We start from the raw sequence: 84937 nt of genomic DNA on the forward strand, positions 1-84937 counted from the left end.
GGAGCACTTCAGAAACCACTTTAACCTGGCCTGAAAGCACCTGACCCATCGAGTTGTGAGCTGTCACTATAATCTTCCTCGTTCTTGTTGCATGCCTACAACAATATTTTCGTTTTTTTTCGTTTTTCTTTCTCGCAATCCCTTCTTATGAGGGTTTGTTATTGCGAGGGGATCGGTGTATCGAGCATAAGTCCGATAACACCGGGGTCAGCCCACGCCAGGGGGCGGACATTTGCTGCTCTGCCTGCGGCATCTTCCAGTGGTCGCTTTAGCGAATCCGAGCTTTGTCTAAATGCGTATTCACCAAAAGTTGGGTCAGTCTGAATTGACCTGCTTGTCGTTTCACCGGTTTCAAGATCGGTTTCTACGTATGACGTCGTGTCTTTAACGCCCGCATAGTCTATCCCCATCGCGGCGATACCGTAAAGCAATGGGACACCATATCGTTGCAATATGCGACGATTGATACCCGTTTGTAGCGAAGTTTCAAGGCTCTGCGGGTCTACTGCAAGCAGCGAAACGCTGTCGATCAGTTGATTGTCGGGCGTTACCACACGATTGAAGGTGATCAGGAGTCGCTCACCCTCAAAACGTGCTTGCCCAATCACCCGGCCTCCCTCAAGCGGTCCTTCGAGTATCGTAGCCACTACTCTGGCATTCGGCTGATCGGACGTGATCCGGTTTTGCAGGTAAGCGGTAATCACCTCGCCTGGCATACCGAATTCGCCTAGCTCATAGCGCCCTGCCCCGTCTGACTCGGAATTGCCGTCACCGCCATTACCTCTGGCTCCGTACAGACGCTCTTCCAATCCTGGGGTAAAAGGCATGGATTGCCCACCGCGGGCTGAACCGCCATTGGTACTGTCTGCGGAGGCATACATGACATTGGCATTCCAGCCCGTTGTCGTCTGTCGCGCCATCTCTTCCTGAATGGCGATCGACATACCGGCCGGTTGCACAGGCCCTGCCGTTTCACGCACCAATGGCTCGCGCCCACCCACCCTGCTAGGAACCGGCTCCGGGGGGCGGGTCGGCTCAGGGGCGATAGTTCCGAAGGTGTTGTTCTTAGCCGCAGGCTCGCTGCCTTCATCCTCATCGAGGACAGATTCGTTAAAGCTTATCACGGTGCGGCCGCCCTGGATTTTTTCTTGCTTGAGCTCCTCTTCCTCAATGTCGCGCTGCACCCCGGCCTGCTCTTGTCGCATTCCGCCGCCAATTCCACCTTCGCTGACTTCCGCCTCTATTCGAGCCTCCCCACGAATGGATTGGCCACCCAATGTAGGCGCGCGCTCACTGCCATCACCAAACAGGATGCGCCATACCACAAACAGCCCCCCCAGTAGCAGCCCGACCCCTATGAGAACGCCTTTCAAAGATCGTTTTTTTCGCTGCTTGCCCGTGACCATGTTGGCTTGGGGTGCCTGGGGCATATCATCCGGATCAGCGCTGATGATCGTGTTGTCTTCTGACATTATGGAAATCTCCTACTCTGCAACGCTGATGCTTGTATATTGCCCATTGGCACTGAACCCCATGCTCTTGGGAGGGGCGCCATTGAGTCGAATGACCGTGAATCCACGCATGCGATCATGACTTTGATCGGCAATTGAAATGTTCCACGGTGCTATGTGATCAGCCATGCGCAGGTAATAGGTTTTAGAGTGTCGATCGGTGGCATCCCGCCAGAGGGACATCTGGTCGGAGAGAGGGCCATCCAGCTCGAGTCCTTCCAACTCAGGGCTGGGAATGCCTTGCAAAAGCGACAGCATCGCGCCCTCCAGGGCCTCTCCGTAGGCATACTTACCCGCCGCCCGTTCGATATCCGGCATGTTCACGATCCAGTCCAGGCGGAGTTCATTCAAATAGGCCAGTTCCCGCTCTGTCTGTGTCGAGGGGTGCGAGCGAATTGTGAGGATGATTGGGTACGTTTCGCCCTCAACACGGATCGTGATATTTGTTGAGCGCATTGAGCGGCGAGGAGAAACAATTAATCCCGTTACGGGTCCCGAGCCACTGGCCGCTACACCGCCGTCGCCGCCGGCGCCTGTGTCTTCAGTGATCATCTGGCTCGGCGGCAAATCACCCACAAGGTTTGGTTGGTTTCCCTGAGAACCGCCTCCGGTTTGATGCAGCGGGATAAGCTCCGCCGACTCACTGTCGGATATCCGCCAGGAAAGAATTTTTAGAGGATTGCCGGCCCGATCTGAAAACACCAGGGTCGTGTCGAAACGCTCCATAATGTCTATCTGAGGAGACTCGCTGCGCTTTACCGTCACCACCTTGTTGGCGATGGTGGGTGGATTGGGATTTTCGCGAGCGGCCTCCTCAAGAGAAAGCTGTTGTCGTAACGCACGAATTTCCTCAGGAGCCAGGCGGTCTCCCATCTGGCTCCTCACGGAGTCCATGGTTTCCTGATCCACTTGGAGCATTTGAACCAGGCGTGCATCCAATTCGGCATTAGTGGGTTTGCCTTCATTGGCTTGGGCGGTATGAAAGCTCCCCAGGCACGCCAAGCAGACCACCGCCCTGGCAAGAGAGTTTCGAGCATAACGTCTTGGCAGCATCAGCGGATGTCTCCTTCCAAAATCTGGATGCGGTTTATTAATATCCGTCGGGGATGTTCTGTGGGTTCGACACGGATCAATTGGGCGCGCATCTGCCCTGTCAGTCGTCGGGTTGCCGGCCGCATTGAACCACCTGATCCGGACGTCTCGGCCCCTTCAAGCATCAGGACGATTTTGGCGGCATACTCCCAAGTACGGACGCCCTTCTCAACACCGCTTGCCACCAGCACGGGCGCATCGGGCACGGTGCCCACAACCACTTCCCGGCGCTGGCGCATTTGATTTACGAGCCCCATACGATCGATTTCGGCAACAAGGTCGCGAAATGCCTGGTCGGTCATGATGTCCGGTGCGTTTCGCTGAAGATGCATTTCCACATTGCGGTAATGAAAGGAAAACAACTCACTGATCGATTGCGACAAGAAGTTTCTGACCACTGCCTGAGAATGTACTGGATTGCTCAGCGGCTGGGCCTCAAAAACGCTCCCGTCTTCGCTTGTATAGAAATACTTGTACTGGATTTCCCGGGTCATCCCGACATACGCCGCCGCCGCAGTGAACAGGTTGGTTCCCAGTAGCGCAAGGAAGGCGCGCCGGTGCAGCTGATTGCTACTCTCAAGAAGGTAGGCACGTTGCGAGAGTGCTTCTGAAAGCAGCACCTCAGGGTGCTCTACTTCCGCACGCGTTTTCGCCTCACCATCGGCTTGGGTTGAGGCGCTTGATTCCGCGGCATTCACCCCCTGCCCTGTTGTGGCTTGGGATACCGACGAATCGCTTAGCTGGCTCTCTGGGTCGGGAGCCGGATTTTTGCTGCCCTTGGACTTGCGCTTGAACAGGGTTAGCGCCATTGCTAGTGCCTCATTTCGGATGCTTTGTATAGCATACCTGATTTTGATAACCGTAGGCGCAGCTTTAGCCCCAGGCTGGGATCTCCCCAATAGGCATTTCACGGTAATTTCGTTTTTTTTCGCCCGCTTTCTCCCTGTGACCCCTTTATATATACCAAGGACAGAAAATTCAGATCGACCGAGGAAATCACATGAGCAAGCCACTCCAAGCCACACCCAACAGGTTCGTGGGCATGACCAGCGAAGAAGCTTTTCAGCGGGCGTTGCCGGTCTATCGAATCGCCATGCATTTCGCAGCACAAAACCTCGGGGACCTGGACGGTGGTGCCAGCAGGCGCAAAAAGGCAATGGACTGGTTCGTCGGGAACGACGATGGCTTTGCGCAAATTGAGTCCGTTGCCAGGTTTATTTCCAGCTTTCATAATTCAGCACTCGGTCTTCCCAAGATGGCCCGGGAGATTGCCGGCCATACAACGCTTAGCGCCGAGGGAGGGATCAGAAAAGGCGTTGCCGACATGACCTCTACCGAAGGGGTGAAAGCTATGCTGCTATCGTCTGCAGGCATTCATATCAGCGATGATGGAACCTATATCCTGTCGAATTCCGGCGAGGCGCGCATGTGTCGCTCCGCATCTGTGGATGGTTTACTGGAGGCCAGTCAGCGAGTAGGGACTGTCGTCAGTCAGTATCTTGATAAGTCTATGGAAAAGACCGTTTCGGCAAGCCCTCGTAGACTGACAAATACACCTTCTTTGTGAGGGTGATACCCTAGACATAACTTCATCTCCATTCTTGAGAAGAGACCGATGCCTTCATCTCATTCATCGCTACCGACTGGCATAACCCGTATCGCACTGCTGCAGGTGCATGCCGCCCTTCGTGATGCGGATGATCAAAACCCCACGCAACGGCTCGCAGCTCGAGACTGGCTGGAGACGCGGGACGAGGGGTTCGTATCATTGGACAGTTGCTGTGATTACTTGGCAAAGGGTACTGGCGACTTGCACCCCGGGCTTCGGCAGGTCATGGAGCAGCGCGCAGCTGCTGCCTTGGGCTCCGCACAAGCATCCTCGCTGGATACGTCGTCCGGCTGGCGAGATGCGGTTCAGGCGGCGCTTTCATCCGATGCATCGACGCGACAGAATTTCTGCACGTTCCTTTATCATGCTCAGGACCCACAGTTGATGCCGGATATGGCGCCGCCAGAAGCCAATGCGGCGAACCCAAGTGCGCCTTCTTCGAGTCGCAACAACCCGACACTGTAAAATGACACTGAGCAACCCCGCTTTTCTCTATAGGAGATCGACACCATGAGCCAACCCTCTCCATGCCAGGGCCTCTCCCTTCAGGACATTCTCAGTGTATATGCACTGGCCCCCGAGCAGCGTGCAGTGCTTGAAGTGGCAGGACTGACGGATTCTGCTGAGGCAGCGGATCAGCTGAGGCCTGCGCTTGATAATGCACTGCGGGCCTTGCGCGACGAAGCAAATGCCGAAGCGGCGTTTAACGAGAAGTATCGCGTCCAGCCATAACTGCCACCTGTGCTGCACGGCTGTTCTTCTTGCGTCGCCTTCGGGCGACGTTTTGCTTTCCCCTTTTTCCCGCGAAGTTCGCTAGACTGGTAGCAAATCACCAACTTGCGATGTTAACCCGATGCTCTCGACGCTCTGGCTTTCTGCTGCGATCATTTCCCCGCTGTACCTTCGTATGCTCCAGTGGCGCTCTCGGCGCGTCGGTATTGCTCACAAGCCTGCTTTTCGTTTCTGCATGGCTGGTGCCGTGATGATGAGTGCCTGTTTCTTTCTTGGCCTTCTAATGGGCATTCTCGGCATGAAGCTAACCTATGTCGCCACGCAGCTGGCCGGCCGGTTGGTCATGTGGGGCTTTGACTTACAGCGACTGGGCACTGCCGGTGCGCCGTTCATGGTAATTGTCACTTTCTTGTCCACCTTTCTGCGTGGCTCTTCCGAAAAACCTTCGTCCTGACCTCTCTGGAGCATCCCGTCTTGCAAGCGATCCATCCTCTTCTGGCCCTCGGCCTCGCCTCCGCGCTTGGCCTATGCATCGGCAGTTTCCTTAATGTCGTGATCTCGCGGCTCCCGGTCATGATGATGCGTCAGTGGCATATCGATGCCCTGGAAACATTGGACCAGGAGGTGGAAGAGTTAAAGCCGTTCAATCTGGCGGTTCCTCGCTCGCTCTGCCCTGGTTGCGAGTCCCCTATTGCCTGGCACGATAATGTTCCGCTTCTTGGGTACCTTAAACGCAAGGGACGTTGCGCCAACTGCAGTGCCAGTATCAGCGTCCAGTACCCCTTGGTGGAAATCGCCGGTGCCCTCCTGGCGGCAGGCGTCATCCTCATTCATGGCGCAAGCCTCGAGAGCCTGTTTTTGCTGGGTGCATTGCTTGCGCTTCTTACCCTGGCGGTGATTGATTTTCATACCCAGTTACTCCCCGACATCATTACATTGCCGCTACTGTGGGCTGGGCTTGCCTTCCATGCGCTATTTCAACCCGACATGCTGCAGCAAGCGGTGATCGGCGCCATGGGTGGTTATCTTGTTCTGTGGTCAGTGTTCTGGATTTTTAAGCTTGCCACCGGCAAGACCGGGATGGGGTATGGCGATTTCAAGTTGATGGCCGCTCTTGGTGCCTGGCTTGGATGGGCTTTCATTCCTTATGTACTGGTGATAGCCGCCTTTATTGGTGCCTCTGTAGGGATCGTTGCTCAGCTGGCCATCCCCAGGCTTCGCGGTGAGCCGATACCCTTCGGCCCCTTCCTGGCGATCGGCGGTGGCTTGTGCCTGTTTTTCGGTGAAGCCTTGATTGGTGCTTTTCAAGGCATGCTCACGCTCTAGCAAAAAACCTCGGTTCCCGCCTGATTCGAAGTGCCGATTATTTCGGCAAAATTTACGACCTGTGTACGCTCGAAGTAAGAATTCTCTGAAACGAGCCACGCACATGACTGAAACACGTACCTTACGCTTCGATATTCGTAATCGCGCTGAAGCCGAGCTTGCTCTGATCCAGGCGGGTGCGCTGGTGCTGGACGCCAGTGGCGAAACCTATGGCTGGACAGAGATTGTCGTAACACGAGCGCTCTACCCTGCCTCGCGCCAGCAAGAAGCCTATGTGGCCAGCATTACCAAGTTCATGAGCCATCATGTCTATTGGCACGGACTTACTCTTAGCCACCGTCAATGGGAGGACCTGCTGGTCGCCGCTTGGCGCAAGGAATTTCCTGTGCCGGGCCTTACCGGCGGGCTTGCCTTTGTGGGTGGCCAGGCCAGAGATCTCGGCGTGCAGTCCTGCAGCCAGTTGATCGACCTTGCCGAAGCTATTCTGTCCCACCTGAACCTATCTCTCGATTCGCCGCCATCACAGCCGATCAACGTCATTCAGACCGGTGATGAGCTTTGCGATCTTCAAGCGCTCTCGCTTGTACGCGATCACGCCAAGCCGGTCCATGTCGGCACTGCATTGGCCGCCAAAAGATCCGTTAAACCCAAGCGGCCTTCTCGCCAGCGTGGCTGGGATAACATTCGTACTCGGCCAGCCTTGCCTGTCCCGGTCGTCGCATCGTCTAGCGAAAACGAAAGCCTCTAACTCTGACTAAATCTACTTGGGAGTATTTGCCATGACCGATAACCTCATTCTTCACGATTTCGATCAGCTAGACAGCACTTTCGAAATCTCGAGCGCCGATGAGAGCGAGCGCGATATCGATGTTCTTTTCCACGAAGACGACTTCAGTGACGGACGTCACGTTACAGGAGAGATTTTTTCCCAGCGGGACGACTATCGCACCCTGATGCAGGCCAACTTGCCAGGCAGTGCCATCTACGAGTACGGCAGCACCTTTTCTCGGCGCCTGGCTTACAACACGCCGTTTCCCGATCAGTCTTCTGTGTATTCTCGACCACGTTTTCGCTACGTGGCTCGGGGCCGTCAGCCGGAAGCACGTTTTTTAGTGTCGCTCACTGAAAATGGGGTGCGTGAGGAGTTTCTTCGTGATCACTTGGCCCACCATGCCCTTGAGGTACCTTATTTGGTTGCGGCTTACCATGGGCTTCTGGGCATGGCGATTGCCGGTGCCGCCATTGAGGCCAGCGCCAAGCGGGATATCTATGAGCGGGCCAGCGCCCGCGTTGCCTTTCCGCCGGCTGGGGAAGCCCCGAGAGCCATGGGTGACCACCAGGATGTCTGGCTGCCTTCCAGCAGCCGCTGGCAGGCCTCACTCTGTGCACCCGTTCGCTTCAACGCCGGCGCACCGGTAACCCATGATGATTTCATTCCGGATCTCACGGACATGGTGCAATGGCGCGCACTGAAGGATCGCTGCCGGTTCCGGGACTACCAGTCGACCCTTCCCTTGGGTGTGTCCAGTTCCATGCTGGGAGAAAGCGGCGCCTTACTGTTAAAGCCCCTCAACGAAAAGGCCTTCTCCGCCTCGCGCCGCCATCCGGTGGTAGTCACCATGCCGAATGGCGCAATTATCATGATGTGCCTGAACACCATGGATGGCTTCGGCGAAGACCGCCTGGACCGAGAGAAAAGCCCCCTGCTCGACTGGGCCATTAACAAGCTGCATCGCTCCGGCGGGATCAACACTGTTTACCGCCACGGGCTCCAGCGGACCGTGTTTTCCCTGCTCGCCGAAGAGGTGTACAACGCAAGCGTGGAGAATCGCCGTCCCGATGTGCCCTGGGTGGGATGTGGCGCCAAGGCATTGAAACTGCCGGTGGTCCTTGACCATGAGGTGATTGCCCCTGAGGTTCGGGCCGATGACGCCTTCCGTCACCTGATGCTGCATAACCTGTAGCACTCCCATCGCCTTACCCGACCGGCCCTGAAGGCCGGTTTTTGTTGGCATGATATTGACGCCGATACCAGAAAACCATGCACGCAAAAGCCCCGGCATTAAGCCAGGGCTGGGACAACCAGGTGTGGTTTAGTCGGTCTCACATCTGTCGTGGCGCAGAGAGTTACGCCAGAGCACGACCGATAATTAAGCTGAGCTCTTGGCCGATGTCGTCATCGCATAAATAACCTACCAGATCCCGGGCGTCGTTGGCGGCCTCCACGAGGATGGCATGATCACGCTCGATCGATGCCGGGTCGGTGTAACGGCCGATGTCCAGTTCCACCAGTCGAGAGATGCGTGCAAATGCCAAATACTCCAGGTCGGCGGTGCCAATTTCGGCATCGGTGCTGATCGCCTTGAGGACCAGTTCGATCAGGGCACGGCGGATCTTCAGTCGCGCCGTCTCGGAGGGGCTGCCCTCCAGGACGTTGCGATATTCCCGCGCCAGCATCTCGGTCTCATACAGGTTTTCCTCACGGATCACTGGCTTCAGCGCCTGGAGTTGAGCGGTGGCTGCGGCAATCTTTTTCTCAAGGTGGCGCTTAAAGGCCAAACCTTCCGTGACCGAGGAGCGACCGGCCTGGCGGACACGGCTCTCGATGTAATGCTGCATTTCGCCTACATCCGGATCCAGATCACCACGGCTACGACTGGCAAAGGGGTAGTCAAGCCCCGCTTTTTTCCACTGCTGCCGGGCGCCTTCATTGTCCTGGATGATTGCCGGCTCCCAACCCCCATCGCCTGGACGTGTGCGAACCAGTAGGGTGCGCTTCGCCGAAGGATTGTATTTGCCTGCCGATTTCAGGCGGACATTGGGGTGTCCCTGGTCGAGCAAGGCCTCCAGGTGCGGGCTGATCTCTCCCCAGTTGTCATCCTGGGAGCGCAGTTCGCCGCGCAGCTGGTGCAGTGCCTCAAGCAGGGTGAGCTCGGCGCCGGCGGGCTGGGTCGAGCTTTCTTCCGGCGCCGACACATTCGAATCCGTCAGCAATTGGCTCGCGAACTTGGCCAGGGCCTGGTCGCTCGTGTGGGCGGTGATCTCGATGGGTGTCGCAGCCTCTCCGTGGCCAGACAAAGACGCAATGATCGCCTGGTGACGGGCTACCTGGACGTGCTCCTGGTTCATGAACTCGCAGCGGCTGTCGATAAAGGCGCCAGCATCCATAGGGTGGTTATCCATTTCGCAAGCCTCTTCTGGCGAGGTCATTTCATGGGGATGAGTATCAGCAGGGCTCATAACACTGGCAGCAGCCTGGGGAATGGCATGGGGACTGGCCACCGTCTGGGCGATCGGCTGGTGCTGGGACTGGGCGCTTTCCCGGTCGGTGAAGCGCGCTGACTGCGACTGACTCATGTCCGGGGTGTGGTTAGCTGTTGTCATGATGGTAATCCTTGGCGGTTGCAGTGTGGGTCATCGGCGGTTGCCGGGTGCCCGTTGAGTTAAAGCCTAAGCCATATATGTGTATGCGTCAACATATATACTACATCTTGATTGCTGCTGAGTCGCTCCCCTTCGCTGGATCAGTCCTTCCCGATGCGTGGCGTACCCTGGCCAGAGATTGCTTGCAGCTGCTCGAGGGTCTCGCGAATACGCATGTCCTGTTTGAGCAGGAGTTGCCGGCTGGCCTCACTGTGCCGAGCCTCGACCAGCAGCGCTGATTTATGCTCCGACAGGGGGGTGATCTCAAGCTCCAGGTCAAAAAACTGCAGGGACATCTCCATGTAGGGCGTTTCATTGTCGAGGGTCAGTAGCCCAGTGCTCTGGGTGGCATGATCATGGAAGAGTCGCCACAACTGATCGCAAAAGCGCCCCGCCCGGCGATTAACGGATCCACCGCCTGTGCCCATGTTCAGCATGCGCATGAGGGTATCCCCCGTCACGCTGTAGCTCTCATTGAGACTGGAGTGTGCTTTGAGGTGGTTATAGACCCGGTGCGTAAAGCCCGAACGCTCATAGAGCAGGGACGGGTGAACCATCCAGCCGTTTCCATGCATCAGATCCGACCAGATCATCGGCGACAGACTGAAGGTGACGTAGCGTATATCGCGCTGGGGCTTCCAGGCGCTGGCGGCGGTCGACGCGCTTTCGTTGTCAGCCCCCAGGGTCACGTTGTCGACCAGGCGAAATTCAGTACGGTTACCCCGAATGCCCAGGTGGGCCTGGATGCGCTGGGCCATCCGCCCTTCCGGGTTAACGGTCAGGGCGAAGCTGGTATTGATGATGCGCACCATGCCTCGCTGGAAGCCTTTGTAGGCATAGGTTTCATTCTTGCCTTTGCTCAGCTGCTTAGCCAGAACGCGCAAATCCACCTTCATCAGGTTTTCAGGCCGCTTGCCCTGCTTCACGTCGCGAATGATCTGCTGCATGGCCGCGGTGAGAAGCGCCAGCAACAGCTGGGAGTCATCCGCAGTGATCAGGCCAAAGCTTGGCTCCGATGTGGCATCCCAGAGTGTGGTGGCCGCTTCAGCCTCGACAACCTCATTATTGAGGCTCACCGGTGTCGAGATCGACGTCCGCGGATCGCTCGCCTTGTAGCGGGAGCACTTCTCGATCAATTGGGAGACCAGCAGGTACGTCCAGGGCTCCTGGGTGTTGAGGTCATACTTGGAGGACAAAAGGTTGCTGGCCACCAGGACTTCATAAAGCTCGCTGGCTCGCGTCAGGGCCTTCTTGGTGGGTGGCGTGCGCGCCTTGCCGGGGGTTACCCCTGGGATTCGCTCGGCGGAGGGGGCCTGCTCCCGCCAGAGTTCGGCCACCGTCTCGGGACTTCGAAGACTATATAGCCAGCCGCCCCCTCTAGCGCCGTTTCGCACCTTGACCCGGGTGGCGACACCCGCGTCAAACAGGCTCTTGCACAGGTTGGTGATCTTCTGGGCTTGCCAGGCTTTGGTGATCGAGGCGTCACTTGCTGCCGACATGGCGTCTTGGATCTGTTCGCCATCGATCACCTCCCCAGACGGGGTGCCTGCGCTGAGGGAGTCCAGTGCCTCAAGGAAGGCGCGCTCGCTTGCCACCATGCTCGCGCCTTTATCGAGCAGGCGAAAGCCGAGGGACTTCCATTTATGGATGTCGGCGCTTGAGGTTGGCTCAAAATATGGAGATCGGCGGCCTATCAGGCGCGAATCCGTACCGCTTATATATGAGAGTTCGCTCATGTTGTGCCACTTTTTTTCAGATGGAACGATACGAAAAATAATTACGGCTTTTTCCGCCCTGCCTACCACCATATATCAACCGCTTGAATTATCGTATCGGTTTCTACGTGTTTTCTCTAGTTTTTCTCTTATTTAATTAACCACTTTCTTGTTGCATACTGCATTTTAGCTCTGCTAGAGTACGTTTGGAATTAACATGTAGTGGTGTAAATACTTTTTTTTCGTCAGGGGATGACCGCGTGATTCCATTGCTTATCACAACCCAGAGCCAGAAACACGAAACCCCCAACCGCGGGGCGGTTGAGGGCTTCATGTTTTGGGTGCTGCAATGTTTGCTCGTGTCCGACTCAACAAAGAACGCAGTAGCCGCTGCGCATTGCCTGACTCGCTTTGTAACACGAGGGATGATTAGGGTAGCCGCCCTGCTCAACCATGTTTCCAACTCTGCTTACAGACTCCATGCCTGACCATTCCATTCCACGCCATGTTATGTCGTTCCACGTCATTTCATGTCTGGCCAAGTATTGCTAACGATTTGAATGGTATCGCATGGCGTCTGGGGCATCAAGTTTAAGACTAATAAGATGAGTGAAGGTGAAGGATTACACCAAGCCCCGTTATTCGATGACTCTGCGGATGACACGGAAAATCGCTGTCGTATCCCTGCATTGATAGGGCTTTCGAAGCGCAAGATGCCTGCCCATGCGGGAGTTTTCCCTCAGGCACTCTGTGCCTGGGTTTCCGCGATGCCTGCCAGTAACAAGCGCTTTGCTGAAGCGGCCCCTTGTTTGTATGTGCATGCCGTTGAGGGAAAGCCGGATCACCTGATCGTTCCTAGCAAGCACAATGTGGCGCAAGTGGAATCCTGTCAGCGGCGCTTTCGGTTAGCGAAAAAGCAGGCCGTTGCGACCGGAGGCGGTGTCGGTGCCAATCAGGTGATCCTCCAGCCACGCCATCTCAATACTCTCGCCTACCTGTTATCGGGTTTGAAGTTTCCCTTGCCTGGGACTGATGTTCAAATCAGCTCAGTGCTCGGCGGGCGTATCACGATGCAGTGCGAGCCTCGGCCCTTGATCCGGCGTCTTGGGTATGCGCCTGGGGGGTCTGCCTATGACAGTCTTGAAGAAGATATCACGACGCTTGCTCGCCTGCTGGTCGTCCAGGAGAGGCTTGAAGGTGGTGAGTGGGTGGCCATCTGCGCCGAACCGCTGATCGACTATTTCGATAGCGGTCAGGTCAGCGTCCACGGTGGGGTACTTCAGCAATCCCGATCGCTTGAGAGCACGAAAAAGCGCCCCTCGCGACTCGCCCAATGGCGAATATCGATTGGTCAGCCGCTGACGGCCATGTTGCGGTGCGCCGCCTCCGACCTGACGGTGATTACCCATGGGCTTTGGCGCGCTGCGGGCCGCCACGTGGGGGCGCAGTGGCTGACATTGTTCTACGCTGGCCATGGCTATGATCGCAATAACATTCATGACTACCGCATCGACACATTGTCGCAACTCATGCGGACATGCCCCGATGAATTTATCAATTCACTGCCCGAACGTGATGACCAGCGTGCCGGCAAGGCAGTTCTCGACCCCTGGCAGCCCCGAGTCAAAGAGATTGGTGTCGCGCAGCGTAATGACCAGCATGCGGTAGAGCGCGAGAAACAGGGAAGCGTTCACAAGGGACGCCAGAGCGCCTACCGGCGAGTGGCCGCAAGCTTTGCCAAGCTCGAGTCACATGACATCGGTGGGTTTGCCAAGGCGGATCTGGTGCAGCCCTTTAGCGATACCCGCAGAATTTATCGCGGGTTCGACCGGTACAACGTGCAGCGCTGGGCGGGACATATCGAACTGGTACGGCACATGATCCCCTCTTCCTTCGACCGCACCCTCCTAGCTGCGCTGAATCGCATCCAGTCAGCGCCTGCCGCCACGAAACCCAGCCCCAAGAAAAAAGCAGCCGTGGACAATCTGCGCCGCGATGTAACGCTCACCCTGTCCCAGATAAGCCAGGCACGGGCCGGCAGCTGGTGGAGTCAGCACCTGCATAATCGTCTCGAGCGTGCGTCGGCCCGCCGCGTCCCTGCCTTCCAGCGGCTCTCCCCTGTCGACAAGGTGCCTCCCCTGCTCTTGGTGATCTGACACCTCGGGCCTCTTTCTTTCCACCCTGCGCCAAGCGCGGGGCATTTGGCATGCCCGGAATTCGGGATTTCCTCGCCACCACCGACCAACAATAGACCTTCGTTGTAAGCCATTTGCCATTGCCCGTTACCCTACCCCCACGGCACTCCGGTCGGGCATTGCTTGCGTGGTTTGGAGGCTGATTTTTTATCCCCAGGATGTGATTTCTTTTTCGCAAAATGAGACTAATACAGGCAATGCTGTGAAGGCGTCATTCAAAAAGGTGAATACGTAAGCTAATCATGGGCCGAGGTTGCGCATTATGTGGCTGCATGGCCCCAGCGTGATGAGCCGCAAGCTCAATCGACCTACAGGCCGCGCCAGCCGGGGCTTCGGGGAATGGCTAAAAGAAGTGAAAGGGGGTTAAAACAGGCTAATGGACACTAAAAACCCCACACCGGCTTCGCCGATGCAGGGTCTTTTGTTGTTTATTCGGTTCGGGTTGCTCAGGTCGGTGACGTCAGCGAGATGCTTTGCGCCTGGCTGGTGTGGGGGTGTTCGACAGTGATCCGGTCACTGTTCCAGCAATAGGTGACCAAGGCATGCAGGGTCTTGTCGGGGCGATACATGTAGCAGGCCAGTTCGCCCATGCTGTAGCTGAAGGACAGGCCGTGCTCCGAGGCGTAGTCATCGAGAAAATCGAGGAACAGCAGCTCACGTTGACCGGCGAGACGAGGTGGGCGAACCCGGTCAGGATGTTGCAATGGAATCATGGCTATTGCGCGGGATACCCGGTACGTCTAGTCGGGAGGGTTGGATAACGTCGTGCGCGCACGACCCGAAGTCCCTTGGCCGCGCCTCCTTTGTAGTTGTAGTTAAGGCTCTAAGGCTGGGTACCAAGTGGTGGGCGTCGCCATCACCGTTTACCCAGGTTTTTCTCTTGTCGGCACTTGTTAGGTGCCCCTTGCATAAAGTTCAGGTGCTGTGGTGTAGAAATAACTATTTGCAAGATCATACCGCAAAAATGCCCACCTCCGGGAGGTGGGCAAAGGTATCACCAGTCGGATCACGCCACCTTGATCTCTCCCGCGTCGCTGATGCTAACCGAGAAGTGGGAGCCCCCGAGGGCTTTGGTAAGGTGTGAAATGCTCGCCTTCAAGTGATTCTCGATGATCGTGGCCGGCGAGTCGCCTCTATGCAGCATTTGCACCTGCTCGACCAAGCTCACATCAACATGAAGCTGGGTTTCGTCCCTCTCGGTACCATTATCGCTCTCGCCGTAGCTATCCATGGACAAGAACATGGTGGAAATATCCATGCGGGTAGCGTTGCGCGTAATCAGCAACCGCCGCGTGGCCATGTCGTAGACGGCGGCCTGGGTCACCTGCACGGAGGGCAGTCGTGCGTCATTCGGGGTCAGCTCGATCGCATCGCAGACCACAATCGAGCGCTCCATGTTGAACCAGTCAAAGCGAAGTGCGCCGTTTTCTTCAATTGGCGATATCGGGGAGATAGAAGAAACGGGCCGCGCCTGAACCCGGAATTTGTCGGCATTGCTGCTGGGGCGCTCCCGAGCTTCGACATCGATGGTATTGGCCTTTGCCCAGTGCCCCTGATCAAGCCGAGAAAAGCCATCGATCACCTTGGTATTGGTGGCCGCAAGGTAGGTGCTTACGGCACTGATCGGGTCTGGGTCATCAAACCGGATATTGGCCAGAAATATTTCATCGGTGGGCGCGAGGTTACCCTCAATGGAGATATATTCTGATGCTTCTCCAAAGGCGGCCAAATGGTTAATGGTTTCCACCCAATCGGCGAGAAGCGGCATGTCGTTAAGCAGGTGCGCCATGCGCCAGCGCAGGCAGAGGTCTGCGTAAGACGCCAGGAAGCGTCCCGCGCTCAGGTTAGCTTTGGCCTGGACAAGGCGATCCGCAAAGAAGGCCGCCAATTGACACCTGATATCGGCATAAACGGCTTCCGCGTCTATCAGGCTATCGCGGTCTGGCACTCGCGCCCGTACCTTGGTGTTGTCCAGATGCAGCACGGATGAACATTCTGGTGCCGGCACGGCCCTCTCCGCCCTTGCGTTTCGAACCATGAAGTCACCGGCGAATAGGGGCTGGTTTAGGAAGTCGCGCTTGAGGCGGGTGAGCACGAAGCCTTGCAGTACCACCACGATGTTGGATGACCAGGGTTGGGCCAGTTCGCTTTCGGTGGTGGCCAGCAATTTGCCTTGAAGCACCCCGCTCTCAAGTATCGCACCGCCTGCCACCTGACGCAGGGGTGCGGGGAGCGGATCACCATTGAAGAGTATGTCGATGGGGAATGCCTGCGCCAGCCCCATAAACAGCTCAGCTGCGTTATCCGGGTGCAGCGGTTGGTGCTCTTCACGAAGGGCATCGGTAAGCGCCAGCGTGATGCGTGAGCCGCTTTGCACGTCTCCGCTTTTCAGCATCAGCGGTTTGAAATCCAGGATATCGGCGGTGTGGGCGTCGATGCACCAGCCGTTGGACTCGACGGTAATCCGGTCGGCGGCGAACAGGGCTGCGGCAAAACCAATGCCGAAGGGGTTTTCGGTGGCCATCATGTCCATGTCCTGCCACTCGGATTTACCGATGCAGAACAGCACTTGGGGGTCGGTGATACCGTGGCCATCGTCGATAAGGGTCAGGATTCCGTCAACATAGTTGACTTCAACCTTGCTGGCACCTGCGCGGCGGGCATTCTGGAGCAGCTCCTTGAGGAAGGTGGTGTTACTGGTGAACTGATCCGCCAAAGTGCGGATGGTGCCATTGCGAGATACGTCGAGCGTGATGGGCTGTGTCATTGTGGTCATGGCGGTTGCCTCATGTCTGGATTTGGGTCGGCGGTTGCCGATGTCGCTCCGTTGAGAGCCGACAAGCACAGTATTATTCATATATGGGGTTAGGTCAACTCATATATAGTTAATCATTGGTATTCTTTTCTGCCCTTTCCACAACGGATCGGGCAGAGAGGATCATCAGGCTGCTGCCTGAAGGGTGTCGGTTAACGGGATGAGGCGCAGGCAGACCATCGTGCCCTTGGGCAGCTGCGACAATAGAGCTGGGAGTGGGCTGTGCTTGCCGTTAAGGGCTTTCGAAAGCGCGCTGGCCTTGGGTCTGACGCTTTTCTCCAAGGGCGTGATAATGGCTTGTACGCACCGCTCAACCGTCTCGGCAGAGATGGGCTCACCGCTCGAGGGAATCACGACAGCGCCCCGCAAGGGAATGTCGATGCCCCAGGCAATGCGGGTTTCCAGCACAAGGCCAGGAATGCCCTCCAGCGTGTGGCGCTTGCCGTCCTCGGCCTGAAGTGCCAAGGCGTTGGCTATGATCGCTCGGCTGGTTTCCTGTGGAAGTGGGCGTGAACGGCTGTAGCGGTGTTGCTCACCGTAGGCTTCGACCTCGCGCACCACGAGCATGGCGAACTTGTGAGAAAGCCCCGGACAATGGTGCAAAACGGCCCCCAGCTTGATGTCGCGGTTAACCGATGGGGTAGTTGCGTTGAGCATGATGGTCTCCTTCTCCTTGTTGGGTTACTGGGCCGCCATGACGGCCAGCCAGTTCTTGGCGGTTTCCTGATCGGCCACCCAAAGTGGCATGACATGCGCCATGTCGTCGGTTGCGACACAGGCGGTCTCGAAGTCGTTGGCACCGGTAATGGGGTGCAGGTTGCCGTCCGTGTCCAACAGGAAATAGGGGTTATCTGACCCCTGGGTTAGCGCTTTCGCCCATTGGCTGATGACGTCAGCGTCGAACACGGCCAGCCAGCCGTCCTCGTTGATTCCCCTTCGGTGTAGCGACAGCGATGCATCAGAGGTATTGCTTGCCCGTCCGAGGCGGTGAATTTGCCCTTGGGTGTCCATCCAGAGGTAGGGACGGCTCGGCATGGCGATGCTGGCATGTTGTTGGGTGTTGGCAGTCGGCATTTTATGTTCCTTGTGATGGTTATGGCGGGCGCTGCCCGCCGCTTTTGTTCCGTCAGCAATTGAGGCTCGTGAGGCGTGGGTGGCAAGCGGTGCTTGTCGTCACCTTTTCACCAGTCATACGTGGGCAAGCCGTCCATAAAATCACCGTCAGCATCGAACATGACCCACACGATGCCGCCTCGACGGGCGCGGGACAGGATGCTGTAGGCCACCGGAAAGTGGCGGAGCTTGTCACTGTGCTCTGTGACGAGGGTGTTGATCATGAAGCTCTTGTCCCGGATGAGGCCACCGAGCTTGTCATCCAGAATCCGGTTGGGCAGGCTGTCGTGAAGATTGCTCGAGCCTTCATTTTCGGGGAGATGGCCGGTGCTCAATACCAGCATGGGCTCGATAAGCGGCTGGGTAGCTGAATCAGTAATATCAAAAGGGGTGATCTGGGGGGTGGCGCTTGGCATGACTGGATTCCTCTTGGCGGTTGCCGGATAGGCCGTTGGGCGTCTGCCCTAAGCAAAAGAATACCTTATATACTGGTTGTGTGCAATCAATATACAAAAGGATGAAGAAATGCCCTGCCCACATTGGCAGGGCACAAAGACATCATTTGGGCGTTTCTACATCGAGGGGCCGTTACTGAAGGGCGACTGGCCGCCGAGTTTTGGATTATTGGCTTTCTCCATCGCTTCACGCTGGCGGGTTTCGCGCTCGTATTCCTCCCTAATGATCCGCTCTGTCTCCAGGGTTTCTTCTTCATCCAGGTCATAGAGTTCCGCCGCCAGACGCAGGAGATCAAGGCGTGGGTTACCCGAATCCTCCAGGGTGGCGCTGGATACTTTGGAGAGCAGCGGTTTATCCCCAGCATCCTCGGCCTGGCGCTCGCCTTCACGCAGATACCCCTTGATGTCGGAAAGACCGCGCCCTACCCCGCTCAGGGAGGTGCCCAGGTCGCGCATCACATCAGGGTCACCGCTTCTTATCGCGTGTTGAAACTCCGATTCGGTCATGGATAGCAACTGGTCGCGCAGGGCTTGCTTGTCAGCGCTTCCTTCGAGAGAGTGGCCTTTGTCCAGGCTAAGCTCTCGTGCCTGTTCGCGTGCCCTGATTATCTCCCGCGCCACCTCCTTGAGTTTGAGTGCATTAGTGCTTGCTTGGGTAGTGTTTGGGGGCTGCATGAGCGTCTCCTTGGGTTAGCCGCCAGGGCCTCTAAAAGCGTAAGCCTTGCCGAATGAATTGTTGTACTTGCTCGGTTCTGGCTTGGTTTCCGGTTCCGCAGCTGTGGGAGCCTCGCCCGATACTTCGGTACAATTCCAGTTCGACGTGGCAGCTACTTCGCCGTCCAAGCCTTGGGAGATGGATGCCGCCTGCTCCGGGCCAACCATGGTCGCCATGCGGGCAAGGGCGTCCCCGTAGCTTTGCTTGATGCGTTCGACAAGTGACAGAGATGAGGGAGTGCTTTCCGCGGCTGCCAGGGTTCCTGCCTCAGCCGTGGTGGCGGCCATCGTTTGGGCGCTTTCTCTCAGGTAGTCGTTGACGCGCTCATGAAGGTTGATCGTGTACGGGGCCGGCTCTGGTGACCCTGTTGGTGTCTGCGCGGCCTGGTGAGCCTCTGGAGTCGGCTGCTGCGCATGAGCGGCGGCAGGCTGGGCCTCGGGAATGGGCTGCTGCACCTGGGCGGTGGCAGGCTGGGCCTCGGGAATGGGCTGCTGAGCATGGGCAGCCACTTCGGGTGCCGGTTGAACGTACTGCGGCTCTCCATGCAGGATATCCAGCGGTAACTGGATGGTATCGCCGGGGTAGATCAAATCGGGGCTGGTGATGGTGTCCAGGTTGGCCGCGGCAATCTGATCGACCAGCCCGCCTGCGCCATAGACCCGCTCACTGTCCCAGGGAATACCTTCTTCGACAAGCGCCCGCTGAATGAGATCCGACAGAGTATCGCCAGGCTGAACGGTGTACTCGATGGGTGGAAGTGGCACTGGTTCGATCGCTGGTTCGACCGTGGGTGATGTCACCGTTTCGGAAGCTGTCGCTGCATCGAGCGTGGGCGGGCTGGGCGGTGTGGCCGTTTCGGTGACGGTCAGGGCTTCGCCAAATTCGGCCAGGTAGGCTTGCTCCAGGGAAGTGGCATCGATGCCCTGTTCCACCATGACCCGAAGCACGTCCTCTGGCGAGGTCGAGAGGTTGAGGATATCGATCATCTCAGCCTGGCCAAGGATCGCCCCTTGATGAAAGAGATTGATCTGGGTGGCAGGAATCCCGGCCTCATGCAGTGCGCCTGACAATTGATGGGCACTGATGGAGGTGATGCCATTGCTGGAACCGTCAGCGTTCTCCGGGTTTGCCACATCTTGGGTGGCAGTGTTACCCGTCTCGTTAGTATTGGAACCCTCCATCGAGGCACTTGGATCACTGATGCCTGCGACCTCACGGGCGGCGGCTATGGCCTCTTCACTCACTTGATCGCCAGCCCCTGCGACCTCTCGGGCAGCGGCTATGGCGTCGTCGCTCAGCCATTTGTCGGGTTGCTCCCCCAAGGCCGTCAGCCCCTCCGGGGAAATCAGGCTGCTTGCCGTGACGGTTCCGGTGACCAGCGCCCCCAGCGCCACCATGCCGGCCACCCTGCCGAAGGTCATAATCTTGCTCTTGGACGCCTTGTAGGCGAGTCGATTCATGTGATCGCTCGCCTTGTCGTAATTCTGCTGCGAAACAATGTCATGCCTGACCAGGGCGTCACCGGCGCTGCGCACCAGACGCTGCCCCGCGTTCTTCATGTGAGGTAGCATGCGCGTCATCACCTGACTGACCACCATGGCCGGAGCCGCGGCCCCACCGGTACCCACAAGCATCCCCGCCATCAAGCCGTAGCTGCCGTACTTGATCAGGTTCTGCTTGAATTCCGGTGATTTGGCGGCGGTCTTTATCTGGTCAAACAGAGAGGGTTCGTCGGGATAGGTGTTGCTGTACTGGGCGGCCAGGCGAATCACGTCATCGATTTTGCCGTCTGGGTGATCCTGGTAAAGATCGGGGGCATGCTCTTTGAAAAAGGCATGGGCCTCGGATATCTCCGGCATGTCCATAGCGGCTCGCTCTGCGGCAAGCTCCTGGGCAATGTCAGGGAACATCTCCTTTGGCGACATCAGGCTGGTGCGGGCAACGCTGCTTTGAACGGCCTCGGCGAGCGCCTGCCCTTCGAGACCATCATCGCGGTGCTTTTTCGCCATCGACTGAACGAAATGATCGATATGACTGCGCCGCTGGCGATCCTGGCGGTTGCGGTTGGCTTCGGCTTCATGCTCCAGCAGCCGTTCGATAATGAGCAGGTTTTCCTGCACCTGTGAAATGCTGAACAGGTTGGTTTCGTTATTTACGGGTGAGAAATTCTGGTTCGCGTCGGGCATGGCATCGAATCCTTGGGGCGATCATCCGGTTATGGCCATCGCTCAATTCAGTTGCGTTACAGGCGTTGCTCGGGCTGGCGCGTGTCGCTCTATCAAGCCTGTGTCTTCTTCCTCAATAGGGGTCAGGCGGAAAAAACGGGCGAAACTTTTTCACTGTCACCGGCGTCAGCCCAGAGTCGGCCCGCTAACTGCTTTCCTGCCGGGTGGGGCGGCACGTTCGCTTGCTGTCAGTTTCGCAAGCCTGGGGGTGACGAAGGCCGCAATGATGGCAAAGTGCGACAGCGCATAATCGGCGTCTTCTTCGTCGTAATTTGAGCAGAAGCCATCGGTGGTTGTTGGCACGGCTTTGCAGGGCTCACCACCGATCACGCTCCAGAACCGGCAGGCATCTTCCACCCGGTGCACGCCGTTGGCGTCGAGAAGCAGTCCTCTTTCAGGATGGTGAAGGCCGCTATGGACGGGAGCTCCACCGCCTGCGGTTCGGATCATCACGACATTCTCCACATCGAGGCGGTCGGCAAGCGCTGCCGTGAGCGAATGGCAGTCACCGTGAGCCAGGCCCATGATGCAGCTTTCAAGATCATTGCCCTCGGGGGAGTTGAGGGCGTCGGAAAAGCTGTCGCTATGCTCCAGCGGTTCAGCGAAGGGGGCAATCTCGCCGCGCAGGAAGGCTCTCGCAAAATCGAGACCGGCGCGATGCAGGGGGCAGTCAGCGGTGGCTGCGGGCGACAAGAGTGCGGGCGGGATGCGTTGATCCATGTCGGTACCTGTTGGGCATGTGGCGAGGCGTCATACACCCCTATAGGGGTCAGGGCATAGGGAGCGGGCGACAAAAAAACCGGCCTGAGCCGGTTGAAGATGACGCAAGCTTGCTGCTGCTTAACTCAGCCGCTTGAAGAAGCCGCCTGAGGGCGCATCCGAAGCGACGTTGCGGTCATTGCCTGCGGGAGACTCAGGAATGATATTGCCGCCCTGGGTAAGCATCTCGAGGGTCTGCTTGAAGCTGTAGTAACAGCCGGTGCTTTCCTTGCCGAGCCCTTCGAGGGTGCCGGCAATCTGGTGAAAGCGCCCTTCCTGGATGGTGGCGCGAATCCCGCCCTGCCCTTCGGGGATAATCACAAGCTCGGGGTGCAGCACCCGCCCCGGCCTGCCGCCGCCCACTGGCAGCAGCTGCTGGCTGATGATCCCCACCAGGCTTTCGGCCAGCTGGGAGCGAATCATGCTCTGCTGCTCCACCGGGTAGGTCTCGATGATGCGGGTGATGGATGAACGCGCATCGCGGGCGTGAAGGGTGCCCAATACGAAGTGACCGGTTTCCGCCGCCCTGAGCGCCAGGGAGATGGTTTCCAGGTCTCGAAGCTCACCAATCATGATCACGTCCGGGTCTTGGCGCAGCGCGCCCTTGAGACCGTCAGCGAAGCTCGAGGCATCAATGCCAATCTGGCGGTGGCGCACGATGCTTTCTCGGGAGGCATGCCAGTATTCGATGGGATCTTCGAGGGTCAGTATCAGGCGTTTTTCGCGGCGATTGATCAGATCCACCAGGGCCGCAAGCGTCGAACTCTTGCCCGAGCCTGTGGCCCCGGTAGTAAGAAAGAGGCCCGTCTTGCGCTTGGTCAGCGCTTCAAGCGGGGCTTTGAGTGAAAGTAATGAACTGGGAATCAGGTTTTCAAGCTGTGGAATTTTAGACGGGAGTGCCCGCAATGCCACCCCAAAGCCTTCCATGTCACTCTCATAGAGCGACATACGCCAGTTGCCCATTTCCCCGAGACGCAAGACTTCTTCGATGTCGGCCATCGACTTGCGGTAAGGGCTGCTGTTGTCGGCGACAAGGGCATCCAGACGATGAATCAGACGCTGGTTCAGGGGGTTGTCCCCGTCGAAGGTCTTGAGCATGTCGTTGATGGCCGCGAACAGCGAATGCCCCTTGTCGGCGACCGACATCAGGGGAACCATCGCGTCTTTGAGCTCATCCGGCACCTTGAGGGGCTGGATAAGACCGCCGATACGGGCCTGGGCACCGGTGAAGGTACCGAAATGAAAGTCGCTAGCGCCGGCCTCGACTGCGGAGGCCAGGACGTGGGCGAGAACATTGGGGGGTGACATTGCGGGCACTCCTATCTCTCCTTTTAGAGGTTCAATGTGGATCGATCAGGCTTACGCCTCGTAGTCGACCGTCCAGGTGCAGTCGCAGTCGGTTTGCTTGAATCCGCAGTTGTCGCCGTGGATGTCATGGTCACCGTCAAGCGAAAAGACGCTGGAATAATCGGTCACGGTGTAGTTGCCATGGCCGATGGCTTGGCTCAACAGTTCCTGCGAAGGCGCATTGGCGCAGGTAGTCTCGGCCTCTGCTACAGGGGTGCCATGCTTCACGCTGTTGCCATTCTCGCTCGGGAAGGTGTAAGAAAAGGTGATGGTGCCACCTTCCCCTGCGGTCGGCTCCTCAAGCTCAGGCGTTTCTTCCGGCAGTGCCTGGAGGGTGCTGATCGGTACCCACTGATCCTCAAAGCAGACGTGCAGTGCGAAGCCCTTGCCAGGGGCGTAGCCCATGTAGCCTTGCTCGGCATCGCCGTCACAGGAATCGACGGAGGTGTCCTTCAGGCGAACGTAATCGCTGCGCGTAAAGGTGACGTTGTTGGTGCTGGCCGTCTCGCCGGAACCGGTTTGAGCCGCGGAGTCCAGCTCACCGGTGGAGGTGCCGCCTTCGACCGCCATGACCTGGGTGGATGCCAGCAAAGCGCTGGTTCCCAGGGCAAGTGCCAGACCGATAAGGCCGGCCTTGAGGGGGTTTGCTTTCATGTGATGCTCCTTCTTCTTACTGTGGATGACTGCCATGGGGCAGTCGCTTGTCGGGCGTTACCGCCGCCCGAAAATCGTTGTGTCAGCCGTCGAGCGTGAGAACCACCTCTTGCTGCCAACCACGGCTATGCCGGGCATGCAGGGTTATTTTCCGCTCGGTGACGGCATGCACGACAGGGACGATAAGCTCGAAGTGGTGGTTGCCATCGTGGTCGGAAAAACGGGTCTTGAGCTGCTGGTGCAATGGCTCGCCCACCTGGTAGGCGATGCCGTTGATGATCGCGCCCTGCTGGTGCGGCAGAAGGGCCTGCACACGGAAGGCGCTGCGATGACGTTCCAGGAAATTGATCGGATCGACCTCGCGTGCCGACTCTTCTTCATCGTCGGTCTCGACAGTTCTTGTCTGAAGAAAGGCCGGCGCGGTCAGGGTGCTTGCGCTGGCCATGGCGCCGAAGGCTTCGTTGAGGTTCACCCCTTCCATTGAGACGAGGGCAATGCCCTTTCGCGCCTCCACCAGTACCGGGTAGAACCCTTGCGGGGATGCCTTGTGTTCAGCTGAACTGGTAAGTTTTGGCTGGAATACCTCGAGACTTGCCAGATGCAGGTCGAGCATTTCCACACCCCGATAAAGGCCGCCAAGCGCCATGCCGCCAATCAGAAGGGCTTTGAATTTCGGGCTCATGCATCACCTCGATCACGCAGTAGCATGCAGACATTGCTTAGTTCGGCTTCACCGAGCTCGCGGTCACCGTAAATAGTCAGGCCGTCAAAGGTGATGTCCTCGGCGCGGGCCATCTCGCCCAGGCCCTGCATCAGCTTGGTGTAGTCCTCGGCCTGCACCAGCAGTCGATCACCCTGGGAAGCCACGCAGACTTCGATCAGGCCGATGTGCTGTTTCTTCACCAGGAAAGGGCTATCGCTGGTCAGATGGAATTGGCCGAGATCGCTGGCCAGCCCAAACCGGCGTAAATTCAGTAAGCGATAAAGGCCCAGCACGTCCTTGGCTTCATTGATGTGGCGAAAGCCGTGATCCCAGTCCTTGGCCTGAGCGGAAAGCTCTTCGTAGGTATCCAGGTGATGAGCAACCTGAACATTGATCCGCTCCTGGCGATCAGCCTTGTCCTGCAAGGTCTGCTGGGCCTTGGTGGCGGAGTGCGCGAGCAGCCCGCTGGCCAGAAATGTCATCAGGGTGATCATCGGCAGTAGCGCGGTGCTTTTCTTGACGTTATTCATTGCCGACGACCTCCACCACAAAGGCGCGAGTGGCGCCGCGCTCACTGATGCCACGTTGGCGGGACAGGCGCATGGACATGCCGGAGTTACGGCTAAGCTCCCCCAGTACATCCCTGCCCTGTTCAAGCGCGGGTATTTGGGTGTTACTCGGCACCACAATGTCCAGTCGGCTCCTGATGCCGGTCTCGGCCTGAGCGATCTTGGGTAGCATCTCGATGCGCTGAATCTGGGCGGCGGGGATCTGATGGATGGCCCCTGCCAGGCGAAGGGCGTTGTCCACGTGGAGAACCTGGCTATCGTCACGCTCTTGACGCACGAACTCGCTTTGCGCCTGGAGCACATCAAGGCTGATGCGATTGCTGGTCTCGCGGGTCATGCGCAGCTGCAAGCGCTCTGCCACCTGATGGGCGTCACGGTATTCGAGGTAGGGCGTTCCCACGGTATAGGCGTAGTACCCGGCCCCGGCGACAACCACCAGCAAGGGGATCATCAGGTGACCCTGTAGCCCTTTGCCGGGGGCCAGGCGCGTGGGCATGATGAAGCGCAGCAGGGGGCTTTGGGGGCCGTGGTAGCGATCGATGCCCACGCCTTTCCATTCCGGCAAGGGGTGGCATTGCTCGATACTGCATTCTGGAAAGGTTTCGCGGATGCTCTGGATGGTATTGCGCACCAGGTCATCAAAGTCGATCGCGGGTGACGGCGGCAGGAAACGCTCGGCCACGTCCTTGAGCTTGCCGCTCTGGAACACCATCATCAGCAGGTTCGTACCGGTTTCGTCCTGCTCGCCACCGAGCATCACCACGACCTTGCGCGTCCGATGAGAGCGCCAGAGCCCCAGGCGAAGATAGCCTTCGGCCATGAGTTTCACGCGCCCTTTTGACTCGGTGACTTCATCATCGACGTAGATGTGCAGCTGGCTACGCGCCCGCCCCATGCGCAGCGGCGATTGAGCGGAAAGGCTTTTCACCCAGGTCATGTTTTTCGGACGTTCGTCATCAAGGCTCAGGTAGACGCTGCGCCCGACCAACGTGGCGGTATCACCCTTGGTGGAGGGGTCGGCGCCCGCGTCTTTTGGGTGACGCTTGAGAGAAGGCAGTCTGATGCGCACTAGATTCTCCCTGTGGATGCGATCATTTCTATTAACATTGCCGCCATGGGGGTCACGATCATGCCGGCGGCCATGGCAATGGCGATCAGCTGCGCGACAAAGATCACTTGCCCCAGCCGACGCGTGCCCTGCCAGATCAACTCCGGGGATACACGCTCCAAGGATTCATCCAGTCGCCCGGTCTGGGCGGCCGTGATAAAGGCGGTGGTGATAAAGAACGGCAACCACTGCTTGCGTGGATCGTCGTCGTCCAATTTGTCGGTGTTGACGGTGGTCTCGAGCGCGACGTTTTTCGCCAGATCGCTGCTGATTCGCTGGATGGCTTCCCGCATGGGCTCGGGCAAGGTGCGCTCGGTAATCATTAGGGATTCGCGGGTACCCAGGCCGGACTTCACGCACAGGGCGACGTAGCGCGCCCAGAGGCCAAAGCGCAGATCGGCTATGGCTTTATTGAGAAAGGGAATCTTGAGGATGACCGTCTGCGCCCAGGGTTTGAAACCGGGGCGAGTCATACCGAAAACGATGGCAGCTAGGGTGCCGACAATGCTGATGCCCAGCATGTAAAGATTCTCGACCACATAGTCCTTGGCGGTAAGCGAGAACAGCATGATGCCAGCGACCTTATCGCGCCCCAGGGCCTCGGCAATGTTGGGCATGACCTGCAAGAGGAAGAACAGCCCCACTATCATCCCGGAAAATGCCATCCCCAGGGGGTAATAGATCTTGGCAAGCTGGCCCATCACGTCGTCCTCGATGAGCTGGGCGTCGTAGATCCCGCGCAGCACTTCCTCCACCTGCCCCGCTTGCTCACCGGCTTTAAGCACCTCGACCAATGAGGGTGGCCAGGCTTCCTTCATCACCTCCGACAGAGCGCGGCCGTCATTGACGGAGAGAACGCCGTTGTGCCAGAGCAGCTTGTGCGCCGGCATGGTCAGTTTCATGCGCTCAAGGGATTCGCTCAACGGCATGCCGGCAGCGAGAAACCCTGCCAGCAGGCGTGAGGAAAGCTTGATTTCGTTGCGTTTCATCATGGGTCGTGTCCGCTATGTCAGCACTGATCCGAGTTCGACGCGCCCCTCATGGAGCAGCGTCATCACCGAATCGAGAAGGGTCAGGGAGCGGTGTCGGGCGACCTCGGCGTGTTTTGCCTGGCGCTGAACCACCATATCCATCGTGTCGTCACGTGCCTGGCGGGTCATGGGCAATGACTCGCAGATGGGCAGCTGGCCGTTGTAGCCGTTGCGGCACTCGTTGCAGCCGTCCTTGTTGGCACGCACCACGGTTTCCGGCAGCGTGGCCTTTTCCCCCATGCGCGCCAGGTAGCTGTCAAACAGCCATTGTTCTTCTTCGGTTGATGGGGTGCGCTCAGAGCAGTGAGGGCAGACGGTCTTGATCAGGCGCTGCGAGATCACCAGGCTTACCGCCTCGATCAACTGAAAGGCTTTGGTTTCGGGCACCAGGCGCCCGAGCAGATCAATGCCGGACACGGTGTCGTTGGCGTGCAGCGTCGAGACCACCACGTGCCCGGAGGACGCCGAGTCGACGCAGATTTCGGCGGTTTCCATGTCGCGGATCTCGCCTACCCAGATCATGTCCGGATCATGTCTTTTAAATGCGCGCAGCATCTGCTCGAGTCGCCCGGCCTGCCCTTCCTTGGCAGAAGGCTCGAACTGAATCACGCCGGCGATGTGGCGCTCGATGGGATCTTCGAGCGACAGGCGTTTGCGCTTTTCGCCGAAAATATTGACGTGTTCGTTGATGGCGCCAGCAATGGTGGTCGATTTACCCGAGTTGGTCGGCCCCACCACGATGATCAGCCCGCTGGTCAGGCGCATGGCGAGGCTGAGATCTTTAATCACCTGCTCGGGCAGGCCCAGGGCTTTGACCTCGATGGGCTTGCTGGTCTGGGGCAGCACGCGCAGGGAGATCGACATGCTGTTGTTGAGATCGCCGCGGTGGTTGGTGGGGATGAACGAGCAGCGCAGAAAGCAGGCCCCAACCGATGAGCGATAGGCGATACTGCCGTCTCGAGGCTCGGAGATGCGGGTAGCCTGGGTGGGGTTGGCGCCCGATTGGGTCATCAAAAACCGCTTGATGCTGCTCGCCATCTCCGGTGAGTAGCTGGAAAGCCCTTCGGGAGTCACCAGATCGCCGTAACGGCGCACGGCCACTTCATAGCCGCCGTTGCGTGCCGGCATCAGCGAAATGTCGTTGATTTCTTCGGCCAGGCAGTAGTCGAGCAGCCGTGCCAGGTCTTTCTCCACCGGGGAGATGTTGGTGGCGGTCTTGGACACCACCCACTCGTTGGCGTAGCGGCCGACGCCGGTGGTGTTTTCGTCGCTGGATTGAAGCTCGCGCAACGCCTTGGCGACCGACAGGGGGTGACTCAGGGCGACATGCAGCTCACCGCCATGCAGGTTGACGACTTCCTGATAAATCGCGCTATTAAGGACTTCGCCACGGCCCTGAGAGCGGAAACGCGAAAGCTGCGTATAGGTGGCGAACACCAGGGCCAGCGTACCTTCCGGCTCGGTCAGCACCAGCAGGGCGTCGTATCGGTCGAGTTCGGCTATGACTTCGGGCGAGATCTTGCTCAACACTTCCATTTCCGCCAAGGGGTAAAACGGCGCTTCGGTGCAGGCGGCCATGTAGCGGTCGGCATCCAGGGCGGTCTGGGGCTCGACGTTCTGGATGTATTCCAGGGTGCGGGTGTCTTTGGGTTGATCGCTGAGCAGCTCCGAGAGGCGCTCATCCGTGAAGTGTCCGCGAGATACCAGGAATTCCCCGCTGCGCATGCTGCGGGTGGCAATCACTTCCTCGGCGGCGGCAATGGCCAGCGGGGTCGCAGTCTTCCAGCCCCACTTGTTGAGTAGTTCTTTAACCTCGCGCGACAGACCGTCGATGGCCCCGGCAGCGACTTTATCGGTTGCCTGAACGTTTTGAGGAATGATGCGGCTTAACATGCCTGACATGGGCGAATCACTCCTTAGAAGTACGGCAATCGGTGGGTGATGGCCTTGCCAAAGGGGCTGCCTTTGGCGCGCAGGGTCAGGACGTGATCGAAGGCGGTGCCGGCGGGTGTGGGGGTAATCTCCCACTCCAGCATTTTTCCCCAGACGCTCACCACATCAGCGCATTCCACCGGGAGGCTGTCCCACTGCACCACGCTCTCGCAGATGGGATGATCCCCCGCCGCCAGCCCGCCCAGAGACGCAGCGATCGAGGTGGAGACCACGCTGTCGCCGGCATCAGGCGTTCCCAGAGGGGTGCCATCGGCGAGCACCAGGGCCGGGAAGCGTCCATGGGCGGCGTGGTAGAGCGCCAGCCGGTTGGCCAGCACTTGCAGGCGCTGGCGCTGAGCGACGATTTCGTCACCGGCAAACTGGTAAGGCGAGACGCGGCTGAAGGTGTACTTTTCGGTGGCGAAGATCGGCGGGCACCAGGCGCCGCCGTCAAGCCAGCCCAGGCCGTCGACGTCTTCGCAGGCGCTGAATTCAGGTGCCAGAAATTCCTCGATGGGCTGCGGCGGCGGCAAGTGAATCAGCATGCCCCGCTCCAGGTTCGGCTTTGTCGCGCTGAAGGCCGCCTTGACGAAATGCACCGAGGGCATCGGATGCTCGAGCGCAGCCGCCCAGGCCGGCACGCGGCTGGCAAGGGTGGCGGCATCCGGCATTGCCCGGTGGCGTTTCTGATAAATGGACACATCCTCAATGGCGAGTTCGAGCAGGTTGGTGTGCTGCTCGTAGCGGTACCCATCCTGTTGCTCGCGGTAGTGGTCCACGAGCAATAGGGTGTTCACCGAAATAAACATGCTGAAACCGACGAGGATCAGTGCAACGAGCATATCGGTCTCCTGTGTGTCCGCCGCCCCGAAGGGCGGCGGGGGTGCTACTTGAGGGGTTGGCTTACAGGCGGAACTTGGCGGTCCAATCGTCAGCGCCAACGGTTCCGCTCACGATCAACGGGGAGCTTGCGCTGTTGTAGACACCATTAGCGGCATAGCCCAGTACAGTGCCAAGGTCTTCGTCGGTGTAACGTGCCACCAGGCGGGAGGCGACGGTTTCCGGCAGGTCGGCGAAGGTCACGAACTCAACTTGGCTACCCGCAGCAAGGGGGGCTTCTGCTCCATCTTCAAACGCCACCGTATAAGCACCAAGCATGTTGGTGCTGTTCAGGCCGCTGTAGTTGGGACGATGGCCGGACGATTCGTAACAGGACGTGAAATCTGCATGCACGCCGACGCCACGGAAGATCAAGTCTTCGAGCTCACCTGGAGCACCAGCCGCCGACATCTGATTGACAGTGTTGGTCCGCAGGCCACAGCTCGCCGCGATCACGCCCACATCACCACGGACGTTGTTCATGATCCGTTCGATCTGGGTGGACTCGGTGCTGTCCTGAGGCGAGGTCATGCTGGGGGCGATGATCGCGAGAATCGCGCCGATCACGCCGATGACGATGATCAGCTCGATCAGGGTGAAGCCCTGCTGCTTACGGGCCTTGCGTGCCTTGTGCAGATCACGCTTTGCACGCTTGGAGAGCAGTGCCGGGGTTTGGAACATGGATTTCAGTTTCATGCTGGTTTCCTACCTTCTTTAGGGAAAGCCTGACGGCTCGCTACGTTTCGGACCCGAAGGCCCACTCTCAAAGGGTGATATGCACCCAGTTACCCGCGTCGTTCACCACATCCTTGCGAAAGCGAATGGCGCCATAAAACGGGGGCTTGTCTGGGTCCATCGTTACGCCTGGCGGGATGTAGTTGGGGCAAAACTCGATGGACTTGCCCCACGCCGTGCGTCCGTGCTCCTGGTACACCAGCCCGACGCGGGAAAGCACATCGGGCGATGTTGAGGATGAATCGATGTCAGTCAGCGAAATCCAGTTTTGGTAGCAGCGCGCATTGCCGGCGCCAGCCAGGTTGGAAACACTGCCGTCATCGGTTGCGCCGGTCAGCTGGCGGTAATCCTGATCACCGTCGCTTGCCGGATAGAAGTTGCTGTATTCGTTGTTCAGCAGCTCGCGGTCCATGTCGTTGGCACGTTCAGCGGACACGTAATCGCTGAGTGCCTGACGAATGCGTGTCACTCGCTGAGCGGTGGTGCCCAGAAGTGATTCTTGGAGGACGCGGTTACTGAACTGGTAGGCGGGAATCTCGGTACCCAAGGAGGGGTGAAATTGCGGGTCGCCGTTACTGTCGAGCGTCACCAGAGCGTCCGGCGCCAGCCCTTTATCCTGAGCATCGGCCAACATCAGCACGGTGGCATGCTGAATGGTCAGGGTGAGCATGGGACCGCCGCTTGCCCCGAACAGGGGTTCGTCGTCCGTCCGCTCAAACTTGCGGTAGCTGCGCTGGTTCTTGTTGGCGGTACCGTCATGGCGGGCCTTGTGCGGCGAGAGCCCTCGGGCGATATACAGGGCGTCAAGCACCCCGCCGGTGTCGTGGAGAATGTCGCTACTGTTCGGCACCGGATAGTCGTCGGGGATGTCGTCCGGCAGGCTGCCCACCACCTGCTGGCGAGTGGCGTACTGGGCCATGCTGCGCCCCACCAGCATGTTCTCGTAGGCATCCTGTTCCTGCTTGGCAATGCGCTGCATGGTGAGCATCCGCCCTGCCGCCGACGAAAAGATGGCCAGCACCACGCCGAGCGCGAACATCACGATGAGCAGCTCGATCAAGGTGAAACCGGATTGCCGGCGAAATGGGATGCGCATCATGCCCTCTCCTTAAAGTCGGCTCGGCAGGTCGTTGGGGGATTCATCGACGCTGACAGAGAGAATGACGTAGTAGGTCACGGCCTGATTCGACGCCGCTGACTGGCCGAAAATACCGCCCAGCGCTTTCTGTTGGCGCAGCTGCGTCACACCGCTTTCGTCCTGGGAGGCCGTGGTGAATTTCTGGCCGCCGACGATGATCGTCTCGCCGTCACGCAGCAGCAGTTCGCCGCTGAGCAAGATGTTTTCGATCAGTGGCACCCGCACCGGGATGGCCTGGATATTGGAGCCTGCCGCCAGGTAGGAGGTATCCTCCTGCCAGCCGGTCAGGTAGCGCTGGGTGATGCCGAGCTGGGTTCTCACCAAGCGACGGTCGATGTCATAGGACGGATTGACGTTGATGATCGATCCGATCCGGCGCTCGATTTCCTTGGATTCGATAGAAACGAGCACGGCGCCGCCTTCGGTCGCGGTGGTCTCTTGGCTGTAGCGGAAATAAACCACGGGCGAGGTGCGCTTGAAGGTGGTCGGCACCCCGGAGACGGTGGTGATGACCGGCTCGTTCTCGATCGACACGCTGCCCTGGGATTCCAGCCAGCCAAGGAACAGCTGCGCCCCGTCGATGCGACCACCAACGAAGCTGTTGGCGATGGCGCCAGCGGCGGTAATGTCGGTGCGGTTGCGCCCTGCGTCTTCCAGCGTCAGGCCGCCGAGGACATTGTTCTGTACCGCCAGGCCGGTCTTGGCCAATTCACCTGCGAACAGCGACAGGTCGAGCCCTTCGGTCTTGTCTTCGGTGGAACGGAATAGAACGATCTTGGCCTGGAGGGTAATGCGGGTATTGAGCATCTTGTTCAGACGCTCGAAATACTCGCCGAGCTCATCCTGAATCCAGCGAGGTGCCTGGACAGTGACAGTGCCTGTGTTGGGATTGACCGTATGTCGGCAGGCACTGGTTTCCTCAAGTGAGCCTTGCACGATGCGGGCAGCATCGTTTTGCAGGGTCTGTGCCAGCAACTGATCGGGGTCGTTACTGCTGTATCGATTTGCGGCTGACCCAACGGCCTCTCCCTCGCCGGGGGCAAGGATGGTGCAGCGGGCCAGAATTTCTTCTTCCAGGCTTTCCCAGAAATTATTGGTGGCCTGGATACCCATTTCGTCGGCTTCGGCTTCCTCCCCTGCGGCCGCTTCTTCATCGAGCTTGCCGAGCTTGCCGGAGTCGTAATTGGAGATGCGGTTGTTCAGGGTCAGGGTGTAAGAGCGACGCGGCAAATGGGTGATCCGCACCATGCGCGAACTGTCATCCACCTCATAGTCCACGCCCATGCTGCCCAGGATCATGCGCAGGGCATCCTGAGCGTTGCTGTCATGAATCGACAGGCCGGCGTAGTAGTGGCTATTGAGCGGAATGTCGCTGGTGATGTTGAGCCCCTGGCGCGAGAACATCTTCATGATCTGCATGAGGCTAATGGGGCCGTTTTCGGCCTCGCTCACGGTCATCGAAAACGGGATGCTCTTGAGCCACTGGCCGTTGTCACGCTCACGGGGACGGACATCCACGTAGACATCATGGACACGCTGCACGCTGGACAGGGAGCGATCGGGCGTCACCTGGCGCTCGAGAAACAAGGCTTCGGCTTCGGAGATCGAACTCTTGGCGCTATCGTGAAACGGCAGCACGATGCGTGGGTCGTCGCCGGAGGTGGCGCAACCGCTTAGCGCCAGCGCGATTGAAGCCGCTAGCAGTGTTTTGCCGAGATAGGCGCCAGGGCGTTTGGCAAGCACGGCGCGAAAGGCACTGGCGCGATCAAACGTCATTAAAGGCATGGCTCCCCCTGAGGCAGCACCTGGGCCACGCCATTGCCGGTATAAAGGCACAGGCGCACTGGGTAGGGTTCCATCAGTTGGGTGAGCGCTGAGACCGCGCTGGGGGCTTTTAGCCGGAAACTCTGGGGGATATTGAAATCGAGCTTGCCTTCGGGATCGGGTGTCCAGATGAGGGTGCTGTAACCGGCTTGGGCGGCCATGGTCTTCACGGACTCGGAGAGCCAGCCCTGGCGCACATCATAGTGGCGCGAGTCCTCGAAGCGGATGGTGTCGACCGCATCGATTGCGGGCACGGCGGCAGCGTGCGAGGCCGACGTAAACATCAGCGTGATAACGGCTAGTGACGAGCAAACCCGTTTATGCATGTCCCTTGGTTCCCTTGTGGCATTCGTGCCGGATTTGAGCAGCCTGATACTTGAACGTGGCGGCAAGTGCGCCAGCCTAGATCATGCGAATATTCCGGTGATGTGAGTAGTGTACCATTTTGGAAAGTTGCTTGGGGAAAGTTGCTTTACGGCCAAAAGCAACGAATTGGGCTAAACGGTGCTTATGGCGGGAATGTAGCGGAGTCGCATGCTGGATAAAGCCATACGCTGGGCCGTCTAGGTAAGGGTAAAGGGCGTCAATCTAGGTCTATCTGATGGTTATGTCAGGTTATCGGAAATAGTGAGGTGTTCGACCAGTAGGCCCGGCAGAAATTTGCTAAAGTGGGTTTGAAGAACCGCTTTCTGAGGATGATGCCCATGGGATTTTTCAGCTGGAAAACCGCCGACACACAGGAAAGTATTCCGGCGTGTAGCCACAACAGGCGAATGGTGTATCTGCTGCAGCCGGGAGGAGAGCCTCCTATCGGTGAGGGTGGCTACCAAGGCAATGGAAGTTTTGGCGGCGTCGATGCCCATGTCTGGCTGGCGGAGCGCAACCTGGCGGGCCATCCCGGGGTGAACATCGACGCCATGGACGAGGAGCAGAAGCGAGAAATGGGTATCGAACTTCTCCTGGGCGGCGTCATGCAAGATCAGGAGACGGGCGACTACTGGCACATCATGTCCGATCTGCGGCCACTGGTGCCGGGTCATTATTTCGCAGGGACGTTTGGCCAGACGATTCCTGAGTTGGGGCAGACCCCTGCCGAGCTTGAAGCCTCTGGGCGTTTTTGCGAGATTCCGCTAGGCGAGCTGATGGCGATTCCCTTTCCGCTGAAATTCAGCTTTGATCCCGAGGCGCAGTATGAAGCCCTTGAGGGCTCGAAAATCTGTCCGCGCCAAGGTGAGCCGCTGCCACCTGACGATGAGATCAGCGCCTGGGGCGATGGCTCTGCCCCTAGCTATCCGGTCACTGGGTCGCCTTCCAAGGGGCCGTCGATGTGATCGCTTGTGTGAGCGCGAAAGAGCATGCGGTTCACCGCTCTGGGTGAGCCGCAACAAGGTCTTTTTACGGAAAGGAATAAAGGAACAAAAGAAGGCGGTCTATTTGTCGCAATATTTCAGTGGCTTATACGCTCTGCTGTGACAAGGACTGCCTAGTGGCGACGACACGGACTACCGACTCAGCGTGACGCCAGCTACCTAGCCCTTCTCCCGCCAACGCCAGCTGCGACACGAACTACCGAGTATTTATCGCGCTGTGCGACACGAACTACCTAGTAGCCCCGTTCTGTGCGACACAAACTACCTAGCTTCCCAGCTGGTGCGACACGAACTACCTAGCTGCTGTGTCTGCCGAGCCTCGTTTTTCGCCGTATTTTGAGGGGTGCGACACGAACTACCTAGTTCGGGTGACACAAACTACCTAGCTGCCCTCCTAGTGCTCTCCTTCTGCGCGCCAGCCGCGAGCCAGGTCACTGTGCTAAGCAGTTTTTGTCGCATCGTGACGCCTTGGGAGAGCGAAATTCACCGGATGGGAGGGGTAACTAGGTAGTCGTTGTCGCAGCTTGGCCCTATTCCACCGGCCCTGCGACGGCAACTACCTAGCCGGGCGCCAGGTCTTGGCGTTGCGCCCTTCGCTTCCCTGCTAACTTTTCCACCACCCGTTGGCATAAGCCATACGGTAAAACAGCATCTTAGCGACCATTTTTCACCGGATGCTGACATAAAATGTCCGGGTAAACGTGGCATAAAGTTAAACGTGCGTTCGGACAGGTTGCTGACCAACGTTATTACGAAACATATCACCACGTAACTGGCTGATGTATGACCCCTTCCCTATGCGATATGACGTTAAAAAACGGTTATGCCACGCAACGTTGAGAATTATGCCAAGTTTTTTGAAAATTATGCCAAGTTGATGTGAAAACGCCCCTACTCGGTAGTTCTTGTCGCACCTTCGACGGTATTGGCCTTCAAGCTAGGTAGTTCGTGTCGCAGCAGGCGAGACTGTCCGTTTATTTTTCATTCGTGCGACGTGAGCTACCTAGTAGATAGCCGCTTGACTCGGTTAGGCTCTGATAGAGCCAAGGGGGGCGTGCGATGAGTGGAAAAGAGCCTAACTACAAAAAGCTGCAAGCGCGGCGGCAAATACTCATGTCGGAGATCGACGGTGCGCCGGTCACATCGGATGATCAGAGCGATCCTGTCATTCCGCCAGGCGGCGTTGCGCAACTCAACCTGGGGCTTCTTGCACCGCCTGACCCCCAGCCGGAGTTTTTTGAAAAGGACTCGAGTGCCCTGCAGGATTTTCAGGGCGTGGTGGCCAACAATTACCGTGAGCGCGACGGCCTGTCGAATTTGTTCTCCCTCTGGGACAACATTCCCCGCTTTTCGGGCTTGGCCCTGCAGGGGCGGTTCAAGAGCGAGCCGGGGGAAGAGCCTCTGGAGATTTTCAGCCACAAGTTCGAGTTTGGCGATCAGGTCTGCGAAATGGTGCTGACCCCGGCCCAGATCAACGAGACGATCAACGGCAAGCTGTGCAGCGTGTTTTACTATCCAGGGCTCACCGAAGAACTGCTGGAGCTGTCTCTGGTGAAGATGGCCATGGATCGCACTGAGCTGTTCAAAAGCGATGTCGGCCCCGATCGCGCCTACGGTGTTTCGTTCTCGCTGTCCTCGCTGCGCACCTTCATGTCCGCCAACAAGCGTGGCCGCACTTACCCCGAACTGATTCGCTCGCTCCAGATTCTGCACAAATGCAATTTGGAGGTGCGGATCAATAATGTGCTGCTGGCGTCCGGCCCTATCCTGCCCGATCTTTACTCCTACTCGCAGCGCGGCTTCAAACGCAATGACCCGAACGCGACTTGGGCGGCGCGCTTTCACCCGATGATTTCCATGTCGATCGAAGACCGCGCCTATCGCCAGTACAGCATTGAGCGATTGATGTGCACGCACTCCAAGTCGGCGCTGGTGCTGAGCAAAATACTGGTGACGCGGGCCAGGAACATATCGACCACCGTGCCCTTTCGTATCAGCTATCTGGAATTCGTGCGGCATTGCGGCGAGCTGCAGTATTCGCGGCGCAGCGATGGCATCCGCAAGTTCATTCAAGTGGCCGAATCGCTCAAGAAGTTCGGGACATTAAGCCGGGTCGAGTCGAAAAAAGTGATCGGTGAGCGCGGGAAGGTGATCGATGTCGAGTTGGCCTTGTACGGCAGCGCCTCCTTTATTCAGGAAGTGAAGGCCAGTCACCTGAAAGAGCGCGTCGTCTCGGAGCGTCAAGAGCCCCTGCCCCCTGCGGGTGGCAAGAAGCGGCCACGTTGATTAGACGGCAAAGCGCCCACCGCTAGGGGTGGGCGCGTTGATCCAGTGATCCCTATTGGATAGAGATTCGTCTCTCGGCATCGACCGTGACCGTGAAACTCTTGCCAGCCAGCGCTTGGGCCAGATGCCCCAGTGTCTCGCTGAGGTGCTGTTGAAGTACAGCCACCGGAGAGTCGCTGGTATGCAGGATTTTCAGCTGGTAAATCTTGGTTGCGTCCTTGTCGAGCAGGGTTTCATCACGGTCTTTTTCATCACTTTCCCCGTAGGTATCCAGCGCTAGGAGCATGTCGCTGATGTGACCTTGTTCGGCTCCGCGAGTCACCAGCAGCGTCTTGCTCTCGCAATCGTAGACCGCCGCTTTTTCGACCTCCACGGCTGCGAAGCGACTATCCGAGGGAGTCAGGCTGATGCCCTCGCAGATCACCACGCTACACGGCATCCAGTCGTAAAGCGCGACCGTGGCCTCGCCCAGCACCTCGATGGGGGTGGCTTTCACCACAAAGCCATAGCTTTCAGAGCTTGCGTTGGCGTAGACATCCAGCGTATTGGCCTTCACCCAGTGACCGGCATCAAGCTGGGTGTAATTCTGGATGACGCGGGTGCGGGTGGCGGCCAGATAGGTGCACACCGCGCTGAGCGGGTCGGGTTCCTCGTATTCCAGATTGGCCAGAAACACCTCGGCGTTGGGCTGAATGTGTTCATCGCCCCACTCGAATACGTCATTCTCGCCATAAGCCGCCAGTGCGTCGACGGTATGCACCCAGCCCTTGGGAAGCGGCAAGTCGTTGAGCAGGTGCATCATGCCCCAGTTCTGGCAGCGATGAAAAAAGCTGTCAATAAACATCTTGGCGGACAGGTTGGCCTTGGCCTCGACCAGACGGGCGCGACACAGTTCCAGCAATTCTTCCTTGATGCCTCTATAAACCGCATCACGATCGATCAGTTGGTCACGATCCGGCACACGGGCACGCACCTTGCTGCTATCAAGATGCAAAACCGACAGTCGCTCCGGGTTTATGGCCCGTTGTTCGGCCTTCATGGGGAGGTTTCGGTGGAAAGCAGCAGAAAAACCGGGGAAGTAAAAGTCGGAGCATAGGCTTTCCATGACAAAGCCTTGCAGGACTATGACCACTGCGGAATTCCAGCGCTGGAGTACGCCCTCCTCGGTGACGGGCACCAGACAGCCTTGGAGCGCTCCGGCTTCAAGTGCCTTGCCGCCTTGCTGCTGGCGTAGCGGCGCAGGCAACAGCTCGCCATTGAACAGGATGTCGATGGGGAATGCCTGCGCGAGCGCCGCGAAAAGCTCCTGTGCCTTCTCCTCGCAAAGCGGCTGCTTTTCCTCCTTGAGCGCATCCTTGATGATGAGTGAGATACGGGTGCCCTGCTGCCCTTCGACCGCCTCAAGGTCGAGGGGCTCGAAAGCGAGGATGTCGGCGGTGTCGGCGTCGAGACGCCAGCTGCCCGACTCGACGGTAATCCGGTCGGCGGCAAACAGCGAGGCCGCGAAACCGATCCCGAAGGGATTTTCCTGCGCCATCATGTCCATATCCTGCCACTCGGATTTGCCGATGCAGAACAGCACTTGAGGGTCGGTGATACCGTGGCCATCGTCAGTCAGGGTCAAGATTCCGTCTACATAGTTGACTTCAACCTTGCTGGCACCTGCGCGGCGGGCGTTCTGGAGCAATTCCTTGAGGAAGGTGGTGTTACTGGTGAACTGATCTGCCAGAGTACGGATAGTGCCGTTGCGAGAAACGTCAAGAGTGATGGGTTGTGTGATTGCGTTCATGGCGATTGCCTCATGTCTGGGTTGGGTCGGCGGTTGCCGATGTCGCTCTGTTGTGAGCTGACAAACACAGTATTGCCTATATATAAGATTGCGTCAACCCATATATGATGTTTTTTTCTCCTATGGCTCGGCCTATGCGTGGAGGGTGGCGAGTTTCGCTGGAAGTTGAGTGATTGGCTCAGCAGGGGCCGTTAAGTGAGTGTCGGCGCAGCGAGGCCGGAACGGGATTGCGTGCGGCTTCCAGCAGGGCATCGACATGCCCCAGCGCGGCTTGGCGGACGGCTTCGATACTCTGGCGGGCGTCCAGCACCTTGATGCGTCCGGGCTCCTGGTCGGCTCGTTCAAGATACCCGGCGCGAACACGCTCGAATAATGTCCCGGCTTCAAGCTCGATGCGATCCTTCTCTGCGCCCGTGGCATGGCCGCGATGCCCCATGCGTTCCAGAGAGGTCGATACCGGCAGATCGAGCAGCAAGGTCAGGTCGGGGCGCAGGTCGCCCAGGGCCATGTTCTCCAGGGCTTCGACATGCGCCAGCGGTAGCCCGCGACCTCTATATTGGTAGGCGTGGCCAGAATCATGGAATCTGTCGGCCAAAACACAATCGCCCCGCGCCAGCGCCGGAGCGATTACCTCGGCCACCAGCTGGGCGCGGGAAGCCGCCATCAGCAGCAGTTCGGTCATGGGGTCTAACGCCTGGTTGCGACTGTCCAGCAATACCTCGCGAAGCTGTTCTCCGATGGGAGTGCCACCGGGCTCGCGCACCTGGACGACGGTGTGCCCTGCCGCCTCCAGATGCGAATGGATGGCCGCGATCTGCGACCCCTTGCCACAAGCATCGACCCCCTCGACGGAAATGAGCTTGCCGGGTTTTATGGGCGTGGGCATGGGAGTGCGCCTTTTGCTGTTAAACATGAGGGGTAAACCCAGTATACCGGAGCCATCCCCCTCTCTGGGGTGACGCGAACGTGGCCCACCATGCCAAAGTGTCGCCGGGTTATTGCGGTGTTCAGCATGGGTAAGGCCTCCTATGGGACAAGTCTGCAAGACGATAGCGGTTCGTTGCTGGGGGTGAAGATGGAAACGCCCCCTACCGTCTTGATATAGGGGTCAATGCGCGGAGTCGGGTCATGTGAAAACGAAATACCGACCAAACGCTGGTGTGGGGCGTGAGCAGCTACGCTATGGGGGCTGTATGCCCACAGGAGAAGGAAGGCGGGGATAAACGGGGATTGGGTGGGACTTGGCCTTAAAGGACGTAGCGAGGGCCCTTGCAGCCGCCGCGCCAGCCCCGCCCGTTGCGGGCGGGATGCGTTGTATCAGGCCACGTTTGCGGCCTTGAAATCGTTGTCTTCGGCCTTGAGCATCGCCTGCGTGGGCTTTAGTCCGCGCTTGCGCAGTGCCGCTGCGTAATTTTTCAGTAGTTCATTGGCAATCCAGCCGACACCACCATTGCTTGCCAACATCACTTCATGAAAACGTTCATAGAACTCAGGTGGATGGCCGTGCCCCGTCAAATCAGAAGAAGTGTGGCAGAACTCGTGAATCAGGATGCCCGCGAGTCGCGTGGCACCCGAAACCCCTTGGCGCAGCAGCTTGGCCGTTTCACGCTCCACCGCCACATAGGTCGCCCCGTCCGTCCACGCTTCCGCCGTCTCGCTGACCCCAAGGATGATATTTCGCGGAGCGGGCCTTTCATTCAGGGCGGTACGAAAGCAGCTTGGGATATAGTTGGCCGCTTCATTCATCGCTTTTAGCGCACATTGCTCAATCTTGGTCAAATCCTTGCGCGAATCCAGTGGCTCGTGGGTATCACTGAACATATCTGCATAATCAGTAAAATCCCTCACGTTGCCACGAAAGCAAACGGTATCCCGCATGCCGTCACCTGCAAAGTATTGGCTGGTCGCCACCGCTTCCAATTTCGCTTGCACGTTCTCGACACTGTAGGCATTCAGCATGTCCATCATGGAGGGGTGCATGACAAAGACACACCCCTTCTCGTGTACACGAATCGCCAGACGTTTCTGGTCGTCGGTGCAGAAGGTGATTTCCTTGAAGTTTCTCAGTCGACCGATAGGGTGGCGCTTGCCGGTCACATCCTTGAGCAGGCGCAGCTTTTCGACATCCGCATCATTAAAATTGATTTCATTGGACAGCAGTTGGTGAAGAAGGAATTCCGCCTCGTTGTCGTTCAAGGCTTTGCTCTTGCGGGTACGCTCGCCTGCGCTGGCGCGAATCAGGCGTTTGGCTTCCTTCCAGAGACTGCACTTGGATTCGAGAATGTCATTGCGGGCGACATTCACCTCAAAGGCTTTTTTGGAAACCACAATACCGCCCGTGCCAAAAGTGTGGGCCGGAAAATGACGCACAAGGACACCGATGCTATAGACCGACAACTGCCCCTTGGCTTGCATCTTGATATACAGATCGTCGGTTTCAATGTCCCATTTTTGATCTTTGGGTAGTTTGGAAATGCTGCGTCCATTCAGGATGACTGGAATCTGGGCGTACTTGGCCAACTCTTCCAACTCGCGCTCGGTGCGGTCAACGTCGCTTGGCAACATGGGATCGTAGAAGCGCCCCGTGACGGTGAAGCCCTCTTGTTCGGGCAGGTCATCCCGCAGGTCGTACTCAAGGCCGTTCTTGCGAATATCAACGTCCATCTGGTGCGTCGAGGTACGCATAGTCGTCGGAGCGAAGGCCCACGCCTGAGCGCGGCCCAGCCCGTAACGCCCGTAGACGCGACCTTCATTGTCACCGTGGTCAAAGCCCAGCGTGCCAAGGCATTCGCGCACATCATCCAGTCGTTGCACCCCCTTTCCGTTGTCAGTAACGGTGAAGCCTTCGGTATCAAGGGTGATGGTTACTTTACTGGCATTGCCGTCGACACTATTCATCACCATCTCGAGCAAGGCTTTAGAGAAACTGCCGGCCTGACCTTCAATCATGTGAAAAATAAGCTGACTGCCGACCTGAATCTGGTGTTTTGCCATGATGTTTTTCCCTCTGCGGTTGCCTTGGTTCATGTCGGTGATCACCGACGCACACAGATAGATTAGTTTATATATGTATTTACGTCAACCCATATAAAGAGAAAAGCGAAACGCACCGCTAAGCGGATGTGGAGGGCGTTGCCGGGTAACGGCTATCGGGTGCTTGGTGACGGTGGCAAGCACCCGTGGATACGGGAGGTTCCTACCGGCGACTGATCATACGAAAGAATCGGAAAAGCACCCAAAAGAAGCCATAGACCAGTGCGCCTGCGTACAACACCGGCCCGAGGCCATCCTCCTTGTAAAAATCAATCCATGACGGGACATAGCGAATCAATGCCAAGACTATCCCGGTAAGGACAATCGTTACCCCTGGGTCCTGCACTAATGACCGCAACCAACGGAAAGGCAGCATGGCCACGATGAAGGCCATGCCCAGCACAAAGCAAATCGGGTAAAACAGCACCTTTCCTGCGGGTTTTCGAGAGCGAAGCCAAGCTGTATTTTTCGCACCGAGTCCAAACATGGATAGTCTCCTTTTGGGTATTCTAGGGGCCGAGCGCTTCAAAGCCCCTTAGTCGTATGTCCGTATGCGTCTCAGTCAACAGTACCAGCCTTTTTCTAAGCAACAAAGTTTGCTTTGGGGGTGGCATCGCCCGCGCACACCTTGCGTACTTGCTCGCGCCCCGCCGTATTCTTGGTAGGGCGGTGACGTTGCGTCTGGTTCACATCACGGACGGGCCTTTAGTGCGATGCGGGGTGGACGCCATCGGTGACGGCGTGGCCTGAGCGGTGGCTGGGCCTTGGCGCTGCTCGGCGGCGGCGGTCTCGGCGGCGATGCGCTCGGCTTCCTCGATCAACATGGCGCGAAAGCGACTGGTTCCTGGCGAGCCATCGCTGGCGGTCGCCGTGGCGTCGATATCTGCCGTTTTGGTCTGGGTCGAAGTTTTGCCCGGTATGGCACTGTCCGCTTCTGGAGCTTTTCCATGGGGCGGTTGCAGGTCTGGGTCGGGATGGTCCGGGGAGGCATCCTGCCGGGCCATGACCCGCTTGATGCCAGCCATTGCATTCGTCAGTCCAAGGGTGTCTGCCATACCCCCCAGCCAGTGCTTCTTGGTGTCCTCGACCTTGTTGTCCAGGGAGGCAACCGCTGGCCCCGTGGTGTCAGCCTGAGGTGATGCGCCCTTCTCAGCCTCCTGATGGACACCGAACTGCGTCTGAAACAAGTTCGGCTGGTAGGCGTACCCAGCGTCCATTCCCCCTTTCGCCTCGAACTGGCTTACCCCTGCTTTGGCGACTGCCTCAAAGAAGGTGGTCACGCCTTCGGGATTTTTCTTGTAGAGTTCTTCCAGTGCATCGGCAACCGGGCCTGCGCCCATGGTGTCGTGACCATCATAGGATTGGCCACCGGGCATCTGGCTGAGCACCTCCAAATACTCAGCCCGCTCCTGATCCGACATTTCAGTGAAAAAATCAGGCTTGGTGTCGTGGTCGTGGAGAATTTTACGCAGACCTGTGGCGTGATCGTTATCGACACTAAGCCGACCGATCAGCTGGTGCGCATCGTACTCATTGTCCCTGCCAAGTTGGTGAAGGATCATGTTGTAATGCGCGTTGGATACGTGTCTTTCGGCAACGTCTATGTCCGCGCCCACCACCTCCTTCATGATCGCGGCGTTGTCGACATCGACAACCGAGATCGCCAGGTTGTAGCCAAGATGCTGAATGTCTTGCAGGTCCATGGATTCCAGGTCTATCCGATCATTCGCCACCAGATGCTTGAGGGCCAGCAGGCTCGGCTGGGTCATATGAGACGTATCCAGACTACCATCGCCGGGACGCACGACGGTTCGATCACGATACTGGATGAACCCATCGATATATTCGAGTGACTGCGCCTTGTCGAGCCCCTCATTGGTCATCTTGTCTTTTAGCAGCGCCGATACACCGATGATATCTGACGCCTGCTCGGTGAGATGCGTTTGTGCCGCCGTAGCCTCATAGATTCCTTCTGACTTGTATTCGGCAGCCGCATGCCCCACCTCGTGCCAGATCGCAATAGTGCGGTAGTCATCCTCGGTGAACGGGGTGTTGGCAAACGCCTCAGTGCCAATGTCGAAGCCTTTATCCAGCGGCACGATATAGTTTGGATCAACGTCGCTGCCGAACGTGACGCGAAAGTAAGTGGGGGCGTTGTAGGTATCGGCCGAATCCAGAAAGGGTTTGACGCCGGCATACGCCTCGCTGTCGAGATAGTCCTGTCCGAAGTGTTTCGCAATGAACTGCTCGGTCGGGGTGTCGTAGAGAAACGTCAACACCTCCCCTTCCGAAAAGGGGTTCTTGTAGACGGCGTTTTCCTTGTTCTGGTTAAGCTCCCTGAAGTTATCCAGCGTCAGCGTCTCCAGGTCCAGCTTTGCCGCCTCGCCTTTCACCTCGGCCGCCGCCACCGGGCTATCCGGCGTCGCATGCGTGTTTTCCAGCGGCTTGGCAAACGCCGACGACACGGAATTGACGCCAATAATGGCGGCCATGGCCACAGTGAGAACCTTTTGCTTATCCAGTCCCTTGCCGTGCGAGGTAACGGACGCGAGGCCGCTACTCAAAAACAAATTGAGATCCATGCCGCCCCCCTTTAATCGACTTGTCGGAATTGCAGTTTCCCGGCTGGAAAATCCATCATGAATAAAGGGGTTTTGATCGGTTCGCTCAGCCCCTTGAACTCAATGACACGATTGCTTTCATCCTTAATGTAAAGATTCCCGTCATATTGCCCGACGAAGCTGAGATTCCCCTTGGGGAGGGTGGTATTGGACACAATGCCGTGCTGATTTTCGTGGTTCTCCATCACCACATAATCTTTAACAATCATATAAATCCCCTTCTCAGATAATGGTTTTTCTATTTTGTCATGGTGGCATGCCGTGGTGGACTTTTAACCAAATCGTATAGAAGCGCGCATGTCCCCTTCCTGAGTTATATAGGGTCCAGGGAGAAGCGAGCGGGCGAAAAAAGAGCTGGCGTAGTCGAAGTAGACATCCCAGTGATGCTCTAACTCCCTCGCCCGACAGGGCAGGCCTGTCACGCGGCACCTGTCCTGACGGTGTTGGCGGGCGATTGTGAGGCATACCGCCCGCGCCCTATCCGTTTGGCTTTCTGTTGGCACACCTTGCGTACCTGTTCGCGCCACGCCGGATTCGCGGTGGGGCGCCGATCGGCAACGTAGTTGTATATCTCACGCAGCGTGGCTTCCCCGCCCATACGCGCCAGCGCCTCGCCGACAAGCTCGCCCCAGGTGGCCGGGCCTTCTCGCATGGCGTCCTGGGTTTCCTTGGGAAGCTCCTGCAGGTAAGCCAGTTCGTCGTAAAGCGCGAACCCCACCATCAGGCGCTTCTTGTCCTTGGTGAACGTGGCGAACACCAGGGGGTACTGGAGGCCTTGAAAGAGGTTACGCGGCAGCATTTCCTGGGTGAGACTCCATTGTTCGCTGTAGCGAACCGTGCGCCGAGCATTCTGGAAGAAATAGGCGGGCAGCACGAACGCCACCCGACCGTCCTTGGTCAGCAGGTCATGCGAGCGATCAAGGAACTGCTCGATGGTGCTGGTGGAAAATGGCGGGTTGCCCACGATGGCGGTGGGCTGGTGTGGGAGATCAATCGTGCGAAAATCCCCGCAGATGACTTCCCGGCCTGTGATCTCCCGTGGCTGTTGCGCCAGCACGGGGTCGATCTCAATGCCTGTGACCGGCACATGGCCGGGAATGGCCTGGAGAAAGCGCCCGATTCCGCAGCTGGGTTCGACCACGAAATCGTCGCTGTCCAGGTGTCTCAAGTGGGCGCGCACCAGCGCCTCGGCTGCCCAGGCGGGGGTCATGTATTGGCCCAAACGCTTGGTCGTGTCTTGAGTTGGCATATTTGTTCTCCCCTTGGATGCCCGTCGTTAGCTGGTGCGGCGGATGACGGCCACCGCGCCAGCCAGCTTTACCCGGCGATCAGCGCCAGATACTCGGCTTCGGTGAGAACCCGCACGACTACCCTGCCCGCTTTCTCGTTGATCTTCTCGGCCTTGGCGAGCTTGCTGCCCGCCTTCTCACCGATGACCAGCATGGTGGTCTTGGCATTCACCGCACTCTGAATTTCGGCACCCAGGGCTGCCGCCTCAGATTCCATGACCTTACGGCTGCCGACTTGCATGGTGCCGGTGAACACGATCTTCTCAGCGGCCAGCGGGCCTGCCTCGGTGCTGGCGCTAACCGGGGCATCCGCTTCAAGGGTGAAACCCAGCGAGTGCATGTGCGCGATAGTCGGCCATATTTCATGCAGGGAGGCTGCAATGGCAGGCGAGGTCAAAGCGCCAAACCCCGCGATGGCGTTGATCTGCTCAGGGGTGACATGCTCAAGCTCAGCCAAGGGGATTTCTGCCAGCAGCTTGCGAGCATCCCCTTTGCCCAGGTGACGGATACCAAAAGCGGCCAGCCAGCGCCACTCCATGACAGGTTCGTTCAAGCTGCGCGCCAGCTGACCAACGAGGTTGGCTGACTGTCCCGGCCCGAAGCCCACGGCCTCGAAATCCTCGGTTTGCATGGCGTAGATTTCAGGCAATGTTTCAATGCCCGCGTCCACCAGTTTGGTGATGGCCTTGGGTCCGAAAAGATCAACATTCCCGAGAGTGTGGAACCAATGCCGCAGCCGCGCTTCTGTCTGGGATGAGCAGCCAGCCGTGTTGCTGCATACAAGGTGTTCACCTTCCTCGATGGCTTCGGTCTCGCAGACCGGACAGTGAGTGATGATAAGGGGATTGGGAGAAGGGGTTATCACGTTAAGCAGCTTGGGTATTACAGAGCCGGAACGTGTGACCAGGATTTCTGCGCCCTCCCCCAGGCCCAGCGCGATCAGATTTTTCGCGGTGTGCGCCGTGGCCTTGGAAACGTTTGCTCCACTCAGGTAGACCGGGGAGATTTCAAGGGTCGGAATGATACGTCCGGTTCTGCCGGTAGTCAGGCGGATGCCTTCCACTGTGGAAATGGCGGTTTCCCCCTGCTTTTTGATCGCCATGACGGCGCGTTCATGGTGTGAGGTTGCCCCCATCGCTTCGCGTAGGGCCGCGTGAGCGACTTCCACCACCATACCGTCAGTCTCGTACTGGTTATCGGCAATCACAGCGTCGTACAGCCCTTGCCAGTCGCTCAGCAGTTCGTCGGCGGTGACGGTGCGGTCGCCCAAGATAGCGAACGGCACGAAGCGGATGGCACCTTCCTTGAGAGCCAGATGATGATGGGGTTTTAGGGTATCCGCCCCCACAAACCCGGCAATGAAGTTGCGCGCATGATCGAGTTCGTGTTCGGTGTCACGGCCCAAATGGGCGTCGAAGAAGGTTTTGCAAGCGACAAGCTCACCGCGCCCCAAGCCACGCCCGCCGAGCATGGCGACACCCCGTTCAACAATGCGCGTAATGTCCTGACCCTGGAGGCCGTCGCCGCGAGTGACCACTTGCTTGCCCCCATCTTCCGCCGCGATGCCGTCGAGCTTTGGCGTCAGGCGAAAGCGCAGGCTTGTTGGGTCAATGCCTTGTTCTTGGGCGGCGCGTTGGACTTGCTGGATGAAGCGAGCGACTTCTTCGTGCGTGTAGCACTTCTGCGTCGATAGCATGGGGGTCGCGTGGCGCACCGTAGGCGCGTTGAGCGCCAGCGGCTCCGGCTCGACTTCATGCAGAAAGGGATGGTCGGCATTTTCCCGGCGCAATGCTGCGAGAAACACCTGATCGTAGATTACATCGGAGACGATGGGCGCACCTGAACGGTAAGCAGCGTTCAGTTCACGGCACACATCGGCCAGGGAGTCGGAGCGATCGAGCAGCGCCAGCGCCACCTCGTTATCGGCAATCAGGTCGGCATTGGGCAGAATGGAGAGCTTGGCAGTCATGCGAATATCCTCGAAATCTTGTTCAGGGCAGCCTCGCTGCCCTGGTTCATTATCAGGCAGCGCGGCGCTGGCGCGGGAAATTGGCGGCGATCATGCGTTCATTTACCGCTTGTTGCTCCGCTGCCGTGAAACCGATGAAGCGGTAGGCATGGGTGATGGTCTCAAGCGATGCAGAACAGCGGATGCTGCTAATGGTGTGCCACCCGGCGATGTGCTCAGGGTGGCTCGCCGTGTTGGAGTCGGGCAGTCCAAAATCTCCATGGAGATTTTCTTGGGCAAGGTGGCTCTCTCCGGTGGATGCGCCCATAGGGTCGTGACACGGCAGAATGGCCTCTTGCTCGCACAGCAAGGCAACGGCCCAGGCGATCTTGGCGTCACTGATGGCGCGACCGTCTGTCTTGGCAAGCTCGCGCAGATCGAGGCGGTGACAGACCCGTAGCCGTGGGGAGTGTTCGGTGATGGTGCTGGCGCGGGGGTTGTCGCCTCGCATGTGCAGCAGGTGGCGATGGGTGACACTCTCCGGTGCGGCCATTCCCTCAGTTTCATGGGTGCGCGGGATGCAGAACCCGGCATAACGCGCTCCGCAGCGGCGCTCAGCGTACCAGTCAATCGCCACGCCCACTGGCTGAAAAGCGTTCCTTGGGGCGACGGTGTGACACTGGGGGCAGCCAAGGCGGTTGCCTGGGTGTTGGTCAAAGGTCTGATCGTGCGGCTGGAGTGGGACAGGAAGCTGGCAGCTTGGGCACTGTCTGGGCAGGCTTAGTGATGTCGTCATGCGGGTCTCCTTTCGCGGTTGCGAGAGTGGCGCGGCGGTTGCTGCGCGACACATGAACAGCGTACCTTATATGTGGGTTGTATGCAACGTATATATAGAGGCATTGGCTATGCTCCTTCCCCATGCAGAATAGGTTGGTGAGGGCCGTATGGTTGGGACGGGGCAGGTAGCCAAGCCAGCCGAGACTGGCACTGTTGGGCGAGGGTTCAGGTGTGCGCGGCCAGAGGGCGATCACCCAAGAACAGGAAGTCGCGGCCATGCTCCAGCAGTTGGCCGTCACCGTTGAGGTGGCGGTAGTTCACCTTGAGGGCCAGCGGCTGATCGGGACACTCAGGGTTCGCGCAGCCCAGCCGGAAGCCGAACATTTGCCACTCGCAGGTGCGGCAAAGGGTCATGGCGTCCAAGCCCAGCATATCCTCCATGCGCCACTGGTGGCGCTGCTCAGCCGTGGGCGGCTGAGACTTGATGGTGATAGCGCGTAGCTTCGCCTTGAGGGCGTCGTGAAGGACGTTGTTCATGGTGGCTCCTAAGCCGCTTGGCTGTCCTGACCGCAGTCGGGGAAGTGACGCGGCAATTGACGCCCGCTGGCCATGTCGAGAATGACCCCATTTTTGGTGGTCTCTCCGTGGCGAATCAGCTCCCAGATCAGGTTCATGCCTGCGGTCGTGACCATGCGGTTGATTAGGCAATCCTGCTTACCGAGAGCGTCGGCGGCGGAACAGGACTTGCGGGGGTCATCGGCCATGTCGGCAAGCTCAGGATAAAGCTCGACCACCGTTGGGTAGCGGTTATCCCCCAGGCGTCCGAGGATGGCCTGTCCGTTACGCTGGTTGTTGCCCAGATCGAGCCAGATGGGTTTGCTGTAGTGTTTTTGATCGGCGTAGGTCGCGTGAACCTCACGGCGGGCCGAGGGGGTATCGACGGCGGTGATGATAAGGTCGTGGCAGCCAGTGGTAATCAAATTACTGTCGCGGGCATCCTCAAAGCGAAACGGCAAGCCCTTCCAGTCGAGGCCCATCATGAGGTTGTACCGATTGGCCAGACAAATGGCCTTGTACTGGCCGAGGTCTCCCGGCCAGAACCGCTGGCGCACCAGATTGGCCTCGCGGACTTCGCCGTCATCGAGGATGGTCACGCTAAGCCCTTGGGGGTGGCCCAGCGCCAGCATAGCCACATGAAACTGCGCCAAGGCGTCAACAGCCTCGCCTCCGTTCCCCCCAGCACCGATTACCAGGACGTTGATGGCGTTTAGCCAGGAGCGCGGGGCGGTCAGTGTGTTAGCAGTCATTCGGACTCTCCTTAACCTTGACGCTCAAGGGCGTTGAGGAATCTGCCGAGGGTGGCATCGGTGGCGACGAGTTTGGCCGTGGGGAACCGCTTGGTGCCGTCGAAACGACCCAAGAGGTCGAGGTAGTCATCGAGGCTACTGATGCCCTTGAGAGGCTCCCTTCCCAGATGATTGTTTCTGCTTTCCCAGAGAAAGGCTTCCCAGGCGGGGATATGGGCTTCTGCCGCGTCCCTGGGAACGGTGCAGTTCCCCATGCAAAATTTGAAATCGCCAATCAGGTTGGGCAGCGGGACACGGTAAAGCGGGGTGTCCGCGCTAGGCCGCTTAGCCCCCTTGAATGCCGCGAAGTACAACGTGCCCCGGCACATGGCAGCCACCACTCCCGGCACCTTGAGGGTGAAGGTAATGGGGCTGCCCTTTTTATCCATGAAGCTAAGCTCGCGTACCTGGGGCGGCATCCACCAGACCAGCGCATAAGGGGTTTTCGCCAGCAGGTGATCGGGGAGCAGGTTAAGCCCTTGTTGTTCACGCTCGTTGAGCAGAATGTCACAAAATTCCTGCTTTTGCTCATGGCCGAACACCTGCCCTGCCCCCAGCGTGTAGTTCATGCGGCCCTGGCCTTTGTGAGGGAGCGCAATGATGTCGTGGCTGGTGATTTCCACGGAATTTGTTTGGGTGTTCTGGTGAAGCAGTATGGCGCGGGAATCGATATTATGGTTAAGCATGTCCGGCTCCTTGTTGGCGGTTGCCATCGGGTTGGGCGGTTGCCCTGATTGGGTTCAGTGTACCCGTATATAACGCGATGTCAACCCATATAACAGTCCTGCTCGGTATCGGCTTCACGCGCTACGCCCAGGGCATTGAGGTGATGACAAAGCCCGTTGGCCGCTTGCATGGCATTGATCGACAGGCGCAGGTCGTCGCTGGTGTCGCGGCCAAGGCGTATCACGGCGCTATCCCCTCCGCTGCACATAATGCTGTCGTGCTCCATTTCCGCCAAGGCGATTTCGGCTTCAAAAAACAGGCCGGGGCAGGCATGAATCAAGTGGGAGATAGGGGTGATTTCATCCAGGCTGCCGTCGGAGAGGCCGATGAACTCGTTGATGGCCGGTGGGCAGCCTGCTTCGACACGCTGGTTGAGCCAGTTGCGCCATGCCTGTAGAGCCGCCGCTGTCTTTGGAGCATGTTCCGCCACGCTGGGTAGCTCGTTATCAAAGCGCCCGTTGAGGGCTTCTAGGAGCGCCGTTTCATCGATGTGGTTGCCGTCACTAAAATCCTGAATCGGGTTTCTCAGTTTGGCTTGGCCCAAGTGATACGCCGCCAACTTTCCCGTCCAGTCGGCTAGCACTTCCATGCTAGGCGTAGCATAGCCCTTCATTTCGCAGTAAGTCTCGAACGACTCGAAGGGGTTGTGAATGTCTGCATGCGAGAAAGCATCAGTCACGCCAACCCCCGCGTCCTCCAGTATTTCCACGGCCACCTTGAGCAGGTTTTCGGCAGTGATCGGCAGGTTGCGCTGGCTGGCCCCATGCTCCAGTACAACCATATCTTCTTCGTACTGAGAGCAGTGCATATCAAGACTGAATTCGTAGGGAGCGACAAATTCCATGACCAGTCCCTGAGTGGCGGCGCAGATCATGCAGATCAGGTCGCGCAACTGGACATCAGCCGGAGCATCCTCAAGGGGCATCTTTAGATCGGTGACGTTGAGGGTTTCATCGAGTCCCCAATACAGCGCTACCTCCCTCTCCGCGAGAGGTACGTCATTATCCGAGAGTGACGCGAAAGAAAAGGCTACATAGTCATTGGTGTTCTCGGTACAGATGCTGCTCTCCATGGCGCTATTGAACCAGTCGGTAAGCATCCCTCTTTCGTCATGGTGCTGGGTCAGGGAGGCTTCCAGGTCGCTATCGGTGTAGAGGCCCGCTTCAAGGCCCGCATAAAGCAGCAGAGCCAGATCGCTCTCAGAGAGACCGGCGTCCATCTTCGCCGTAATCTCCTTGTTCAGGTGATCGGGGAAAGCGTGGGCCGTTTGGAAACGAAATTGATGGCCCAGCAGGTTGGCTGTTTCGTGTGCCACCAGCCGTAGGGCATCGTCGGGAAGCCCCAGATCGAACCAGTCCAGTTGCTGATCGGTAATCCAGCCGCCCTGCTCGCAGGTGCTGATGAAGCGGGCAAGGCTGGCGCTGTCCTCGCGGGGGAATGCCTTGGCAAGAATTTCCCCCAGCAAGCGCAACTGACCGACCGAAAGCGCGTTGCCCAGAGTGGGCAACATCATGGGGGTCAGCGAAGGATGGGAAGCCCCAGCGAAACCTTGGTCGATTTGTTGGAAAGTTGCCATAGCTTTTCCTTTTGGCGGCTGCTCAAGGCGCGGGGCGGTTGCCCCGCTGATTCGGTCGGGTCGAGAAGCGGAGCGCCCTCGGCCCAGGCATCAAGTCGGGCGCGTAGTGCTTCGCGCCGGGAGGCGTTTTGGCTCATGACTCACCCCTTGTCACCAAAATTGGCGCGAAGCTCATACACCAGTGCATCGCCCTCCTGTGTCGGGGGCACCACCTTGCCACCCAGCAGTTCGGGGTATTGGTTGGTGTAGTGCTCAAGCACCTCGGCTTGGGTCATGGTCGGGTTGGGGTCGGGCAGATCGCGGGACTTGAAGCGAAAGACGCGAATGACCTGAATTAGAGTGGCGCTCATATTGGTTCTCCGGTTGGATAGGCTGAGTGGCGGTTGCCTGGGTGTCACTGGCTAGAATTCGTCTGCACCCGATGGAGCAGCGGCGGGCATGGTGGTGGCCTGCTTGGGCTGGTTGTCCGGTTCATCGTCCTGGCTGGCCTTTTGCTTTGGCGAAGCCTTGGGTTTCGGGGCTGGTTTGGCATTGTCGGCAGCGCTCTTGGCTTGCTGCATCCGCAGGATTGAGGCGGCGGTTTCATCGACATGCCGTGCGTACTTGTTGATGTGCGCCTTGAGTTCGTACTCGCAGTCAGCGGCGGTGCCTTGAATAACCAGCGGCATGGCAAGGGAGGCCCGACGCTGCGCTTCCTGCTCGGTTGCGTCCTTGCTCGTAGGGCCGAGGTTGGCGGAAATGATGAGTCGCAATTCGGGGTCAGCGCCCTCCTTCGTGGTGCTGATGTTGACGCTGAGCTTGTCGCCGTGGCGGGACATGACCTGACTCAAAAGGGCAAACAGTGACATTGGGTGGCTCCTTCATATATGGGTTGTGTTCAATATATATATGAATGAGGTGATGGTCAAGCGCCGCTTGTAAAAAAACTTGGTGGTGACGGCCAGTCCGTCAGGTGGAGTGGAATGTCATGGTTGTTTTGCAAAGGATTGCCGCAGGCAACGGCATTGGCGGCTGATTGCTTTGTCAGGCATGGCCTTTGAATACCATTGCCTTTGCCAATCACAGGTGTTAACCCGAAAAGGGGCTATTTAGAAACGGCATTGCTAGTCAAGGTCATTAGCTGGCACTGGCTTAGGTAGCAGTAGCCATTTATAGAGACGGGTAAGGGATTCACGCCTTCAATGCCAATCTGGACGTTTCCGGCACTGTTAAGGACACGCAGAAGGCATTTTTTGCTGAGTAAGCAGGCTGAGAAACCACTTTGCCGCGTCTTTAGCACTCAAATGAGGCGCTACCCCACGCGCATCATAATGGTTGCTGTACAAGGGCGTTGCCATTCAAAGCCATTGAAAAGCACAGCCAATGCCAAGCAAGGTATATAGTAGCCTTCTATATCGGGCTATAGTGGCCTTTACGCTTCAAGGCCATTGCCAAGCAAATGCTTTGACTGGCCTATACATTGCGTATGGATAGGTATTGGATTATTCTTACCCTGGGTGCCGCAATAGCCGCCAACGCCCGTTTCACAACCACGAAAGGACAACTACTATGCCCATTGTAGCCGCGATGGATCTAGGATACTCGAATGCTAAATTAGCATGGCTGCATTCTTCTGGAGCGCCGCTGGAAGATTTATACCTGGGGATTCGACATTCCCGCAGTGATGACCCTGACAAGCGCGCAGCCTCGGCGCTCAAGACGCGCCTGTTTCCCGCTGGCGCGGCACCGATTGACGCCTTGGCCGACTCGCGTTCAGAGGAAATGCCAGGGCACATCGTCAAGGTCAACGGCGAGGATTGGCGAGCGCCAGTCGATTTCAAGGATATTCAGGGGAATTACCGCGATTTTTCCAGCGAGTACGTTAAACGCGATGTTTGGCTGGCGCTGTTAAAGGGCTGTCTGGCCGAAATTGGGGAGCCTGAAATTGAGACGCTGGTGCTTGGTTTGCCGTCCAATGAGTATTACAACAGCCCAGACTTAGAGAAGACCATCATCGGTCGAGCAAAAGGCAAGCATGAGTTGGATGGGCTGACAGTCAACGTCAAAGAGGTTCTGGTCGTGCCGCAGCCCCTGGGCACGTTCTATGGCCAGTTGCTTTCATCCGACAAGGAACGCGCCGAATTTCTGCTTGAGTCGTTGGTGCTGGTGATCGACCCCGGTTTCTATTCCTGTGATGTGGTGCTTATCAATGAGGGCAAACGCATCTATCAGGATTCGAGCGTTTCGACGCCCAACAGCGTCAAGGCGATCTGTGACCAGCTTCGGGCGCACTTGAAAGAAACGCATCAAATACCGATACCGGAGGGGCGTCTTGAGAGTCAGTTGCGCCAGGGCAAATACACCGTGGCGGGCGCGAAAGGGCTTCACAATTTCAAGGATGACTTGAAAGTGATCGCCAAGGACGTGGCAACCTCGGCACTGGACGGTATCCGCTCTCAGTTGCACAGTTCGGGCCACGAACCCAACATTGCGATTTTGACAGGCGGGGGAGCCGATCTGTTTGAACCCCATGTGAAGGAAGGCACCAAGGTAGCGGCAGTTTACAAGACCGACGATCCCGTTATGATGAATGTCATCGGCTTTCTACGCGCCGCCTGCTGAGCATCGACCAATAGGAGTGGCCTGGGCGACCAGGCCATAAGAAGTGCCAATGACACCGATCACGATTAATTACTATATCAGCGCCAGGTCAGCGCCACTGGTCTACCGTCACATGCTGGCGCAGCAACCTCACCATCGTAAGCGCCATATCGGTTCCATCCTGCCGATGGGGTGCGAAGTGGTGTTGCGAACTTTGAGGCTTGGGGGGAGCTTGTACAGTGGGGGCAAGCTCAATCCTGCCGAGTTCGCCGTACCAGGACGCGATGATTCAGACTGGTCGAGCACGATGGTCAGCATCACGATCTATCCCTATGTCACCCCGCTTCTGTATGAGGCCATCGATGGGCGTTCGGAAGGTGAAGTGCGTACCATCGTGACAACCCTGCTTGAGAGCTACTTGCTTACGCTTGGCGCGACCACGGCTCCCTTGGACAGCGTGACGGCAAGAGCACCTGGCCCTGTCAAAATCTCCATGGAGATTTCTGAATCTTCCCCGGCAGAGCAGGCAGTGCCTGCCGAGACTCAAGAGACTGAGGCTGCAACACCCGCGCCACAGACAGCTAAGCCTGACAGTCCAGAGGCGAAGCAGGTTAATGAGAAGGCATCACCCACGCCATCCGATACCCGCCCTTCTGAACCCGAAAGCCAGAAGCGAAAGGCGGTGGACGAGCATGAAGATGAGGGGATGGAGTCAGTCCTTGATATGATTGCCAAGAAGGGCAAGGCAACCTAAGTATCTAGTTCCCTTTCAAATAGGCCGGTGCAATAGCACCGGCTTTTTTGTGCCAGATTTTGATTCTGACTTTAAGCCATTAATGGGAATAGTTCCCATTTAAATCTCCATGGAGATTTTGAACGTGTGACAAGGTTGTAGATAAATAAAACCTCCAAGGGGATTTTCCGAGCGGAATGCGTGGCGTATTTCCGTTGTTCGTTCAAGCATCAAGCCATAGCTTGCAACGCCTGCCCCTACCAAAATCTCCATGGAGATTTTGCTAGACGCTGCTGTGTTTCACCACAGCATCCATGCAAGCACCCAAGCCAAGGGTTGCGGTTGTTTTGCTGGCCCATTAAATCTCCATGGAGATTTTGACGCACACAAAAAAGCCCAGCGTTAGCTGGGCAAGGTGAGAGGGTGGTTAGAACTCAAGCGGCCTGCTGTTCCTCCGTCTGGCCCTGGTCGTCGCTTTGGCTCTCTGGCTGTGCGGCCTCTGTCGGCGCTGCGTCTTCGGTCTCGGTGCTGGGCGCGTAGCCGTAGTACCCCAGCGTGAAGCCATGAGGCTCATAACCCCGCCAGTCGAACTCAGTGAAGGACAGCAAGGCTTCCTTAATCTCGGGCATTTTCTTTTTGGTGAGGTCATTGAAAGCGCCCTTCTTGTTCGCTTCATCGTATGCCTCGGCAAACCCGGATTCGCGGGCATCGATCAGGATTGCGCCTTTGGTCTGGGCATCAAGGTAGGTCTGATCGACGGCATCCCATTCAGCGGTATTCGCCTGCGTCTCCTTGAGAATGGCAAGGTTGGTGCGGCCTGCCTTCGACGCCTCGAACTGATCGGTACTGTCCGTCTGGAAGGCCATCATTGCGCTGATTTCAATCATGGCATTGATTAGGGACTTGCCCTCGACGCGGGAAAGGCTGACCACCAGTTCGGGTTCATTGGTCTGCGAGCGTAGCAGCGTGGTGTCGCCCCCCAGGTTCTGGATGACCTGCTTGGCACGTTCGCTGGTCTTGGTATCAGTGGCGGACATGACGGCCTTGGTCAGCTCCACCAGACTGATGGCAAGGCCCATGACCGGGTTCTTAGTGATGGCATGTTCGGTGATAGAGGCAAAGCGGTTGAATGCAGCCCGCTTAACGCCCTTACGTAGTTGGGCAGGCTTGGTTTTGCTCGCGTCCGATTTCTTACCCGCCTTGCCGGTGCTAGGCGAAGCAGGCGTGGCTTGCGCGTCTTGTGCGGCACTTGCTGGCGCTTCCTCGGAGACGGCATTAACTACCTTGGCGTATGCCTCGCGCATGTCCGTATGACATGCCATGTTGAAGCAGACGCCGTTGGTTGGCTGCCCTTCCTGGCCGAAGCCGGTTGAAATGACCGAACCATAATGCTCGCAGGTTGGGCAAGACATGGCCTGTGCTTGACCTACACCATCATCCCCGCTGGCCACGATCAGCTTATAGCCATTGGCTGTAACCTCGGTATCCAAATGAGCAACACCGTATTCCTGACGCGCATCCGAGACGATGATGTCGAGTTGCGTCTTGGTTTTTTCAGCCCAGCAAGCTGGCTCGAAGCACTGAGCCTTTTGAGCATTTTCCTCGGCATCAAAGAGGTCGGTATTACTTACCGAGTTGTGGCGGCAGGTCTGGCAGGCGTCGGTGGGAAAGCAGGCATCCTTGATGTAGGGATGGACTTTCTTGAGGCGCTGGCGGGCAAACTCGACGGTCATTTCATCTTCGATGATTCGCGTGAGTACCTTGATCTGATTTTTTTCGCTCATGGGGGCCATGATCTCGGCATGGCCGATCTTAATGGTGCCGTCGATCAGGGCGGCGCTGACCGCTTCACAGCAATGCGAGAGCAACAAGCGATTGTCCAGTTTGCTGCGGGTCCAGCCCAACTGCTTGCGTGCTTCCTCATGGTTCTGGTGATGGGCTTCCATCATGTCTGCGGCCAACCATGCTTCCTCGATAGGCGAGAGGTCAGCGCGTTTCAGGTTCTCGGTAGCCGCGACCAGCTTGGCATCATAGTCGTTTAGAAGCTGAATGGAGGCAGGGATGCTATCAAGGCCGAGCGTTACGCTGGCTTCAAATCGGGTATCCCCGGCCACCACCTCAAACATGCCTTCATGGTCAAGGGAGGGGCGCACGATGATCGGTTGCAGCACACCGCGCTCACGGATGCTTTCAAGAATTTCTGCGAACACGGCGGCATTGCGGTGCTTGCGTGGGTTCAGGCGAGTGGAGCGGTGAACCTTATCCAGGGCGAGGTGCTGGAGGCTGTTCTGTTCGTTGGCTTGTGCGGTCATGTCAATTCTCCTTGGACTAGCGGTTGCTGTCGTGGATGGCCTGCTAGTGCAGGCGGTGCTGCGAAGTGTGATAAGTATCCATGGATACTCGGGAGGCTTGGATTGCTGGGTAGGCAATAGGCCCAGAGGTCTCTCCGGTCTCCTGTGCCAGGGTTAGCAACATGCTGGCATCGTGCTCAAAGGCTTCGTCCCGAATGAAGCTCATGGCAATCTCGGTAAGGTTGGCGATACGCGGGGCTTGGCGTAGGCGAGGCTCCATGCGGGTAAGAATTTCACTCACGATCTGTTGATCGACAGGGTGCAGATTACCGACGCCCTGAACACTGATGTTCTGTGAGCTGCTTGGTGGGATAACGATCTTGGCCATCGGTGACCTCCTGCCTTACGTATATGGGTTGCGTTAAATATATATACGATGAGCGGGGCAGTCAAGACATTTCTTTTAGCGGCAGAAGAAGTGCGCCGGTAATGGCGCATAATCGTTTAGGTTTGGTATAGTGATGAGTGTGCCAATGGCGAGTCCCAAGGCTTGAGCCCTTAGCCCCTGATAGAGGACGCGGCTTGCCCCCGTAAACGGACATCAAAGGAATCAAAGAAGATGCCAGTAATAATTTCCATGCCGAATCAAAAAGGCGGTGTCGGCAAGACGACCCTTGCGCTACACCTTGCTTGGCGTTGCCAGGAATTGGGCCTCAAGACCTTGACCGTAGACCTCGACCCCCAGGGTAACTTTTCGGAGAGCATGGTAGGTATTGAGGTGCTCGATGAAATCGAAGTCGAGGATGCTGCCCTGTTTGCCCGACTACAGGAGAATGGCCAAGCCCTTGAAGGCGACATATGCCGTCGCTCCTACCATTTGTTCAGTGACATCCTGCCAGCGCCATTGGCCCCCTACCCCACGCATCTTCCCAACCTGGATATTCTCCCGGCTAACATTAATGACGATCCGCTGTCGGCAATGAATCAGCAAAGCACAGGCACGGCCATGAATCCGGCACGGCACCTGGCAACCATCGCTGATCAGTACGATGTGGTGGTCATTGATGTGCCCCCTGGAAAAGGCACCGTGCATTTGGGTGGCGTGATTGCCGCGAACAAGGTGGTATTGCCAGTGATGATGTCTGCTTTTCCCATGCGAGGAATCGCGGGGATGTTGACCACGTTGAAACAACTAAAGGAACAGGGTGTTCGCACCGACCTCCTGGGGGTCGTCGTCAATATTTACAGCTCCCGGTCAAAGGAGCATGTCGAAGGGGTGCAGTTGCTGAAGGAACGGCTGGGGTCACTGCTGCTTAACAACAAAATAGGGTATCGTGCTTCCTTGGATACGGCAGTGGGCGCTATGAAGCCGGTGTGGAAGGTCGGTACTGGCGCTGCGCGGGAAACGGCCAAACAGGTACGTGGCGTGGTGGATGAAATTATTGCCAAGGCGGGATTCGAGACGTACCTTGCGGCGGAACGACAGGCCAAGGTGACGGTTAACACCAAGCCCGCCAAACCCAAGGCTGCCAAGCCCAAAGCCAAGAAGAAAAAACCTGCTACCACTACGAAAGAGGTGAAATCATGAGTCCCGCTCGCCCCGGTCTCGGTATTAATGATCGTATCTCAGCCCTGGAGGTGCCTGCCCCCACGGTTGGCGAGGTGCTTTCCATCAGCCTTGAGGATGTGACGATTCACCCCCAGGTGCGCCGGAACATCGAGCCTGCCAAGCTGGAAGAGTTGATGGATGCTATTCGGCAGGAAGGCCAGCGCCAGCCCGTCGAAGCCTATTTCGAGAGTAACAGCTACGTCCTGGTAACAGGTGAGCGGCGCTTCCAGGCTCTGACCAAGCTGGGCCGCAGCGTCATTGAAGTCAAGGCCATCAAGAAGCCGACCCCGACCGAGCTTATCTACCTCCAGGTGACGGAGAACGAGAAGCGCGAAGCCTTGGGTGCAATTGACCTGGCGTTGGCGATCAAGGAGCTTGCTGCCGCTGGAGAGGATAACGCCAGCATTGCCTCGCGCCTGGGAATGAGCGCCAGCGTGGTGGGGCGCTACAAGGCCATCGGCAAGGGCAGCCAGCGCATCCACAATGCCTATCACAGTGGGGTCAAAGACCTTCGCGCCCTGGAGCTACTCGCCCAGATCGAGGCCAAGTGGCCTAACGCCTTTGATGAACTGCTCGATCAGGTGGTCTCCGGCAAGATCATGCGGGATGAACTCGAGACCTGGAAGAAGCACTTGAAGGCCAATGGTGAGATGCCCAAAGCCGAAGCAGCGCCTGCGGCGTCCGCCGCCCCAGCCGATGACGCCCAGGCGGTAGTGGACGGGGCAGCTAATGATGCCGATCCTGACATGGTGGCAGATTCCTCAGTGCTGGCTGGTGAGGATGAGCCGGAACAGGAAAGCGACGACCCTACATTGACCACGGTCGAGGCCCAGGCCGAGGCTTTGGCGGACGCTGAAAGCGAGGCGGCGGGTGCGGGCGACTTGCCTTGGGAAGATGCCTCCGAGGAAGGCGACAGCCAAGGCGAATCATCGGAGGATAAGCCACAGACGGCTGCTCCTTCGCCCGCCAAGATGACTCCGGCAACGCCGGTCGAGAAGCACTATGAACCCACGCATGAAGACAGCAAGCCCGAGCAAATCTGTATCGTGGTAAAAGGCAAGCTCGCCAGCGGTGAAGCGATCAAGGGAACCCTGATGCTCGATCGCGTTGACCAGGATTCAAACTGGGCCTGGGTGCAGCCGGATGACGCTGACCAATTGCCGGTCAAGATCGAAGCCAAGAAACTCAAGATGGTATCGGTTACCGCCTGACCTGTACTTGCTGATAGATCTGACCTCGGCGGCTGAAGCCCCTCTCGCGGTAACGTGGAGGGGCTTTTCTTTGGGTAACGGCGAATACCGAAGAACAGCCGCTGGACGGTTGTCAGGCCCGACCTGTGAGCCGGTTCCCCCAGAGCACGGTGGTTCAGGTAAGATGAGGGTATCCCAGCCTTTTGGCTGTACTACTGAGAGGAACCCATATGGGAATTTCACGAAAGCGCATGGCGGTGACTGCAACGATCTTAGCGGGGCTGGCCGCTGGCGCGGCGATGATGATGACGCTAGGCGCTGGACAGGCGATGGCTGAGCCGGTGGTCACCGTGCATAGCGACCCCAATTGTGGCTGCTGTTCAGGGCACGTCGAGCACATGAAGGCCAGCGGCTTTGATGTCGAGCATATCAAGACCGACGACATGCGCTCCATCAAGCGTGAACATGGTATCACCTCGAACCTCGCTTCCTGCCATACCTCCACAGTGGACGGCTATGTGATCGAGGGGCATGTGCCTGCCTCGGATATTCGCAAGCTGCTGGAGACGCGCCCTGATGTTGCAGGGATTGCCGCACCGGGAATGCCGAGCGGTTCCCCTGGCATGGAGAACGGGCGCGTGGACACCTATTCGGTGTTGTCTTGGAAAGAGATCAGCGGGCCTACCGAAGTGTTTGCCACCCATCCAGAGTGATAGCTGATCGCGGGCCTGTCCTATTGATAATTGTAAAAGGGCGCGCCTGCGGTTTTCGGTGACGGTGTAATGAAAGATTCTGTCAGTCACAAAATCCCTTATGGACTGAGGGACGGTAGGGCCATCCATATCAGCGAGGTTCCCGTAGGCAAGAATGGGCTGCGCTGTGAATGCGTTTGCCCTGCTTGCGGTCATCAGCTTCTCGCTAAGATGGGGCCGAAGGTCTCGCACTACTTTGCCCATTATATTGACAGCAATTGCGTCACAGCGGCTGAGACAGGGATTCACCTTCGCGCAAAGGAGCTGCTGCAGGATCGCAAAAGGTTCCGACTCCCTGAAAAAGAAGTCACGGTCAGGCGGCACCACGAAGATAGCCACGTTTCGACCGCCTCCTTTCTAGTCAAGGATGGAACGCCTGCCTGTTTCGACAGAGTGGATCTGGAGCAGCCGGAGGATGGGTTTCAGCCTGACGTGACCGGCTATATTGGGACGCGAAAGCTGTTTATCGAGATTCGAGTGACCCATGCGGTTGATAGCGAGAAACGCGACAGGATCAAAGCTGCTGGCGCTTCGTGTGTCGAAGTGGACCTCTCCAAGCTGGACCGCTTTGCTACCCCCTCTGAGATAGAAACTCACCTTGATAACACCTTAAACAGCACTTGGATTTTCCATGCCAGGGAAATTTCTCTTCTCAATCAGTTACACGTAGATCTTGAAGCCGACTACCAAACCATGGTGGCTGAGAACCATAAAATTGCTGAAAATGAAAAACGCAGTGCCCAGCGCAAGGCGGATTTTAAGACAGCTCTGGGGCACCTGGGTCGAAAGTTATCAGAACGCATTGCACGTCATGCCATTATCCCAAGCTATCCAGCCTACAGTGATTCGCGCCCCTTGAGCCTGGTTAGCCATAACGAGAGCTTGAATGCGGCAACCCTTGAGTGTGGCGAAACGAATCACAAGGCGGGCGAGATAGTGCTGGTTGCCTGGGTTTACAAGCAGGCACGTCACTATCTCCACAGAAATGCTCGTTCGTTAGACATACCGTATTGTACGGTTGATATTGCCCCCTTACTGGCGCTGCATAACCCCCCTCATAATCCTATCTGTGAAGCTGATATCGACTGTTTCTTGCTGGAGTCTGTCGTTGATTCGCTACGCAATAGTCAGCAATGGCACGTTCGTCCGGGTTGGCTAAAAGCGAAAGAGGCAGAAGAAACAGCCATTGCTCGCCGGCAGGAAGAAAGCCGTATTAATGCTGAGAGAGCGGCAAGCGTAGCCAGGCACCGCGAGCGCTACCATCAGGCTGCAAGGGAGCGGACGCGACAACTAAACGAAGGTGTGGCTCGTTTGGGGCTACTGGCTTCTGAATGCCAAAGTCGTGCGGAGGCCATCGAAAGAGCGAGGGGACGTACCGACATTGCGATTAGAGCGCGCTGGGCGTTAGTTTCCGAGGGAGGGGCAGTCACAACCCAAGTATTCAACCATATCAATATTGAAAGCTTTGACGGCTCGATGAGCCCTCTTGGTTTCCCTTATCCACATGAATGGGCCTATTCGGAACATCCTGACTTCATCAAAGCACTCGTGGTAGATCGAGTGCTGGCTAAAAGGGGGTATCGCTCGCGGCAAAAAACGCTTTCGATGCTGGATATCGATTCGATATTCTCGGAAGTCGTTACTGCCTTGACGAGGGATAAGACTATTTTTCACCTATTGGGCGCATCTAGGGTAGCCAATCTGGTCTTCGCTAAAATAGGAGAACTTAGGAGCATTGGAGAAGGTGGCGTGGTCACGCCCATGGCAGACGCACCTTTCCCAGAATTGGACGAGGCGAACAGGTTAATGCTGGAGGCGATAAAGCCATTTCATGACTCTGACTTGCGCACGATTTCCCCTAACGCAAAAGAGACAAGGAGCAAATTTCTTTCTCTTTTGTGTGATGACATGGTGCACGTTGGGATTTTATATCCTGCTCCAGTGGATGAGAGGAGAGATCATATTCCTCGTTTTTGGCTGCAAGCACGATAACCATTTCCTTTGGAGACGATTATCGAAAGCGCGAAATACAAGCGCAATGGCAGGCATTCAATTTTTCAAGGTTCAGCACCTTGGGCAGTTAATCTACGCCCACTCTCGGTTTCAAGCCCCTGTAATCGAGATGCTTTATGGCTGATCGGTAGAACTTCGGGTAAACTTCAACCGATTGAGTTAAAGCACAGCACCGATATAAGCAGGGAACCTATGACACCGCAAGGCAATAAGATAGTTTCTGAACGCCTAGAGAAAGCTTGCATCCGGCTATACGGAAGGTCGCACGGATGCGCGACGATGCTGGCGAAGGACATGGGGGTTTCCATACAGACCGCTTCAAAATGGCTGAACGGCCATTCCTCACCAGCCCAAGAGAAGTGGCCACGATTAGCTGAAATCTGCAAAGTACCCTTGGACTGGCTTTTAGGGACAGACCACGCACTCCCAGAGCAATTGAAGGACTATGGCGCTGCCTCGGATGCAGAACGCGCAGGAATCGCTGCAGGGATCGTGTTCCCGCTTCTCATGCGCCTTGTGCCGGATGCCGACAAGGAAGTCGCTACCCGCCTGGTCGCTCATGCCTACCAGGAGTTGCAGATGGGTCGTGATGAAAGGCACATTGCCGGAGAGGTCGCTGCTGAGATGCTGCACCCCCCCGGCTGAGAGCGCGGACACCACAAGCTAGAAAAGCAGGAAGGGCAGGGGGAAACTGCCCTTCCTTGTTTTCTGTAGCCTAGCCGCAGCGTTAAGGTCCGTTCTTCTCTGAGCTAAGCAGCTGTGTGATTCGACCGGGTGAAAAGTTTAACGTTTCCGCCACGCGGGTTGCTCTGCTTTTCGATTCCCACTGTTCCTCGTTTTGTGCTTAGGTTACTGGATGAAGTCGCCAATACCCACCTCCGGCGGCTCGGCCTGCTTTAGCCTCCCTACCACCAGATCGTTATGGTCGGTTACGCGAGCGCTGAGATAACACACCAATTCATCCACACACCGCAGCCACCCAATGAGAGAATTAAATGCCTCAATGGATTGCGCCTGCTCAGCGATCTCCTTGGCTTTCTGGTCTGTATAAGGCCACACCCAATCGGGTGCGTTTACACAGAGTGCAAATTGCTGGCACTCGGGCGCATCCCGCGACATTCCCCAGGGGGAGGTGCTTCGTTGACCCACGCAGATCACTGGATAAAAGGCCGATGAAGAGGGCATGGTGATCTGCTGTAGCCGTAGTCGCCCTATCGCTTTATCGAGCGCAACGGCAAGCTGGTAAATACTTCTTTCCAAAACATGGAGATCAGGCAGATCGCAAAAATCAGGGGTATTGGTGCCCTTGTGATTCGGGATACTGCGAATAAAGTGTTGCAGGTTGTCGACGTACTGCTTATCAAGCCCCCAGTAGCGCACCAGATTGCCTTCAAGCCGTAGGCGCTCTGCATCAAACGACTGGTGATTCACCGCTCGAGGATGCAGCACCCTAAAGCCATCATTGAACATGGGTGGAGACCGGCTCTCGGGATGGGGGTACTCCCCGACTCGTAAGCGAAAGGCGCTTGATACGTTCAGGCCAGAGACATTCTTGCGAAACACCTTGGCAGCCCCTAGCGCGTCCTTTTCTGGCTTTGTTAAATAGCTATTCTCCGTGAACGAAGAAACGCCTTTGTCGTACCACTTCGCAAACCGAAACGCTTCGCTAAGCCGCTTTCTCCCCGCTTCATCGCCAAGACCAAGACGTCGGCATAACTCGAAAATATTCCTGAGGGTTTGGTTTTCCAGAGTGATTCCCGCATGTCTGGCTTTGAACAACGTCTTGTTCCATCCCCTAGGTGCCGAGTTATCGTGACCGACAAAGAGCACGACCAGCCGCGTCACCTGGGCATAGTGCGGCACCCCGTCTCGCTTCTTGGCCTCCGTCTTGGACAGAGCCTCGTCAACTTTCTGGTTGCGGTTGGATTGCCGACTGGTGATCTGGTAGGCCACTCCGGCGTCCGCATCCAGAAGATCAATACCCGCCGCAAAGCTGCCCTGGTTACTACCGTCAGGCGCAACAGAAGGGCAATTCACATTGATTAAGTTGAGGCCGAGCAGGCTGTTCAGCACCCCTTGGTAGAAGAACTCGGCCCGTAAGGCTTCGTTCGTTCGGTTTTCGCTGTTTAGTTGGGCAATACGCTGACCGTAGGTGCGCAAATCATCGCAAAAGGTATCAATTTCGGCTTTCAGGTTGCTCTGTCCGAACATAGGGAAACTCCCAAGCAAATAGTCTGGCTAGCAGGCCCACGGCCCGCCAGAAGGTTTAGTCGGGGCATCCCGCATCAGGAACCGCAGAGCAGCTCACTGTGAAGAATCGCGTTGAGGCTGGCTTCACCGATACCCCGAATCTTCGTCAGGCTGGCTACATCATGCCATGGGCGCATGCGGATAATATCCTCGGCTCGTGCGGGGCCGATGTGTGGCAGGCGATCAAGAGCGTCGGCATCACTACGGTTGAGGTCAACACAGTCGTAGCGGGCATCGTTGGCGGCTTCTGCGCGGGTATTGATGCTGGCGCGGGTACGCTCGGGCAGGCGGTAGTCGGCGTTACCCAGCGCAACCCAGACCGGGGCATGATCGGATACGCTATCGCGGGCGTCGGTGTGGCTGATGCCGAGGATAGAGGGGAATTCGACCTTGCCGCGTCGGCTGATATTCAGACGCCCCGGAATTGCCAGAATGTGGTCATATTCGTTGGCATAGCGCCCGTTGGCAGTTCCCAGGGTAGTCGCCCCACCCTGGACCATTGAGCTGACGCCACGCTGGCGCAGTTCATCCCATCCCTGGTGATCGAAATCCAGATTGAAGTCGCCCACCAGCAGGCGGGGGGTGTCACCGTAGACCTCAGCGAGCCAGTCCCAATAGTCGGCTAGGGCACGAATCTCGGGGAGACGGTCGCTTACCGAGTCGCCATACAGCACATGGATATTGGCCAGGGCAAACTCGGTGCCGCTGCGCTTGCTGCGAAAGCGGGCAGATAGGGGCTCGCGTGAGAAAATGTCGCGGTTATCCAGAAACACCACGGCCCCATCGACGTATTCCACAGCGGAATCCCGCCACAAAAAACCATACGCTTCGCGGTAGCTTCCGCGTCCGATCAGATGGCTTGCCATGTACTTCCACGGCTCCCCGGTGAGGGCGCTCACCTCTTGAGAAAGACGCTCGAGCGATTCCTCGCCCATGATCTCTTGAATCGCTACGATATCGGTTCCCTGAATGACTTGGGCAAGCATATCGTAGCGTTTGCCGCTTTCTGCCCAACCGAGGTGCTTGATGTTCCAAGACGCGACCACCACATCGGCGACGGTGGTGAGGGGCAGGCAAAGAGCGGTTACCAAGGTGAGTAGAAGGGTCAGTCGGCGCATGGGGTATCTCCCGGTGGGCTGGCGCTTAAAAGTGAAACCGCTCGGCGGTGTATAGGCGGTAAACGAAGTCTGCTTGCGGATTGACGCTGGGTGCATAAAGCGCATGGCTGATCGCAGGCGTGCAATGGCTGGGGTTGCTGACCTGTTCGGGGATGAGGCTGGCGGTCGAGGTCTGCGAACCAAGGATGAGCAATGTAGACAGAGTGATCAGTCGAATCGGCATGGAGGGTTCTCCGGTGAGTGCCAGCGGTTGCTGGCCGGTTAGGGTTCAGAGCTTGAGGGCAGATTCTCGGGCATCGCTGTAGGCCTCAAACCGATCTATCCGACCCGAGGCGAGGGTTTCCAGTATCCAGTGGGTAAAGGGAAGGTAGCTGCCGGCGGACGGGCTCTTGCGGATGCGGGCGACGGCCTCGCCGTGCTTGTTCACGGTGTAGTGACCGGCTTCGTTACGCTTGAATTGGAAGGGGCCGACATTTGCGCTCATAGGAAAATACTCTTGTGGGCGTTGATTCAGTCATCTTATTGTATGTCTATATATGGGTTTGCACAATAGCATATAGCCATATTTTCACTCACGCGACCTGACTGATGCGTGTCGCCAGGGTGTCGTTTCTCGCCAGATCGATCATGGCCTTGGTTCCAGGGCTTTGACCGTTCCAGAATGCCACCAAGTGAGTGCCATACCAGGACATCTGCTGGTTGCGGATGAACCCCGCCGCCTTGTCGAAGCGCTCCCACTCGGCGGGGAGTCTTCGGAAGGGGAGGCCGCGCTCCACCGCGTAGCGCTCACCCAGGGTGTCGGCCCCCTTGGCACCACCCGAGACGATCTCGACGGTGACGCCCCGGCTGAGTAGATTGGTAAGCAAGATATCGAGCTTGGCGGCAAGGTGGGCGTAGTCGGTGAAGGTGCGTGATCCTGCCACCACGATACGAGCAAATCCCGGAGAGCGATGTACCTCCCAGCAACCGGGGAGCAGGACATTGGCCGGGGCATCCAGGGTGGCATCCCGCAGAGTGGCTTCATTGGCGGCATGACCGGCAAGGCCGCAACCCACTCGGGTCATTTGAAAGGTCATGTGCGGGTGGGCAGCGGCGAAGGCTTTGAAAGTGTCGATTTCAGTGAGGATGGCATCAAGCGACAAAGGAGCCAGCTTGGCGTCCTTGGTGGGGAGGGCATAGCTGGTGCCGGTCAGGCCACGGCCAACGCCGGTTTCGGCCCCATGGGCACGACGAGCGTGAGCGGCAGCTCCACGGCCATGCGAGCCGGCCTCGTTGGCCCCGAAGACAAGGACCGGCTCGGCGGGAATGCGATCATCCCAGGCGCCATCGGCAATCTCCGCGAGGATATCACCATGACAGGGCTGCGGGGCGCAGAAGCAGCCAAGTGACTTTCCTGGCAACGTCTGACGGACGAGGCGCAGCAATTCAGGCTGATGCGCCACCCACTCACGAAACGCTGCCAGGGACGCGCTGCGGGACCTTGAGGCGGTGATCGGGAAGGGGTTTCCGAACCGGCTACCGCGACCGATATAAACGTCGGCTTTTTGGTGTTTGCAGTTTATCGCGTGGGTGGCTGACATGCAGACCTCCTGCATCGAAAAGGCGGGGGCTAAAGTTATGGGTTGTTGCATACCCATATAATAGCATAAATAGAATTAGCGTGGTGCGAGTTTGTTGAGTGGGGTCCACAAAAAAGGGCCAGCCCCCATGGGTGCCAGCCCTTTTTTTGCTATCAGTATTCGGTTCGATGGGGCTACATAACGCCGTTTTCAGTTAACAAGGTGAAATAGTGGAATTCGTCCTTATCTTCAGCATCACCCTCTATCTCTTGCGCCTTGATTATTTCAAAAAGCTTGAGGGGTAAGGCGTATTCTTTAAAACCTTCCTCGCCTGACGCATGAGTCCCGGCGATTCCTACGGAGTTGAGCGTTACCCTGTCCGTGACGGTCCATTTATAAACTTCCTCAACTCGTGTGTAGTTGTAGTTTTCTTCGATGGTTTGAATCATCTTTGCAAGGTCAGCTTCTGCCTCTTGAATCTTTTTCTCGATGCGTTCAGGGGCTCCGATTGCGCTTTCGATCTGCTGCTTCAAATCGTCGACACCGTAGCTGTTATTTGTCGCTACTCGCTTTGCCAGCATTTCGCGTAGGTAAGCCAGGTTCGCCGGGTTGTTTTCCAAATTAAAGCGCAGCTTCTCAATATGTTGATCCGGACGCTTTCGTTTGTATGCAATGCGCGCCTCTTTCTCTTTTTCCATGAAGTCCAGACCATTCAGAAGCGTGCAACGAAGCTCCACAGCCGGGTTGTTCTGAGTGTCTAACGGCTCCCTCTCCGCCCATTGGGGGTTGGTGCAGAAGGTGCGATTGTCGAGGAGGCTGCTGTAGGTTAGCTCTTCCTGGCTTTGCACGGGCGCGTTCTTGACGGTTTCCACGGGATCGGTGCCACACGCGCTCAGAGGTATAGCCAGGGCAACGGCCAGGCTTATCAGGGTCTTCTTCACGTCCACTATTCCTTTTGGATGGATTTGGGTGCAGGCGCTGATTGGAGCGCTCCCTGCAAGGATCAGCCCGTTCTTCCCAGCGGGCTCTACCCGGTAAGCAGATTGGTCGGATCTGGGCGCAGTATAACTTGTATATGGGTTTGTAACAACTGCTATAAAGATATAAATGCTTGAGTGTGCGGGTTTCTCCAATAGAGCCAGCCCTCAGGGCTAGCGATTGATCCGCTCAAGCAGCTCGCTTCCGGTGCGCAGGCATCGCTCTCGAAGAAGGGGCGCGCCCTGCGCCAGCTGATCAGCCACCTGCAGCTTGTGCTGGACGTAGATAAGAGCCGAGGGTCTGTCGGGTATCGTGTCTGTCTTGTTGAGGTGGTCAAGATTGCAGAGCAGGTCCGCGAGTTTGATGGTCTGAGCAGGGGCGGGGGCGTTGGCTAACCGGCGGGCCACGCGAGCAGAATAATCATTCGGTTGCTCCCAGGCGTGTTTGGTTGGTTTGGTAAGGCTGTCAACCAGCACGGCCATATCGTCGGGAAACGACTCTTTCAGCATGCTCAGATTGTGCTGGGTGTGTTCCAGGATGTCATGCAGCCATGCCGCAGCCATGTGCTCGACATGCTCAAGTTGCTCGGAAGCGACATCCACCACCAAGCGCAAGTGCTCTCGGTAGGGCATCCCCATGGGGTGATGGTGACCGATGGCGTCATGGGCCGCGCAGGCATAGATGCGCGCATGCTCCACGATACAGCGCTGGTGATTGCTTCGCTGAGCAATGATCGATTCCAGGGCGTGCTGAACCGGATAGCGCATGCGGGTATCCCCGTTGGAGATCTCGCGCAGGGCTTTAGGGCTCATGCCAAGCCGGCTGGCAAGTTCGACCTGGGTGCCGACAAGCGCTAGCGCTTGGGTGACTAGCGTATTGGCCAGCTCCGGGCGATGTTCTGTTTTTGCATTGAGTTGGACGAACATGGCAGGAGGGATTCACTGTTGGAGAAAACATCAATAGGCCAGGGGGTATGACCGCTTTGTTTTTTTAGTGGGGCCATGCTAAATCAAACTAAGCTGATGTTGCAAATACCGATATTGTAGTGAGAATAAATGTTTTTAGAAGTAGTCGCGGAGCGGTGCGTCCGCGACTGCCGGGCAGTGGTCAATCACTGATCTGGACGCTGGGCGTCGTCCGCTGGGGCTTGGATTGCTTGGATTTTCTTCTCGGCTTGGTGCTTCGCACAGGCTGGGCATTTCGCTCGTTGGCAGCGATTTCCCCTTCGATACGCTTGCAAAGCTCTACGGCGGAATATTCCTTGGCGGTGGGCACCCGGATCAAGGGCAGGCATGCCTGGCGACAGGCGTGGTTTTTTACGGCATCGCGGCGCATGGCGGCTTTCTGCTGATGGCTGGGGTCGTCAAGCTCCACCACTGCCAGCACGGCGAGAGATTGCCGATCGCATACGGCAAAGTCGAAATGCATGCCGAAGATCTTGCGCAGGGCTTGAAATCGGGCCTTGCTTTCACCGCCAGTTGCCGTCAAGACATCCGCTACCCGAGGCTTGGCCATTACCCGGTATTGATCGCCCACCGCACTCTCGAGTACGTGATAGAAGCGGCGCTCAGTGGCGGTAACCAGGCTTGCGCGGCGCACATAGCAAGGATGCTTTGGGCGGGGTATGGCCACGATGATCAGAAATAAGAGCAGCAGAGCGATAACCCCCCAGAGAATGCCACCCGGAAGCCCGTAGGGGGCCATCCAGGCATCGAATTTGGCCGTGATCGGGCCGAGATAATCCAGAAAGCCAAAGTAGCGTTCAATCATGCAGCACCACCCGCGTTCCTAAGTCGATCCATTGGGACAGCTCCTTGATTTCAGAATTGTTCACTGCGAGACATCCTTCCGTCCAGTCATAAACACGATGCACCTCCGGGTTTCGGCGGCCAAGGCCATGAATGCCGATATTCCCACCCAGGGCCGTATGGTGGAGAGTGCGGTTGTAGCGCTTTCGGTGCTGGGTGTAACGCTGATAGTCGCGGTCGCTGAGCAAGCCTGCTTTGTGGGCGTCTTGCACGATTTCCGGTGTCGGATAGTCGATGCCGAAAAAGGTGTTGAAGCGGCTCTGGCGATTGATCTGATCGACGCGAAACTCCCCGACCGGGGTCAAGTGGCTCCCCATGGTACGGATGCGCTCGACTCCCGCCGTGCCGATGGCGACATGCGGTATGGTCTTGAGTCGCTCCCTGCCGCGAAACACATGCAGCTCGCGGCTGATAAGGTCGATAAACACCCAGGTCTCAGTGTCGGCTCCTTCGGGGACTGGAATCGCCTTGACGCTGTTGAGAAAGGTTTTGTGTGCTGGCGCCCTGGTTTCTTCATATATCGATGTGGTCGATGTGGCTTGCACACGGCTCCAGGCGGGCGATGCAGCCAGCAAGGTCGTGATGGTGAGCAGTAGAACAGTCAAGCGACGGTAGGAGTGTGCGGCCATGGAGAGCCTCTGGGCAGAAAGTAAGTTATGGAACTATTATACACAGCACAACATCATAATTGTGCCGAAACCAACCATCGTAGAAGTCGCTCTTATGAAATCCGTTGTTGTGGTTTGTGATATATTTGCAAGACGAATTCACTGAGAAAAGGATGCTTTATGTCGATGACCAAACGGCTTGCGCTGCCGGCCATGATGATGACCACGCTGGCCCTGTCTATCAGTAGCGCACATGCCGAAACGGCACAGGATGCGCTGCCCGCCCCCGTGGAAGCGCTAATGGAGCAGGATCTCCAGCTGCACAGCACATTTGATCTTGAGGATGGACTGACCGGCTATGCCATGTCCCACAATGGCAATCCGGTGCCCGTCTACGTCCTGCCGGGTAATGAGCGTGCCATTATCGGCACCCTGATCGACGCCACCGGCATGCCGGTGATGGATGAGGCCATGTCGAGTGCGGTCCACGAAGAAACCAACGCGCTGGCATGGTCGTTGTTGCAGGATGCGGAAATTGTCGTTGAAGGCGATCCCGATGCGCCTAACATGATGTACACGATATCCGACCCCAACTGCGGCTTCTGCAACCGCCAGTGGCATGCCGTTGAGCCCCTGGTCGAGGCCGGCACCCTTCAAGTGCATCATTTGATGGTTGGGTTGCAGGGGCCGAGTAGCATTGCCAAGGCAGCCGCGATCCTAGAGGCCGAAGATCCGGCAGCCGAGCTGGGCAAGCATTTCAGTCGATTCGACCTTGGCGGTATTGCGGGCATCGAGGGCGAAGAAGCCACACTGGCAACGCTTGATGAAAACCGGGCTATCATGCAGAAGGCAGGCGTTACCGGCACGCCGGCAAGCTTCTATCAGGACGCAGACGGCACCATTCAGCGCATTTCCGGCGCGTTGCCGCTTGAAGACATGAAGGCGCGTCTGGGTATCGAATAACCCCTACTAAGGAGAAGGCATGCTAACCAAACGCAAAATGTTGCTGACGCTCGCAGGCTCGGCATTGCTTGCAGGCTGTGCCGGTACAGGAGATGCTCAAGTGCAGAAGGATACCAACCGGGACGTGCCCATTATGGGAATGATGGGCAACTGTGATGCCAGCGAGGTCGAGCAGTACCTGGGTCGCGTATATGACGACTCGATGGAAGCAGGCCTTCTCTCTGCAAGCGGTGCCGATCGACTTCGCGTGAAGCGTCCGGGGTACATGCATACGGCGGATCACCGCGAAGATCGCCTGAATGTCGAGCTGGATGAGCGGGGGGTTATCACCGACGTAACCTGTGGGTGATAAGACGCTGACAAAGGGCCTCTCTGGCAGTGAACAGAGAGGCCTTTTTTGTTGGTGCCGACTACAGGCTTGGAACGGAGGAGGGACGCGCCAATGGAGCAGGGGAAGCGGTGCTAGCCTCTCGATTGGGTGTTTCGCGGCCGTAGAGAATCAGGTCGTGTTGGGCCACGGTCATCACCTGGGGTTTATTGCCACCTCGGTAAAAGGTAAGCCCCCCAGCACGGTCCACGGCACCCTTGAAGGTACCACGCAGGAAGGTGTCGACCGCTTCATCCCCGGCAACGCCTTCAGGGGCGTCAACGAAGCGTGCCAGGGTATCGCGGTCCATCCGTGACAAGGAGCTTCCGAGCGCGAAGGCATCGGCCATGTTTTCCCGCTTCACGGCAAGCCAGGCATCGTCCCAGCGGGACCCTTCGGGATCGGTGGTCTCGGTGTGGCGGGAGGCGAGCATATCCGACAGTGCCTGGTCGGCTCTGCGCTGAAGGCGAGACACCAGCTGCTCGGCAGGCCCTTCGGTCACCCTCTGGGCATAGAAGGCGTGACGCTCACACCCCAGGCGGGCGTTGGTCGTGACATGCAGGAAGGCCTCCTGGTCGGAGGAAAATTCACTGCCAGGGGCGCGAATAATGACTTCCTTGCCGTTGTCGGCATCTCGAGAGTTGACCACCGCCACTTTCCAGCCTTCGATTTCATTGAGCCCTCCCCATCCCAGAGAGGCGGGTGAGCCGGCCGGCTCCGGCTCCCGAGCGACGAGCATGGCGTTAAGGTCAATCGAGGCGGCGTATTCCTCCCAAAGGGTGGAACATGGCATGCCAAAGGCGCGATCTGGGTAATGATCACGGGCACGCACGGCTCCCAGGATGGTGTCCTCCGCATGCTGACTGATGTCTACGAAGATGTCCGATTCGTCAGCCTTCTCCAGGACGGCCTGGATGTGTTGATACGCCTCACGGACATCATGTCCGCGCAACCGCGTGAAATGAGGCAGGGTGCTGTTGATCGAGTCGCCTTCCACCAGCCGGGCTTCTTCCAGAAAGTCGGCTGCTTCCAGCGCCAGGTGGGAAAGTATCGAGGCAAGGGCGGTGTTGACGTTGCGTGTGGGGGTAGAGGGCATGATTTCTCCGGGTCATGAGGTGCATGCCATCTATCTAGGGGTCACACGTTCTGGCTGGGCGAAAGAAAGGGCTTTTACTTACCGGGCAAAGCGGCTTTTTCGCTGCCTTGTCGGGCTTGACCCCTATATAGGGATGAACAGGGTTTCGCTGAGCGACGGTGTTTGGCGGCCGGGCAGGTATCGAACGGAGAATAGAAATGTCGAACAGGATTTTTGGCCCTGAGATGGGCGCCGAGCAACCGGACACCCGTCTCAGCGCCGCTCCGGCGACAAACCATTCCCCAGCGTCAGGGGGCGAACTCTCCCCGCTCGATTTCAAGCAATCCCTGCGTGCCGCCTTGAGTTACCACCCGATTCTCTCTCAGGTGCAGATTGTCGATCGGCCTGGTGATCTCCCCCCTGCAGTCCAGCGCCATATCCTTGCAAACGGGCTGGCGCCTGACAGGGTGCGCGGCGCATACGCCGACACAGGTCTCTATCTGGTGGCCGGCAATATTCCCGATGTCGCCACCGGTATTCGTGCGGCATTGCATGAAGCGGTCGGGCACCAGGGCTTACGTGCCATATTGCTCGATGACTTCGAGCCTCAGATGCTCAACCTGCACAAGACCTTTCCCCGCGATCATAACGCCTGGGAAACGACGGCCCAGCGTTACGGTTACCTGGATACCGGCACCGATGCGGGCCGGGTGGCGTTCGCCGAGGAACTGTGTGCCTATCTCGCCGAGCAGGATGAGACGGTAAGCGAATGGGACATGATGCAGGCCGAGATCCGTCAGGCGATCCGTGAGCACTTTCCCGAGCTGCCAATGACCGAGCTGGATGTGCGCGCTCTGGTTCAGCGCAGCCGGGAATCCCTTATCCTCCGACATGGCAATCCCGAAGCGATTGCGGACGTTCAGGCGCGCCAGGCACGGCGTACAAAGGTCGCTAGCAACTTGATGGACTACAAGCAGCGCATCGGCAAAGGGCTGCCTGACCCCTTGTCGCTGGCGCTGTACCGAGGCGGCAGTCAGGTGGTGGACGATGACGGTATTCCCTGTCGGCTCTATCACGGGGCCGGCAGTGATGTGGGACATATTGATGGCACTTTCTGGGGCAGTCCTGATCCCGCCCATGCTAATGACTATGCCGCCATGCGCTCTGACCTGGGTGCTGCAGCATCAGTGGTGCCGTATTACGCCGATATCCGCCGGCCGTTCGACGGTGACCCCCTGCAGGCGGTACCCACCAGTTGGGAGAGGCCTAACGGGTTAACGGTGGCGGTGTTCGTGGATGAGCTTATCCGGCAAAGCGGTGCTTCTGCAGAGGTAGGCGAACGTCTCCGCGCTATCGGGTCGGATCTGATGCGGGCAGGGCGCCGAGAAGAGAGCGGGCCGAGCTACTCGACCCAGGATTTCTGGTATGGCACCCGCTCGATGTTTGGTCGGGAAGGCGAGCAGCTGCTGGCGCAGGCGTATGCGATTGCCGGTTTTGATGGCGTGCGTTTCACCGAGGCCGGCAAGCTGACTTATGGCGCGTTCTCCGCGTCACAGCTGAGTTTTCTTGACCAGGGCGCATCCTTGCGCGGCTGGCAGCCCGATCGTCATCACGGCGAAGGCCTGGCATCGCAAGAGGCCTTTGCGCGCTGGTTCGGCGTCTCGAAAGTGGTGGATAAAGACGGGAACCCGCTGATGGTGCACAACGGCACCGATGCTGAGTTCACGGTGTTCGATACCCGGGATCGTGCTCTGGATATGAGTATTCCCAACAACCTTGGCGACAACATTGGCTCTTTTTTCGCCGAGAATAAAAACCATGCCAAGGATTTCGGCAAGGCGGTGTCTTCTTATTACCTCAAGCTCGAGAACCCAAAGGTATTTAAGACGCAGCGGGACTTTCGAGACTACATTCGAGAAACCTCCGGCAGAACCCCGGATATCCGGGACAGTGAAGGCTTCATCATTGAGGAAGGGCGGTTTGAGCACCGTACTCGGGAGACACTGGAGGCGGAAGGGTTCGATGGCGTGATGATCACGCGCCCGAACTATACGAAATCCAGGTCGAGCGATCGACCGTGGTTTATTGCCTTCTACCCCAATCAAATCAAGTCTGCGCAGAACAATCGCGGCACCTATGACCCCGGCAATCCCGATGTTCGTTTCAAGTTGCAGAAAGAGGCGATCCTACCGCTTGAGGATAACCCCGCATTCAGCAAGTGGTTCGATGACTCAAAGATCGTAACGCCGGATGGCGCACCGCTGAGGATGTTCCACGGAACGAACAGCGACATTACGGCGTATGAAGAAGCCAAGATACGCGCCAGCGACCTGGACGCTTATTGCAACGGCTACTGGTTCAATTCCAATGCCCGCACCACGCCGGCTACCCGGGACGCCACGGTCGTCATGCCGGTGTACCTGGCTATCAAGAATCCCGCCTCATACGCCCTGGTTGAACAAGTCGCCCGCCAGGTACGCAGGGATGGCGAGCTGCGACCTGACGCCCGCTCCAACGATGATGAGGTGCGCTTCCGACTGCAGGAAATGGGCTACGACGGCTTCCTTTTTACTGAGCCGGTACGCCTGACAGCGGAGCAGCGAGCGATCTACGCTCAAACGGGGGAAATAACCCTCGACACCAACCGGGGTGAGCACCTTATCCTGCGCCATGCGCCTCAGCCCGTGCGCGAGTTAAGGGAAGTGTCATACCAGGCCGATGCGCTGAGCTTTGAAAACCGCCTGGGGCAGACGGTCACGGTCAGCTTATCGCAGCCCGACGATGCGCAAGTCTTGCTGAGTATCGCCCAGGAAGACGGGGTGCTGGTGCTTGATAGCGGCGACGATATCGCCGAGGCGCTCGCCCACATCAAGGCGCTGCGAAGCGGCGCCGTTGAAAGCGTCGTGCTGGGCGACACGACGCTTCACCGAACCACCCAGACCCAGACATACCCGGAGATGATCGAAACCGGCGAAATACTCGACATCGTGGATCTCTACACCAAAGAGAATGGCCACATCACCGGCTACTCGAGCCTTGACGACTTCGAGGCCCAGCACAGTGACTTGGTGGCCGTCGCCTTCCAGTCGGGGCAGATCAAGAGTGCAATCGGTAACCGCGGCACCTTTGATCCCAATAACTCGGATATTCGCTACGCCATCGAGCAAGGGGGTAGCTCACAACTGGAGGACAACCCGGCATTTCGCCAGTGGTTCGGTCATTCCAAAGTGACCCAGCAAGGCCGCCCCCAGCCGGTGTATCACGGCTCCCCGGTTAAGGGAATTACGGAGTTCACCGGCTCGAGCTATCCGGTACCCAAGCCCGGCGAGACCTACGACTGGACCGGCGAGCAAGAGGTGATCCAGTTCATCAGTAGTCGCACGGCGGCGCGAACCTATGGAAAGAACGTCACGGCTGCGTTCTTGGCGTTGGAGAATCCGCTGGTCATCGATGCTCAGGGCAAGCGCTGGGGCAGCGAGATTTCACCGCTGAGCTATTTGCCCCAGGCCGTGGAAAACGGCCATGACGGCATCATCGTTCGCAACGTGATCGACGTTGGCTCCGGCAACGAGATGGCGGACACCTTCATGGTGTTTCGTCGCGAACAGATCAAATCGGCACTGGATAATGTCGGTACCTTTGATGCGAAGAACCCCGATATCCGCTTCAGCTTTGCCGGAGTAGGCGCTCAGACCGCTGATATCCACCAGTTGGACTATGCCAAGAAAGCCCTGAAGGATGGACTCTCGGCGGAGCAAGTCCGACAGCAAACTGGCTGGTTTCAGGGCGACGATAAGAAATGGCGCTTTGAAATTGACGATAGCCAGGCCCGCTACTTGCCGGTACTCGACAAGACGGTCGGCAAGCTTTGGACGGAATCGCTGGACCGGGTAATTAGGCACCCGGCGTTGTTTGCGGCCTACCCGGGCCTGCGCAATCTTGATGTCGTGTCGATGCGTGGCATGGATCGGATGCGGGGTCGCTACGTGCAAGACGAGCACGCAATCTGGCTGAATGCCGATAACAGCGCCCTTGACCAATTCAGTACCTTGATGCACGAAATTCAGCACAGCCTGCAGGCAGTTGAGAGCTTTGCCCGTGGCGGCAGTCCCGAGTCGATCCCTCGCTTGGCAAACGTGGTTGCCGAGCAGCTCTACAGCACTGGGCAACCCGCTAAAGCCTACGAAGCCATGAAAGAGGCTCGCATGGCGGATCTGGCGCTACTGATAAAACGCTGGCGGAATTCTCCAGAGTCGTTGACCCGCTCCACTACCTGGTACCGGGTCAAGAACATGGTGTCTCCTGGTAAGAGGTCGCCAGAACGGGCGGCGTACATGGCTGGCAAGGTCGAGGAAGCGATTGACTCCCTCACCGGCGATCTTGAGTTTTGGGAAAAAGCGGAGCTTCAGACGGCGCTTAATACCCCAGACGACGAGCTCAAAAGAGCCAGCCGCAACGCAGCGCGCCGCTGGGCTCGCCACAGCGGGTCTCGGCAAACCTTCCTGGCATGGCGTGAAATAGAGAAAAATGAAGATCCCGAGCGGCAATATTTCTTTTATCGTCGCTTGGCGGGGGAGGTTGAGGCGCGCAATGTGCAGGCCCGCCAGCACTTATCTGCGGCGATGCGCAAAGCCACCCCCCCAGCCGAGACCCAGGACATCCCCGGCGAAGAAACGTTAGTTGCCTTTCCTTACGGGCCAGCACCCGCCGCAAGCGAGATGGCGGAAGCTGAACCCCCGTCTCTTGCCGGTGTGGCAGAACGCCGCCTGCCGGCTTACCTGCGAGGCAAGCCCTCGCCCGATCAGCTAAAGCTGGCGCTGGATGACCTTGCGGCTGTTCGCAAGATGGACCCTTACGCCAGCATGCCGCAGCGCCCGAATACCAACGAGCGGCAGCGCGAACGTGGCCGGACGGGATTGCACCAGCTGATCGACCAGCTCAGCGACCGCGTGCGCCGACGCTTGAATGACCCTGGCAGCGAAGGCATCGGCCTGCTCGGCGCCAGCATCTACCGGGACTTTGCCGAGGGTGAATCCTTTCAGTTGTTGGGCCGCCCCATCGCCAGCAACGAAGACCTTGCCACCGTCGCTCAGGTGTATCGTAATCCCCACTTTGAGACCCTGCGCGTGATCTACACGCGAGACGATGAGGTCGTCGGGGAGTCTGCCATTTCGTCTCGCATGCCCTCCGCTGTCAGGTTCCAGAACCTGGACCTGGAGGCCAGGATAGCGGCGGCGATCAAGGCGACGGGAGCGACCGGGTTCTTCCTGCTGCATAACCACCCCAGCGGCGTATCCGAACCGTCGGATGCCGACATGAGGTTCACGATGGGGATATTTCAGAAATTCTCCGAGTTTCGCGGCCATGTGGTGATTGATCACAATGAGTACAGCACCATCATGCAAAAAGGCCGCTCACGGACGCTCGAGTCGGCCACTATCAAGGCGCCCTGGTTAGAGGGACAAGACTTCACCACTGCACCCAGCGAACCCCATGCGGCGCTTGGCATGAGGATCAATGGGCCTGCGGCCGTGGTTGAGGTCGCCAAGCGGTTGAATGCTAGAACCGATCAGCCAGTATTGATCAGCACAACGTCGTCTGGCGATGTGTCTCTTATTACGACCATTCCGACGGCTTACTTCGATTATTTGTACTCGAAACTCGACGACGAATCGGCCGTGCGCGGGGCGCTGTCAGAACTTCGTCAGTTGCAGCGCGCTTCCGGAAGTGGCGGATTTCAGTTTCTGGTGACGCCGGACAAGGCTCAGTTAAGTGATTACGATTGGCTATGGGATACCGGGCTCTTCACGGATCTCTTGACGCCGCAAGGTGAGAGCTTTCAGCAAACGGCATTCTTTGACGCGCCGCCTGACCCGATTGTAGAGGCCGCCCGCGCCACCTACCGCGAGCAGACCGCTACCCATGATAATGTCGCGCCCGATTTGCTGGCAGCAGAGAAAGACGCTGCGTATGGATCGCACGCACTCACTGTCCGCGAACCGCAGGCCGACGCTTATCGCAACCAGGCCATGCAGGATACGCCAATGCCAGAGGCGATCAGCGAGGCTAAACGCCAGGCAGCCTTCGGCCAATGGTTCGAGGGCAGTCAGGTTGTGGATGCAAATGGATTACCGATGGCGATGTACCACGGAACGAGGGGTGACTTCGATGAATTTGACGTGGACAGGTTCGGGTTCGTAAAGGGCTGGTTCATCAACGACCCTGATATTGCGAGTACCTTCGGGTCTTTCGCTGAGGGCGGCAATGTAAGGGCTGTCTATCTCGCCGTCAAAAACCCTGTGGACCCAGACGTAGCACTTGAGTTGGCAAGAGAGGCCGAGGTTCCCCTCCTGGAGCGGGCCGCCTGGATTCAAGCGCGGTGGGATGGCTACAAAATGGAGGAGGGTGACTCAATAACCTGTATCCCGTTCAGGCCTGAGCAAATTAAGCCGGTTTTCGATGCAGGTAGCTTGGACTTCGCCAACCCTGACACCCGCCTGAGCTTTGCCGGGGAGTCGGCGCGCACTGCGGATCGCCTGACGCTGGCCTATGCCCAGAAGGCGCTGGCGGCGGGGATGGCTCCCAATCTGGTGCGTGAGCAAACCGGTTGGCACCAGGGCGTCGACGGCCGGTTTCGTTTTGAGATCAACGACAGTAAGGCCCGACTGCTTCCAGCGCTGGATGTCTTGAGCGACGGCGGGAAACCCCCTGGGCGTATCAGCAGCTTTGAATACCTCACCCATCAGGACGGCACCTATACGGTGACGCTACGCCCGGAGGATGCGCGCCGAAGCCGAGATTTCACCAAACTGGAAAAGGTGGGCCGCGATGTATTGAATGCAGTCTTGCCGCGGCAGGTTATGCAGGCGATCGATGCGGGGCGGGGTGAAGACGAGAGTAGCCGTCACCGGAAGGCCGCCGGACTGAAGGTGCGCGAGGCGTTCGACTTCGGGGGGCTTAACGCCTTGCAGTTAAAGCATGTGCTGCATCATCCGGAATTGTTTGCCGCCTATCCGGCGTTATGCGACCTTCCTGTCCAGGTAGATCCCTCGCTGGGCAACCGGGCTGAGTTAATCACCTTCAAGAAGGGCGGTAAGGCGGTTCGGCTGGGAGTTGGCCACCAGTTATCAGGCTTGCTCCACGAACTGCAGCACCAGGTGCAAGAGTACGAGGGGTTTGCCCAGGGCGGGAACGTGCAAAGCATGCGTAATCATATCCAGAACGAAGGAATGGCGGCGTTTGAGGCGGCGAATCAGGCGTACCAGCGGGTAGGAATGCAGATTCCGGAGGTGCTGAAGGCCCATGAAACGCTGGATTCGATCCAGATGCTTATCCTGAACGAGTTGGGCCTCGATCCCTTTTCTCGGGAGTCACGCATGGAAATAAAAGAGCACATGACCCCCGAGCAGTCTCAGCGGCTGGCCTCCTGCCGTGAAGCCTACTGGGCAGCCGTAGAGGCGGTTGGCGGCTTTGAAGATGAGCGGGTGGGTGAGTTCATCGATTACGTGATGGAACGCGACGAGGCCCGGTTCAGCGTCTCTGTGCCGATGGATGTGGCCAAGGATCACTATATGCGTCTGGCCGGCGAGGTCGAGGCGCGCAATGTCGAGACTCGAATGGAGCTGGACAGCGAGCAGCGGCGAACGTCTCCCCCTGAGCAGACCGTCGATATCTCGAAGGATTTTCAGATAATCAAAGATGCGCATGGCGCGATCGCGGCAAAAGAGCCGGAGCCCATGCTGCCTGAGCTGGCCATCCTCGATACCGAGGCCGGTACCGTGCTCAATCGGGTGCGAGCGGGCGAAGCCCTCCAGGGGGTTGCGGATGAGCTCCTGGGGGTGCTTGACGCCAGTGGTCACGACGTCGGCTGGATGGATGGGGGCTGCCGGCTGTTTGCCGAGGGGCTGGGCACCTGGTCACAGGGGCAGATCCAGCTAGGGGTGACCGGACGAGATCAGGCATCACCATCCCATGTCGTTGGGGTGCTTGCGTTGGGTGATCGCCCCGACGCCCCATGTGTGCTGCTGGACGCCGATGGGGTGAATACCCCCGCAGGGATGCTGGCCAAGCTGGCGCAACTGGAGCTAAGCCCGGGCGAGCAGATGCTGGCGGTCGGGAAGGCTGCGGAAGACCTGACGGGGGAGCTATTGTCGGACCCCGCGATGGCGCACCGCTTGAGTCACCTGTTCAACATGCGACTGGGCGACTTCGATAGCTGGCGCTCGCAACTCAACGATGAGCTTGTCACGCTGGGGTACATGCAAGAGGTGGATGCCGGACGCGATGCGCGGGACGTTCCGCAGCGGAAAGTGGCAAAGGAGATGCCAGGAATGAACGGATAAGTGAGTGTAGACCGCCCGCCCTTGGCTCAACAGCACTGAGGGCGGGCGGCCTTAGCGTGCGTCGCGGCGCAGGAAAGCGGGAATATCCAGGTAATCCTGATCGTGGGTAGACGCCGAGGGGGAGGGGGAGGCAGTTCGGGATGCCGGCTGTTCGACCTTGCGATGCCGGTGGGTCAGTTCGGGCGGTGACTTGGCCGGCATGGAAACAGTGTTGACCTTGGCTGCTGTTCCATTTAGGCCAGCCGCCACAATGGATACCCGTATGGTGTCGCTCATATCCATATCGACGGAGGTGCCGATCACGACCGTCGCTTCGTTGCCGGCAAACTGGTTGATCACTTCCCCGACTTCATTGAATTCACCAAGGGTAAGGTCAGGCCCTGCGGTGATATTGACCAGCACGCCTCGAGCGCCGCTGATATCGAGTTCTTCAAGCAGGGGGCTATTGACCGCCGCGAGGGCTGCCTCGGTCGCTCGCGATTCGCCCCTGGCGGTACCCACTCCAATTTTGGCGCGCCCCTGCTGAGACATGACCGCCTTCACGTCCGCAAAGTCGACGTTGATCATGCCGGGGGAGGTGATCATTTCAGCAATGCCGGCGACACCATCTCGAAGAACGTCATTGACCGCCGCGAATGCTTTGAGGAGGCTGGTGTTCTTGCCGAGCACCGGCAGGAGGCGCTCGTTGGGAATCACGATCAGCGAATCGACGCACTCCGCCAAGGCCGCGATGCCCTGATCGGCGATGGCCTTGCGCTTGCCCCCCTCGAACACGAAAGGGCGGGTGACCACCGCCACGGTGAGCATGCCTTCCTCGCGGGCAATCTGAGCAACCACGGGGGCGGCACCGGTGCCGGTACCACCCCCCATGCCGGCCGTGATGAACACCATGTCTGCACCCGCCAGCCGGGCGCGAATATCTTCCCGACTTTCTTCGGCCGCTTGACGCCCGATCTCCGGGTTGGCGCCAGCCCCCAGGCCTTTCGTAAGCCCATTACCGATGGCCAGGGCCACGCGTTGCGGAGTTTTCAGCAGTGTCTGCTGATCCGTGTTGGCGCTGATGTAATCGATTCCTTCCAGGGCTTGGCTCTCGAGCATGTGCATGACGGTATTGCCGCCGCCACCGCCTACGCCGATGATCTTGAGTTGGGCGGGATGCTCGAGAGACTCGCTAGTAAAGGGGGCCATTGGATTGCCTCAAAATGTATATGGTAACCATGATACCGGAATATAGATGCATTCTAACAGATTGGCGCAATGCTGTGATTGTTCGCTTGAACTTTCCGTTACGCTGAGGTAAGACCTTCGTCGTTCGCTCTACGCAGCAGCGTCGGCTTGATGGTTGCTGGCGGCTCGTTGAGCAAGTCGGTTGATAGCTTCGTCGCGGCTAAGACCCTCGCTCAGGACTAGCTTGTCCACGTCTTCGCGGCCAAGGACGCCTATATGGGTCATGATAACGCCGCCGCGGGCAAGGGCGTTTCTGATGATGGCTTCGAATGTGTCGGTCATGTTGTTGATCTCCGGACTCGGTGGCTTTTCCTTCTATCCCCTATATAGGGGTCTGCTGTGGTTGTCGGGCGATATTCCAGAGTTTGCGAAGCCATGGCAGGGGTGTGCTAGAAAAGCTCCCCATTGGCAAAGAGCTCGAACTTTGAGAGTTCCTGCTCGCGCCTGACCTCATCCAGAAGCGAAGCGGCTGATTCGCCTGTGAGTTCATCAAACAGGGTGCGCGATCGCGGGTCGGTGGCGACTTCAACGTCTTGAATGAACAGCACAGCGGAGGACACCCTGGTACAGCTTCCACATTGATAAAACTCGATCTTGGCCTTCAGCTTCGATTTAATTGCTTTCTGACTGGTGGCTTCGCTGCCGCACTTGCACTGCATACTGGCTTCCTCAGTTGTGTTTCTGATGACCGTTTGATGTCGCCGGTTAGGAAAGTCTCGGCTGACGGACCAAGTATTCCGATGTGTTGCTCTACGAAACGATGTTACAGCGTTGGCGTGATGCGTGCCTGCTACCGAACGGGATGCGGGGAGCGCGGCCCCCCGCAAGCAAGATGTCAGGCGGCGTCATGTTTGTTGAGCATCACTCGACACTCACCCAAGGTTTTCGGCGTCCACGAAAGGTCTAGCTCAGCACCGCTCGTGGTGATGTCGGCAATCGAGATATACCCAAGCTCAGCGAAATGGATGCTGGCAAGCCCAAAAGCCTCTAGGAGGCTGTCCGAGAATACGGTATGCCCACCTAAAAGGTGATCAAAAGACCATCCAACAAACACCTAAAGATGATGTGTGCTCACCAGCGACCAATAAAACGGTCCAATGGCGTTTTT

At 57.8% G+C, this 84937-nt stretch carries 77 protein-coding genes (1 of these 77 only partly in view); 20 read left to right on the plus strand and 57 right to left on the minus strand.

All coding sequences use genetic code 11. The annotated features are described in order from the left end of the window. The 4 genes from DU506_RS01415 to DU506_RS01430 form a co-directional block, all read right to left on the minus strand. Positions 1 to 67, minus strand: partial view of a hypothetical protein gene (locus tag DU506_RS01415; protein WP_147273722.1) — the 5' portion only. It extends 485 nt beyond the left edge of the window; only the first 67 of its 552 coding nucleotides appear in the window; the start codon lies at positions 65 to 67; its stop codon lies beyond the left edge, outside the window. Between the two features lie 91 nt (positions 68 to 158). Further along, positions 159 to 1472, minus strand: a complete 1314-nt coding sequence (locus DU506_RS01420; protein WP_114485173.1) for a hypothetical protein — start codon at positions 1470 to 1472, stop codon at positions 159 to 161. 12 nt (positions 1473 to 1484) lie between these two features. Next, positions 1485 to 2564: a DotH/IcmK family type IV secretion protein gene (locus DU506_RS01425; protein ID WP_114485174.1), complete on the minus strand. Its 1080-nt coding sequence runs from the start codon at positions 2562 to 2564 to the stop codon at positions 1485 to 1487. Continuing rightward, complete coding sequence (locus DU506_RS01430) at positions 2564 to 3412, minus strand: DotI/IcmL/TraM family protein (protein WP_114485175.1); 849 nt, start codon at positions 3410 to 3412, stop codon at positions 2564 to 2566. Before DU506_RS01430 ends, DU506_RS01425 begins: the two co-directional genes overlap by 1 nt. 191 nt (positions 3413 to 3603) lie before the next feature. On the opposite strand from DU506_RS01430, the gene DU506_RS01435 reads away from it, so the two are divergent. The 7 genes from DU506_RS01435 (at position 3604) to DU506_RS01465 (ending at position 8234) form a co-directional block, all read left to right on the plus strand. Beyond that, complete coding sequence (locus DU506_RS01435) at positions 3604 to 4170, plus strand: hypothetical protein (RefSeq protein WP_114485176.1); 567 nt, start codon at positions 3604 to 3606, stop codon at positions 4168 to 4170. A gap of 48 nt (positions 4171 to 4218) precedes the next feature. After that, on the plus strand, positions 4219 to 4677 hold the full coding sequence (locus DU506_RS01440; protein WP_114485177.1) for a hypothetical protein: 459 nt from the start codon (positions 4219 to 4221) through the stop codon (positions 4675 to 4677). Between the two features lie 45 nt (positions 4678 to 4722). Beyond that, entirely contained in the window at positions 4723 to 4944 is a 222-nt protein-coding gene (locus DU506_RS01445) for a hypothetical protein (RefSeq protein WP_114485178.1), read from the plus strand. Positions 4945 to 5065: 121 nt separating this feature from the next. Beyond that, positions 5066 to 5398, plus strand: a complete 333-nt coding sequence (locus tag DU506_RS01450; RefSeq protein ID WP_114485179.1) for a hypothetical protein — start codon at positions 5066 to 5068, stop codon at positions 5396 to 5398. Positions 5399 to 5427: 29 nt separating this feature from the next. Then, entirely contained in the window at positions 5428 to 6270 is an 843-nt protein-coding gene (locus DU506_RS01455; protein ID WP_114485253.1) for a prepilin peptidase, read from the plus strand. A 103-nt stretch (positions 6271 to 6373) separates the two neighbouring features. Continuing rightward, entirely contained in the window at positions 6374 to 7018 is a 645-nt protein-coding gene (locus DU506_RS01460; RefSeq protein ID WP_114485180.1) for a recombination protein NinB, read from the plus strand. A gap of 31 nt (positions 7019 to 7049) precedes the next feature. Continuing rightward, positions 7050 to 8234, plus strand: a complete 1185-nt coding sequence (locus tag DU506_RS01465; protein WP_114485181.1) for a hypothetical protein — start codon at positions 7050 to 7052, stop codon at positions 8232 to 8234. 163 nt (positions 8235 to 8397) lie between these two features. Here the strand turns inward: DU506_RS01465 and DU506_RS01470 are convergent, their stop codons facing one another. Together DU506_RS01470 and DU506_RS01475 are read right to left on the minus strand one after the other, a co-directional pair. Beyond that, positions 8398 to 9654: a hypothetical protein gene (locus DU506_RS01470; RefSeq protein ID WP_147273723.1), complete on the minus strand. Its 1257-nt coding sequence runs from the start codon at positions 9652 to 9654 to the stop codon at positions 8398 to 8400. A 140-nt stretch (positions 9655 to 9794) separates the two neighbouring features. Next, entirely contained in the window at positions 9795 to 11429 is a 1635-nt protein-coding gene (locus tag DU506_RS01475; RefSeq protein ID WP_147273724.1) for a hypothetical protein, read from the minus strand. A 584-nt stretch (positions 11430 to 12013) separates the two neighbouring features. Here DU506_RS01475 and DU506_RS01480 point away from each other — a divergent pair. Continuing rightward, positions 12014 to 13564, plus strand: a complete 1551-nt coding sequence (locus tag DU506_RS01480) for a hypothetical protein (RefSeq protein ID WP_147273725.1) — start codon at positions 12014 to 12016, stop codon at positions 13562 to 13564. 485 nt (positions 13565 to 14049) lie between these two features. Here the strand turns inward: DU506_RS01480 and DU506_RS01485 are convergent, their stop codons facing one another. The 20 genes from DU506_RS01485 to DU506_RS01580 form a co-directional block, all read right to left on the minus strand. After that, complete coding sequence (locus DU506_RS01485) at positions 14050 to 14316, minus strand: hypothetical protein (protein ID WP_114485185.1); 267 nt, start codon at positions 14314 to 14316, stop codon at positions 14050 to 14052. 293 nt (positions 14317 to 14609) lie between these two features. Further along, positions 14610 to 16379 carry an ATP-binding protein gene (locus tag DU506_RS01490; RefSeq protein WP_181870661.1) on the minus strand — a complete coding sequence of 590 codons (1770 nt, stop codon included), beginning with the start codon at positions 16377 to 16379 and terminating at the stop codon, positions 14610 to 14612. Positions 16380 to 16544: 165 nt separating this feature from the next. Then, positions 16545 to 17075, minus strand: coding sequence for a hypothetical protein (locus DU506_RS01495; protein WP_114485187.1), 531 nt, complete (start codon positions 17073 to 17075; stop codon positions 16545 to 16547). Positions 17076 to 17099: 24 nt separating this feature from the next. After that, positions 17100 to 17492 carry a hypothetical protein gene (locus tag DU506_RS01500; protein WP_114485188.1) on the minus strand — a complete coding sequence of 131 codons (393 nt, stop codon included), beginning with the start codon at positions 17490 to 17492 and terminating at the stop codon, positions 17100 to 17102. Between the two features lie 107 nt (positions 17493 to 17599). Then, complete coding sequence (locus DU506_RS01505) at positions 17600 to 17947, minus strand: DUF5983 family protein (RefSeq protein WP_114485189.1); 348 nt, start codon at positions 17945 to 17947, stop codon at positions 17600 to 17602. 156 nt (positions 17948 to 18103) lie between these two features. After that, positions 18104 to 18661: a hypothetical protein gene (locus DU506_RS01510; RefSeq protein WP_114485190.1), complete on the minus strand. Its 558-nt coding sequence runs from the start codon at positions 18659 to 18661 to the stop codon at positions 18104 to 18106. Positions 18662 to 18676: 15 nt separating this feature from the next. Further along, complete coding sequence (locus DU506_RS01515; RefSeq protein WP_114485191.1) at positions 18677 to 20887, minus strand: LysM peptidoglycan-binding domain-containing protein; 2211 nt, start codon at positions 20885 to 20887, stop codon at positions 18677 to 18679. Between the two features lie 165 nt (positions 20888 to 21052). Continuing rightward, positions 21053 to 21646: a hypothetical protein gene (locus tag DU506_RS01520; RefSeq protein ID WP_114485192.1), complete on the minus strand. Its 594-nt coding sequence runs from the start codon at positions 21644 to 21646 to the stop codon at positions 21053 to 21055. A 120-nt stretch (positions 21647 to 21766) separates the two neighbouring features. Then, positions 21767 to 22993, minus strand: coding sequence for a type IV pilus twitching motility protein PilT (locus DU506_RS01525; protein ID WP_114485193.1), 1227 nt, complete (start codon positions 22991 to 22993; stop codon positions 21767 to 21769). Positions 22994 to 23044: 51 nt separating this feature from the next. After that, complete coding sequence (locus DU506_RS01530; RefSeq protein WP_114485194.1) at positions 23045 to 23686, minus strand: hypothetical protein; 642 nt, start codon at positions 23684 to 23686, stop codon at positions 23045 to 23047. A gap of 82 nt (positions 23687 to 23768) precedes the next feature. Then, entirely contained in the window at positions 23769 to 24368 is a 600-nt protein-coding gene (locus DU506_RS01535) for a hypothetical protein (RefSeq protein ID WP_114485195.1), read from the minus strand. After that, on the minus strand, positions 24365 to 24919 hold the full coding sequence (locus DU506_RS01540) for a hypothetical protein (RefSeq protein WP_114485196.1): 555 nt from the start codon (positions 24917 to 24919) through the stop codon (positions 24365 to 24367). The genes DU506_RS01535 and DU506_RS01540 overlap by 4 nt, the downstream gene beginning before the upstream one ends. Next, positions 24912 to 26027 carry a hypothetical protein gene (locus DU506_RS01545; RefSeq protein ID WP_114485197.1) on the minus strand — a complete coding sequence of 372 codons (1116 nt, stop codon included), beginning with the start codon at positions 26025 to 26027 and terminating at the stop codon, positions 24912 to 24914. Before DU506_RS01545 ends, DU506_RS01540 begins: the two co-directional genes overlap by 8 nt. Then, entirely contained in the window at positions 26027 to 27058 is a 1032-nt protein-coding gene (locus tag DU506_RS01550) for a type II secretion system F family protein (protein ID WP_114485198.1), read from the minus strand. Before DU506_RS01550 ends, DU506_RS01545 begins: the two co-directional genes overlap by 1 nt. 12 nt (positions 27059 to 27070) lie before the next feature. Then, positions 27071 to 28999: a GspE/PulE family protein gene (locus tag DU506_RS01555; RefSeq protein WP_114485199.1), complete on the minus strand. Its 1929-nt coding sequence runs from the start codon at positions 28997 to 28999 to the stop codon at positions 27071 to 27073. 14 nt (positions 29000 to 29013) lie between these two features. Further along, the gene (locus DU506_RS01560; RefSeq protein ID WP_114485200.1) at positions 29014 to 29871 is read right to left on the minus strand and encodes a hypothetical protein; all 858 of its coding nucleotides are present in this window, start codon (positions 29869 to 29871) and stop codon (positions 29014 to 29016) included. Positions 29872 to 29932: 61 nt separating this feature from the next. Then, positions 29933 to 30604, minus strand: a complete 672-nt coding sequence (locus DU506_RS01565) for a prepilin-type N-terminal cleavage/methylation domain-containing protein (RefSeq protein WP_114485201.1) — start codon at positions 30602 to 30604, stop codon at positions 29933 to 29935. Between the two features lie 67 nt (positions 30605 to 30671). Then, positions 30672 to 31742: a type II secretion system protein gene (locus DU506_RS01570; RefSeq protein WP_114485202.1), complete on the minus strand. Its 1071-nt coding sequence runs from the start codon at positions 31740 to 31742 to the stop codon at positions 30672 to 30674. A 9-nt stretch (positions 31743 to 31751) separates the two neighbouring features. Then, on the minus strand, positions 31752 to 33566 hold the full coding sequence (locus tag DU506_RS01575) for a hypothetical protein (RefSeq protein WP_114485203.1): 1815 nt from the start codon (positions 33564 to 33566) through the stop codon (positions 31752 to 31754). Further along, positions 33557 to 33931 (minus strand): hypothetical protein, encoded by a 375-nt coding sequence (locus DU506_RS01580; protein WP_114485204.1) that lies wholly within the window; start codon positions 33929 to 33931, stop codon positions 33557 to 33559. Before DU506_RS01580 ends, DU506_RS01575 begins: the two co-directional genes overlap by 10 nt. Before the next feature lie 378 nt (positions 33932 to 34309). On the opposite strand from DU506_RS01580, the gene DU506_RS01585 reads away from it, so the two are divergent. Both DU506_RS01585 and DU506_RS01590 read left to right on the plus strand, forming a co-directional pair. Next, positions 34310 to 34936: a hypothetical protein gene (locus DU506_RS01585; RefSeq protein ID WP_181870662.1), complete on the plus strand. Its 627-nt coding sequence runs from the start codon at positions 34310 to 34312 to the stop codon at positions 34934 to 34936. Between the two features lie 1152 nt (positions 34937 to 36088). Then, positions 36089 to 37261, plus strand: coding sequence for a hypothetical protein (locus tag DU506_RS01590; protein WP_147273726.1), 1173 nt, complete (start codon positions 36089 to 36091; stop codon positions 37259 to 37261). Positions 37262 to 37313: 52 nt separating this feature from the next. Here DU506_RS01590 and DU506_RS01595 read toward each other — a convergent pair whose 3' ends face one another. From DU506_RS01595 to DU506_RS01670, 16 genes are all read right to left on the minus strand, one after another. Beyond that, complete coding sequence (locus DU506_RS01595; protein ID WP_114485206.1) at positions 37314 to 39050, minus strand: ATP-binding protein; 1737 nt, start codon at positions 39048 to 39050, stop codon at positions 37314 to 37316. 178 nt (positions 39051 to 39228) lie between these two features. Next, positions 39229 to 39936: a dTMP kinase gene (gene tmk / locus DU506_RS01600; protein ID WP_114485207.1), complete on the minus strand. Its 708-nt coding sequence runs from the start codon at positions 39934 to 39936 to the stop codon at positions 39229 to 39231. Between the two features lie 431 nt (positions 39937 to 40367). After that, positions 40368 to 42044 (minus strand): ATP-binding protein, encoded by a 1677-nt coding sequence (locus DU506_RS01605; RefSeq protein WP_114485208.1) that lies wholly within the window; start codon positions 42042 to 42044, stop codon positions 40368 to 40370. 202 nt (positions 42045 to 42246) lie between these two features. After that, positions 42247 to 42570, minus strand: coding sequence for a hypothetical protein (locus tag DU506_RS01610; RefSeq protein WP_114485209.1), 324 nt, complete (start codon positions 42568 to 42570; stop codon positions 42247 to 42249). A 199-nt stretch (positions 42571 to 42769) separates the two neighbouring features. Next, a complete protein-coding gene (locus DU506_RS01615) occupies positions 42770 to 44665 on the minus strand; it encodes a hypothetical protein (RefSeq protein WP_114485210.1) in 1896 nt (631 codons plus the stop codon). Positions 44666 to 44676: 11 nt separating this feature from the next. Continuing rightward, positions 44677 to 44913, minus strand: a complete 237-nt coding sequence (locus tag DU506_RS01620; protein ID WP_114485211.1) for a hypothetical protein — start codon at positions 44911 to 44913, stop codon at positions 44677 to 44679. Between the two features lie 209 nt (positions 44914 to 45122). Next, positions 45123 to 45953, minus strand: a complete 831-nt coding sequence (locus DU506_RS01625; protein ID WP_114485212.1) for a class I SAM-dependent methyltransferase — start codon at positions 45951 to 45953, stop codon at positions 45123 to 45125. A 68-nt stretch (positions 45954 to 46021) separates the two neighbouring features. Continuing rightward, positions 46022 to 47962: an NAD-dependent DNA ligase LigA gene (locus DU506_RS01630; RefSeq protein WP_114485213.1), complete on the minus strand. Its 1941-nt coding sequence runs from the start codon at positions 47960 to 47962 to the stop codon at positions 46022 to 46024. A 52-nt stretch (positions 47963 to 48014) separates the two neighbouring features. Next, on the minus strand, positions 48015 to 48737 hold the full coding sequence (locus DU506_RS01635; protein WP_147273727.1) for a hypothetical protein: 723 nt from the start codon (positions 48735 to 48737) through the stop codon (positions 48015 to 48017). 206 nt (positions 48738 to 48943) lie between these two features. Further along, positions 48944 to 49255, minus strand: coding sequence for a hypothetical protein (locus DU506_RS01640; RefSeq protein ID WP_114485215.1), 312 nt, complete (start codon positions 49253 to 49255; stop codon positions 48944 to 48946). Positions 49256 to 49263: 8 nt separating this feature from the next. Then, positions 49264 to 50025 (minus strand): PRTRC system ThiF family protein, encoded by a 762-nt coding sequence (locus tag DU506_RS01645; RefSeq protein ID WP_114485216.1) that lies wholly within the window; start codon positions 50023 to 50025, stop codon positions 49264 to 49266. Between the two features lie 11 nt (positions 50026 to 50036). Next, positions 50037 to 50750: a hypothetical protein gene (locus DU506_RS01650; protein ID WP_181870663.1), complete on the minus strand. Its 714-nt coding sequence runs from the start codon at positions 50748 to 50750 to the stop codon at positions 50037 to 50039. 80 nt (positions 50751 to 50830) lie between these two features. Further along, positions 50831 to 52366, minus strand: a complete 1536-nt coding sequence (locus DU506_RS01655) for a hypothetical protein (RefSeq protein ID WP_181870664.1) — start codon at positions 52364 to 52366, stop codon at positions 50831 to 50833. Further along, positions 52309 to 52503 carry a hypothetical protein gene (locus tag DU506_RS01660; RefSeq protein WP_114485219.1) on the minus strand — a complete coding sequence of 65 codons (195 nt, stop codon included), beginning with the start codon at positions 52501 to 52503 and terminating at the stop codon, positions 52309 to 52311. Before DU506_RS01660 ends, DU506_RS01655 begins: the two co-directional genes overlap by 58 nt. 3 nt (positions 52504 to 52506) lie before the next feature. Continuing rightward, the gene (locus DU506_RS01665; protein ID WP_114485220.1) at positions 52507 to 52716 is read right to left on the minus strand and encodes a PRTRC system protein C; all 210 of its coding nucleotides are present in this window, start codon (positions 52714 to 52716) and stop codon (positions 52507 to 52509) included. Positions 52717 to 52767: 51 nt separating this feature from the next. Then, positions 52768 to 53214, minus strand: coding sequence for a single stranded DNA-binding domain-containing protein (locus tag DU506_RS01670; RefSeq protein ID WP_114485221.1), 447 nt, complete (start codon positions 53212 to 53214; stop codon positions 52768 to 52770). Positions 53215 to 53914: 700 nt separating this feature from the next. Here DU506_RS01670 and DU506_RS01675 point away from each other — a divergent pair. Continuing rightward, a complete protein-coding gene (locus DU506_RS01675) occupies positions 53915 to 54967 on the plus strand; it encodes a ParM/StbA family protein (protein ID WP_114485222.1) in 1053 nt (350 codons plus the stop codon). Between the two features lie 49 nt (positions 54968 to 55016). Further along, positions 55017 to 55700 carry a superantigen-like protein SSL4 gene (locus DU506_RS01680; RefSeq protein WP_114485223.1) on the plus strand — a complete coding sequence of 228 codons (684 nt, stop codon included), beginning with the start codon at positions 55017 to 55019 and terminating at the stop codon, positions 55698 to 55700. A 413-nt stretch (positions 55701 to 56113) separates the two neighbouring features. Here DU506_RS01680 and DU506_RS01685 read toward each other — a convergent pair whose 3' ends face one another. Next, positions 56114 to 57991, minus strand: coding sequence for a PRTRC system ParB family protein (locus tag DU506_RS01685; RefSeq protein ID WP_114485224.1), 1878 nt, complete (start codon positions 57989 to 57991; stop codon positions 56114 to 56116). Positions 57992 to 58034: 43 nt separating this feature from the next. After that, positions 58035 to 58358, minus strand: a complete 324-nt coding sequence (locus DU506_RS01690; protein WP_114485225.1) for a hypothetical protein — start codon at positions 58356 to 58358, stop codon at positions 58035 to 58037. 231 nt (positions 58359 to 58589) lie between these two features. On the opposite strand from DU506_RS01690, the gene DU506_RS01695 reads away from it, so the two are divergent. From DU506_RS01695 to DU506_RS01715, 5 genes are all read left to right on the plus strand, one after another. Beyond that, positions 58590 to 59558, plus strand: a complete 969-nt coding sequence (locus tag DU506_RS01695) for a ParA family protein (protein WP_114485226.1) — start codon at positions 58590 to 58592, stop codon at positions 59556 to 59558. Then, positions 59555 to 60790, plus strand: a complete 1236-nt coding sequence (locus tag DU506_RS01700) for a ParB/RepB/Spo0J family partition protein (protein WP_114485227.1) — start codon at positions 59555 to 59557, stop codon at positions 60788 to 60790. Before DU506_RS01695 ends, DU506_RS01700 begins: the two co-directional genes overlap by 4 nt. Positions 60791 to 60999: 209 nt before the next feature. Further along, on the plus strand, positions 61000 to 61482 hold the full coding sequence (locus DU506_RS01705; protein ID WP_114485228.1) for a DUF411 domain-containing protein: 483 nt from the start codon (positions 61000 to 61002) through the stop codon (positions 61480 to 61482). Between the two features lie 69 nt (positions 61483 to 61551). Continuing rightward, positions 61552 to 63513 (plus strand): competence protein CoiA family protein, encoded by a 1962-nt coding sequence (locus tag DU506_RS01710; protein WP_114485229.1) that lies wholly within the window; start codon positions 61552 to 61554, stop codon positions 63511 to 63513. A gap of 300 nt (positions 63514 to 63813) precedes the next feature. Continuing rightward, positions 63814 to 64179 carry a helix-turn-helix domain-containing protein gene (locus tag DU506_RS01715; RefSeq protein WP_181870665.1) on the plus strand — a complete coding sequence of 122 codons (366 nt, stop codon included), beginning with the start codon at positions 63814 to 63816 and terminating at the stop codon, positions 64177 to 64179. A 204-nt stretch (positions 64180 to 64383) separates the two neighbouring features. Here DU506_RS01715 and DU506_RS01720 read toward each other — a convergent pair whose 3' ends face one another. The 9 genes from DU506_RS01720 to DU506_RS01760 form a co-directional block, all read right to left on the minus strand. Then, positions 64384 to 65745, minus strand: coding sequence for an SMEK domain-containing protein (locus tag DU506_RS01720; RefSeq protein ID WP_114485231.1), 1362 nt, complete (start codon positions 65743 to 65745; stop codon positions 64384 to 64386). 74 nt (positions 65746 to 65819) lie between these two features. Further along, a complete protein-coding gene (locus DU506_RS01725; protein WP_114485232.1) occupies positions 65820 to 66902 on the minus strand; it encodes an endonuclease/exonuclease/phosphatase family protein in 1083 nt (360 codons plus the stop codon). A 25-nt stretch (positions 66903 to 66927) separates the two neighbouring features. Further along, positions 66928 to 67125, minus strand: a complete 198-nt coding sequence (locus DU506_RS01730; protein WP_114485233.1) for a hypothetical protein — start codon at positions 67123 to 67125, stop codon at positions 66928 to 66930. A 45-nt stretch (positions 67126 to 67170) separates the two neighbouring features. Further along, on the minus strand, positions 67171 to 67386 hold the full coding sequence (locus DU506_RS01735) for a hypothetical protein (RefSeq protein ID WP_114485234.1): 216 nt from the start codon (positions 67384 to 67386) through the stop codon (positions 67171 to 67173). An 88-nt stretch (positions 67387 to 67474) separates the two neighbouring features. After that, a complete protein-coding gene (locus DU506_RS01740) occupies positions 67475 to 68482 on the minus strand; it encodes an A1S_2505 family phage non-structural protein (protein WP_114485235.1) in 1008 nt (335 codons plus the stop codon). 173 nt (positions 68483 to 68655) lie between these two features. Next, entirely contained in the window at positions 68656 to 69402 is a 747-nt protein-coding gene (locus DU506_RS01745) for a hypothetical protein (protein WP_114485236.1), read from the minus strand. A 210-nt stretch (positions 69403 to 69612) separates the two neighbouring features. After that, the gene (locus DU506_RS01750; RefSeq protein WP_114485237.1) at positions 69613 to 70365 is read right to left on the minus strand and encodes an HD domain-containing protein; all 753 of its coding nucleotides are present in this window, start codon (positions 70363 to 70365) and stop codon (positions 69613 to 69615) included. Between the two features lie 181 nt (positions 70366 to 70546). Next, the gene (locus DU506_RS01755) at positions 70547 to 71209 is read right to left on the minus strand and encodes a DUF2726 domain-containing protein (RefSeq protein ID WP_114485238.1); all 663 of its coding nucleotides are present in this window, start codon (positions 71207 to 71209) and stop codon (positions 70547 to 70549) included. Continuing rightward, complete coding sequence (locus tag DU506_RS01760; protein ID WP_114485239.1) at positions 71202 to 71876, minus strand: L,D-transpeptidase family protein; 675 nt, start codon at positions 71874 to 71876, stop codon at positions 71202 to 71204. The genes DU506_RS01755 and DU506_RS01760 overlap by 8 nt, the downstream gene beginning before the upstream one ends. 159 nt (positions 71877 to 72035) lie before the next feature. Between DU506_RS01760 and dsbG the strand changes: the two genes are divergently transcribed. Then, positions 72036 to 72818, plus strand: coding sequence for a thiol:disulfide interchange protein DsbG (gene dsbG / locus DU506_RS01765; RefSeq protein ID WP_114485240.1), 783 nt, complete (start codon positions 72036 to 72038; stop codon positions 72816 to 72818). A 19-nt stretch (positions 72819 to 72837) separates the two neighbouring features. Continuing rightward, entirely contained in the window at positions 72838 to 73167 is a 330-nt protein-coding gene (locus DU506_RS01770; protein ID WP_114485241.1) for an I78 family peptidase inhibitor, read from the plus strand. Positions 73168 to 73228: 61 nt separating this feature from the next. On the opposite strand, the gene DU506_RS01775 is transcribed toward DU506_RS01770, so the two are convergent. After that, the gene (locus DU506_RS01775; RefSeq protein WP_114485242.1) at positions 73229 to 74281 is read right to left on the minus strand and encodes a hypothetical protein; all 1053 of its coding nucleotides are present in this window, start codon (positions 74279 to 74281) and stop codon (positions 73229 to 73231) included. Between the two features lie 197 nt (positions 74282 to 74478). Here DU506_RS01775 and DU506_RS01780 point away from each other — a divergent pair, with 197 nt between their 5' ends. After that, positions 74479 to 82602 carry an ADP-ribosyltransferase-containing protein gene (locus tag DU506_RS01780; protein WP_114485243.1) on the plus strand — a complete coding sequence of 2708 codons (8124 nt, stop codon included), beginning with the start codon at positions 74479 to 74481 and terminating at the stop codon, positions 82600 to 82602. A 51-nt stretch (positions 82603 to 82653) separates the two neighbouring features. On the opposite strand, the gene ftsZ is transcribed toward DU506_RS01780, so the two are convergent. The 3 genes from ftsZ to DU506_RS01795 all read right to left on the minus strand — a co-directional run bounded on the left by ftsZ (position 82654) and on the right by DU506_RS01795 (position 84488). Further along, positions 82654 to 83790 (minus strand): cell division protein FtsZ, encoded by a 1137-nt coding sequence (gene ftsZ / locus DU506_RS01785; protein WP_114485244.1) that lies wholly within the window; start codon positions 83788 to 83790, stop codon positions 82654 to 82656. A gap of 129 nt (positions 83791 to 83919) precedes the next feature. After that, a complete protein-coding gene (locus DU506_RS01790) occupies positions 83920 to 84111 on the minus strand; it encodes a hypothetical protein (protein ID WP_114485245.1) in 192 nt (63 codons plus the stop codon). Positions 84112 to 84218: 107 nt separating this feature from the next. Then, a complete protein-coding gene (locus DU506_RS01795) occupies positions 84219 to 84488 on the minus strand; it encodes a hypothetical protein (protein WP_114485246.1) in 270 nt (89 codons plus the stop codon). Positions 84489 to 84937 lie beyond the last annotated feature (449 nt).

The organism is Vreelandella rituensis (genome assembly GCF_003336665.1).
Classification (GTDB): Bacteria; Pseudomonadota; Gammaproteobacteria; order Pseudomonadales; family Halomonadaceae; genus Vreelandella; species Vreelandella rituensis.

Bases quoted from the DNA above. Each gene is read 5' to 3' on its own strand.
- DU506_RS01420 (WP_114485173.1), bottom strand. From the start codon at position 1,472: ATGTCAGAAGACAACACGATCATCAGCGCTGATCCGGATGATATGCCC.
- DU506_RS01425 (WP_114485174.1), bottom strand. From the start codon at position 2,564: ATGCTGCCAAGACGTTATGCTCGAAACTCTCTTGCCAGGGCGGTGGTC.
- DU506_RS01430 (WP_114485175.1), bottom strand. From the start codon at position 3,412: ATGGCGCTAACCCTGTTCAAGCGCAAGTCCAAGGGCAGCAAAAATCCG.
- DU506_RS01435 (WP_114485176.1), top strand. From the start codon at position 3,604: ATGAGCAAGCCACTCCAAGCCACACCCAACAGGTTCGTGGGCATGACC.
- DU506_RS01440 (WP_114485177.1), top strand. From the start codon at position 4,219: ATGCCTTCATCTCATTCATCGCTACCGACTGGCATAACCCGTATCGCA.
- DU506_RS01445 (WP_114485178.1), top strand. From the start codon at position 4,723: ATGAGCCAACCCTCTCCATGCCAGGGCCTCTCCCTTCAGGACATTCTC.
- DU506_RS01450 (WP_114485179.1), top strand. From the start codon at position 5,066: ATGCTCTCGACGCTCTGGCTTTCTGCTGCGATCATTTCCCCGCTGTAC.
- DU506_RS01460 (WP_114485180.1), top strand. From the start codon at position 6,374: ATGACTGAAACACGTACCTTACGCTTCGATATTCGTAATCGCGCTGAA.
- DU506_RS01465 (WP_114485181.1), top strand. From the start codon at position 7,050: ATGACCGATAACCTCATTCTTCACGATTTCGATCAGCTAGACAGCACT.
- DU506_RS01470 (WP_147273723.1), bottom strand. From the start codon at position 9,654: ATGACAACAGCTAACCACACCCCGGACATGAGTCAGTCGCAGTCAGCG.
- DU506_RS01475 (WP_147273724.1), bottom strand. From the start codon at position 11,429: ATGAGCGAACTCTCATATATAAGCGGTACGGATTCGCGCCTGATAGGC.
- DU506_RS01480 (WP_147273725.1), top strand. From the start codon at position 12,014: ATGAGTGAAGGTGAAGGATTACACCAAGCCCCGTTATTCGATGACTCT.
- DU506_RS01485 (WP_114485185.1), bottom strand. From the start codon at position 14,316: ATGATTCCATTGCAACATCCTGACCGGGTTCGCCCACCTCGTCTCGCC.
- DU506_RS01490 (WP_181870661.1), bottom strand. From the start codon at position 16,379: ATGACCACAATGACACAGCCCATCACGCTCGACGTATCTCGCAATGGC.
- DU506_RS01495 (WP_114485187.1), bottom strand. From the start codon at position 17,075: ATGCTCAACGCAACTACCCCATCGGTTAACCGCGACATCAAGCTGGGG.
- DU506_RS01500 (WP_114485188.1), bottom strand. From the start codon at position 17,492: ATGCCGACTGCCAACACCCAACAACATGCCAGCATCGCCATGCCGAGC.
- DU506_RS01505 (WP_114485189.1), bottom strand. From the start codon at position 17,947: ATGCCAAGCGCCACCCCCCAGATCACCCCTTTTGATATTACTGATTCA.
- DU506_RS01510 (WP_114485190.1), bottom strand. From the start codon at position 18,661: ATGCAGCCCCCAAACACTACCCAAGCAAGCACTAATGCACTCAAACTC.
- DU506_RS01515 (WP_114485191.1), bottom strand. From the start codon at position 20,887: ATGCCCGACGCGAACCAGAATTTCTCACCCGTAAATAACGAAACCAAC.
- DU506_RS01520 (WP_114485192.1), bottom strand. From the start codon at position 21,646: ATGGATCAACGCATCCCGCCCGCACTCTTGTCGCCCGCAGCCACCGCT.
- DU506_RS01525 (WP_114485193.1), bottom strand. From the start codon at position 22,993: ATGTCACCCCCCAATGTTCTCGCCCACGTCCTGGCCTCCGCAGTCGAG.
- DU506_RS01530 (WP_114485194.1), bottom strand. From the start codon at position 23,686: ATGAAAGCAAACCCCCTCAAGGCCGGCCTTATCGGTCTGGCACTTGCC.
- DU506_RS01535 (WP_114485195.1), bottom strand. From the start codon at position 24,368: ATGAGCCCGAAATTCAAAGCCCTTCTGATTGGCGGCATGGCGCTTGGC.
- DU506_RS01540 (WP_114485196.1), bottom strand. From the start codon at position 24,919: ATGAATAACGTCAAGAAAAGCACCGCGCTACTGCCGATGATCACCCTG.
- DU506_RS01550 (WP_114485198.1), bottom strand. From the start codon at position 27,058: ATGATGAAACGCAACGAAATCAAGCTTTCCTCACGCCTGCTGGCAGGG.
- DU506_RS01555 (WP_114485199.1), bottom strand. From the start codon at position 28,999: ATGTCAGGCATGTTAAGCCGCATCATTCCTCAAAACGTTCAGGCAACC.
- DU506_RS01560 (WP_114485200.1), bottom strand. From the start codon at position 29,871: ATGCTCGTTGCACTGATCCTCGTCGGTTTCAGCATGTTTATTTCGGTG.
- DU506_RS01565 (WP_114485201.1), bottom strand. From the start codon at position 30,604: ATGAAACTGAAATCCATGTTCCAAACCCCGGCACTGCTCTCCAAGCGT.
- DU506_RS01570 (WP_114485202.1), bottom strand. From the start codon at position 31,742: ATGATGCGCATCCCATTTCGCCGGCAATCCGGTTTCACCTTGATCGAG.
- DU506_RS01575 (WP_114485203.1), bottom strand. From the start codon at position 33,566: ATGCCTTTAATGACGTTTGATCGCGCCAGTGCCTTTCGCGCCGTGCTT.
- DU506_RS01580 (WP_114485204.1), bottom strand. From the start codon at position 33,931: ATGCATAAACGGGTTTGCTCGTCACTAGCCGTTATCACGCTGATGTTT.
- DU506_RS01585 (WP_181870662.1), top strand. From the start codon at position 34,310: ATGGGATTTTTCAGCTGGAAAACCGCCGACACACAGGAAAGTATTCCG.
- DU506_RS01590 (WP_147273726.1), top strand. From the start codon at position 36,089: ATGTCGGAGATCGACGGTGCGCCGGTCACATCGGATGATCAGAGCGAT.
- DU506_RS01595 (WP_114485206.1), bottom strand. From the start codon at position 39,050: ATGAACGCAATCACACAACCCATCACTCTTGACGTTTCTCGCAACGGC.
- tmk (WP_114485207.1), bottom strand. From the start codon at position 39,936: ATGCCCACGCCCATAAAACCCGGCAAGCTCATTTCCGTCGAGGGGGTC.
- DU506_RS01605 (WP_114485208.1), bottom strand. From the start codon at position 42,044: ATGGCAAAACACCAGATTCAGGTCGGCAGTCAGCTTATTTTTCACATG.
- DU506_RS01610 (WP_114485209.1), bottom strand. From the start codon at position 42,570: ATGTTTGGACTCGGTGCGAAAAATACAGCTTGGCTTCGCTCTCGAAAA.
- DU506_RS01615 (WP_114485210.1), bottom strand. From the start codon at position 44,665: ATGGATCTCAATTTGTTTTTGAGTAGCGGCCTCGCGTCCGTTACCTCG.
- DU506_RS01620 (WP_114485211.1), bottom strand. From the start codon at position 44,913: ATGATTGTTAAAGATTATGTGGTGATGGAGAACCACGAAAATCAGCAC.
- DU506_RS01625 (WP_114485212.1), bottom strand. From the start codon at position 45,953: ATGCCAACTCAAGACACGACCAAGCGTTTGGGCCAATACATGACCCCC.
- DU506_RS01630 (WP_114485213.1), bottom strand. From the start codon at position 47,962: ATGACTGCCAAGCTCTCCATTCTGCCCAATGCCGACCTGATTGCCGAT.
- DU506_RS01635 (WP_147273727.1), bottom strand. From the start codon at position 48,737: ATGACGACATCACTAAGCCTGCCCAGACAGTGCCCAAGCTGCCAGCTT.
- DU506_RS01640 (WP_114485215.1), bottom strand. From the start codon at position 49,255: ATGAACAACGTCCTTCACGACGCCCTCAAGGCGAAGCTACGCGCTATC.
- DU506_RS01645 (WP_114485216.1), bottom strand. From the start codon at position 50,025: ATGACTGCTAACACACTGACCGCCCCGCGCTCCTGGCTAAACGCCATC.
- DU506_RS01650 (WP_181870663.1), bottom strand. From the start codon at position 50,750: ATGCTTAACCATAATATCGATTCCCGCGCCATACTGCTTCACCAGAAC.
- DU506_RS01655 (WP_181870664.1), bottom strand. From the start codon at position 52,366: ATGGCAACTTTCCAACAAATCGACCAAGGTTTCGCTGGGGCTTCCCAT.
- DU506_RS01660 (WP_114485219.1), bottom strand. From the start codon at position 52,503: ATGAGCCAAAACGCCTCCCGGCGCGAAGCACTACGCGCCCGACTTGAT.
- DU506_RS01665 (WP_114485220.1), bottom strand. From the start codon at position 52,716: ATGAGCGCCACTCTAATTCAGGTCATTCGCGTCTTTCGCTTCAAGTCC.
- DU506_RS01670 (WP_114485221.1), bottom strand. From the start codon at position 53,214: ATGTCACTGTTTGCCCTTTTGAGTCAGGTCATGTCCCGCCACGGCGAC.
- DU506_RS01675 (WP_114485222.1), top strand. From the start codon at position 53,915: ATGCCCATTGTAGCCGCGATGGATCTAGGATACTCGAATGCTAAATTA.
- DU506_RS01680 (WP_114485223.1), top strand. From the start codon at position 55,017: ATGACACCGATCACGATTAATTACTATATCAGCGCCAGGTCAGCGCCA.
- DU506_RS01685 (WP_114485224.1), bottom strand. From the start codon at position 57,991: ATGACCGCACAAGCCAACGAACAGAACAGCCTCCAGCACCTCGCCCTG.
- DU506_RS01690 (WP_114485225.1), bottom strand. From the start codon at position 58,358: ATGGCCAAGATCGTTATCCCACCAAGCAGCTCACAGAACATCAGTGTT.
- DU506_RS01695 (WP_114485226.1), top strand. From the start codon at position 58,590: ATGCCAGTAATAATTTCCATGCCGAATCAAAAAGGCGGTGTCGGCAAG.
- DU506_RS01700 (WP_114485227.1), top strand. From the start codon at position 59,555: ATGAGTCCCGCTCGCCCCGGTCTCGGTATTAATGATCGTATCTCAGCC.
- DU506_RS01705 (WP_114485228.1), top strand. From the start codon at position 61,000: ATGGGAATTTCACGAAAGCGCATGGCGGTGACTGCAACGATCTTAGCG.
- DU506_RS01710 (WP_114485229.1), top strand. From the start codon at position 61,552: ATGAAAGATTCTGTCAGTCACAAAATCCCTTATGGACTGAGGGACGGT.
- DU506_RS01715 (WP_181870665.1), top strand. From the start codon at position 63,814: ATGCTGGCGAAGGACATGGGGGTTTCCATACAGACCGCTTCAAAATGG.
- DU506_RS01720 (WP_114485231.1), bottom strand. From the start codon at position 65,745: ATGTTCGGACAGAGCAACCTGAAAGCCGAAATTGATACCTTTTGCGAT.
- DU506_RS01725 (WP_114485232.1), bottom strand. From the start codon at position 66,902: ATGCGCCGACTGACCCTTCTACTCACCTTGGTAACCGCTCTTTGCCTG.
- DU506_RS01730 (WP_114485233.1), bottom strand. From the start codon at position 67,125: ATGCCGATTCGACTGATCACTCTGTCTACATTGCTCATCCTTGGTTCG.
- DU506_RS01735 (WP_114485234.1), bottom strand. From the start codon at position 67,386: ATGAGCGCAAATGTCGGCCCCTTCCAATTCAAGCGTAACGAAGCCGGT.
- DU506_RS01740 (WP_114485235.1), bottom strand. From the start codon at position 68,482: ATGTCAGCCACCCACGCGATAAACTGCAAACACCAAAAAGCCGACGTT.
- DU506_RS01750 (WP_114485237.1), bottom strand. From the start codon at position 70,365: ATGTTCGTCCAACTCAATGCAAAAACAGAACATCGCCCGGAGCTGGCC.
- DU506_RS01755 (WP_114485238.1), bottom strand. From the start codon at position 71,209: ATGATTGAACGCTACTTTGGCTTTCTGGATTATCTCGGCCCGATCACG.
- DU506_RS01760 (WP_114485239.1), bottom strand. From the start codon at position 71,876: ATGGCCGCACACTCCTACCGTCGCTTGACTGTTCTACTGCTCACCATC.
- dsbG (WP_114485240.1), top strand. From the start codon at position 72,036: ATGTCGATGACCAAACGGCTTGCGCTGCCGGCCATGATGATGACCACG.
- DU506_RS01770 (WP_114485241.1), top strand. From the start codon at position 72,838: ATGCTAACCAAACGCAAAATGTTGCTGACGCTCGCAGGCTCGGCATTG.
- DU506_RS01775 (WP_114485242.1), bottom strand. From the start codon at position 74,281: ATGCCCTCTACCCCCACACGCAACGTCAACACCGCCCTTGCCTCGATA.
- DU506_RS01780 (WP_114485243.1), top strand. From the start codon at position 74,479: ATGTCGAACAGGATTTTTGGCCCTGAGATGGGCGCCGAGCAACCGGAC.
- ftsZ (WP_114485244.1), bottom strand. From the start codon at position 83,790: ATGGCCCCCTTTACTAGCGAGTCTCTCGAGCATCCCGCCCAACTCAAG.
- DU506_RS01790 (WP_114485245.1), bottom strand. From the start codon at position 84,111: ATGACCGACACATTCGAAGCCATCATCAGAAACGCCCTTGCCCGCGGC.
- DU506_RS01795 (WP_114485246.1), bottom strand. From the start codon at position 84,488: ATGCAGTGCAAGTGCGGCAGCGAAGCCACCAGTCAGAAAGCAATTAAA.